The following is a 112,297-nucleotide window of genomic DNA, read 5'->3' as shown; positions in this document are numbered from 1 at the left end:
GCACCCAGCGCGCGCGGGGCCCGTGCAGGCGCTGCAGCCGCGCGAAGCGCGCCGGATCGACCGCGAACGCGTCGCGCGCCGCACGCACGCCTGCGACCGTCCGCGCCTCGACGAAGGCCTGCGCCGAGACCGCGACCGCCGCTTCGCATTCCGCCGGACGGTGCGCCGCCGCCAGCAGCGCCATCGACCCGCCGGTGCTGTGCCCGAACACGACGACGCGACCGAGGCCGAGCGCCGGCACGACCGTCCCGATCGCGAACGCCGCCTCGTCCTCGACGAAACCGGGTCCGGGCAACGCCTGGCGCGGGGTCGAGCGCCCGTAGCCGATGCGGTCCCAGGCCACGACGCCGCGACCGGTCGCCAGCGCCAGCCGCGCCGGGAACGACCCCCACGCGGCCACGCAGCCCAACGACTCGTGGAACAGCAGGATCGGGGCTCCGGCCGCACCACCGCCGGTGTGCGTCCAGGCCGTGGCGTGGACCGTGCCGCGCGGGGTGTCGAGCGCGTGCTCGGCGACGCGCAGCCGCTCGTCGGCCGGTCCGCTCATCGCAGCGTCCGCTCGGTCCGGGCCGGCCGCGTTGCCGCCGCCCGCGACGCCTGCGGCGGCCACAAACGAAGACCCCCGATCGCTCGGGGGTCCATAAGCCGCATCGCGAGCGGATGCGTCGTCATCGCCGGGCCTTGCAGGCCTCAGAACGGGATGTCGTCGTCAGAGAAGTCGTCCATCGGCGCCGGACGCTGCTGCTGGGGCGCCTGGCGCTGCGCCGGGGCGCTGCGCTGCGGCGGGCCGTCGTTGCCCGGCCCGCGCTGCGGACGGTTGCCGCGCTCGTAGCCGCCACCGCCACCGCCACCACCGCCCTCGCCGCGACCGCCAAGCATCTGCATCTCGTTGGCGACGATGTCGGTCGAGTACTTCTCCACGCCGTCCTGGCCGGTGTACTTGTCGTAGCGGATCTCGCCTTCGACGTAGACCTGGCTGCCCTTGCGCAGGTACTCGCCGGCGATCTCGCCGAGCTTGCCGAAGAACACCACGCGGTGCCATTCGGTGCGCTCCTGCTTGTTGCCGTCGCGGTCGTTGCGCACGCTGGTCGTGGCCAGGCTGATGCGGGTCACGGCCATGCCGCCCTGGGTGTACTTGGTGTCGGGATCGTTGCCGAGGTTGCCGACCAGGATCACTTTGTTGATGCCACGGGCCATGAGGATTCCTTGGAATTGCGCCGGCGCGGGTGTCCGGAAAGAAGAAGGGGCGCGGACAGTGAATTATACCGGTCGCCGGGGCGCGATCCGCGAACGCCCCGCCCCGGGCCGGGAAAGCCCACCCGTCGCCGTCGGGGCTCTCCTATAATCCCGGGCCTGCCCGTCCCGGATCCCGCATGAACAACGCCGCCGCCCCGGCCGCCAGGCTCGACCTGCCGGCGATCCAGACGCTCGCCGCCGCGGACATGGCCCAGGTCGACGCGCTGATCCGGCGCCGGCTGGCCTCGGACGTGCTGCTGATCAACCAGGTGGCCGAGCACATCGTCTCGGCCGGCGGCAAGCGGCTGCGGCCGATGCTGGTGATGCTGGCCGGCCGGGCCACCGGGCCGGTCGGCGCCGACCACCACCAGCTCGCGGCGATCGTCGAGTTCATCCACACCTCGACCCTGCTGCACGACGACGTCGTCGACGAATCCGACCTGCGCCGCGGCCGCAGCACCGCCAATGCGATCTGGGGCAACGCGGCCAGCGTGCTGGTCGGTGACTTCCTGTACTCGCGCAGCTTCCAGCTGATGGTCGAGCTCGACAGCATGGCGGTCATGCGCCTGCTCGCCGACACCACCAACCGCATCGCCGAAGGCGAAGTGCTGCAACTGCTGCACGTGCGCAACCCCGACACCGACGAGGCCGCGTACCTGCGCGTGATCGAGCGCAAGACCGCGGTGCTGTTCGCCGCCGGCACCCGCCTGGGCGCGATGGCGTCGAACGCCGACGAGACCACGCAGCAGGCGCTCTACGACTACGGCATGCAGCTGGGCTACGCGTTCCAGATCGCCGACGACGTGCTCGACTACTCGGGCGACGCCGCGGCGCTGGGCAAGAACCTCGGCGACGACCTCGCCGAGGGCAAGGCCACGCTGCCGCTGATCCACGCGATGGCGCAGGCCGCGCCCGAGCGCCGCGCGCGGTTGCGCGCGATCGTCGAGCAGGGCGACACCGCCGCGCTGCCCGAGGTGCTGGCCGCGATCGCCGACGCCGGCAGCCTCGACTACAGCCGCGCCCGCGCCGTCGAGTACGCCGACGCTGCCGACCGCGCGCTCGACGGTCTGCCCGACAACGACGCCGTCGCCGCGCTGCGCGGCCTGGCCCGCTACGCGGTCGAACGCGGGCACTGAGGCCGCGGCCGGGCGCGTGCCCGGCGCCGCAGCGCGACGCGTCAGCGCCTCGGCGACGCCAGCGCTTCCTCGAAGAAGTCCCCCATCTGCCGCCACGCGCGCGTCGCTGCGCGTGCGTCGTAGACGCAGCCGGGCGGGCTGGCGGCGTCGGCTTCGGCGAAGCAGTGCACCGCGCGGCTGTAGTTGACGAACTGCCAGTCGGCGCCGGCGGCGTCCATCTCGCGTTCGAAGCCCGCGATGTCGGCCGCGCTGACGCTCTGGTCTGCAGCACCGTTGAGCACCAGCACCGGCGCCTTGACCACGCCGGCCGCGGCCGGCAGCGGCGTCGACAGGCCGCCGTGCAGGCTGACGACGCCGGCGAGATCGACGCCGTCGCGCGCGAGCTCGAGCACCGTCGTGCCGCCGAAGCAGAAACCGAACGCGGCGATCCGCGTGCCGTCGACCTGCGGCTGCGCCTTCAGCACCTCCACCGCCTTGCGCGCGCGGGCGCGCAGCGTCGGCCGGTCGTCGCGCAGCGCCTTGGCGACCGGACCGGCCTCGGCATCGGTCGTGGGCCGCACGTCCTTGCCGTAGACGTCGGCGACCAGCACGACGTAGCGGTCGCCGGCCGCCTGCCGGGCCTTCTCGACCGCCGAGTCGTTGACGCCCTTCCAGTTGGGCACCATCACCAGGCCGGGCCTCGGCACGGCGACGGCATCGTCGTAGACCAGCACGCCGGCGAAGGTCTCGCCGTCGAGCATCCACTCGACCGGATCGGCCTTCGGGGCGGCGAACGCGGGAACCGCGCAGGCCAGCGACAGCACGAACAGGGACAGGCGTTTCATTGGGAAGCTCCGGTCGACGGGGACCGCGCCAGCCTACTCCGCGCGACGCCCGCCCGGGCGCGCGGATTCAGGCGAGGCCCAGGCCGGGCCGCGGTGATGGCGTCGGCGTCGAAGGCCCGAGCGCTACGGCGTCGCGGCCGCGCGCGATGCAGCGACGCCGCTTGCATGGGTCACCCCTCGTAGGAGCGCGCTCGCGCGCGATGGGGCCTTACCGGGAAATCCCGATCGCGCGCAAGCGCGCTCCTACAGGATTCAGACGATGCCCAGGCCGGGAGCCGCGGTGATGGTATCGGGGTGGAAGGCCCCGAGCGCGGCGAAGGTGGCCGCGCGCCCTGCAACCAAAACGCGCGTCCCCCATTCGCCCGCTGTAGGAGCGCTCGCGCGCGATGGGGCCTTGCCGGGAAATCCCGAGCGCGCGCCTACGGGTCTCAGGCGATGCCCAGGCCCGGGATCGCGGTGATGGCATCGGGGTCGAAGCCCCCGAGTTCGGCGAAATGGCGGCCGCGTGCGGTGTAGTCGCGGTAGGCGCCGAAGCTCGGCGCGCCGGGCGACAGCAGCACCACGCCATCGCCGTCGAGCGCAGCGCGCGCCTGCCGCACGGCCGAGGCGAGGTCGTCGGCCTGGGCCAGCGCGAAGCCGTGCGCGCGCGCGACCGGCGCGAGCAGCGCGTGGATGCGCGGGCCATTGGCGCCCATCGTCACGATGGTGTGCGGCGCGTGCGTGCGCATCGCGTCGGCGAACGCCTGCCAGTCGAGCCCGCGGTCGTGGCCGCCGACCAGCAGCGCGACGCGCCGGCCGGCGAACACGTCGAGCGCGGCCAGCGTGGCGTGCGGCGTGGTGCTGATCGAATCGTTGACCCAGGTCACGCCGTCGCGGGTGCCCAGCGACTGTAGCCGATGCGGCAGCGGCACGAACCCGGCGGCCGCGGCGGCCAGTGGCGCGGCGTCGATGCCGAGCGCCTCGATCGCGGTCAGCACCGCGCACAGGTTGCCGCGGTTGTGGCGGCCGGGCAGCGGCAGGCCGGCGGTGTCGAGCACGACCGCATCGCCGCGATGGAGCACGTCGCCGCGCAGGTGCCAACCATCGGCGCGGCCGAACCAGCGCACCTCACTGTCTGGCAGGGTCAACGCGGCCAGACGCGGATCGGCGGCGTTGAGCACCGCGACCCGTGGCCGGGCCCGGGTCACCAGCGCGAGCTTGTCCTCGACGTAGCGCTGCTCGCTGCCGTGCCAGTCCAGATGCTCGGGAAAGACGTTGGTGACCACCGCCACATCCGGGCGCACGCCGCTCGCGGCGACGTCGCCGGTCTGGTAGCTCGACAGCTCGATCGCCCAGGCGTCGGCCTGCGCAGCCTGCAGTTCCAGCAGCGGCAGGCCGATGTTGCCGGCGAGCGCGGTGCGCCGGCCGGCGCTGCGCAGCAGGTGGGCGAGCAGCGCGGTCGTGGTGCTCTTGCCCTTGGTCCCGGTGACGCAGACCGTGCCGGCGGCGACCTCGCCGGGCGCCGCGCGCTGCGCGAACCACAGCGCGGTGCCGCCGATGAAGCGCGTGCCCTGCGCCGCCGCGGCCAGCGCTTCGGGCCGGTACGGGCTGATGCCGGGCGACTTGATCACCACCGCGAAGCGTGACAGCCACTCGGCGCTCGCATCGGTCTCGACCGCCAGCGCCGGATCCCCGAGACCCCGCACGTCGGCGACCTCGGCCTCGGTGCAGAACACTGTCAGCGGCAGGGCTGGCGCCGGATCCCGGCGCTCGACGGGCGCCCCGCCGCTCGTCCCGGCGCCCGGATCCCGCGTGCCCCGCAGCGCCGCGTACGCCGCCCGCCCCTCGCGTCCCCAGCCCCACAGCGCGATGCGGCCGCCGCCGGCGGCGATCGCGTCAAGCTGCGAGATGCGCACGCAGGCGGTCCCACAGCGCGGGGGGGACGCGATGCTCGTCGTCGACCACCAGCAGCGGCGCGATGTCGAGCTCGCCGGCGTCGAGCCGCGGCGCGATCTCGCGCGCGAAACGGGCGACCACCGCGTCCTCGCGCCACTCCGGGCGCTGGGCTAGCAGCGCCATCGCCGCGCGCGATTCGCGGCCTTCGCCGACGCATTCGAACGGCTTGTGGTCGCGATACTCGAGCAGCGCGTCGAAGCCGGGCACCTGCGCCGGGTCGTCGAGCAGGTTGCGGCCGAAGATCGCCACCAGCCGCGGCTTGGGCATGAACGGCGCGAGCGCGAGGAACACGAAATGGCACTTGGGGCAGATGCCGCACCAGCGGTTGACCGGCCGCTCGCCGAGCAGGTGGAAGTTGCGGTTGCAGCTGGAGAAATGCGCGTCGTAGCGGTCGGTCCTGGCGAACTGGCGCGCAACCGCCAGCTCCGACAGCGGCCGCAGCAGCGAGTAGTAGTGCAGGTCGGCGGCAACGTGGCGCTGCACGTGCTCGCCGAACGCGCGCTCGAATGCCCAGCCCTTCGACCACTGGTGGTTGACCTCGTTCGTCGTGCTGCCGTCGGCGGCCTGGATCAGGCTGCCGTAGCTGGCAGAGCGCTCGTTGGAGAACACCACCTGGTCGACGCCGTGCAGCACCGCGGCCAGCACCAGGATCGCCGAGTTGATCGCGGTGACCGGGATATGGCCGTTGAGCGCGCCCTGGCGGTTGTACTCGAACAACTGCGGCGCCAGCTGGCGGCCGATGTTGAGCGTCGGCAGGCCGGTGCGCTCGGCGCAGACGCGGATCAACTGCGAGCCGCCGATCCACGCCACGGTCTGCGCGACATCGAGCGCGCGCAGCGCCTCGATCGAGACCAGCGAATCCTTGCCGCCGCCGATCGCGACCAGCGCGTGGTGGCGCAGATCCAGCGCGGGCGCGGCGGCGTCCGGCGCCACGTCGTCGGCCGGGAACCGGATCCTGCCGTGCAGGTCGAGGCCGTTGCGGTAGGCGAACTCGCCGAGCCCGTGCACGTAGGCGTCCTCGAGCAGCGCCGCGGTGCCGGCGTCGATCGCGTAACCGTCGATGCGGATCTTCGGCGGTACGGCGGCCTTGTAGTAGCTCACGCCGGCGAGCAGGTGCAGCAGGCGCAGCGCGCGGGTCGCGGCCTGCGCGCGGGCACCGTCGAGCGCGAAGGGCGCGCCGGGCACGGTCACCGTCTCGACCAGCTCCGGGCCGTCGTCGAACGCGTAGCGCAGCCGCGCCACGCCGGTCGCGGCGTCGAGGTCGCAGTCGACGAAGCGGAAGCAGCGGATCGCGCTGCGGTCGAATCCGGAAGTCATTCGATCACGTCCTGCTGCGGCAGCGGCCGCAGGTTGTAGGTGTTGGCCATCGCGAAGCCGTAGGCGCCGGCGTCGGCGACCAGCACGGTGTCGCCCTCGGCGGTCGCGGCCGGCAGCGGGCGCCGGGTGCCGAAGACGTCGCTCGATTCGCAGATCGGGCCGACGACGTCGCAGGCGCGCTGCGCGTCGTCGTCGATTCGCGAGAGGTTGTGGATGCCGTGCCAGGCGTCGTACATCGCCGGCCGCATCAGGCTGTGCATGCCGGCGTCGAGGCCGACGCGACGCGTGCCGAGCTTGTCGACGACCTGGGTCACCGTCGCCAGCAGCACGCCGGCCTCGGCAACGAGGAAGCGGCCGGGCTCGATCGCCAGGCGGTAGCGCGGGTACTCGGCCTTGATGCTGGCCAGGCCCGCGCCCCAGGCCTCGAGGTCGAACGGCGCGTCGTCGGGCCGGTAGGGGATCGGCAACCCCCCGCCGATGTCGATCGTGTCGACCGTGCCCACCGCGTCGGCGAACGCGGCCAGTTCGGCGTAGACCTCGCGCCAGTGCGCGACGGTCTCGATGCCGCTGCCCAGGTGGGCGTGGATGCCGGTGATGCGCACGTCCAGGTCGGTTGCGGCCTGCACGAAGGCGTCGAACGCCGGCAGCGCCAGCCCGAACTTCGACGCCGCGCCGCCGGTGACGACCTTGGCGTGGTGGCCGTCGCCCCGCCCCAGGTCGAGCCGCAGCCAGAGGTCGCGGCCGCGGAACACCTCCGGCCAGCGGTGCAGCGCCTCCACGTTGTCGAGCGTGACCGTCGCGCCGTACGCGAACGCGGCCGCGTACTCGGCGCGCGGCGCGAAGCTCGGCGTGAACAGCACGCGCGCCGGATCGAGGTCGGGCAGCGTCGCGAACACGTGCTCGAGTTCGCCCTGCGACACGCATTCCAGGCCGAAGCCGGCCTCGACCAGCGTGCGCAGCACCGCCGGGTGCGCGTTGGCCTTGATCGCGTAGAAGCGGCGGTCGACCGCGGCGACCTGGCCCAGCGCCTGCGCGCGGGCGCGCACCGTCGGCAGGTGGTAGACGTAGCGCGGCGCGCCGGGCGCGGCCAGCGCGAGCAGGCGCTCGCGGGCGTGCCGCCACCACGGCGCGGGGCGCTCGCGGCGGCCGTGCGCGATCTCGCGCCAGCTCGGGCCGAACACCGCGTCGTCGTGGACCGGCATCGCGCCGCTGTCGATCAGTTCGGCGTGCAGCACCGGCAGCAGACCATCGGCGTCGGCCTCGTCGATGACGAAGGTCAGGTTGAGATCGTTGGACGACTGCGAGATCAGGTGCACGCGCTCGCGGCCCATCGTCGCCCAGACGTCGGAGAGCTTGTGCAGCAGCGAGCGCATGCCGCGGCCCACGAGTGTGATCGCGGCGCACGGCGCGATGACCTTGACCCGGCACACCTCGGCCAGGTCGTCGCTCAGGCGCGCCAGCACGTCGGTGCTGACCAGGTTCTCGCTCGGATCGAGCGACACGGTGACGTTGGTCTCCGACGAGCCGATCAGGTCGACCGACAGGCCGTGGCGCTTGAAGCGCTCGAACACGTCGGCCAGGAAGCCCACCTGCTGCCACATGCCGATGCCTTCCATCGACACCAGCACGATGCCGTTGCGCCGGCTGATCGCCTTGACGCCCGGCACCGGCTCGGCGCTGCCGTCGATCGCGGTGCCCGGCAGATCCGGACGCTCGGTGTCGAGGATCGCCATCGGCACGCCGCCGTCGCGGCAGGGCTTGATCGAGCGCGGGTGCAGCACCTTGGCCCCGGTGGTCGCGATCTCCTGCGCCTCGGCGTAGTCGAGCCGCGCGAGCAGGCGTGCGTCGGGCACGTCGCGCGGGTTGGCGCTGAACATGCCCGGCACGTCGGTCCAGATCTCCACGCGCCGCGCGCCCAGCAGCGCGCCGAAGTACGCCGCCGAGGTGTCCGAGCCGCCGCGCCCGAGGATCGCGGTGCCGCCGTCGCCGTGGCGGGCGATGAAGCCCTGGGTCAGCAGCATCCGCGCCGGCTGCGCGGCGAAGCGCCCGCGCCAGTCGCCATCGGGCTCGCGCCGGCAGTTCACCGACAGCCGCGACGCCCAGTCGCTCTGGTTCGGCAGCGCGACCGCGTCGAGCCACTCGCGCGCATCGCACCAGCCGAAATCCAGGCCCTGCGCGGCCAGATACGCCGCGCCGATCGTCGACGACAGCAGTTCGCCCTGCCCCAGCACCTCCGCCTGCCAGTCGAGCGTGCGGGTGGCCGCCCGCGCATCGGCGGTCAGCGCCTGCAACGCGGCGAGCCGTGCGCCGAGCACCGCGTCGGCATCGAGTCCGAGCTCGGCGACGAACGCGCGGTGGCGCTCGACGAGCGCGGCGACGCGCGCGGCCGGATCCGCCGCACCGTCCGCTGCACTTCCATCGGCAATCGCGGTCAGTTCGTTGGTCACGCCCGACAGCGCCGACACCACCACCAGCACGCGTGCGTCGTGCTCCTGCGCCCGGCGTTTCGCCAGCCGGCCGATGGTGTCCCAGCGGTGGCGGCGCGACACCGAAGTGCCGCCGAACTTGAGCACGATCCAGCGATCGTCGGAAGGTGAGGACATCGGAGGTGGGGTCTCTGACGGAAGGAGAAGGACGGCAGCGCGCGCAGGCGCGCCCGGAACGGGCCGGTCGCTGGCGGAGGGCGCGGCAGAACGGCGATTCTAGGCGCCGGCGGGGTCGGAGGGAATCGAGCCGCCCGATTCCGGCAGCCGTTTGGGTAAGCTGTCGCGCCGCGCGACGCCCGCCCATGACTTCCCGACGCTTCGTCCAGGTGGACGTGTTCGCCGACCGGCCCGGTGCCGGCAATCCGCTGGCCGTGGTGCTCGACGCCGCGGGGCTGAGCGACGAGGCGATGCAGGCGATCGCCCGCTGGACCCGGCTGCCCGAGACCACGTTCGTGTTCCCGCCTTCGAACAACGCGGCCAGCTACCGCATCCGCATGTTCTCCCCGCGCCGCGAGGTGCCGTTCGCCGGGCATCCGAGCGTCGGCACCGCGCACGTCGTGCTCGACGCGGGGCTGGCGCGCCCGCGCGACGGCGTGCTGGTGCAGGACGGCATCGCCGGCTGCCTGCCGCTGGCGGTCGACGGCGATGGTGCGACGCGGACGATCGCCGTGCGCACGCCGCGTGCGCGGATCGTCGAGGTCGCGCGCGGCGACGACTCGCGGCTGCGCGATGCGCTGGCGTCGCTGCCGCCCGGCGCCTTGCCGCCGGTGCTGATGGACGGCGGGCGTCGCTGGTGGCTGGCCGAGGTCGCCGACGAGGCGACATTGCGCACTGCCGCGCCGCACTGGGATGCGATCGCCGCGCTGGCCGAGGCCACCGGCAGCATGGGCGTGTGCGCCTTCGCGCGCAGTGCGGGCGGCAGCGACCACGACCTGGCGGTGCGCGCGTTCGTCGGCGCCACCACATGTTTCGAGGATGCCGCCTCGGGCGCGGCCAATGCGACGCTGGCCGCCTGGCTTGCGGCTCGCGACGCGCTGCCCGGGCACGACGGCCGTTACCGCGTCAGCCAGGGGCGCGAGGTCGGACACGATGCGATCCTGGATCTGCGCGTCGATGCCGACGGCGAGGTGTGGTCGGGCGGTCGGGTCCAGAGCGTGGTGCGGGGCACGATCGACTGGCGGTGAGCCGGGCGCCTGGCGCATCGACATCCAGGGCCGCCAGGGCCGGCCTCTCCACTGCCGAACCGCGGGTGCGGCACGGCAGGGAGGCGGCGATGCGTCAGCGCTCGAGCTCGGCCTCGAGCGACAGCGGCACCGCCGACAGCGCCTTGGAGACCGGACAGTTCTGCTTGGCGTCGTCGGCGATCTCGCGGAAGCGCGCCGCGTCGATGCCCGGCACCTTGGCGCGCGTCTTCAGCCGGATCGCGCTCAACTGCGGGCCGCCATCCATCGACAGGTCGACGTCGGCGCGCGTGTCGATCGACTCGGGCGCGAAACCGGCCTCGGTGAGCTTGGCCGACAGCGCCATCGTGAAGCAGCCGGCATGCGCGGCGGCGATGAGTTCTTCGGGGTTGGTGCCCTTCTCCTCGCCGAAGCGGCTGTTGAAGCCGTAGCGCACGGCGTCCAGCAGGCCGCTCTGCGGCGTCGACAAGGCGCCCTTGCCGGATTTCAGGTCGCCGCTCCAGCGGGCGGTGGCGTGGCGGGAAATGCCCATGCGCATTCTCCATCGGGACAGGAGCCGGCGAGCCTATCGAGGCGGGCGTGACGCGGGCGTTTCGGGCGGCGGCGCCGCGGGCGCGGGTGCGCCAACGGGTCGCGCCCTGTCGCGCCGACAACCGCCGGACGGGCGCAATGGCGATCGGCGGCATCGACGGCGCCTGAAAACCGCTGTTTTTTTGCGTTTTCCTATTGGCGGGTGCGCAGGGATGCCCTACATTTCGCTTGCCGGCTCGCTCGGCCAGGAATCATCCAATCCATATTTGACGAGGGAACCACACACCCATGGCAACGAAGAAGGCCACCACCAAGAAAGTGCCGGCCAAGAAGGCTGCTGCGCCGAAGAAGGCCGCCACCAAGTCCGCAGCGCCCAAGCCGATCAAGGAAGCGCTGAGCAAGTCGGGCCTGGTCGCGCACATCGCCGAGTCCACCGGCCTGGCCGCCAAGGACGTGCGCGCGGTGTTCTCCGCGCTCGAAGGTGCCGTGCACGGTTCGATCAACAAGAAGGGCGCCGGTTCGTTCACGCTGCCGGGCCTGCTGAAGATCACCTCGGTCAGCGTGCCGGCCAAGCCGAAGCGCAAGGGCATCAACCCCTTCACCAAGGAAGAGCAGTGGTTCGCCGCCAAGCCCGCCTCGGTCAAGGTCAAGGTGCGCCCGCTCAAGAAGCTCAAGGACGCCGCCGCCTGATTCCTGGCGACCGCAGCCTCCTCGATCGGGACGGTCCTTGACCGTCCCGATCGCGTTTTCGGGCCCCGCGCGTCGGACCGGGCGCCGCCTTCGGCGGCTGTCGCGGGACGTGCACACGATGCGAACATCCGGCATCGCAAGCTCGCCCACCGCAATGCGTCCCCTCCCCCTCTGCGGATCGATGTCATGAGCTTCCAGGGTTTCCTCAATCACCTGCTCACCTCCCAGGCCGGCGGCAAGCCCGGCAGCAGCCTGCTCAACGCCGACTTCGGCAAGGGCGCGGCCGCCGGCGGCGCGCTCGGCCTGCTGCTGGGCAAGAACCGCAAGACCCGCAAGCTCGCCAGCTACGGCGGCCTGGCCGCGATCGGCATGATGGCCTACCGCGCCTACGGCGATTACCAGAAGCAGCAGGCGGGCGCGACCGCACCGGCGCCGCAGACCGTCGACCGGCTGCCGCCGCCGCAGGCCGACCTGCACAGCCAGGCGATCCTCAAGGCGCTGGTCGCCGCGGCCAAGGCCGACGGCCATCTCGACGCGCGCGAGCGCGAGGTCATCGAGGCCGAGTTCCGCCGCATCGACGCCGGCGCCGACATCCAGCCGTGGCTGCACGCCGAACTGGAGAAGCCCCTCGACCCGGCCGAGATCGCGCGCGCCGCGACCTCGCCGGAGGTCGCCTCGGAGATGTACCTGGCCAGCGTGCTGGTGGCCGACGAGACCAGCTTCATGGAGCGCAGCTATCTCGACGAACTCGCGCGCCAGCTGCAGCTCGCGCCCGAGCTCAAGGACCGCCTCGAGCAGGAAGTGCGCACCGCCGCGCGCTGACCGCCGCCGCACGGACCGCGCCGACCCGGTCTTCGCGTCGGCGCCGCTACCGTGGGCACGATGCCATCCTCCCCCGCGCTCCACCGACGCGACTACACGCCCGAACTGCGCCGCACGCTGCGCGCCGTCCTGGTGCTGGCGCTGCTCGCCGCGGCCGGCCACTGGGCCTGGCATCAGCCGTTCATGGCCCAGCCCCGGGTGGTCGCCCGGATCGCCGCCGCGCCCGCGCCGCAGGCATTGCCGATGCCGGTCGACGGCGTCGCCGCCCGCCGCGTCGCCGACACCTTCGGCGCACCGCGCGGTCGCGACCGCCGGCACGAAGGCGTCGACATCTTCGCCCCGCGCGGCACCCCGGTGCGCAGCACCACCGAGGGCCTGGTCGTGGGCATCCGCGAGGCCGGCCTCGGCGGCCGTCAGGTCTGGGTGGTCGGCCCGGGGCGCCAGCGCCACTACTACGCACACCTCGACGCGTTCGCCGAACTGCTCGCGACCGGGGATGTGGTGCGACCGGGCGACATGCTGGGCACGGTCGGCGATACCGGCAACGCGCGCGGCACGCCGCCGCACCTGCACTACGGCGTCTACGCCGCCGACGGTGCGATCGACCCGTTGCCGCTGCTGCGCGCCGGCGCCCGGGTCGACGCCTCGCCCGCCTCGCGCTGACGCGCCCCCGGCCGGGCGCCCCACGGCGCTTCCGGGTTACCCTGCGCCGGGCGCCTCGCACGCATCGTCGGAGTTGGAGATGGACAAGCGTTTCTGGATGTGCGGGCTGACGCTGTCGGCCACCGCGCTGTTCCTGGGCTTCCTCGTCCATGGCGTGCTGCTGCGCGCCGACTACCTGGCCCTGGCCCACCTGTTCCGCCCGCGCGAGGACGCCGACGCCAACGTCGGCTGGATCCTGCTGGCGTATCTCGCGCTGGGCCTGGGGATGACCTGGCTCTACCGCTGGCTGCCGCCCCCGGTGCGCAGCAAGCGCTGGCACGGCGCGCGCTTCGGCCTGGCGATGGCGCTGGTGTCGTTCGTGCCCTGGCATCTGCTCGCGCACGCCGGCCAGCCGTTCCCCCTCGGCCTGATGCTGCGCCAGATCGTGTTCGACATCGTCGCGATGCAGTTGCTCGGACTGCTGCTGGCGTGGCTGCAACCGCATCGCGTGGTGCTGGCGGCCGCGCCCGATTAAGTGTGCGGCCGCGCCGCTAACCCGGCATTCACCGCCGATACGTAGGGTGCGGGCATCGCACCAGGAAGCTCTTCGCATGCGCGCACCCGCCCGCTCCCTTCCGCTGTTGCTGTTGCTCGCGTTGACCGCCTGCACCTCGCTGGGCGTGGTGCAGGCCTGGCTCGGCGACCAGGTCGCGTTCACTGCGCCCCAGCTGCAGCGCCAGCTCGACACGCGCTTCCCGCGCTCCTTCGATCGCGTCGGCGGCCTGGTCTCGGTGACGCTGGACAATCCCCGGCTCACGATCCCGCAGGGCGAGGGCCGGCTGCGGCTGGACTTCGACCTGGGCGTGGACGGCGCGGTCGCCGACGACCGCCCGGGCCACCTCGCGCTGGTCAGCGGCCTGCGCTACGACTCGTCGACGCGCGGCCTGCACCTCGAGGATCCCGAACTGCTGCAGTTCGACCTGCCGGGCACGAACGCGCTGCTCAAGGGCGGCGCGCGCGGGATCGTCAACGGCCTGCTCGCCGAGTACGCGCGCAGCGAACCGGTCTACCGGCTCGACGACGATCTGCTGTCGAAGCTGCCGGCCGGCAAGCGGATCGGCGAGGTCGCCGTCGGCGATGGCCGCGTGGTGGTGCACCTTGCGCGCTGAGCGTGCGGTGCTGGGCCTGTGCGCGGGCCTGGCGGCGATCGCGCTGGCCGCGTGCGGCGATCGCGACGCCGGGCGCGACAGCGCGCACGAGCGCGGCACCGATGCCGCCGGCCTGCCCCAGCCGGTCGCGACCGGCGGCCCGGTCACCCGCATGCCCGGCGCACCCGGCCCCGGCGACGTCCCGCTGGGCGGCGAAGCCCCGGCGCCGGAAGTCCCCGATGTGCCCGCCGTCCCGCTCGAGGACAATCCCGAGACGGGATTGCTGCCGGTCCTGGTCCCGGACGAGGCGACCGTCGATGCCGTGCCGCCGCCGTCTCCGGAAGCCGCCGTCGCGGTCGTGCGCAGTTACTACACGGCCATCAACGCGCTCGACCACGCCCGGGCCTATGCGCTGTGGTCGGATGGCGGTCGCGCCAGCGGACAGACGCCCGAGCAGTTCGAGGCGGGCTTCGCGCAGACGTCCACGGTCATGGTCGACATCGGCACGCCGCAGACCGCCGATTCGGCAGCCGGCTCGCGCTACGTCGAGGTGCCGGTCTCGCTGCGCGCGCAGCAGACCGACGGTTCGATCCGGCGCTACGAGGGCCGCTACGTGCTGCGCGCCGCGGTGGCCGACGGCGCGAACGAGGCGCAACGCGCGTGGCGCATCGCCTCGGCCGACCTGCACGAGGTCGCCACGCCGCCGTGACCGTGCGCGGCGTGGCGCGTGGGGTCAGCGCTTGGGCTGGAGCATCGTCCCGGTGCAGTTCTTCGCGCCACAGCGGCAGCCCCACAGCTTCTTGAGCGCGGGCGTGTGCCGCTCGGCCAGCGTGATGCCGTAGTTGTAGGTCAGCTCCTCGCCCTGGGCGATGTCGCGCAGCGCCTCGATGAACACCTTGTCCTTGTGGCGCCGGTCCTTGGCGTCCTCCTCGACGACCGCCTCGCAGTTGGGATCGCAGCTGTGGTTGATCCAGCGTGCGACGTTGCCCTCGATGTTGGCGTCGATGACATACTCGTCGTTGAGCGTGAACAGGAAGGTGTGGCCGTCCTCCTCCTGGTCGCCGTACTCGTTGTCGACGTCGGCATGGCTGCGCAGGAAGCCCTTGTAGCGGATGATGCGCTCGCCCTTGGCGATCGCCTCGGTGGCGAACACGCCGTTGCCGTGGATCGCCGAGCGGCGGGCCTCGATCTTCCTGGTCTTCTTCTTGGGCATCGTGCGCTCTGGTGGCGGAAGGACAAGCGCCGCATTGTCGCGGACCTGCACCGCCACCGCCACTGGCGTCGCGCTGAACGCCGGTCCCGCCGGGCGTTGTGGTCGGCCGGCCAAAAAAGTACAATTTTGGTCCGCTTTACGCAGTCAGCCTTCTTCCGCGATGCTCCGGGTCACCAAGCTCACCGATTACGCCACCGTCGTCCTGACCGTGCTCGCCGCACGGCCGGACGCGGTGATGAGCGCGACCGAGCTGGCCGAACGCGCGGGCCTGGAGACGCCGACGGTCAGCAAGCTGCTCAAACCGCTGGCCCAGGCCGGCCTGGTCGAGGGCTTCCGCGGCGCCAACGGCGGCTATCGCCTGGCGCGCGCGCCGGTGGCGATCAACCTGGTGCAGATCGTCGAGGCGATGGAAGGCCCGCTGGCGATGACCGAGTGCAGCCTGCACGACAGCCAGTGCGGGATCTCCGACCAGTGCGGCGTGCAGGGCAACTGGCGCCGCATCAACGAGGTCGTCGCCGACGCCCTGCGTGGCGTGACGCTGGCGCAGATGCTCGACGACGCGCCGCGCGTCCACTCCCTTTCCACCCCCGCCGGGGCGAAGCGCATCGACGCCCGCCTCGCGCATCCATAGACAGTAGGCAGCCGCCCCCATGGCCACCGACATCATCGAAGCGCCCGAGACCAATCGGGAGATCCACGCGCAGCTCGGCCGTCGCTACGACGCCGGCTTCGTCACCGACATCGAGTCCGACAGCTTCCCGCCGGGCCTGGACGAGGACGTCGTGCGCGCCCTGTCGCTGAAGAAGGGCGAGCCGGCATGGATGACCGACTGGCGCGTCGCCGCATACCGCCACTGGCTGACGATGCCGGTGCCGCACTGGGCCAAGTTGCAGATCGCCCCGATCGACCTGCAGGCGGTCAGCTACTACTCCGCGCCCAAGGGGCCGAAGTACAAGTCGCTCGACGAGGTGCCCAAGGAGCTGATCGACACCTACGACAAGCTCGGCGTGCCGCTGCACGAGCGCGCCAAGCTCGCCGGCGTCGCGGTCGATGCGGTGTTCGATTCGGTGTCGGTCGGCACCACGTTCCGCAAGGAACTGGCCGAGAAGGGCGTGATCTTCTGCTCGATGTCCGAGGCGATCAAGGAACACCCCGAGCTGGTGCGCCAGTACCTGGGTACCGTGGTGCCGGTGGGCGACAACTACTTCGCCGCGCTCAATTCGGCGGTGTTCTCCGACGGCAGCTTCGTGTTCATCCCCAAGGGCGTGCGCTGCCCGATGGAACTGAGCACCTATTTCCGCATCAATGCCGGGCACACCGGCCAGTTCGAGCGCACGCTGATCGTCTGCGAGGACAAGGCCTACGTCTCGTACCTGGAGGGCTGCACCGCGCCGATGCGCGACGAGAACCAGCTGCATGCCGCGGTGGTCGAGCTGGTCGCGCTCGAGGACGCGGAGATCAAGTACTCGACGGTGCAGAACTGGTACCCCGGCGACGAGGAAGGCCGCGGTGGCATCTACAACTTCGTGACCAAGCGCGCCGAGTGCCGCGGCGCACGCAGCAAGGTGACCTGGACCCAGGTCGAGACCGGCTCGGCGATCACCTGGAAGTACCCCTCGTGCGTGCTGCTCGGCGACGACTCGTCGGGCGAGTTCCATTCGGTCGCGCTGACCCACCATCGCCAGCAGGCCGACACCGGCACCAAGATGATCCACGTCGGCAAGCGCACCAAGAGCAAGATCGTCAGCAAGGGCATCAGCGCCGGCCGCGGCCAGAACACCTACCGCGGCCTGGTCAAGGTCGGCAGCGGCGCCGAGGGCGCGCGCAACTACACCCAGTGCGACTCGCTGCTGATCGGCAAAGACTGCGGTGCGCACACGTTCCCCTACATCGAGGTCCGCCACCCCGGCGCGACCGTCGAGCACGAGGCGACGACGTCCAAGATCAGCGACGACCAGCTGTTCTACTGCCGCGCGCGCGGCATCTCCGAAGAGGACGCGGTCAGCCTGATCGTCGACGGCTTCTGCAAGCAGGTCTTCCGCGAACTGCCGATGGAGTTCGCGGTCGAGGCCAAGAAGCTGCTGGAAGTGTCGCTGGAAGGCTCGGTCGGCTGAGCCTTCCCGGGATTGGGGATCGGAGATTCGGGATTCGCGCAAGCGCCCGGGTCCCGGCCCGGATCCCGCTCTATCGAATCCCCAATCCCAATCCCGAATCCCATGCTCAACATCGACAACCTCCACGCCCGCATCGGCGAACGCGACATCCTCAAGGGCCTCTCGCTCGACGTGAAGCCGGGCGAGGTGCACGCGATCATGGGCCCCAACGGCGCCGGCAAGTCCACGCTGGGCAACATCCTCTCGGGCCGCGAGGGCTACGAGGTCACCGCGGGCACGGTCGCGTTCCAGGGCCAGGACCTGCTGGCACTCGAACCCGAGGAGCGCGCCGCGGCCGGCGTGTTCCTGGCGTTCCAGTACCCGGTCGAGATCCCGGGCGTGAACAACACCTACTTCCTGCGCAGCGCGCTGAACGCGCAGCGCAAGGCGCGCGGGCAGGACGAGCTCGACTCGATGCAGTTCCTGCGCCTGGTGCGCGAGAAGCTCGCGGTGCTGCATCTCGACGACCGCCTGCTGCACCGCGGCGTCAACGAAGGTTTCTCCGGCGGCGAGAAGAAGCGCAACGAGATCTTCCAGCTCGCGGTGCTCGAGCCGAAGCTGGCGATCCTCGACGAGACCGACTCGGGCCTGGACATCGACGCGCTCAAGAACGTCGCCGACGGCGTCAACGCGCTGCGCTCGCCCGACCGCGCGTTCGTCGTGATCACCCACTACCAGCGTTTGCTCGACTACATCCGGCCCGACGTGGTGCACGTGCTGGCCGACGGCCGCATCGTGCAGAGCGGCGGCCCGGAACTGGCGTTGCAGCTCGAGGAAAAGGGCTACGCCTGGGTCAAGGACCGCGTCGCACCGGAGGCGGCCGCGTGATGAGCGCCCTGCTCGACTCCCTCGCCGCGGGCTTCGACGGCGACGCCGCGCGCCGCCCTGCGCTCGACGCCGCGCTGGCGGGCGGCCTGCCCGGCCCGCGCAGCGAATCGTGGAAGTACACCTCGCTGCGCGCGCTTGAGCGCCGCAGCTTCGCCACGCCCGGCGACGTCGCGATCGACCCGGCGCTGGTCGCCGGCATTCCGGCGCCGCGGTTGGTGTTCGTCAACGGCCGTGCCGCGCCGGCGCTGTCCGACCCCGGCCCCGGCGTCGCCGGGCTGTCGATCGGCGCCGTCCCCGCGGTCGATGCGCTGCCGGCGATCGAGGACCGGGCCGACGCGGTGTTCGTGCGGCTCAACGCCGCGCTCGCCACCGACGGCGTGGCGATCAAGGTCGACGCCGGCGTCCACGTCGCGGCGCCGCTGCACCTGGTGTTCGTCGGCGCGCCGGCCGACGCCGACCAGGCCTGGCACCTGCGCCACCACGTCGCGCTCAGCGCGGGTGCGCAGCTGACCGTCGTCGAACACCATCTCGATGCCGGCGCCCACCGCCATCTCGACAATGGCGTGTGCTCGCTGCGTCTGGCCGACGGCGCGCACCTGCGCCACCTGCGGCTGCAGCGCCGCGAGGCCGGCGCGACCGCGTTCCTGCGCACCGACGCCGAGTTGCAGGCCGGTGCCGTCTACGACCGCGTCGACGTCGAGGCCGGCGCGGCGCTGTCGCGCCACGAGCTCGACGTGCGCCTGGTCGGCCCGGGCGCCCGCCTGACCGCCAACGGCGTGCTGCTGGCCGGCGGCCGCGGCCACCTGGACACGCGCCTGGGCATCCGCCACGTCGCCCGCGACACCGCCTGCCAACTGCTGTGGCGCGGGATCGGCGACGGCCGCGGCCGGGTGGTCTTCCACGGCGGCATCACCATCGACGCGGGCGCCGACGGCACCGACGCACGGCTGTCGAACAAGAACCTGCTGCTGTCGGCGACCGCCGAGATCGACACCCAGCCGGTGCTGGTCATCCACGCCGACGAGGTCCAGGCCGCGCACGGCGCGACGGTCGGCCAGCTCGATCCCGGCGCGCTGTTCTACCTGCGCTCGCGCGGCCTGCCCGCAGCCGATGCGCAGCGCCTGCTGACCGCCGCCTTCGTGCGCGAACCGCTGTCGGCGATCGCCGACGACACGCTGCGTGCGCTGGCGGAGACCGAACTCGACCGCGCGCTCGCCGCGCTCGTGCGCGCATGAGCGCGCTGCCGCCTCTCGAGCCGCCGTTCGACGGCCCCAGCGCGCCCGCCGGGCACAACGGCGACGTCGACTGGGCGGCCGTGCGCGCCGACTTCCCGCTGCTGCTGCGCGAGGTCCACGGCAAACCGCTGATCTACTTCGACAACGCCAACACCGGCCAGAAGCCGGCCTGCGTGATCGAGGCGGTCGACGGCCACTTCCGCCGCCACAACGCCAACGTCAGCCGGGCCGTGCACCAGCTCGGCACCGAGGCCACCGAGGCCTACGAGGGCGCGCGACGCAAGCTGGCACGGTTCCTCAACGTGCGTGCCGACGAGCTGGTGCTGTGCAGCGGCACGACGTTCGCGATCAATCTGGTGGCGTACTCCTGGGCGCTGCCGCGGCTGAAGGCCGGCGACACGATCCTGGTCTCGCGCATGGAGCACCACGCCAACATCGTGCCGTGGCAGATCGTCGCCGAGCGCACCGGCGCGACGGTCCGCGTCGCGGAGATCCGCGAGGACGGCACGCTCGACCTCGACGCGCTGCGCCGCGCGATGACCCCGGAGGTGAAGCTGCTCGCGCTCACCCACGTCTCCAACGTGCTCGGCACGGTCAACCCGGTGCGCGAGATCTGCCGCGAGGCGCGCCGGCACGGCATCGCGACCGTCGTCGACGGCTCGCAGGCGGTACCGCACCGCCGGGTCGACGTCGCGGCGATCGGCTGCGACTTCTACGCGTTCACCGGCCACAAGATGTGCGGCCCCACCGGCACCGGTGCGCTGTGGGCGCGCCGCGAGCACCTCGAGGCGATGCCGCCGTTCCTGGGCGGCGGCGAGATGATCAAGGAGGTCGCCTTCGGCGGCACGGTCTACAACGACCCGCCGCACCGCTTCGAGGCCGGCACGCCCAACATCGCCGGTTTCGCAGGCCTGGGCGCGGCGGTCGACTACCTCGAGCGTCTGGGCATGGATCACGTCGAACGGCGCGAGGCCACGCTGCTCGCGCACCTGACCCAGGCGCTCGACGAGGTCGAGGGCGTGCGCATCCTCGGTGCGGCGCCGGACAAGGCGGCAGTGGTGTCGTTCCTGGTCGAGGGCGCCCACGCCCACGACCTGGCGACGCTGCTCGACCTGGAGGGCGTGGCCGTGCGTTCCGGCCAGCACTGCGCGCACCCGCTGCTGCAGTTCTACGGCGTCGCCGCGACCTGCCGCGCCTCGCCCGCGTTCTACAACACCCACGCCGAGATCGACGCGTTCGTCGCCGCGCTGCGCAAGGTCCGCCGGCTGCTGGGCTGACGCGCCACCACGCGCTGCCCCGACCGGCGCCCCGCGCGCCGCCGGCCATAATGCCCGCCTCTTCCCGCCAGCCTCGTCACGATGCCCGCCTCCCCCGCCTTCCGCCCCGCCACCGCCGACGACGTGCCCGCGCTCGTGGCGCTGGTGACCTCCGCCTACCGCGGCGACGCCAGCCGCGCCGGCTGGACCACCGAGGCCGACCTGCTCGACGGGGCCAGGATCGACCCCGAGGTGCTGCACGCCGACATCGCACGGCCCGGCAGCCGCGTGGTCGTCGTCGACGGGGCGGACGGCGCGCCGCTGGCCTGCGCGCACGTCGCGATCGAGGACGGCCACGGCTATTTCGGCATGTTCGCCGTCGATCCGCGCCTGCAGGGCCGCGGCACCGGCGATGCGCTCCTCGCCGAGTGCGAGCGCATCGCGCGCGAAGAATGGCGCCTGCCCGGCATGCGCATGACCGTCATCGACCTGCGCGAGGCGCTGATCGCATGGTACGAGCGCCGCGGCTACCGCCGGACCGGCCGGCACAAGCCGTTCCCCTACGGCGACCTGCGCTTCGGCATTCCGCTGCGCGACGACCTGCGTTTCGAGGTGCTGGAGAAGACCTTCGGAGGCCGGCGGTGAGCGCGACCTGGACCTTCGTCTGCGCGACCGCCGAACTGCTGCCCGGCGAGATGCGCACGACGTTCGACGAGGTCACCGGCGTGCCGATCGTGGTGTTCAACCTCGACGGCGACCTGTACGCGCTCGAGGACCAGTGCACGCACGAGGACTTCGCGCTGTCGGGCGGCGGCGACTTCGACCCGGGCGAGGCGACGATCGAGTGCGTGCTGCACGGCGCGAAGTTCGACGTCCGCGACGGCCGCGCACTGTGCGCGCCGGCCTACGAGCCGGTCGCGAAGTTCCCGACGAAGATCGAGCACGGCGGGGTCTGGACCCGCGACGACCGGGACTGACACCTTCGCTCACAGGACGCGATCCGCCGTCGCCACGGTCGCGTGCATGGCACGCATGCGAATGACTTGCGTTCAGTCTTGTTTATGAAAATCATTCTCATATAATTCCGGGTCAGCTTTCCTCGGCGCACCCGGATCGTGCAGACGCGGCGCACATCGCAATGGACGGTATCGGGCGGCATCGAGCTCGCACTCGTCGCGCTGCTGTCGTTGGCGCTCGTGCTAGGCGTCGCGCCCCGCGCTGACGGCCCCGCGACCGACGACACGATCGCGGCCGGCCTCGCCGCGCCGCATGACGCGCCGTACGACCACCTGCAGCCGGTGGAGGCGAAATTCCGCCGCCCGCTCCCGCTGCACGCCTATGCCCCGCCCCGCCTGCCCGCGCCCGATCCCGACCGGCCGCAGGCATGGGCCGTCGCGTCGGTGCGACTGGCGCCACGTGCCGATGCGGCGCCGGCGCCCGGCCATCGCCCGCCCCTCGACGCAGCGGCCACGCCGCACGCGCTCCGGCCGGACCTGACGCTGCCGCCGGGCCAGGCGCCTCCGCTCGCCTGAAGCCCCGACGTTCCGCGCCGCGCGCCCGCGGCGCGACAGCGACAACGCGCGCACCGCCCGCGTCGCCCCCGCTCCCATTTCCGAGTTTCGACGCCGCCGCCCGCGGCGCGTCATGCCGCGTGCGCGGCGCTCTTCGTTTCCACCGACAAGGACATGCCATGACCCGTTCGACCGCCCCGCGCCGCCGTGCGCTGGCCGCGAGCCTGCTCGCCCTGCTCTCCGCACCCGCGCTCGCCGACACCGCCCTGCCCCAGGACGAGGCACGCAATTTCGACACCATCGTCGTCACCGCCGCCGGCTTCGAGCAGAAGATCACCGACGCGCCGGCCAGCATCAGCGTGATCACGCAGGAAGACCTCACCCATCGTCCCTACATGACGCTGCTCGATGCGGTCCGCGACATCGAGGGCATCGACATCGGCGAGACCCGCGACAAGACCGGCCAGGGCACGATCTCGATGCGCGGCATGGGCTCGGACTACACGCTGATCCTGATCAACGGCAGGCGCCAGAACAACCACGGCGACATCTACCCGAACAACTTCGTCGGCAACCAGTTCAACCACATCCCGCCGCTGGACGCGATCGAACGCATCGAGGTCATCCGCGGTCCGATGTCCACGCTCTACGGCGCCGATGCGATGGGCGGCGTCATCAACATCATCACCAAGCGCGAACTCGACAGCTGGGCCGGCTCGCTCACGCTCGGCCGCACCTTCGAGACCGACGACCAGTTCGGCGACGACACCACCGCCGACCTCTTCATCACCGGACCGCTGGTGCCCGGCAAGCTCAACCTGAGCGCGCGCGCGAGCTGGTACGAGCGCGACGCGTCCAACCCGGTGTACGCGCCGGTCACCGATCCGGCGGGCGAGGTCCACACCCGCGCGCTGGGCTTCGGCGGCGGCGGCAAGACCGTGGACAACACCAACAAGGCGGCCGGCATCACGCTGAGCTGGACGCCGACCGAGGCGCAGACCGTCACCCTCGACATCGACGCCTCGCGCCAGGCGTACGACAACAGCACCCGGATCAACGACGATGGGGTCGAGGAGTACCCGGTCGGCACCGTCGACGACTACGGCGCGATGCTGCGTATCGGCAACAGCGGCCGCATCGAGCCGCGCGCCGGCTATCGCCCCAGCCAGGAGTTCACCCGCGACAACTGGTCGATCTCGCACGAGGGCCGCTGGTCGTTCGGCAACAGCTTCGTGTCGCTGGGCTATGTCGAGACCCGCAACGAGGGCCGCACGCTGCCCTACACCGTGGCCGAGCGCCAGAACCTGCAATCGCTATGGAACGCGGCCTGCGGCAGCCTGGGCGGCACGGTCAACGCCGCCGGCTACTGCCCGAACTCGGCGGGCGGCACCGGCTACAGCGGCACCGGCTGGAACAACCTCTCCGAGGCGCAGAAGCTCGCGGTCATGGAGGCCAACCTCGCACCGGCCGAGTACGCGCAGTTGCTGGCCTACCTGCCCCGCCCCGACCGCACGCTCGAGAGCAACCAGTACACGCTCGACGCCAAGCTCGACCTGCCGTTCCAGTGGCACGGCGAGCACGTGGCGGTCGTCGGCGCGCAGGTCATCCAGGGCGAACTGGTCGACGGCGTGTTCGGCATGGAACGCGGCACCCCGGGCGCCAAGCAGGAACACGACATGTATTCGCTGTTCGCCGAGGACACCTGGACCGTCGCCGAGCCGGTATCGGTGACCGCCGGCCTGCGCTACGACGACCACAAGGTCTTCGGCAGCCACGTCAGCCCACGCCTGTACGGCGTGTGGACCCTGAGCGAGCAGTGGACGGTCAAGGGCGGCGTGAGCACCGGCTTCAAGACCCCCAAGACCACCCAGCTCTACGACGGCATCACCGGCTTCGGCGGCCAGGGCGTGTCGCCGATGTTCGGCAATCCCGACCTGCAGCCCGAGACCAGCACCAGCACCGAGCTGGCGGCCTACTGGCAGCACCCCGACGGCCACGGCTTCAACGCCACGATCTTCCACAACAAGTTCGACGACAAGATCGGCTCGGAGGCCTGCGGCCCCACGCTGACGATCGCCTGCTCGAGCACCGGCGACTACGCGGACCTGGGCTACTCGAACTCGAACCGGACGGTCAACATCGACGAAGTCGTCGTGCAGGGCGCGGAGGTCGCGGGCCGCTGGCGGATCAGCGACGCCATCGGCTTCCGCGCCAACTACACCTACACCGACAGCGAGCAGAAGAGCGGCAGCAACGCCGGCCGGCCGCTGGGCAACAGCGCCCGGCACATGGCCAACGCCACGCTGGACTGGCGCGCGACCGAGGCGTTCACGCTGTTCCTGACTGCCGAGGCGCGCTCCAAGCGCTATCGCGGCTTCGACACGGTGTTCGAGCAGGAGCTGTACTGGAAGGACTACGAGGTGCTCCACCTCGGCGCGTCCTACCGCTTCAACGAGACGTTCACCGTCAACGCCCGCATCAACAACCTGCTCGATCGCGACTTCACGTCCTACCAGTACAGCTTCATCGAGGACAACGGCAGCTACACGCTGTCGGCGCAGGACGACTACAACAACAAGGACAAGGCGCGGAGCGTCTGGTTGAGCGTCAACGTCAACTTCTGACGGGTGGGCCGTGTCCGGCACGGGGCGACGCGTCCGCGCGTCGTCCCGTGCGGTCCGGCGCCGCCGGGGCCCGGGTCCGCAGGCGGATCGCGATCAGCCCGCCGTCGCCTTCGATCGTGTAGCGGCGAACACCGCGTGTCCCGGCCAGCACCGCGGTGTCGCCCGGGGCGAGCGGCGGGAGCCCGGTATCGGCGCGGAACCGCGCCTGCCCCGACAGCAGGTGCAGGACCCACGTCGTCGCCGGATCGGCACACGCGTCCAGGGAGCCGGCCAGTGCCCGGTGCCCGAGCTGCGCGTCGAACACGTCACGCCGCCACATCAGGTTGAACACCTCGACACCGCCGGCCGGCACGCGCGCGGCCACGTCGCACTCGCCGGCGAAGCGATGCCGCCCGTCAGGCGGCGACAGCGCGACGCGGCGGCCGTCGAGCTGCAGGTCCAGCCCGTCGCCACGCAGCAGCACGAGTTCGCGGTCGATGCCGGGGAACGTCGAGAACGGGGCATCGCGGTCGATCTGCGCGATCGAGATCCGCCAGGCCCAGGACGCTGTGGGATCGTCGGCGGCAGAAGGCGCGACCGTCGATGCGGGCCCGGGCGAACACACCAGTTCGCGCGTCCAGCCGTGGCCGTTGCGCCAGCGCACGCGATGCGCGGCAGCGGCGGGCACGACCCGGGCTTCGTGACGTTCGGACATCGCCCCGAATCTAGAGCGTCCGGTCCACGTCCGTTAGCCGGCGCGGCCACGCTCCCCCGCGCGCCCAAAGGGGCCGCGATTCCCCGCGCAGTGCGACGCCCCCCAAAGGAGGTCGCCCGCCGCGCATCCAATGCGTGGCGGGCGACGGTTACGTCCGTGTATCGGCATCCTGCCGGATCCTGTGGAGCCTCCCTGCTCCTCGACCCGCGCCGTCGCTCCTTGCGTCGGCGCTGGCGATGCGGTGGCTCAGCGCTGCTGGACCGCGCCCTTGGCCGGCGTCGCCGACGCGCGCTGGGCGGTCGGCTGCTGGCGGGCCGTGGCCGACCCCAGCTCGATCCGGTCGCGGTTGTTCTCGACCGTGCGCAGGCCGATCCCCTTGACCATGGCCAGCTGCTCGGCACTGCGGAACGGGCCGTTCTCGTCCCGGTAGGCGACGATCGCCTCGGCCTTCGACGGCCCGACGTTGTGCAGCACCCGGGCGAGGGTCGTGGCATCGGCGGTATTGACGTTGACCTTCTCGCCCCCGTCGGCCGCGAATGCCGAACCGGCCATCAGCAGCGAGAGGACGAGGGAGGCGATGACGGCTTTGAACGGCTTCATGGCGAACTCCTTGGCGATTGGGTGGATTCCTTTCCCGACTGGCGATCGTTCATCCCTGCCGGTGTTGCCAGTCTCCCCAACGCCACGGAGACAGCCTATCCGGCCGTGCGCCGTCGCGAAGCAGGCCGACTCCCCGATTCCGTGTAGGAAAAGTCCTACAACGGCGGCGCGGTAGAATGGCCGTCTACGCCGCCGTGGAGTTTCCGCAATGGACACCAGCCGCACCGACCGTTTCGTCGGCGCCAAATGGGACGACGAGATCGTCCCGCAGCTCGTCGAGTACATCCGCATCCCGAACAAGTCGCCGATGTTCGACGCCGACTGGGTGGCCAACGGCCACATGGAGCGGGCCGTCGAGCTGATGTCCGGCTGGGCCGCCGCTCAGGCGATTCCGGGACTGCAGCTCGAGGTGGTGCGCCTGGCCGGCCGCACGCCGCTGATCTTCATCGAGATCCCGGCCGCCAACGGCGGCAGCGACGACGACTGCGTGCTGCTGTACGGCCACCTCGACAAGCAGCCGGAGATGACCGGCTGGGACGACGACCTCGGGCCGTGGCAGCCGGTGCTGCGCGACGGCAAGCTCTACGGCCGCGGCGGCGCCGACGACGGCTACGCGATCTACGGCTCGCTGACCGCGATCCTGGCGCTGCACGAGCAGGGCCTGCCCCATGCGCGCTGCGTGGTGCTGATCGAGGCCTGCGAGGAGTCGGGCAGCTACGACCTGCCGGCCTACGTGGACCACCTCGCCGACCGCATCGGCAAGCCGTCGCTGGTCGTCTGCCTGGACTCGGGCTGCGGCAACTACGACCAGCTGTGGTGCACCACGTCGCTGCGCGGCCTGGCCGGCGGCAACCTGACGGTCAAGGTGCTCGACGAGGGCGTGCATTCGGGCGACGCCTCGGGCGTGGTGCCGTCGAGCTTCCGGCTGCTGCGCCAGTTGCTGTCGCGCATCGAGGACGAGCGCACCGGCCGGATCCTGCCCGAAGGCCTGCATGCCGACATCCCGGCCGAGCGGCTCGAGCAGGCGCGCCGCGCCGCCGAGGTGCTCGACACGGCGATCTACGACAAGTTCCCGCTGACCGGCGCGCTGCGCCCGATGTTCCCGGTCGACGCCGATGGCGAGGCGTCCGCGGACCTGGCCGAACTCGTGCTCAACCGCACCTGGCGCCCGGCGCTGTCGGTGACCGGCGTCGACGGCCTGCCGGCGCTGCAGTCGGCCGGCAACGTGCTGCGCCCGCACACCGCGGTCAAGCTGTCGCTGCGGCTGCCGCCCACGGTCGACGGCAAGCAGGCCGGCGAGCTGCTGCAGCAGGCGCTGACGCAGGACCCGCCCAATGGCGCCACGGTCACGCTGTCGCTCGAGAAGGCCGCGACCGGCTGGAACGCGCCGGCGATGTCGCCGTGGCTGTCGGACGCGATCGAGGCGGCCAGCCAGGCGTTCTTCGGCAAGCCGGCGATGTACATGGGCGAAGGCGGCTCGATCCCGTTCATGGGCATGCTGGGCGAGAAGTTCCCCGGCGCCCAGTTCATGATCACCGGCGTGCTCGGCCCGCATTCCAACGCCCACGGGCCGAACGAGTTCCTGCACATCGAGATGGGCAAGCGGGTCACCGCCTGCGTGGCCCGGGTGATCGCCGAGCATCACCACGCCAGCCAGCGCGGCGAGACCTCGGGATCGGCGGTCGCCGCCGACAGCGGCCAGCGCCACGGCGACCACGGCTGCTGCTGACCCGGACCGGGACGATGCCCCGGCATCGTCCCGGCCGCGCACTGTCCCGGCGCGCGAGGGCGCGCTAAGGTCGGGCGACCGGCCCCCTCGTCCCCGCGCGTCATGAGCCTCCGTCCGCCGTCGATCGCCCTGCTCGTCCTCGCCCTGGCCTCGGCCGTGGCCTGCGGCGGTGCGGCCGCGCAGGAGACGACGCTGCACAACGCGTCGTTCGATCCGAGCCGCGAGTTCTACGTCGACTACAACCGCGCGTTCGCCTCGTACTGGCGCCAGCGCACCGGCGGGACCGTCGACGTGCGCATGCACCATGGCGGCTCGGGCGAGCAGGTGCGGGCGATCGCCGGCGGCCTGGAGGCGGACGTCGCGACGCTGGCGCTGGCCGCGGACATCGACGCGCTGGCGCAGTCCGGCCTGCTGGCCGCGGACTGGCGCACGCGCCTGCCGCATGCCGGCGTGCCCTACACCTCGACGGTCGTGCTGCTCGTGCGCAAGGGCAACCCGCAACGGATCCACGACTGGGGCGACCTCGTGCGGCCCGGCGTGGGCGTGGTCACGCCCGATCCGCGTACCTCCGGCGGCGGGCGCTGGAACTACCTCGCCGCCTGGGCCTGGGCGTCGCGCGAGCTTCGCGACGGCGCGCAGGTGCTCGACTGGATGCGGCGGCTGTACCGCAACGTCGTCGTCGCCGATGCCGGCGCGCGCGCGGCGACGACGTCGTTCGTCGAGGCCGGCCGCGGCGACGTGCTGCTGGCCTGGGAGAGCGAGGCGCTGCGCCTGCTTGCCGATCCGCGCACCAGCCAGGCGTTCGAGATCGTCTACCCGAGCCTGAGCATCCGCGCCGAGCCCCAGGTCGCGGTGATCGACCGCCATGTCGACGCCCACGGCACGCGCGTGGCCGCGGAAGCCTATCTGTGCCACCTGTATTCGCCGACCGGACAGCGGCTGGCCGCGCAGCACCACTACCGGCCGTCCGACCCGCGCCACGTGCCCGCCTCGCAGCGCGCGCGCTTCCGCGCGGTGCCGATGGTGACCGTCAAAGCCGCCTTCGGCGGCTGGCCGGATGCGCAGCGGGTCCACTTCGCCGCCGGCGGACTGCTCGATCGCGTGGCCGGCACCGCGCCCTGATCGCACGTCGGCCGCTGCGCCGCAGGCCGGCCCGCAGCCGCTAAGCTGGTGGCCCGTTCCGCAGTCAGGTCGCCGAATTGCCACGCTCCTCCGACACCGCCGCCACGCCGACGCCTGCATGCCGCCGGCGCGCCGCACGATGAAGGCGCTGATCTTCGCCGCCGGACTGGGCGAGCGCATGCGGCCGTTGACCGACCGCACGCCCAAGCCGCTGCTCGTCGCCGGCGGCAAGCCGCTGATCGTCTGGCACCTGGAACGCCTCGCCTCGGCCGGCATCCGCGAGGTCGTGGTCAACGTGTCGTGGCTGGCCGACCGCTTCGCGCCGGCGCTGGGCGACGGCGGGCGGTGGGGCCTGCGCCTGCACTACTCGCACGAAGGCGCTACGCCGCTGGAGACCGGCGGCGGCATGCTGCACGCGCTGCCGCTGCTGGGGGACGCGCCGTTCCTCGCCATCAATGGCGACATCTGGAGCGACCACGATCTCGCATCGCTGCCGCGCGTGCCGGCCGGCGACGCGCACCTGGTGCTGGTCGACAATCCCGCACACCACCCCGACGGCGACTTCGCGCTGGACCGGCACCAGGTGCGCGCCTCGGGTGCGGATCGACTGACGTTCGCCGGCATCGGCGTGTACCGCCCGGCGTTGCTGGCCGATTGGCGCGACGTCGTTGGCGGCGCACCCGGGGCCGACGCGTCGCCGCCACGCTTCCGGCTGGCGCCGTTGCTGCGCGCGGCGATGGACCGGGGCGCGGTCTCGGGCGAGTATCACCGGGGGGCCTGGACCGACGTCGGCACGCCCGAACGGCTCGCCGCGCTCGACGCCGCGCTCGCCGGAGGCCGCTGAGCCCGCCAAAAAAAACTCCTCCTCCGCCTGGGCATGCGGAGGAAGAGTTTTCCGGAGACGGCCGGAAGGCCGTCGGTCAGATCAGCGGCGTCGGCGTCGTCGGAATGACGACCGGCGCGCTCTTCTTGGCGCGCTTGGCGGGGGCACGCTTGGCCGGCGCCTTCTTGGCCGCCGTCTTCGTGGTCTTGCGGGCAGCTGCCTTCTTCGCGGTCTTCTTGGTCGCCTTCTTCGCCGCGGTCTTCCTGGTCGCGGCCTTCTTCGTCGCGGCCTTGCGGGTGGCGGTCTTCTTGGTGGCGCTCTTGCGGGTGGCCGACTTCTTGGCGGTCTTCTTGGTGGCCTTCTTCGCAGCCTTCTTGGTCGCGGACTTCTTGGTCGCCTTCTTGGTGGCCGACTTCTTGGTCGCAGCCTTCTTGGCAGTCTTCTTGGTGGCCTTCTTCGCGACCTTCTTCGTCGCCTTCTTGGCCGTCTTGGCGACCTTCTTCGTCGCCTTGCTGGCCTTGCTCTCGGCCTTCTTGGCAGCGGACTTGCGCACGGTCTTCTTGGCCGCCTTCTTGGCGGTGGTTTTCTTTGCAGCTTTCTTCGTGGCCATGGGATGGCTCTCCTCGTCAGTGGACTTGCATGTACAGCTGCCCAGTACTCAAAACGGCGCGCGGGAGTCGGACCCGCGTGCACCCGTCGACGCGCCCAGCGCATCGGGACGGATTCGATCGGAAGGTCGTCGCGCGTGCGACAGCATCCCGGTGATGCGAAGGCATCCGCGTCGCGCGCGACGGGATGCCGGATTCGATGTCGGGGTTTGCGGCGGAGATGCTGCCCGCATCCACCTTGTGATGTTCCTGGCGGAGTTCCGAGTTGTGCTGCGCGTTGTGGTCGGGGCTCGGCTCACTCGTTCGATGGCGGGCGTCTGTTGCCGCGAAACCTAATCACGGTTTTTTCCACTGTCAACAGGCGGACATGGTTTTGCCGTGCGTCGTTTCGGGCCGCCATCGCACGCGACGCGCGCCGGGATCGCCGCGGCCCTCGACGCCATCGACGACGCGCATCGCGTGCGCACTCATGCGATGCGACGAAAGTGCTTGAAACAAGCACTCCCGACGCGACGCGGCACGTGCATCGATGCCCGCGCGGCGGTCGAAAACCGCGCACGCGGGCATGGTGAAAAAACCATCACCGCGCCGACCGGCCGGTGAACGCGCCGAGCACGCGGATGCGCGGATGCGACATCGCAACATGGGTTTGCGCGAAAAGTGCGCGGCGTATCCGGCACGCCAACGCGTCGATGCGATGCCTTTGACGACATCGTCGTCGAACGCCCGCAGTCGGACAGGAGCACCTCGACGGGCGACGAGCGGGATGCGCTGCCGGAAGACGCGTCGTCGTTCCGATGCCCGCCGGCGGATCGGCGACACGCATCGTGCGGGACGCGTTCCTGTATCGGTCACGTGCGCTGCGTCGCCGATGTCGGCAGTCGCGCGATCCCGTCGTCAGAAACGAGCGTCCTGCGCGACGCGTCCCGTCCCCGCACTTCGGCGCAGCTGAAAGACGTGCCTATGCCGATTACGGGAACGGGAGGTTCCATCGCGGAGGGCGGCAGTCTGACGCACGGAGGCCTTTCTTTCCCGACATCGAAGACGGCGACAGCGCGCGCGACGTCCGGAAAGAGGCTGTGGGCGAATGCGTGCACGAGCGGTCGGTCGTGGGCGCCCGCCGGGGACCGCGCCCAGTCGCGGCCCGATATCCGCTTGGTGGTCACGGTCCCCGGCAGGCGCTGGACACGGGTGCGAGGACGGGTCGAAAAGCGGGCGACGCTGTACAAGTGCGGCACGCGCTCCGGAGACGAGCGCCGGATCGAGCGAGCAGAAGCAGGTTTCCCCTGACTTCGGCGAAGAACAAAAAAAAGCGCGCCCTCTCGGGCGCGCTTCGGGAACCTCGGATCGGAGGCGGGTCAGTCGCCTTCCTCCTCCAGCAGTTCGGCGTAGTCGTCGGGCGACAGCAGCTCGGCGAGCTGGTCGGGATCGTCGAGCTCGATGACGAACAGCCAGCCCTCGCCGAACGCGTCCTCGTTGATGGTCTCGGGCTTGTCGGCGAGCGAGGCGTTGACCGCCGCGATCGTGCCCGACACCGGGGCGTAGACGTCGGAGGCGGCCTTGACCGACTCGACGACCGCGACGCCGTTGCCGGCCTCGACGGTGTCGCCCACGGTCGGCAGTTCGACGTAGACCAGGTCGCCGAGCAGGCCCTGGGCGTGGTCGGAGATGCCGACGGTGACCTTGCCGTCGCCTTCGACACGGACCCATTCGTGGGACTTCAGGAACTTCAGGTCGCCAGGGATTTCGCTCATTGTCGGCTCCGGTAGGACGTGAGGGCGGGAAAGTGGGCGCTAGTGTAAGCCAACGCCCGAGGGTCGCATCAGATGCCGTCGGCGACCCGGCCGTTGCGCACGAACGGGAACGCGACGACGCGCACCGGCACCTGTCGGCCGCGGATGTCGACGGTCACCTCGCCCGGCTCGCCGGCCGGCACGCGCGCGAACGCGATCGCCTTGCCGATCGTCGGCGAGAACGTACCCGACAGGATCTCGCCCTGGCCGTTGGCGGTGGTCACCGTCTGGCCGTGACGCAGCACGCCCTTGTCGTCCATGACTAGGCCGATCATCTGCCGCGGCGCGCCGGCGCTGTGGCGCTCGAGCAGCGCCCGGCCGTTGAACGCCCGGCCCTCGTCGAGGGCGACCGTCCAGCCGAGCGCGGCCTCGTACGGCGACACCGTCTCGTCCATGTCCTGGCCGTACAGCGCCAGGCCCGCCTCCAGCCGCAGCGTGTCGCGCGCGCCCAGGCCGGCCGGCGCGACGCCCGCGGCGTGCAGCGCGTCCCACAGCGCGACCGCATGGCGCTCGTGCACGACGATCTCGAAGCCGTCCTCGCCGGTGTAGCCGGTGCGTGCGACGAACAGGTCGCCGAACGGCGTGGCCTCGAGCTCGGCGGCGGCGAAGCGGCCGAGCTTGCCGAGCACCAGCGCATCGACCTCGCCGACGACCTCGGCGACCTTGGCGCGCGCCTGGGGGCCCTGCACCGCGATCATCGCCAGCTCCGGGCGCTCGGTCACCTCGACCTCGAACCCGGCGGCCTGCGCCTGGATCCACGCCAGGTCCTTGTCGCGGGTCGCGGCATTGACGACCAGGCGGAACCAGTCGTCGGCCATGAAGTAGACGATCAGGTCGTCGATGATCCCGCCCTCGGGCGTGAGCATGCAGGTGTAGAGCGCCTTGCCCGGCACCTTGAGCTTGTCGACCGAGTTGGCGACGAGCTGGCGCAGGAACGTGCGGGTCTGCGCGCCGCGCAGATCGACGACGGTCATGTGGCTGACGTCGAACATGCCGGCGTCGCGGCGCACGTGATGGTGCTCCTCGATCTGCGAGCCGTAGTTGAGCGGCATGTCCCAGCCGCCGAAGTCGACCATGCGCGCCCCCAGCGCGCGGTGCGATGCGTTGAGGATGGTCTTCTGGGTCATGGCGGCCGGCTCTCCTGCGGAAAGCCGGCATTATCGCAGGTCGGCGGTACCGACCGGGCCCTGGCGGCCGCTGCGCGCGCGCTGGCAGGCAGGGTCAGGCGGGCTCGACGTGCAGGTTCACGCCGTCGGTGCCGACGATGCGCACCGGCGCGCCGGCCGGCAGGTCCACGCCCTCGACGACCCAGAACGCGTCGCCGATCTTCACCCGGCCGCGGCCGGCGACGATCGCCTGGTCGAGCGGCACGACACGGCCCATGTGCTGGGACGCGCGCCGGTTGAGCGTGGGATGGTCGCTCTGGCGCTCGCGCTGGCGGAACCACTTGCGGTACACCAGCACCGACACGAAGCTGAGCACGACGAACAGCGCGACCTGCGCCAGCAGCGCCAGGCCGGGCACCAGCAGCGCGACGACGAACACCGCCGCGGCCGCGAACCCCATCCACAGCAGGAACGCGCCGGGCGCCAGCGTCTCGGCCGCCATCAGCAGCAGCGCGACCGCGGCCCAGCCGACGACGTCCGCGCGCAGCCAGTCCATGTCAGAGCCCGCCGCGCGGCGGCGCCTGCACCGGCGGGCGCGACGGCGACTTCTGGCCCAGCGCCTCCTTCGCCAGTTCGCCGATGCCGGCGATCGAGCCGATGATGCCGCTGGTCTCCATCGGCATCAGCACGAACTTCTGGTTCGGCGCGGTGGCGAGCTTCTCGAACGCCTCGACGTACTTCTGCGCGACGAAGTAGTTGATCGCCTGCACGTCGCCGTTGGCGATCGCGTTGGACACCATCTCCGTCGCCTTGGCCTCGGCCTCGGCCAGGCGCTCGCGCGCCTCGGCCTCACGGAACGCGGCCTCCTTCTGGCCTTCGGCCTGCAGGATCGCGGCCTGCTTGTCGCCCTCGGCGCGCAGGATCTCCGACTGCCGGTGGCCCTCGGCCTCGAGGATCACCGCGCGGCGTTCGCGCTCGGCCTTCATCTGGCGCGCCATCGAGTCGACCAGATCGCGCGGCGGCTGGATGTCGCGGATCTCGATGCGCGTGACCTTGATGCCCCAGGGATTGGTCGCGTGGTCGACGACGTTGAGCAGCTGCGCGTTGATCGTCTCGCGGTTGCTCAGCGACTCGTCGAGGTCCATCGAGCCGATGACCGTACGGATGTTGGTCTGCACCAGCGCGATCGTCGCGATCTCCAGGTTCGAGACCTCGTAGGCCGCCTTGGCCGCGTCGAGCACCTGGAAGAACACCACACCGTCCACGCGCACGACGGCATTGTCCTTGGTGATGACGTCCTGGCTGGGCACGTCGAGCACCTGCTCCATCATGTTGATCTTGCGCCCGACGCCGTAGACGATCGGGATCAGGAAGTGCAGGCCCGGCGCCATCGAATGGGTGTACTTGCCGAAGCGCTCGACGGTCCACTCGTAGCCCTGCGGCACCATCCGCACCGTCTTGAACAGCACGATCACGCCGGCGACTGCGAGCACCACCGCCAGAAACAGTCCCGTTCCCATGCGTCTTCCCCTTTTCGATCCGCGGACACCCGCGATGGCCGGAGTATAGGACGGCCCACCGCGACGCACGGTCGCGCGCCGGCCCGACCTCCGGAGGGCGGCCGGCGCCGTGCCCCCGGGCCGGAAGGCCGGGGACGCTGCGACCGGGGCCGGCCGGGCTACGGCGCGGCGGTCGTCACCCAGGCATCGAAGGCCGCGTCGATCTGCGCGTCGGTCACGGTGCCGCCGTCCTGCACCGTCTGGGCCTGCTCGAACAGCGGCACGATCAGGGCCATGCCGTCGATCTTCGTCTTCAGACGCACGCCGTCGGGGGCGGCCAGGCGCGCCTCCCAGCGCGCACGCACGCGCGCCCAGTAGGCCTGCGTCGCCGTCCAGTAGGCGTAGGCGGGCGAGAAATCGATCGCCGTGGTCTTCACGTAGTCGTTGAAGCCGAACTCGCGCACCAGCCGGGCGGTCGTCCGGCCCTGCGCGTCGCGCACGGCCTTGGTGTTGTCCTGCTCGTGGGTCCAGCCGCCGGGCACGATCGTGTGCCGGTTGATCGCGCCCAGTGCGTTGTAGTCGCTGCGCGTGGTGTGCTCGCGGCGCGGCAGCGGGCGCCAGCCGGCGTCGGACGTCCAGGTCGAGATGCCGTCGGCATGCACCCAGCGCCCGGTGCCGCAGTAGCGCGGGGCGTCGCTGACCTCGTAGACGCACTGCGTCCAGCCGCCGCGGACGAGTTCGGCGGGTACCTCGCGGCGCTGCCAGGTCTGGTCGGCCGTGAATTCCCAGCGCGTCGGCGCTTCGTAGTGCCAGTCCTGGCGCCAGTGCTTGACCACGTGCCCGCTCTTGACGTCCAGCAGCAGGTGCTGGAGCACGATCCTGCCGGGCGCATCCTCGACGACGATCACGACCTCGTCGCCGCCGCTGTCCTTGGAGGCGACGCGTTCGTAGCCCGGCGCCAGCGCGACGGTTTCCTCGAACGAGAAGCGCACCGTGTACTCGCCCTGCATGGCGAGGATCGCGGTACGGTCGGCGGACGGATCGTGCGCTGGCGTTGCGGTGGCGGCCAGTGCGGCGGCCGGGGCCAGCAGCAGGACGAGCGCCACGGCGGCGGCTTGCGGATTCATGCGAGTTCTCCGGAACGGGTTGGAAACGGAATCGGACCGCCCGGTGCGGACCGGGAGGCCGCGGCGGCATCGATCGCGCGGACGCCGACCGGGCCGACCGCGGCGCGACGGCCGCCGCGGTCCTCGATCGCCGTGGCCGGCACGATGCCGTGCGCGCGGACGATACGGCGCGCGCAGTCGCCGCCGAGCGGCGAGATCGCGGCCAGGCTGGCGACGAGCATCGGCGCGCCGTCGATCGTCGTGCAGGCGTGCGCGAGCGCATGGAAGCGCAGGACGCTCGCCTGCCAGCCGCCCGCGCGCAGGCGCTGCGCGAGCCCCTGCCACAGGCGCTCGGCCAGGCCGCCCTGCACGGCCTCTGCGCGCACCGGGAACCGGGAGGCGAGCGCCTCCCAGCCCAGGAAATCGCTGTCGGGAAGCAGGTGCAGCTGCCAGCAGCAGACGTCGTCGGCATCGAAGAACCACAGGCTCTCGCGCATGCCGTCGCCGTCGAGCGCGCGGTGCGCCTCGACCCGGCGTGCGCGCGACCAGCCGCCCAGCTCGCTCGCCGTCCCGGGACGGTGCAGGCACAGCACCGTCCCCAGCGTGGCCAGCTGCGCGGCCGTCGGCGGCCGCGCCGGGGCGACGGCCCCGGACATCGGTTCCAGTACGGCAGCCGCGCGCGCCATGGTCAGAAGTCGACCGAGACGCTGACCGCGAGGCTGCGGCCCGGCGCGGTGTAGCGGTCGAAGGTCGTCGAGGTCGCGGCGACCAGCGGGACGTTGCCTGCCGGCCAGTACGTGCGATCGGCGAGGTTGAGCACGCCGAGGTTCACCGTCGTGCCCGGTGCGAACGTCCAGTGGGCGTAGAGGTCGAGCACCGCGTGCCCCGGCGTCTCCCGGTAGCCGACGGCCGTGCTGGTCGGCGGCAGACGGTCGCGACGCCCGGCGAAGCGGCCCGCCAGTTCCGCACCCCAGGTATCGCCGTCGAACGCCACGCCCAGCGCACCGGTCAGCGGGTCGACGCTGGCCAGCGGATCGCCGGTGGTGCGGTCCTCGCCGCGCGACCAGGCCGCGGCGCCGCGCAGCGACCAGCCCTCGAGCGCCGGCGCCAGCGCGTCGAGCGCCAGTCCGCCCTTGAACTCGACGCCCCAGATGCGCGCGTCGTCGACATTCTGCGACTGGTAGACCATCAACCCGCTGTCGGGATCGATCCCCACGAAGCGCGTGGACTCGATGAAGTCGTCGTACTCGTTGTAGTAGCCGGTCAGACTGGCGTAGGCGGACCGGCCGGCGAAGCGCAGGCCCAGTTCCAGGCCGTCGCTGGTCTCGGGGCGCAGGTCGGGGTTGGGGATGGCGGTGTAGCCGAACGCGAAGTTGGTGAAGCCGATGTTGACGTCGTTGTACGGCGGCGCGCGAAAACCCGCGGCATAGCCGCCGAACAGCGACCAGGCGTCGGCGAAATGCCAGACGGCGCCGAGCTTGGGCGAGACCCGGGTCTCGCGGATGTCGGCGACCTGCGTGGTCGGGTTGTCCTCGCGGAAGATCGTGTCGACCTCGGGCTCGAGCCGGTAGTGGTCGACCCGGACCGCCGGCACCAGGCGGAAGGCGCCGCCTGCGAACGCGATCTCGTCCTGCACGTAGAGCGCGGCCTTGGTGGTGTCGCTGATCGGGAAGTCGCGCACCGGGAAGACGTCGGGGCTGATGACGTTGGTCACCGCGCCGGTGGCGAGATTGGTCGCCCGGCCGTCACGCTTCTGCCGGGTCTCGGACTGCGACAGGTCGAGCCCCCAGCTCAGGTCGTGGACGACGCGCTGTCCCAGCGACTTGCGGAAGTTCGCCTGCAGGCCGTACTCGCGCTGATCGAAGTCGAAGGCGCGCTCCCGCAATGTCGGATTGACCGGGGTCCCACCGACCAGCGACGCGCGACGCTCCTCGGTGCGCTGGAGCGTCTCGCTGTCCTGCCGATAGACCTGCCAGTCGATCGCGTCGGCGAACCCGCTCTCCAGCCCGACGATCTCGTGCCCGAACGACACCCGCGCGCGGCTCTGGTGATCCTTGCCGACCTGCGACTGCACGCGCGCGGACGCCGGCAGGCCGGGCATCATCACGACGTCGCCATGCGCACTGAGCACGTCGGTCTCGACGTCGTCCTCGTTGCCCTCGACGGTCAGCCGGAAGCGCTGGCGCGCATCGGGCGCGAATACCGCCTTGGCCAGCACGCTGCGGCCGTTGGCCGATTGCGGGTTGGCCTGCGTGCGGTCGCTGCCCTCGCCACCGACTTCGCCCATGGTCTCGGTCTCCTTGCCCTGGCGGTGGCCGACCGCCACCAGGCCGGACCAGCGCTCGCCGCCGAACGCGGCGGTGGCGTTGGCGAACAGGCCTTCGTCGGCGGTGGTCGCGCCGAGCTTGAAGCCGAAGTACGCGTCGCGCCCGTCGTCCAGGTAGTCGGACGGATCCTTGGTGACGAACGAGACCACGCCGCCGAGTGCGTCCGAGCCGTACAGCGAGCTGGTCGGCCCGCGCACGACCTCGACCCGCTTGAGCGTGTCGGGATCGACGAAGTTGCGGTTGGCGTTGGAGAAGCTGCCGATGGAGAACGCATCGGAGACGGCGATGCCGTCGGTCTGTATGCGCACGCGGTTGCCGCCCAGGCCGCGGATGCGGATGTCCGACAGGCCGAAGCGGCCGACGTTGCGGCCGACGGTCACGCCGGGTTCGTAGCGGAACAGGTCGGCGATGTCGCGGACCAGCAGGGTGTCCATGCGCGCGCGATCGATCACGTCGACGGTGTTGGGCACGTCGGCGATCGCACGCCCGGTGCGCGTGGCGGTCACGACGACGCGATCGAATTCGGCCGCGGCCGGCGCGGCGGCGCCGTCGACGGCGGCGTCGGGGGCGGCCAGGGCGGCGAGCGGGGACAAGGACAGGCACAGGGCCAGGGAGACGGAAAGCGGGCTGGGTCGCATGCGCAGAGCTCGTGCGTGGAAGACGACGGCTGGCTGGCAGGCGCGGGGAGAGGAACGCGCGGGCGGGCGACCGGAGAGATCGATGGACGCGGCGGGCGCCGCCGCCGGGGGACGGCGGCGCCGGGCGGCGTCAGGCTTACTTGGTCAGGATCAGCTTGTCGTTGCGGGTGTGGCGCAGGCGATACACCTCGTTGCCGTGGCGGATCTGCAGCTCGCGCTGACCGCGCAGCAGTTGGGCGCTGTCGAGCTCGATCGGCTCGGGCGCGCGGGCATCGTGCGCGCGGGCCAGGCGGTGGACGTTGTGGCCGTCGGTGGCGTCGCGGGCAGGCACGGAATCGCGGAACTGGGGCGCAAGCATGGTCGGTTCCTCGGAAGCGGGCCTCCAATGCTAGTGATTCTCATTTCCGAGTCAAGCCCGCGCCGGGGCCCGCCGACGGACGGTCATCCCACCGGTCAATCGACCAGCGCGTCCACGCGCGCCCAGAACCCGGCGTCGGGCCGGGCCACCAGGTCGAGCGCCTGCAGGTTCTCGACCAGCTGTTCGACCCGGCTGGCGCCCAGCAGCACCGTCGAGACGTGGGGATTGCGCAGGCACCAGGCGATCGCGAGCGGTGCCGGCGCAACGCCCAGTTCGGCCGCGAGCGCGACGAACCGGCCCGCGCGCGCCATCCGCGCCGCGTCGCCCAGGACCTCGCGCTGCAGCCAGGCCAGCTCCGGCTGCGCCAGCCGGCTGTCGGCGGGCACGCCGCCGGCGTACTTGCCGGTCAGCAGGCCCGAGGCCAGCGGCGACCACGTGGTCGTGCCCAGGCCCAGCTCGGCGTACAGCGGGGCGTACTCCAGCTCGACCCGCTCGCGCCGCAGCAGGTTGTACTCCGGCTGCTCCATCGTCGGGCCGTGCAGGTGGTGCGTCCGGGCGACCTGCGCCGCCTCGCGGATCGCGGCCGCCGGCCACTCGGACGTCCCCCAGTACAGCACCTTGCCCTGGCGGATCAGCGCATCCATCGCCCAGACGGTCTCGGCCACCGGGGTGTCGGGATCGGGCCGGTGGCAGAAGTAGAGGTCCAGGTGCTCGACGCGCAGTCGCTGCAGCGCGGCGTCGCAGGCGTCGCGGACGTGCTTGCGCGACAGTCCCTTCTGCGTGGGCCGCGGATCGGCGGCCGCGCCGAAGAACACCTTGCTCGAGACGCAGTAGCCGTCGCGCGGCAGCCGCAGGTCGGCGATCACGTCGCCCATGACCCGCTCGGCCTCGCCGTTGGCATACCCTTCCGCGTTGTCGAAGAAGTTGATGCCGTGGTCCCAGGCGGCCGCCACGAGCTCGCGTGCCTGGCCGCGGCCGACCTGCCGGCCGAACGTGGCCCAGGCGCCGAACGAGAGCGCCGACAGCTGCAGGCCGGAGGTGCCGAGACGACGGTAGTGCATGGACGGGATTCCTCGCGGTCGGGCGCTCCAGTGTATGCAAGCGCGGGCCCGGCGCCCCGTCGGCCGCCGCTGCGGTCGGGGCGCGCGCCTGAACGACGCGGCCTTCACGGCCCGCGTGGTTGCCCGTGCCGGCCCGCTGCACTAGGCTGCGCGACTTGTCGACGGGCCCGGGGGCCACGATGGAAGACCTGACGCGGATCGGCTTCGGCCTGTTCGGACTCGCCGTGCTGCTCGCGATCACGTGGCTGTTCTCCAACAACAAGCGCGCCGTCGACTGGAAGCTGGTCGCCACCGGCGTCACCCTGCAGATCGCGTTCGCCGCCGTCGTACTGCGCGTGCCCGGCGGCCGCGAGGTGTTCGACGCGCTGGGCCACGGCTTCGTCAAGGTGCTCTCGTTCGTCAACGCCGGCTCGGAGTTCATCTTCGGCAGCCTGATGAACGTCGAGACCTACGGCTTCATCTTCGCGTTCCAGGTGCTGCCGACGATCATCTTCTTCGCGGCGCTGATGGGCGTGCTCTACCACCTGGGCGTGATGCAGGCGATCGTGCGGGTCATGGCGCTGGCGATCACCAAGGTGATGCGGGTGTCGGGCGCCGAGACCACCAGCGTGTGCGCCAGCGTGTTCATCGGCCAGACCGAGGCGCCGCTGACGGTGCGGCCCTATATCTCGCGGATGACCGAGTCGGAGCTGATCACGATGATGATCGGCGGCATGGCGCACATCGCCGGCGGCGTGCTCGCCGCGTACGTGGGCATGCTCGGCGGCGGCGACCCCGAGGAACAGGCGTTCTACGCCAAGCACCTGCTGGCCGCGTCGATCATGGCCGCGCCGGCGACGCTGGTCATCGCCAAGATCCTGATTCCCGAGACGCGCGAGCCGCTGACCCGCGGCACGGTCAAGATGGAGGTCGAGAAGACCACCGGCAACATCATCGACGCCGCGGCCGCAGGCGCGGGCGACGGACTGCGCCTGGCGCTGAACATCGGCGCGATGCTGCTGGCCTTCATCGCGCTGATCGCGATGCTCAACTGGCCGCTGGAATGGATCGGCGAGGTCACCGGCCTGGCCGGCGCGATCGGCCGCCCGACCAACCTGGCGACGATCTTCGGCTTCGTGCTCGCCCCGATCGCCTGGCTGATCGGCGTGCCGTGGCAGGACGCGTCGGTCGTCGGCTCGCTGATCGGCCAGAAGATCGTCATCAACGAGTTCGTCGCGTACCTGCAGCTGGCCGACATCGTCAACGGCCGCGTCGAAGGCATGGCGCTGACCGAGCAGGGCCGCCTGATCGCGACCTACGCGCTGTGCGGCTTCGCGAATTTCAGCTCGATCGCGATCCAGATCGGCGGCATCGGCGGCCTGGCCCCCGACCGTCGCCAGGACCTGGCGCGCTTCGGCCTGCGCGCGGTGCTCGGCGGCACCATCGCCACGCTGATGACCGCCACGATCGCCGGCGTGCTGACCTACATCGGCGCCTGACGCCGGACAACTGCGAGAGCGGGACAGAGAGGATGTGCGCGTGAGCCGTGTCGTCGTCGTCGGGTCGTTCAATGTCGACCATGTCTGGAACTGCAGCACCCTGCCGCGCCGCGGCGAGACGCTCAGCGGTCGCTACCACACCGGGCCGGGCGGCAAGGGCTTCAACCAGGCCGTTGCCTCGACCCGCGCGGGCGCGCAGACCACGTTCCTGTGCGCGCTGGGCGACGACGACGGTGGCCGCCAGGCACGCACGCTCGCCCAGGCCGACGGCATCGCGCTGCGCGTGCGCGAGAGCAATCACCCGACCGGGACGGCCGGCATCTATGTCGACGAGGCCGGCCACAACACCATCGTCATCGGCGCCGGCGCCAATGGCGACCTGTGCGCCTCCTGGGTCGGACGGCAGGCCGAGGCCCTGGCCGGCGCCCGTGTGCTGCTGACCCAGCTCGAATCGCCGCTCGACAGCGTGCTCGAGGCGATGCGCCTGGCGCGTGCGGCCGGCACCTCGACCATGCTCAACCCGGCGCCGGCCAACGCGCAGTGCCTGCGCGAGCTGCTCGCCGCGGCCGACATCCTCACCCCGAACGAGACCGAGTTCGCCGGCCTGCTCGAGCGCCACACCAGCCACCGCATCGACAGCGACGCGATCGCCGGGAGCGCCGACGCGCAGCTGCACCGCTGGTGCCGCACGCTGCTGCCGCGCGGCACGGTGGTGGTCACGCTCGGCGCGGCCGGCGCGTTCGTGTCCCACCGCGAGGACCTGACCCGCGGCGACGCGCGGCCGTTCTACCGCGTGCCGGCGGACAAGGTCGAGCCGATCGACACCACCGGCGCGGGCGACGCGTTCAACGGCGCGCTGGCGGCTTCGCTCGCCGGTGTTCCGTCGGCCCCGTTCGACGCGCACGTCCGCTTCGCCGCCCGCTACGCCGGACTGTCCACCGAACGGGTCGGGGCCGCGTCCGCGATGCCGCACCTGCGCCCCACGACGGACTGACAACGCCGCGCGCGCTACGGTCGCCCCGGCCGCGGCGCCAAGGATCGCGGCGGAGCCCTGCCGATGCCGAGCCGTCCCCTTCCCGCGCCCCTGCGCGCCTGCGCCGGCCTGGCCGTCGCGATCGCCCTGACCGCCTGCGTTCCGGACGCGCCCGGCCCGGTGCCGACGCCACCGGCCACTGCGCCGGCCCCACCGTCCGACATCGCGCGCCCGACCGTCGCGCCCGGGACCGACACTGCCCCGCCGGACGATGCAGGCGACCCCGCCAACGCATCGGGCGGCGCGGACGACTGGCGCACCCAGGCCTGGCCGGCCGATCGCGACGCCATCCTCGCCGAGCCCGTGTTCGACCCGGCGCTCGACGCGCACGACCCGGTGCTGGCCGATGCGCGCCGCGCGCTCGCGCTCGCCGGCAGCGGACGCCCGCTCGGCACGATCACCGGCGCCTGGAAGGTCCGCTCGCTGCAGTTCGACGGACGCGGCGGCGCCTACGGCTACCCCTGGTTCGACGCGAGAATCGAGCGCCGCGACGGCGCGCTGACCTTCGCCAAGACCAACGGGTCGCAGCGCCGGCAGGGCCGGCTGCTGCCGATCGACCGCAACACCCTCGCGTTCCTGGGGTCCCAGTCGGTCAACGACGACTCCTCCCCCGGCTACAGCCGCGGCTGGCCGTCCCCGCCCGATGGGCGCATCGAGAGCGACAGCGCCGGCCGCCTGGTGCGCACCGGCGACGACGAACTGCTGATGGTGCTCGACGTCGACGGCACGCGCTTCGAGCTCTACCAACTGCGCCGCTGACCCGGCCCCGGGACCGGGGCGCGCCGATCGGCGACAATGGCGCATGCAGATCGGTCCCTACCGCATCGAACCGAACGTGGTGCTGGCCCCGATGGCCGGCGTCACCGACAAGCCGTTCCGGCAGCTGTGCAAGCGCCTGGGCGCCGGGCTGGCGATGTCGGAGATGACGATCAGCGATCCGCGCTTCTGGCGCACCGAGAAGTCGCTGCGCCGGATGGACCACGACGGCGAGCCGGCACCGGTCGGCGTCCAGATCGCCGGCACCGAACCGGACATGCTCGCCGACGCGGCGCGCCACAACGTCGCGCACGGCGCGCAGATCGTCGACATCAACATGGGCTGTCCGGCCAAGAAGGTCTGCAACGCCTGGGCCGGATCGGCGCTGATGCAGGACGAGGCGCTGGTCGCGCGCATCCTGCAGGCGGTGGTCGCCGCGGTCGACGTGCCGGTGACGCTGAAGATCCGCACCGGCTGGTGCGCGGCGCACCGCAACGCGCCGACGATCGCGCGCATCGCCGAGGACGCGGGCATCGCCGCGCTCGCCGTCCACGGCCGCACCCGGGACCAGCACTACACCGGCAGCGCCGAGTACGACACGATCGCGGCGATCAAGGCCGCGCTGTCGATCCCGGTGATCGCCAACGGCGACATCGACACGCCGGAGAAAGCGCTGGCGGTGCTGCGCCACACCGGATGCGACGCGGTGATGGTCGGGCGCGCCGCGCAGGGCCGGCCATGGATCTTCCGCGAGATCGCGCATTTCCTCGCCACCGGCCGGCACCTGCCGCCGCCGTCGCTGCCGGAGATCCGCGACATCCTGCTCGGGCATCTCCGGGCGCTGCACATGTTCTACGGCGAAACCGCCGGCGTGCGCATCGCGCGCAAGCACCTGGGCTGGTACGCGAAGGACCGGCCGGAGAACCACGCCTTCCGCGCGGTGGTCAACCGCGCCGAGACCGCCGAGGCCCAGCTCGCGCTGACGCGTAACTACTTCGACGCGCTGATCACCGGCGACGCGCAGCCGACGCTGGCCGCCTGACGCCGATCGGCTGCGACAGACCGACGATCGCCCCCCGGGATCCGTAGGAGCGCGCTCGCGCGCGATGCCGCTGTCCCGAGCGCGCTCCTATGGTGCTGACGCCGCCATCGTGCGTGCCCGACAGGAGCCGGGGACGATCGCCTGCCCGACGTCAGGGGCCGCCGACGGCCTGGCTGCCCACCGGGCCCGGCGCCGCGGGCTCGTGCCACATCCGCGCCCAGGTCGCGTTCCATGTCGCGCTCAGGTCACGCGCCATCGGCGCCTGTACCGGCGGCAGCGCGGACCAGCCCTCGCCCGCGCGCTCGGCGACGGTGAAGCGGAAGAAGTAATCGGGCTCGTTGCCCATGCGCAAGTCGCTGAGCACGAGCCGGCCGTCGACCACCGACGCCCCCATGAAACCACTATTGAACCAAGCCAGTCGCTGCACCGCGGGCAGCCCGGCATTGGCCTGCAGGGCCGCCACGTCCGACGGGTAGGCGGCGAAGCGCATCGGGCCGCGGTCGGCGACGAGCGACCGGAAGCCCTCGACATAGCCCTCCGGCGTCAGCGCGACCACCCGCCACAGCACCGTGTTGCCCGGCATCGGCACCGAGAAGCGCGGCGCGTCCGCTAGCCCCATCGCCGCCAGGCTGCGCTCGGCGTCGCGGTCGACGAGCGTCTTGGCGACCAGCGACCAGCCCAGGTACGCCGTGCTCAATGCCAGCCCGGCCGCGAGTGCGCGCCCGCCGATCCTGCGCGCGCCGGCGAACGCCGCGACCAGCGCGCCCACCAGCAGCCAGATCGTGTACAGCGGATCGATGATGAAGACGCTCGACCACATCGCCGGCGACGGCCGGAATGGCCACAGCAGTTGGGTGCCGTAGGCCGTGAACGCGTCGAGCAGCGGATGGGTCACCAGCGCGAGCTGGATCGCCCAGAACCACCGCGCCGGCGACGCCGCGACACGGCCGTTGCCGTAGCGACGGAACGCCCACCAGAGCGCGGCCGCGACCAGCGGCAGCACCAGCAGCGAATGGGTGATCCCGCGATGCAGCGTCATCCGCAGCACCGGGTCGTCGGTCATCAGCGCGATCGGGATGCCGTCGAGGTCCGGCAGGGTGCCCAGTGCGGCACCGGCCAGCAACGCGGCCCGGCGATGCGCCGCGGGTACCACGGCAGCGGCGACCGAGGCGCCGAGCACGATCTGGGTCAGGGAGTCCATCGGGCGCAGTGTTCCTCGGGGGACTTGTTGCGGTCAGCGGTGCGACGGCATGCACCGGATCGCGCGCGGCGGACGCCGAAAGGGGGCCGGCATCCAGCGCCGGGTCGCATCCGAACCGCCAAGCGCACACCGACCGATTGTCGCGAGGCGCGGCCCGGGCCGCAACGCGTCGCACGTGCCGGTCGCACTCGCACGCCGGCCTTAACCCGACGGCAACACGATCCCGGCCAAGATGCGCAGGCTCCGCCGCGGGTGTATCATCCGCGCCCATCTTTTCATCCGAATATAGGGATATAGCCCTGATGTCCAGCTATCTCTTCACGTCCGAGTCCGTCTCCGAAGGCCATCCGGATAAGATTGCCGACCAGATCTCCGATGCCGTGCTCGACGCGATCCTGGCGCAGGACAAGCGCGCGCGCGTGGCGTGCGAGACGCTGGTCAAGACCGGCGTGGCGATCGTCGCCGGCGAGGTGACCACCAGCGCGTGGATCGACCTGGAGGCGCTGACCCGCAAGGTGATCCTGGACATCGGCTACGACAGCTCCGACGTCGGCTTCGACGGCGAGACCTGCGGCGTGCTGAACCTGATCGGCAAGCAGTCGCCCGACATCAACCAGGGCGTGGACCGCAAGAACCCCGAGCAGCAGGGCGCCGGCGACCAGGGCCTGATGTTCGGCTACGCGACCAACGAGACCGACAGCCACATGCCGGCCGCGATCCACCTCTCGCACCGCCTGGTCGAGCGGCAGGCGCTGGTGCGCAAGAAGAAGAACTCGCCGCTGCCGTGGCTCCGCCCGGACGCCAAGAGCCAGGTCACGCTGCGCTACGAGAACGGCCAGGCGCCGGCGATCGACGCGGTCGTGCTGTCGACCCAGCACGATCCGGGCGTCAAACAGAAGGACCTGGTCGAGGCGGTGCGCGAGGAGATCATCAAGCCGGTGCTGCCTGCCAAGTGGCTGCACAAGGGCACCAAGTTCCACATCAACCCGACCGGCAAGTTCATCATCGGCGGGCCGGTGGGCGACTGTGGCCTGACCGGTCGCAAGATCATCGTCGACACCTACGGCGGCTGGGCCCGCCACGGCGGCGGCGCGTTCTCGGGCAAGGATCCGTCGAAGGTCGACCGTTCGGCCGCCTACGCCGCGCGCTACGTGGCCAAGAACGTGGTCGCCGCCGGCTTGGCCGACCGCTGCGAAGTGCAGGTCTCGTACGCGATCGGCGTCGCCGAACCGACCTCGATCTCGGTCACCACCTTCGGTACCGGCAAGATCCCCGACGAGCAGATCGAGAAGCTGATCCGCCGCCACTTCGACCTGCGCCCCTACGGCATCATCCAGATGCTCGACCTGATCCACCCGGTCTACCAGCGCACTGCGAGCTACGGCCATTTCGGCCGCAAGCCGCAGCAGGTCGCCTACACCGACGGCGCGGGCGAGCAGCACACCGCGACGGCGTTCTCGTGGGAGAAGACCGACCGCGCCGAGGCCCTGCGCGCCGACGCCAAGCTCAAGTAGGACCGGCGTCTCCACCGCTTCGCCACGACGGGCCGCGCAAGCGGCCCGTCGTCGTTTCGTCGCGCGGAAAGACACCGCGCACCGCGCCGCGTCGGGCCGCGCCGCGATGTCCCGGCCTGGCCGCGGGAGCCTACGGCCGCATCCCGACGCTCGTCTCACTCGTTGTGCACCGGGTGGGCGACATGCTATGTCTGGCCGCATGGTGCGGCGCAGGGACAGCCAGGGGAACCTTCTTCGATGCCAGCCAGCTACGACGAGATGCGCGATGCCGACGGCGCGGTCCGCCCGCACTACCGCGCGTTCGACGACTGGTTGCGCGACACGCCGCCCGAGCAGATCGCGCACAAGCGGCGCGAGGCGGAGATCTCGTTCCATCGCGTCGGCATCACGTTCTCGGTCTACGGCGAGGAATCGGGCACCGAGCGGCTGATCCCGTTCGACATCGTGCCCAGGATCGTGCCGGCCGCCGAGTGGAAGATGCTCGAGGCCGGCCTGCGCCAGCGGGTGCACGCGCTGAACCTGTTCCTGGGCGACGTCTACGGCCCGCAGCGCATCCTGCGCGACGGTCGCATCCCGGCCGCGCTGGTGCAGGGCAACAGCGAGTACCGCAAGGAGATGCAGGGCCTGCAGGTCGCGTGCAACACCTATTCGCACGTCTCCGGCATCGACCTGGTACGCGCCGGCGACGGCGAGTACTACGTGCTCGAGGACAACCTGCGGGTCGCCTCGGGCGTGTCGTACATGCTCGAGAACCGGCGGATGATGGCGCGCCTGACGCCCGAGCTGTTCTCCAGCCAGCAGATCGCGCCGGTCGAGCGCTATCCCGACGCCCTGCTCGACGTACTGCGCCAGTGCGCCCCGGCCAACATCGACAACCCGGTGGTCGCGGTGCTGACGCCGGGCGCGGCGAACTCGGCCTATTTCGAGCACGCGTTCCTAGCCCAGCAGATGGGCGTGGAACTGGTCGAGGGCGCGGACCTGTTCGTGCAGAACGACATGGTCTACGCGCAGACCACGCGCGGCGCGCAGCGCGTGCACGTGATCTACCGCCGCATCAACGACGACTTCCTCGACCCGACGGTGTTCCGTCCCGACTCGCTGCTTGGCGTGCCCGGGTTGTTCGGCGCCTACCGCGCCGGCAACGTGACCCTGGCCAACGCGCCGGGTACCGGGGTGGGCGACGACAAGTCGGTCTACCCGTTCGTGCCGGAGATGATCCGCTACTACCTCAGCGAGGAGCCGATCCTGCACAACGTGCCGACCTGGCAGCTGCGCAACCCCAACGATCTCAAGTACGCACTGGCGCATCTGCCCGAGCTCGTCGTCAAGGAGGTGCACGGCGCCGGCGGCTACGGCATGCTCGTCGGTCCGGCCTCGACGAAGGCCGAGATCGAGGCGTTCCGCGCCCGCATCCTCGCCGACCCGGGCAACTACATCGCCCAGCCGACGCTGTCGCTGTCGACCTGCCCGACGTTCGTCGAGAGCGGCCTGGCGCCGCGCCACATCGACCTGCGTCCCTACATCCTCAGCGGCCGCCGCATCCATGTCGTGCCGGGCGGCCTGACGCGGGTGGCGCTGCGCGAGGGCTCGCTGGTGGTCAATTCGTCCCAGGGCGGCGGGACGAAGGACACCTGGATCATGGAAAACTGAAGGCCGCACGCATGCTCTGTCGCACCGCGAACGATCTGTACTGGGTGGCGCGCAGCATGGAGCGCGCCGAGAACACCGCGCGCCTACTCGACGTCGCGCAGCGCATCGCGCTGCTGCCCGAGCGCCTGGACCGCGGCAAGGCGCAGGCCGCCGCGTGGCGGCGTTCGCTCGATTCGCTGGGGCTGGTGCAACCGTTCCTCGAGCGCCACGGGCGCATCGACGCCGAGGGCGTGGTCGGGCACCTGCTGCTGGCACCCGACAATCCCAACTCGATCCACAGTTGCTTTCGCAGCGCGCGCGAGAACGCCCGGGCGCAGCGCGTGGCGATCACTTCGGAGATGTACGAGGACCTCAACAGTTCGTGGTTGGAGATCCGCCGGCTCGATGCCGCGCAACTGCGCCGCAACGGCCTGAGCCACACCCTCGAATGGGTCAAGACCCGTTCGGCCTCGTTCCGCGGCATCACGATCGGCACGCTCGGCCGCGGTGAGGGCTACCAGTTCCTGCAGTTGGGGGCGTTCATCGAGCGCGCCGAATGGTCGATCCGCCTGCTCGACATGATCGCCAGCGACGACGATCTGCCCGAGACCGGCGAGGCGCGCGACGCGGTGCAGTACTTCCAGTGGAGCGCGCTGCTGCAGGCGCTGTCGGCATTCGAGACCTACCGCCGGCTGTACCGCGATTCGGTCAGCCCGGCCGGCGTGGCGGCGCTGATGCTGCTCAACGGCGACAACCCGCGCTCGCTGCAGACCTGCGTCGACGCGATCTACTCGATCCTGCAGTCGCTGGCCGGCGGCGCATCGCTGGAGGTCGCGCGCCAGGCGGGCGCGCTGGCCGCGCAGTCGCGCTACGCGCGCATGGACGAGATCATCGCAGGCGGGCTGGAGCCTTGGCTGCAGGACACCATGGCGCGGCTGTCGCGACTGGGCGCAGAGATCCACCATCAGTTCATGACAACCCGCGCGGTGCCGGCCCCGGCGCAGGCCGAGGTCCAGGCGCAGTGGCAGAACACGGCCTGACGGCTGTCGCGGCGTCTGCGCAGCGGGCACAATGGCCGCCCGCTCCGCCGTCCCCCTGCCCCGCCCCATGACCTACTGCATCGGCCTCAACCTCGACGAGGGGCTCGTGCTGGCCTCCGATTCGCGCACCAACGCCGGCGTCGACCACATCCGGCGCGCGGGCAAGATGCGGGTCTTCGCCGAGCCTGGCGAGCATGTGGTGGTGACGCTGTCGGCCGGCAACCTGTCGCTGACCCAGAACGTGCTCAACCTGATCGAGCACCGCGACCGGCACGAGCCGGCGCGTCCGGGCATCCGCAACGCGCAGTCGATGTTCCAGGTCGCGCAGGCGGTCGGCGACGCGATGCGCGAGATCCGGGCGCGCGACGAGGCTTACCTGCGCGACAGCGGCATCGATCCCAGCGGGACGTTCATCGTCGGCGGCCAGATCCGCGGCGAGCCGCCGCGGCTGTTTCTGGTGTACTCGGAAGGCAACTTCATCGAGAGCACGCCCGAGACCCCGTTCTTCCAGACCGGCGAGATCAAGTTCGGCAAGCCGATCCTCGACCGCGTCGTGACCCGGCAGACCGACCTCGCCACCGCGACCAAGTGCACGCTGGTCTCGTTCGACTCGACGATCCGCTCCAACCTGTCGGTCGGCACGCCGATCGATCTGGTGGTGTATCGCCGCGACAGCCTGCAGTTGGAGATCCAGCAGCGCTTCGAGGACGAGGACCCGTACCTGCGGTCGATCCGCGACAGCTGGAACGACAGCCTGCGCGAGGCCGTCGGGGCGCTGCCGGCACCGCCCTGGGTCTGAAATCCCGGTACGGACGGACGCGCGACACGCCATCCATATCCGCCGTGGGCGCGCGCGCGATGACGCGTTTTCGGCAAGCCCATCGCGCGCGAGCGCGCTCCTACAGGGCACAAGCGCGCGTACGGGCGCCAGTGCGCGATGCCAAGTGCCTCAGCGCGCGGCGTCCTCCGCGGGCCGGTGCTTGACGTAGCGGTCGAGCCAGGCGTTGGTCTCGTAGAGCATGTGCAGGATCGACTCGCGCGCGCGGTAGCCGTGCGATTCGTTGGGCAGCATCACCAGCCGGGCATTGCCGCCCAGGCCCTTGATCGCGGCGAACATGCGTTCGCTCTGCATCGGGAAGGTGCCCGAATTGTTGTCCTCCTCGCCGTGGATCAGCAGGATCGGATCCTTGATCTGTCCGGCGTAGTTGAACGGCGACATCCGCAGGTAGGTCTCCTGCGCCTGCCAGTAGTTGCGCTCCTCGGCCTGGAAGCCGAACGGGGTGAGCGTGCGGTTGTAGGCGCCGCTGCGCGCGATGCCGGCGGCGAACAGCCGCGAGTGCGCGAGCAGGTTGCCGGTCATGAACGCCCCGTAGGAATGGCCGCCGATCGCGATGCGGCGGCGGTCCGCGACGCCCCGGCGCACGACCTCGTCGACGGCCGCCTCGGCGCTGGCGACCAGTTGCTCGATGTAGGTGTCGTTGGGCTCGGCGTCGCCCTCGCCGATGATCGGCATCGACACGTCGGCGAAGACCGCGTAGCCCATCGCCAGGAACGCCTGCGGCCCCCAGTAGCCGACGGCGTTGAAGCGGTACGGCGAATCGGTCACCTGGCTGGCCGCGTCGGCCGACTTGAACTCGCCCGGATAGGCCCACATCAGCAGCGGCAGCGGGCCGTCGCGGCGCGCGTCGTAGCCCGGCGGCAGGTACAGCGTGCCGCTCAGGTCCACGCCGTCCTTGCGCTTGAAGCGCACCAGTTCCTTGTGCACGTCGCGCAGCTGCGGCGTGGGATGCGCGAACGCGGTCAGCGCGACCGGTGCGGCATCGGCCGCGTCGAGCCGCCGAAGCAGGGTATTGGCCGGCTCGGTCGGCGATTCGCGCGTGGTCAGCACGCGCGTGGCCTGGGCGTCGAGCACCGCGACCGGCGCCTCGTAGACCGGCGCCTGCGAATGGAACAGCCGCTCGGTGCTGCCATCGGCGAGATTCTGGCGGTCGAGGAACGGGCGATCGCCTTCCTCCGAGGCGCCGTCGCCGATGCGGTAGATGCTCTGGCCGTCGGCAGCGATCAGCAGCCGGCTGTTGCCGTTGTCGTCGGGTGCCGTGACCGCCATGCCGGGGTCGGCGTAGCGGTCCTCGTACGAGCCCTCGCGCACCAGTGCGGGCGCGGCGGCGCCGTCGGGATGGAGGCGCCATTCGCGGATCCGGCGCGTCTTCCACCAGTATTCGGTCAGCAGCGCGAGTTCGCCGTTGCCCCATTGCGTGCCGGCATAGCGCATCGACAGCTGCGCCAGCGCGGTCGGTGGCGTCCGGAACGGCGCGGCCTGCGCATAGACGACGTCGCGCACCTCCGCCTCGCGCGCCGGGTCGCCGCCGTCCTGGGCCTCGGCCCAGACCAGCGTCGCCGGGGCGTCGCTACGCCAGGCGACCGAGCGCACGCCGGTGGGCACCGCGTCATTGCCAACCGGCAGGCCCTCGACCAGCGGCAGCCGCGCGACGGTGTGCTGGACCGCGCCGTCGAGGCCGACCACCTCGATCCGGCGCGGGAAGCGGGAGTACGGCACCTGGTAGGAGAACGGCCGGTCGATCTGCTGGCGCAGGACGTGGCGGCCGTCGGGCGATGCGGTGGCGCTGGTGGTCAGGCCCGGCGCACCGATCGGCGACACCGTGCCGTCGAGCGCCACGCGTGCGAGCTGGCTGGTCATGTAGTGCGCGAACACGCGCGCGTCCTGCTCGCTGCGCAGCAGATCCTGGTAGGTCCGCAGCTGCTGGACCGTGCCGCCTGCGCCGGTTTCCTGCACGTTGGGGCCGGCCGGGATGCCGTCGTCCTGCGGCGCGGCGCCCTGGCCCTGCGGGCGCAGGCGCACCAGCAGCGCCTGCCCGTCGGGCATCCATTCGAAGCCGTTGCCGACCACCGCGTTGAGCGGCTGCGCGAGCAGGCGGCGTGCCTGCCGCGTCGCGACGTCGACCACCCACAGCTGCACTTCGCCCGCGCGCACGTCGACCTGGCTGAAGGCGATGTGGCGCTGGTCGGGCGACCACGACAGCGAGGCCAGAGAGAGCGGTTCGGGCAGGCCCGCGATGCGCTGCTCGGCGCCGCCCTCGACCGGCTTGAGCCAGATGTCGGTGACGTACGACGCGCGGCTGGCCGAGTACGTCTTGGGGTTGATGCGGATGCCGCCGAGCTTGAGTTCAGGCTGCGCGACCTCGTCGATGCCCGGCAGCGCGGGCGTCTGCAGGAACGCGACCAGGTCGCGCTTCGGGCTCAACAGCAGCCGCGGCGGGCGTGGTGCGTCGACGATCGCCTGCAGCGCCTCGGGCGGCAGCTGGTAGCCACTCGCAGTGGATGCGACCTCGGTCGCGGGCTGTGCGAGCGCCGTCGCGCCCCAAGAGGCGGCCGCGACGAGCAGCGTGGCGGAGACGGCGAGAGACAGTCGGCGGGGGGCGATCAGTCGGGACATCGGCAGGCGATCCGGAAGCGCAACGACCGTCGAGCATAACCGCCGCATCCCGCCCCGAGGCGGCGTGCGGCCCAGGACCGACGGGACTTGCGCCGCGACGCCGCCTGGACAAGCCAGGCATGCGCGTCGCGCCGTGGACTGCAAAACCCGTAGGCGCGCGCTCGCGCGCGATGAGGCTATACCGGCGGAGCGCGTCGCGCGCCCCCAGGAGGCCGATCCGTCCGGAAAAAAAGGGGCGCAAGGTGCGCCCCTTCGAACACGACGGCAACCGCCGCCGCAGAACCTTGCCCACCGGGGGCGTCACATGCCTCAGCCGCCCTGCACCGTCACGTCGATGCCGTCGTAGCGCTTGTTGGCGTTGTCGCCGTCCGCGCCGGAGGAGATCCGGAACAGCTTGTCGATGAAGCCGCCCGGTTCGCTGCCGAGATTGCGGGCCAAGGCCACGGCGAATTCCATAGAATTGGGCGCATCGGCGCCCTCGCGGCTGTTCAACAGCAGCGCCAGGTCGTTGTTCGCGCCCGCGATGTTGTTGCCGTCGACGGTCGACTGGATCTGGCCGATCAGCGTCTCGATCTGGGATTCGGTGAACGAGAGCGTCACGGTCTCGCCCGGAGAGACGCGGCCGCTGGACGGGTCGCCATCGATTGCCCAGTTCAGCTGTTCGGCGAGCGCGCGTTCCTCGCTCGCCTCGTTCTGTCCGAGGATGTTGCGCTCGAGCCAGTTGTACTCAGGCCGATCGGTGCTGACCTCGAACTCGAAGCGGCGCTCGCCCGGCAGCTCGTTGCCCTGCGCGTCGAAGCGCTGCTCAACCGTGAGCGGCACGTTGGCGCCGTAGCTGAGGTCGGTGGTCAGCGAGTAGGAACCATCAGGATAGGTCACCTTGACCGAGCTGCCGAGATTGGCCTGGCCGCCCAGCACCAGGCTCAGGTCGCCCGCTTCTGCGCGCAGCTGGGTCTGCGAGGAATAGTCCAGCCGCTGGATGGTGGCGACGTTGTCAACGCCCGGCGTGGTGTGCGCGATCTGGCCGGTCGTATTGAAGTGCTGCAGCGCGGTCTGGCCTTCCTGCGTGGAGATGTCGAACTCGGCCGTCTGCAGCGTTGCACCGTGGAGTTGATCCTCGCGGCCGACGAGCGCGGACACGTCGCCGACCTTGACCCCGACGCCGTTGAAGGCGTTGATCGTCTCGGTCGGCCCGGTGGTGACGCGGACGGTGTTCTCGTCGACGCGCTCGAGGGTGTAGCTGACACCCTCGTTGTACTGGATCTCCGACTTGGCGGCGATGTGGCGGAACGAGCCTTCGAGCGAGGTGCCGGCGAACGTCTGGCTGTCGAGCGTCACGCTGCCGCCGACCGGGACGGTGGTCGGATCGAACGGATTGACGGCCGCGGCCCGCTCCACCGTGGCCTCGCCCGGCAGGGTGACCTTGTAGGTGCTCTCGAATCCGGTGGAGGCACTGCCTGCGACATCGGCGCCGCCCGCGCGGCCGCCGGCGGTGGCTTCGCCGGACAGCGTGACCTGCGTCTGCGTGGTGACCAAGAAGCTGGTGCTGTCGTCGCCACGGCTCTCGGTCAGCGTCACCGAGCTCTCGTTGGCCAGCGAGATCGATGCGCCCTTGGTCTCCTTGCCCGCGCCTTCCGGCCGGTTGGAGCCCAGTTCGGCCTTCTGCTCGTCGGTCAGCTTCAACGAGGCGCTGTCGGGCTGCCAGGTGATGCTGCCGTTGTCGTCCTTCAGCGTGACCTTGGCGTCGGTGGTCGAATGGTTCGGATCCCCGGTCTCGACCTCACCGGTCACGCTCTGCGGCGATGCGGGAATCTGCAGTTCGTCGCCGGCCTGGATGGGATTGCCCCCGTTGGCGGGCGCGTTCGCGAGCTGCGGATTGGCCGAGACGATCGCCTCGGGGCTGACGGCATAGCGCTCGGCCAGCGACTCGACGGTCTCGCTGCCGTCGGCGCGGTGGATCCGCGCATCGGTGGACGGTTGCGGGACCGGCGGCGCGAGGGGCGCGACGCCACCGCCATCGTGGACCATGTGGACCATCGGCTGTTCCTCGAAAACAGGGGTGGTGCATGCTCGCCCGCCGGGAAACGGACAGGCACTAGGGTCAACCCCAGGACCGCGCCGCGGGCTGAAGTCGCGTTCAGGCTGAGACAGCCCGCGCGTCGCGCTGCGATAGAATGGCCGTCTGCCTCGCCGAGGGGCGCTGCGACCGTGTACGGCCCGCCACGGGTCACGGCCAGGCTCGGCGCGGTGCCCCGAGAACGGCGCCCGTAATCGCGAATGCGCACGCCGCATTCCACTACGGAGCATGCATGAACGCACAGCTGAAGACCGAGCGCGTCTTTTCCCAGGATGGCGACTACAAGGTCGCCGACATCTCGCTGGCCGACTGGGGCCGCAAGGAACTCGACATCGCCGAGCACGAGATGCCCGGCCTGATGTCGATCCGCCGCAAGCACGCCGCCACGCTGCCGCTCCAGGGCGTGCGCGTCACCGGCTCGCTGCACATGACGATCCAGACCGCGGTGCTGATCGAGACGCTCAAGGACATCGGCGCCGACGTGCGCTGGGCCTCGTGCAACATCTTCTCGACCCAAGACCATGCCGCCGCCGCGATCGCCGCCGGCGGCACGCCGGTGTTCGCCTGGAAGGGCGAGACGCTCGAGGAGTACTGGGACTGCACGCTCGACGCGCTGACCTTCACCCTGCCCGACGGCACGCTGACCGGGCCGGAGCTGGTGGTCGACGACGGCGGCGACGTCACGCTGCTGATCCACAAGGGCTACGAGCTCGAGAACGGCAGCACCTGGGTCGACGAGCCGGCGAGCTCGCACGAGGAACAGGTCATCAAGGCGCTGCTCAAGCGTGTCGCCAGCGAGCGCCCGGGCTACTGGACGCGCGTGGTCGCCGACTGGAAGGGCGTGTCCGAGGAGACCACCACCGGCGTGCACCGCCTCTACCAGCTGGCCCAGGCCGGCACGCTGCTGGTACCGGCGATCAACGTCAACGACTCGGTCACCAAGTCGAAGTTCGACAACCTCTACGGCTGCCGCGAGTCGCTGGCCGACGGCCTCAAGCGCGCGATGGACGTGATGCTGGCCGGCAAGGTCGCCGTGGTCTGCGGCTACGGCGACGTCGGCAAGGGCTGCGCCGCCTCGCTGCGCGCCTACGGCGCCCGCGTCGTGGTGACCGAGATCGACCCGATCTGCGCGCTGCAGGCGGCGATGGAAGGCTTCGAAGTCAACACGATCGAGAGCACGCTCGGCCGCGGCGACGTCTACGTCACCACCACCGGCAACAAGGACATCATCACCGCCGAGCACCTGCAGGGGATGAAGGACCAGGCCATCGTCTGCAACATCGGCCACTTCGACAACGAGATCCAGGTCGACGCGCTCAAGGCGCTGCCCGGCGTGGCGCAGATCAACATCAAGCCGCAGGTCGACAAGTACGTCTTCCCCGACGGCCGCGCGATCTTCCTGCTCGCCGATGGCCGCCTGGTGAACCTGGGCTGCGCGACCGGGCACCCGAGCTTCGTGATGTCGAACTCGTTCGCCAACCAGACGCTCGCCCAGATCGACCTGTGGGCCAACAAGGACCGCTACGAGAAGAAGGTCTACCTGCTGCCCAAGCACCTCGACGAGGAAGTGGCGCGGCTGCACCTGGAGAAGATCGGCGTGAAGCTGACCCGGCTCACGCAGGCGCAGGCCGACTACATCGGCGTGCCCGTCGAGGGGCCGTTCAAGCCGGACCACTACCGCTACTGATCGGGCCGCGCCGTCGGTACGACACGCAACGGGCGCCGCAAGGCGCCCGTTCTCGTTGCGGCATGCGGTCAGCGGAACACGCCTGTCCGCAGCTTCTGCCACAACCGCTGCCGGGCTTCGAATATCCGCAGGCCCAGCAGCGCGGCACTGAGCCAGACCAGCCCTTCGGTGGCGACGGCCGCGACGGTCGCCAGGACGAGCCGCATCGTCCGGTCCACGCCGGCCGCCAGTCCGATGCCGAGTGCGATCCATGCCAACAGGCAGACGACGCCGCCCAACGCGATCCAGCGCCACGGACGCCGGACGCGGCGTTCACCGCGTGCCGCAGCGCGATCGTCGCGCGTGCTCATCGCTCACCCCGCAGCGTCGCCAGCGTGTCGCGATCCAGATAGCGGCCGTCGAGCACCACCGCATGTGCATCGCGTGCATGCGCGAGGTCCTCCTGAGGATCGCCGTCGAGCACCAGCAGGTCGGCCTCGTAGCCGGGCGCGATTCGCCCCAACCGGTCTCCCGCGCCCAGGGCATCGGCTGCCTGCACCGTCGCCGCGGCGAGGATGCGCGCATTCGGCACGCCGGCGTCGGCCAGCAAGGCCATCTCACGATGCAGGCTGATGCCGGGTGCGATCCAGGGATTGCTCATGTCGGTGCCGACCGTCATGCGTGCACAGCCGGCATGCAGGCGCGCAGCCATGCGCTGGACCTTCGGCCACACGGCGCGCGCGCGTGCGAAATCGCCGGGCTCCCAGCCGAGGGCGAAGGTGAAGACCGTCTTCCAGTTCTCGAGCAGTCGCGGATGCGCGTAACGCTCGGCATCGGCCAGGTGCGGGCTGTCGTCCTGGTCCTGCACGAATGCCGCGTGGAAGGCGACGAGCGTGGCGTCGAACACGGGACGGTATCGATCGAACGCCGCGACCAGCCGGTCGGCTTCCGGGCCGTCGGGATCGAAGCGCTCCCACCACTCGAAGAAGGCGAACGTGGCCGGGCGACGGGACGCGGTGTAGACCTCGGCTTCGGCGGGCGCGAGCAGGTCAGGGCTGATCGGCATCAGGTGCACGAGGCCGTCCAGCCCCATCGGCAGCGCGTCGGTCCACGCGATGCCCTCCAGATGCGCCACCGCCGGGCGGCCGTGCGCATGCGCCGCCGCGATGCCCGCCTGCAGCAGCTCGGGCGACAGGCCGGTGTAGAGCTTGATCCAGTCGGCACCGGCGTCGACCTGCGCGGCGACGACGCGACGCACGTCATCGGCGGTCGCCACGCCGGTTGCGAGCCCGGGCACGTCGGTGTCGTTGAGCACCGGACCGGCATCGAAACTCTCCGGGCCGGTCAGCGCGCCGTCGGCCCGCCGCGTCCTGTAGCGCGCAGCAGCGGCCAGATCCCCGGCAGGATTGCGGATCGTGGTCACGCCGAAGCCGACCAGGCGCGCGGCATTGTGCTCGGCGATGGCGTCGTCGGGCAGCGCCTCCATGATGATCTCGTCCCCTTCGCGCCGCACCTCCACCGGGCCCAGCGACAGATGGGCGTGCATGTCGATCAGGCCGGGCATCAGATACCGGCCTTCGAGCTCGACGACGCTGGCATCGCGTCGGCAGGCGCGGGTGCCGGCATGCGTGATGCGGACGATGCGTCCCTGCGCGATGCGGACACAGCGTGGATCGCCGCTTCGGCCTTGCCCGGCCCCGACGATGTGGACGCGATCCAGTGCAAGAGGCTGCGGCGCGGCCTGCAGCAGCGCGGGAACGCAGGTCAGCAGACCGGCGAAGGCCCATGGGATGAGACGATGCATGCGGAACTCCGGGGTGGGTGTACCCGATTCAGTCGCCGGGTCCGCCTCGTTTCTTACGTCCTGCGCCCATGATTGCGATGCTGTAAGAAATCCGCTCCCGCCAACGACTGACCTCTACACGCCTCCCGCTTACCGCCACCGATGTCGCCTTTCTGGCCCCAGGTCGAAGCCTTCCATCCGCAACTGTGGCGTGCGGTGTGCGGTTACGAGCTCAATCCCGCATTGCGCGAGGAGTTGATGCAGGACGTGCTGCTGGCGGTGTGGGAGGCCTTGCCGGCGTTGCGCGACCGCGACCGGCTGCTGCCCTTCGTCCTCCGCATCGCGCACAACCTCGGCGCCAGCCATGTCCGCGCGGCAACACGTGCGCCCGTACCGCTGCCGCTGGATGTCGAAGGACACGACGTGCCGGACCCGACGACGGTCGCCGACGCCGGACGCGCGCGCCGCCAGTGGCTGTTCGAGGCCCTGGCCACCCTGCCGTTGCCGTTGCGCCAGCCACTGATGCTGCAGCTCGAAGGATTCGACTACGGCGAGATCGGCGACCTGCTCGGCATCTCGCAGGAGAACGTCGGCGTCCGTCTGCACCGCGCCCGGGCGCGTCTCAAGACCCTGCTGTCCCGTGAGGAAACCTCCGCATGAACGATTTCGACGACCTGATGCAGGCGGCCTGGCAGGAGGAGCGACCCGACGGCGACGGTGCGATGCTGGCTGCCCGTGTGCGACGCCACCGCTGGCGCCATCGGCTGCGGCGCGGCGTGGAGATCGCGCTGACGCTCATCGCCGTCGTATTGCTGGGTCGGCTCCTGACCGGCGATGACGCCACGCCGGCACACTGGCTGGTCCTGCCGTTCTTCGCGGTCTATCTGCCGGCGGTCTGGTGCCTGCTGCTGCGTGCACCGCGCCCGCAATCCATCGATGCGACGCAGGACGTGCGCACCTACGCGCATGTGCGCCTCTCGCAACTGCGCACCGCGCTGCGCGATCTGTGGCTGGCGCGCATCGCGGCACTGGGCCTGTCGGTCTACGCGGCCGTCGCCGCGACCGCCGCACTCGCATCGGGCGACGCGGCCTGGCAAATCCCCGCCGGGCAACTGCTGGCCTGGGCCGGCGTCTGGACGCTGGCGACGTTCTGGCTGTCGCACCGGCAACGTGGCCGCCGGCTGCAGGAATACCGCGCGATGCGGCGCCTGACGGGCGGTCACGACTGAATCGACGTGACGCCGCTCCTGCCGCCTCCCCAGGCATCGCCTGCCCTGCCAGGATGCGCGTGACGCCGTCGCACCGGCACCTTACAGGCCGATGCCCCCTGAAGACGACGTCATGCCGACGCGGAATCTGCTGCAGCGCCGGACGACAAGGATCGCGCCCGGCCCCTGTCCGGGGAGCCCGGCGCTCGCCCCCGCCGCCGTCGATCCCGCCGCGCGGATGCTTGCCGTTCCCCTTCCGCGACAGCGGATGGGAAACGGCACCGATCCCTGACGCGGCTGCGCTATGGCAGTGAAGCGTTGAACTGGATGAACTGCCCCGGCACCAGGCGATCGCTTTCGATGGTCACCGACAGCGAACCCCGCGCATGCGCGCCGATGCATCCGCTGGCGGCCTGCTCCGCGCCCGGCAGCAGGCCCTTGAGCGAAGCGCCCAGGCGATGGCCGTCCGCCGCCGGCCAGGCATCGTAGTAGATCGGCGCCACGCCTTCGTTGCGCACCGTCAGGCGCACGCATTCGCCGTCGCTGGACAGCGCCGTGATGCGGAACCGGTAGCCGGTCGCCATCGCGGCCTGCCGGATCCGGGCCCGCGTCTGATAGCCCGGCTGGTCGTTGCCGATCATGTAGCTGATCCGGTACTGCGCCGCGAACGATTCGAAGCTGCGCCCCCACGGCCCGTCGGCGTTCAGCACGTTCTCCTGGTCGTAGTCGCTGTAGTAGTTGAACTCGCCGCCTGCCGGGCTGTGCTGGTAGCGGGTGTCGCCGAAGAACAACCAGGACGCGCGGTTGTACTCGCTGTTGCTGCTCGAATGCGTCTCGTGCATGAAGGAGTCGTCGAACAGCCCGAAGTGCAGCTGTCGCAACGACGGCACGGCGGAGAACGGCGAGTACGTCGTGCTCGCCGAGTCGATCGACAGCGACCACGAGGTTTGCGTGAATGTAGTGCCCAGGTGCTCGAGGAACTGCTGCTGGAAGGCCTTCGACGGGAACGTGCGACCCAAGGTCAGCGGCCCGTCCCATAGGTGGTACTCGGCGTAGGACCCGAAGCCGACCTGCAGGAAAGCGAGCCGCGGATCGAGATCGTAGCGCTGCGCGAACTTGCTGTAGAAGTCGAGGATGAAGGCGCGCAACGTGGCCGAGCGCCAGTCGGGCACGAAGGTCTGCTCGCCTTCGACGCTCTGGTAGCCGATCGCATGATCGGCGGCGTTGGCGACGTGGCTCGGAATCGAGATCGTGGTGTGGCCGGGATAGGTGTCGTGGAAGCGCACGATCATCTGATGGCCGCGCGCCGCCGCCGATGCCAGCCGAGCGTCGACCTGCGACCAGTCGTACGTGCCCGACCCGGTGACGACGTCGCTGTACTTGAAGTAGGCGAACTCCAGTTGCACGTCGTCGCCGAGCGCCGCCAGACCGGAAGCGTTGTCGTTCCACAACACGATGCCGGTCATCGGCTGCACCCGATCGATCGTGGCCTGCAGCGGGACCGGCGCGTAGGCCGCCGCGCGTCGCCCTGGCGTCACTCCCTCGCTGCCGCCCGCGCGTCGCTTGGTGGCGTGTGCAGGCGACCGATCCGGCCGGGACCGGTCCGCGGCGACCGCGCGTGCGATCGTCTGCGCCTGGGCCGCCGGTTCGCCGGCAGGCCGGGGCACGTCGGCGTGCGCGACGCCGGCTATCGCGAACAGCGCCGCGACCGGGATGCAGCGCAGCAGGCATCGTGCCGTATCCATCCAGCTTCTCCTGTCTTCCGAGGGAATCGTGGCCGCCCGGGCAAGCGCCCGGCACAGCGGAGGCGGGGACGTCGTGCGTCCGGCCCGATCGCCGGCCGGCTGCGATCGCGGCAGACGTCATGGGCGTGACACCGATGCCCGGCTGCAGCGGCGGGCACAAGTCGCGTCCGCTGGCCTGGACGGCAGCGCCTACCGGGACGGTCGAGCAGCAGTCCGGACGCATGGGCGGCAGTGTTCACGGTCGTCCTTGTGCAATGGCGGTGCGCCACCTGAGCCACGACCGAGCCTATCTTACGTTTCGTTTCGCATCAACTCGAAATTTAACGAAACCCCTGGCGATGCGGCCTTTGCGCCGCGATCGCGGCGGCGAGCCAGTGATGGACGGCTTCAACCGACCGGCCGCCAATTGGCGTTTGCGTCCCAGAACGCGACGCTGCGTCGGTACGCGTCGCGGTCCAGCGGCACGCCAGATCCCCCTTCCTCGACCCCCAGCGCGTTGCGCAGCATCGTGATCGGCGCCATCGGGATCTCCTCGGGCGTCATCGTGTACAGGCAGCCGACCACGCCCCAGTCGGCGTCGATCGCGGTGCCCTCCTTCGCCATCTGGTCGCGGCTGTAGAGGATCGGGATCAGATAGGCGGCGACCGGCGCCTCGACGCCCTCGAACCAGCGCACCAGCACCGGCAGTTCCGCCGACGATCGCGCCTCGTAGCCCGAGCGCAGCAGGTGGCGATTGGCATCGGTGACCGGCACCGTCAGGCAGCGCGTCGACGTCCAGTTGCGGTGCACGTGCAGCTTGCAGAACGGCGCGTAGCCATCGAGCACCGCGACCGGCGCCTCGTCGTTGAGCCGGCGCTCGAACGCCTCGGGCGTGCAATCCTGGATGGTATTGGCGCGCGGCGTGCGCGGGAACAGGCGCGGACGAGCGAAGGGGGTCAGGACGATCGACATCTTGGACGCGGGCAGCGGACGGCCCGCAAGTCTAGGTGCGCACGCGGGCGCCGGTCACTCGACCACCTGGAAGTCGGTGAGCAGCGCGACCGGCCGGCCCGCCGCGTCGACGCCCCAGTACGAGGCATAGCCGCCGTCCCCGTAACCGGACGAGAACAGCGCGATGCTCCCGCGCGTGTCGGTACGCAACCGCCAGCTGCGGGTCGGCGCATGGGTCGCGTCCATGTCCGCGATGATGCGGTCGAATACCGCGCCCGCATCGACCTGCACCTGGGCGTCGTAGTCGGCCCGGGCGTCGGCATCCATGAAACCGCCGATGCCCGAGTCGACCGCGTAGCCCAGGACTTCGCCGTCGCCCGACACGCGCGCCGGCCGCCACGCCACCACCGGCGCCTGCGAGAACGCGAGCCGGGCGAAGGCCACGCGCTCGTCGCCGTTGGCCGCATCCCGCGCCACCGCCAGCACCAGCGGGAACTCGCCGTTGGGCGCTGCGACGTCGAACGGCGCGACGTGCTCGCAGAAGAACGGATCGCAGGCGACGATGCGGCCGGACACGATCCGGAACGTGCCCACGGGCCGCGGCGCGAACACCAGCCGGCGCCCGTCCGCGTCATGGACATGGCCCGGCACGAAGGCGGCCTCGAACAGCGCGGTGTTCGCGCCCGGGTCGGTCGACGCGGCCGGCGCGGGCTGCGGCCCTGCCCCGCAGCCGGCGGCGAGCGCGACGGCGAGCAGGCAGACGGGACGGCGGACTCTCCATGCGGACATGCGCGACGCCTCGCGGTCGGGTGGGCAATGGTAGCGATGCGGATGCGCGCAACCCAGCGGGACGCATCGCCCCACACCGCCATCTACACGCATCCATCGCGATAAAGAGATATTATCCCGCGACAGCCGAGCGCCGCCGCCATGATCCCGATCAGCTTCGAGTTCTACCCGCCCAAGACCGACGAGCAGCGCGCGCAGCTCGACCGCACCGCGCGGAAGCTGGCGACGCACGCGCCCGAGTACGCCTCGTGCACGTTCGGGGCCGGTGGCTCGACGCTCAGCCACACCCCCGAGACGGTGCGCCGGCTGCGCCAGCACCACGGCATGGAGGCCGCGCCGCACCTGTCGTGCGTGGGTGGCAGCCGCGAGGAGATCCGCGAGCTGCTCAAGCTCTATCGCGCGATCGGCTGCACGCGCATCGTCGCGCTGCGCGGCGACCTGCCCTCGGGCATGGGCCAGCCCGGCGACCTGCGCCACGCTTCGGACCTGGTCGCGTTCATCCGCAGCGAGTTCGGCGACCGCTTCCGCATCGAGGTCGGCTGCTACCCGGAGATCCACCCCCAGGCCGAAGACGCGCGCAAGGACCTGCAGCATTTCAAGGCCAAGGTCGACGCCGGCGCGGATGCGGCGATCACGCAGTACTTCTACAACGCCGACGCGTACTTCCATTTCGTCGACAGCGCGCGGCGCGCGGGCGTCGAGGTGCCGATCGTGCCCGGCATCATGCCGATCTCCAACTTCACCCAGCTGCGCCGCTTCTCCGAGGCCTGCGGCGCGGAGATCCCGCGCTGGATGCAACGCAGCATGGCCGCGCACGGCGACGACGCCGCGGCGATCCGCGCGCTCGGCGCCGACATCGTCACCCGGCTGTGCGAGCGGCTGATCGCCGGCGGCGCGCCGGGGCTGCATTTCTACACCCTCAACCTGGCCAAACCGACCCAGACGATCCTCGCCCGCCTGGGCTGAGCCCTTCACTGTCGCCGGCCCAGGCCAGGCGCTAGGCTGCGTCGATGTCCCGGCGCGCGCTCATGATGCTGCTCCCGCTGCTGGCCGCCGCAGGCACGGCGACGGCACCCGCGGCGCAGGCACAGATCCGGCGCTGCGTCGCCCCCGACGGCGGCACCGTCTACACCGACCGGGCCTGCAGCGCCGTCGGCGCGACCGCCGGTCCGCAGCGCGGCGCCCGGCCGACGGCGGCCAACGCCTACCGCGGCGGCTGCCAGCGCCACCTGCGCGGCCTGATCCAGGAGATGAGCCACGCGATCGACAGCCGCGACACCAATCGCCTGGCCTCGCTGTACCACTGGCGCGGGCTCGACAACGCCGGCGGCTACCGCGCGCTCGACCGGCTCGACGCGATTGCGCAGCGGCCGCTGGTCGACATCGTCGCGCAGCGCCCGGCCGCGTCCGTCGCGACCGAGGGGCCCGGCGGCTTCGCCGGCTGGAGCAGTGCGCGCGAACTGCCCGCCGCCGCGCGCGTGCAGCCGCCCTCGTCGCTGCGCGTGATCCAGACCGGTCCCGGCGGCACCGGCGCATCGCAGACGGTGTTCTCGCTGCACCGGCACTTCGACTGCTGGTGGGTCCGCCTCTAGCGGCCGCATGCCGCGGCGGCATCGGCGCCCCGCCCCCATGCCGCACGCGGCCGCCGATCCGGCAGAATGGCAGCCCATCCCAGCCAAGAGCGCGCCATGCACTACCCCGAATGGATCTGGCAGAACGGCACGATCAAGCCCTGGGCCGAGGCCACGACCCACGTGATGTCGCATGCGCTGCACTACGGCTCCTCGGTGTTCGAGGGCATCCGCTGCTACGACACGCCCAACGGCCCGGCGATCTTCCGGCTGACCGAGCACAATCAGCGGCTGTACGCCTCGGCGCGGATCCACGAGATCGAGATCCCCTACGACCTGGACACGCTCAACGCCGCGTGCCGCGAAGTCGTGCGCCGCAACGGCTTCCGCTCCGCGTACCTGCGCCCGGTGGCCTACCGCGGCCTGGGCGGCTTCGGGCTGTCGGCCGACACGCCGGTCGACGTCGCGGTCGCGACCTGGCAGATGGGCGCCTACCTCGGCGACGACGTGCTCGAGGCCGGCATCGATGCCTGCGTGTCGAGCTGGCAGCGCTTCGCGCCCAACACGATTCCGGCCGGTGCCAAGGCCGGCGGCAACTACCTGTCCGGGCAACTGGTCGCGCGCGAGGCGCGCCGGCTGGGCTTCGGCGAGGGCATCGCGCTGGCCTCGACCGGTCTGTTGAGCGAGGGCGCGGGCGAGAACCTGTTCCTGGTGTTCGACGGCGCGCTGCACACCACGCCGGTCAGCGCCGCGCTGCTCAATGGCATCACCCGCCACACCATCATCACCCTGGCCCGCGCCAACGGCATCGAGGTGATCGAGCGCGACCTGCCGCGCGAGTACCTCTACCTGTGCGACGAGCTGTTCATGTGCGGCACCGCCGCCGAGATCACGCCGATCCGCTCGGTCGACGGCCGCCAGGTCGGCAGCGGCCGCGCCGGCGACGTGACCCGCCGCATCCAGGACCTGTTCTTCGGGCTGTTCGACGGCCGCACCGCCGACCCGCACGGCTGGCTCGAACCGCTCGACGCCGACGCTCGCTGAGCCCCGTAGGAGCGCGCTTGCGCGCGAAGAGGCTTTCCCGGGAACACCTTCGCGCGCGAGCGCGCTCCTACACGAGCGGGCCCGCGCTACGTGCGCCCGAACGACAGGGTCGCGACCACGCCGCGCGTCGCGCCGGGGACCACGCGCACCTGCCAACCGTAGAGGTCGCACAGGCGGCGCACGATCGACAGGCCGATGCCGCCGCCCTGCGAATGCTCGGCGTGGGTGCCGCGATAGCCGCGCTCGAACAGCCGGGCCGCGTCCTCGGCGCTCAGGCCGGGGCCGCTGTCGGCGACCTCGACCGAATGCGCGCGCACGCGCACGACCACTTCGCCTTCCAGCGTGTACTTGATCGCGTTGCCGACGAGGTTGCCCAGCGCCACGGTGACCGCGGCCTCGGGCGCATCGACGACCAGCCGCTGCTCGGCCTCCAGCCGCAGCACCAGCGGCTTGCCGACCAGCTGCGGGCGATGGGCGTCGAACAGCTGTTCGACCACGCGGCCGATGTCGGTTGCGCCATGCCCGCGCTCCTCGCGCGAAAGCAGCAGCAGCGCGCTGATCAGGTCGGTGCACTGCTGCTCGGCGCGCTGGATGCGCAGCAGCCGGGTGCGGGTCTTGTCGTCGAGGTCGGGACGCGAGAGCAGCAGTTCCACCGCCCCCTTGATCACCGCCAGCGGCGTGCGCAGCTCGTGGCTGACGTCGGCGTTGAACTCGCGGTCGCGCTGCACCACCTCGGTCAACCGGAACGCGTAGTCGTCCAGCGCGCTCGCCAGCTGGCCGACCTCGTCGTCGGGGAAGTGCGGCGCCAGCGCCTGCGGCCGGGAACTGTCGCCCGAACGGCTGAGCCGGTTGGCCAGTTCCGACACCGGGCTCATCACCCGCGCCGCCGACCACCAGCCGATCAGCGCCGAGAGCAGCGAGACCATCACCACCGAGCCGAAGATCGCGCGCTGGAACTGGGTCGCGCCGCGCACGGTCTCGGTCATGTCGTAGGCGAGGAAGAACCACTCGTCGGGCGTCTTGCGCACCGCGAGCTTGTACATGAAGGGCGTGCCGTCCTCGTCGACGCCACTGAGGTTGTGGATGCCGTCGCCCAGTTCGTACCAGTCCGGCTGCTCGTGCCGCAGTTCCTCGAACCGGTCCCGGCGCACGACGCGCGCGCGGATCTGTTCCAGCGGCACCGCGGGGTTGCGCATCGGGTCGACGTAGTAGCGCCGCGCGTACTCGTCGATGTTGCGGTTCATCAGGTCTTCGACCAGCGTGTTCTCGACGCGGTCGCGCGCTTCCTGGGTCAGGAACGCGAACAGCGTCGTGAGCCCGAGGCCGAGCAGCACGAACGACAGGATGATGCGACTGCGCAGGCGCCGCCGGTAGCGGCGCTCGCGGACCCTGGCCGAGCGGCCGGAAGCGGCGTCAGTTGCCGGCATCGGGCACGGCGATCCGGTAGCCGATGCCGTGGCGGGTCTGGATGTAGGGCGGGTCGAACGGCTTGTCGACGACCGCACGCAGGCCGTGGATGTGCACGCGCAGCGAGTCCGAGTCGGGCAGTTCCTCGCCCCAGACGCGGGTCTCGAGCTCCTGGCGCGTGACCACCGCAGGCGAGGCCTCCATCAGTGACTGCAGGATCTTGAGCGCGGTCGGATTGAGTTGCAGCAGCTTGCCCTGCCGGCGCACCTCGAGCGTATCGAGGTTGTACTCGAGCTCGCCGACCTCGAGCACGCGGGTGTGCGTGCCCTTGCCGCGACGCGAGAGCGCGTTGAGGCGGACCTCGACCTCCTGCAGCGCGAACGGCTTGACCAGGTAGTCGTCGGCGCCCGAGTCGAAGCCGGCCAGCTTGTTGTCGAGGCTGTCGCGCGCGGTCAGCATCAGCACCGGCGTCTGCTTGCGCGCGTCGTTGCGCAGCTTGCGGCAGACCTCCAGGCCGTCCATGCCCGGCAGGTTGAGATCGAGCACGATGGCATCGAAGTCGTGGACCACCGCCAGGTGCAGGCCGGTGACGCCGTCGGCGGCGAAGTCGACGGTGTGGCCGCGATCCTCGAGATAGTCCCCGAGATTGGCGGCGATGTCCTGGTTGTCTTCGATGACGAGGATGTGCATGGATGAGCCTTCTTTTTACCTTGGTTCCGTCGGTTTCATTACACCACGGGCGCGGAGTCGTTCCTGTGATGTCTCGGTCGCACGACGGCGCTCGGCGACCGTCATGCAGCTTGTCTGCGGCCGCCGTGATCCGATCGGCGTCTCGCGGCGGCAGATCAGGCGGCTGTCGGCCTTCGCACGCGTCAGGATCGTGTTCACCTGCTCCTGGTCGTTGAACAGCCGCACGCGCTCCGTCTCGTGCAACGCCTCCACGCTCGACGCATCGCCGATCACGCCCTGCATCCGGTCCAGCAGCGATACCACCGTCTGCCGGTCCCGGGGCGAGATCTCCGCATACGCCTCGCCTCCCGCCATGTCGGCCAGTACCGCGGCCCGCTGTCGTTCGAAGGCACCGCTTTCGATGTCGACCACACCGTCGCCGGCCCAGGCCGCCTGCGAGACGAGACACAGCACTGCAAGACCGACGCCTATCGACCGCTTCATACGCCACTCCTTGGTGATCCGGATTACGAGGCGACCTCCCGGTCGCCCGCGGATCATGCCATCGAACCGGGCCGCCGCCCATGCCGGGACGCGACACACAAAAAGACCCGGACGTTGGCCGCCCGGGTCAAAGGAGTGTTGCCCCGATTGCCGTTATCCGCTGCGCCCCGGCCGAAGCCGGGGGAGAGAGAGCGCGAGCGCATTCCGGATGTACAGGCTAGACGGCACGGCCGTCGAAATCCGGAAAAAAAACGTTCAGGTTCCGTTGGACGCCGTGCGCCGCGTGCGCCTCGGGCGCCCGGCCCCGACGCGGGCGGCCAGATGCTCGACGATCCCGCCGGCGATGTCCTGCCCGGTGACCGCCTCGATGCCCTCCAGGCCGGGCGACGCGTTGACCTCCAGCACCAGCGGGCCGCGGCTCGACCGGATCAGGTCGACCCCGGCGATGCCCAGCCCGATCACCTGCGCCGCGCGCACCGCGACCGCCTGTTCCTCGTCGGTCGCGACGACCGCGCTTGCGCTGCCGCCGCGATGGAGGTTGGAACGGAAATCGCCCGCCGGCGCCTGGCGCTGCATCGCGCCGATCACCCGCTCGCCGACGACGAAGCAGCGCAGGTCCGCGCCCTGCGCCTCGGCGATGTATTCCTGCACCAGGAAGTTGGCGTAGAGCCCGCGCAGCGCCTCGACCGCCCCGCGCGAGGCGGACGGCTTCTCGGTCAGCATCACCCCGGCCCCCTGCATGCCCTCGTTGAGCTTGATCACGTGCGGCGGCGGGCCGAGCATCGCCAGCAGGTCGTCGGTGTCGTCGGGGTTGTCGCCGAACACCGTGACCGGCAAGCCGATGCCCTCGGCGGCGAGCAGTTGCTGGCAGCGCAGCTTGTCGCGGGCGCGCGCGAACGCCGCCGACGGATTGGGCGCGAAGCTGCCCATCAGCTCGAGCTGGTGCAGCACCGCGTTGCCGTAGCGCGCCACCGACGTGCCGAAGCGCGGGATCACCGCGTCGAAGGCCTCGATCGAGCGGCCCTTGTAGCGCAGCGAGAAGCCCTCGCTGCTGATGCGCATGTAGCAGCGCAGCGGATCGAGCACGCGCACGGTGTGCCCGCGCGCGCGCGGCCTCGACCAGCCGGCGCGTGGAATAGAGCTTGGTGTTGCGGGACAGGATCGCGAGCTTCATCGCATGACCGGGCAAGCACGCGGCGCCGACGGGCCGCATCGAGGATCGACGGGAACAGCTGCAACGAAAACGGCGGCGCCATCCCCGAGGATGGCGCCGCCGCTGGAACTGGAGCGGGTGATGGGAATCGAACCCACGCTAGCAGCTTGGGAAGCTGCAGTTCTACCATTGAACTACACCCGCGCAGGGGCTCAGTCTATGCCGCCGCGGCGCGCCTTGGCAACGCCGCCGCGCGGGCGGCGGCGCGCCGGGTGCGCGGCGGTCAGAAGCCCGCGCCGAGGGTCGCGAACACCGTGGCGTGGCTGCCGGCCTTCTGGCCGACGGTCAGGCTTGCGCCGACGTTGGCGTCCAGGCCGAACAGCCGCGCCTGGGTGCCCAGCGTCGCGGTGCCGTAGCTGCGGTCGTAGCCGCGCGCCGGGACCGCGTAGTCCAGCGTCGCGGGCAGCGACTGGGCGCGCGCCCAGGCCTGGGTCGGCGCGTCCTCGAACTCGCGGTCGACGGTCAGCCGGGCGTAGGGACGCACGCCGCCGTCCGCGGCGTAGGCGAACTGCCAGCCGGCGCTGCCGATCAGCGAGTCGATGTCCTGCGAGGGATAGGCCAGCGACGTCGACACGCCCGGATCGCTCTCGGCGAAACCGTCGACCTCGATGCGCTGGCCCACGAGTGCGACGACCGGACCATGCTCGAACGGGCCGTCGCCGAAGTTCCAGCCCGCGTACAGCGCGGCGGTCGTGTTGCTGCCGTCGGCCTGGCCGCTGTGCACGCGCGTGGCCGGGCCGATCTGCACGGCGCGGTCGGTATCGAAGTCCAGCCAGCTGTAGCTCAGCTGCAGGTTGACCCAGCCGCCGGCCTCGGCGCGCCAGTGTGCGAAGCCGCCGACGGTCGCCTCGCCCTGGTCCCAGCTGCCGCGGCGCAGGCCCCAGTCGTTGCCCTGCCGGCCGTAGCCGACGAAGCCGCCGAAGGTGGTCGCGCCCGAGGTCCAGTCCAGGCCCGCGGTCAGCGCCGGGCCGACGCCGTCGTAGGCGTCCCCGTGGTCGTAGCGCTGCGTGTCGGCGCGCACGTCGGCCCACCAGCGGCGTCCCTCGACCGGCGCCGCGGCCAGGCTCATCCGGTTCGCGACGCGATCCGCGCGCGCGCGGCCGGTGGTCGCCGCCGATTGCGGCAGCACCGCGATCTGCTGCGGACCGTCGATCATCGAGACCGCGAGGTCGGCGATCAGCGCCTGCGCGCGGCTGGCCGGGTGCACGCCGTCGGCGAACAGGTAGGTGTCGGCCGCATCGGGGACGACCAGCGAGTTCGGGTTGCAGAACAGCGACGAGTCGCCGGCCGGTGCCGGCTGGGTGCGGCAGGCGACCGAGGTGACGTTGGCGAAGCCGTAGCGCGACGGATCGGCGACGACCTCCTGCAGGAAGTGAAAGGTGTCGACCGGGATCACCCGCAGGCCCTGCGAGGCCAGCCCGCCGTACAGCGCGTCGTTGTAGGCGGCCGACAGCGCGGTGCCCTGGGCCATCGCCGCCGCGCCGCCGGCGCGCGACTGCGGCGTCAGGCCGATGTCCGGGATCGCCGGGACCAGCACGTAGCGCGCGCCCGCGCCCTGCAGCGCGCCGACCAGCCCCACCTGCGCGGTCACCGCCGCGCCGACGATCTGCTGCGCCTGTCCCGGGTTGGCGGCCACCGCGAACAGGTCGTTGGCACCGCCCCAGACCGAGTACAGCGCGTCGGCGTCGGCGCGGCCGCCGTTGGCCGCCAGGTACGTGCGCACCTGGGTCGCCAGCGACGGCGTCGCGCCGAGCGCGCCGACGCTGTCGATCGCGACACGGGCGCCGCCGACCGCGTAGTTGTCGCCGGTCTGGCCGTTGCCGTTGGCGCTGGCGTCGGTGCCGTAGCGGTCGGCGACGTGCTCGGCCCAGGTCAGGCCGGGATTGGTCGTGAAGCGGCCGAGGATCGCGCCCTGCGGGCCGATCGCGCCCACGACGACCGGCTGGAAGTAACCCGCATCGCTCAGGCTGTCGCCGAAGAACACGGTGCGGGAAAACGTGTCGGCGGCGAGCACGGGGACGGCCGCGGCGGCGAGCGCAACGGCGAGGGCGGCACGGATCGGCCTGGACGACATACGGGGTCTCTCCTCGAAAAGGGCGGCGATTATCCGCGGGTTGGCGACCGGGCCCCGTACGGGACCGCATTGCCGCGATGATCCCGCCGCGCGTCCGCCACGGCACGCCGCACTGCGGCATGCCGGCGCCGCCAAGTGACGTGCGCCGCGGCGCGCGAACGGGGACAATCGCGGCATGAACATCCGACTCAACGGCGAAGACGCCGACATCGATCCGGGCAGCACGATCGCCGCGCTGCTGCAGGCCCAGGGGCTGGGCGGGCGCCGCGTGGCGGTGGAGATCAACGGCGAGATCGTCCCGCGCGGCCGGCACGACACCCACGCGCTGGCCGACGGCGACCGCGTCGAGATCGTCCACGCACTGGGCGGGGGGTGAGCGAATGCGCTTGTCCGAGCCATCCGGCTCGGACGCATTCGCGAACGCCCGCACACGGATGTGCGGGCCGGACGACCCGGCGCCAGCACCGCCCCGCCAGGGACGGCCACCAACACCCATTTCGTGTCGGTGCGCTGATCCGATGCCATCCGGCATCGGATGCGGGGGCGAACGCCGCCTCCCACGAACCGCACGCGAATGCGCCGCCGACGCGCCCGGCACACCCGCGCCGCTTGGGCGATAATCCAGGGATGAGCATCCCATCCCCCTCGCGCGACGCCGGCCTCGTCGTCGCCGGCAAGACCTACCGTTCCCGCCTGCTGACCGGCACCGGCAAGTTCCAGGATCTCGAGCAGACGCGCCTCGCGACCGAGGCGGCCGGCGCCCAGATCGTCACCGTCGCGATCCGCCGCACCAACATCGGCCAGAACCCCGGCGAGCCCAACCTGCTCGACGTACTGCCGCCCGACCGCTACACGATCCTGCCCAACACCGCTGGCTGCTACACCGCCGAAGAAGCCGTGCGCACCTGCCGCCTGGCACGCGAACTGCTCGACGGCCACAACCTGACCAAGCCCGAGGTGCTCGGCGACCAGCGCACGCTGTTCCCCGACGTGGTGCAGACGCTCAAGGCCGCCGAGCAACTGGTCGCCGATGGCTTCGAGGTCATGGTCTACACCTCCGACGACCCGATCCTGGCCAAGCGCCTGGAGGAGATCGGCTGCGTGGCGGTGATGCCGCTGGCCGCGCCGATCGGCTCGGGTCTGGGCATCCAGAATCGCTACAACCTGCTGGAGATCGTCGAGAACGCGAAGGTGCCGATCATCGTCGACGCCGGCGTGGGCACCGCATCGGACGCGGCGATCGCGATGGAACTGGGCTGCGACGGCGTGCTGATGAACACCGCGATCGCCGGTGCGCGCGACCCGGTGCTGATGGCCTCGGCAATGCGCAAGGCCGTCGAGGCCGGTCGCGAGGCGTTCCTGGCCGGGCGCATTCCGCGCAAGCGCTACGCCAGCGCGTCGTCGCCGGTCGACGGCCTGGTCGCCTGACCCGCGCGCGATGACCGACCCGTTCTCCAGCGAAGGCGCCAAGGCGCCGCCCAAGCCGTTCACGGTGACCGAGGGCCGGCGCGAGGTGCGCAGTTTCGTGCTGCGTCAGGGCCGTTTCACGCCGGCGCAGCAGCGCGCGTTCGACGACGCCTGGCCGCGCTTCGGCCTCGACTACGCCGGCACGCCGCGCGACCTCGACGCCACGTTCGGGCGGCAGGCGCCGCGGATCCTGGAGATCGGCTTCGGCAACGGCGAGGCGCTGCGCCATTCGGCGCGCATGGACCCCGCGCGCGACCACATCGGCATCGAAGTGCATGCGCCGGGCGTGGGCCGCGTGCTCAACGGCCTGGCCGAGGACGGCAGCGACCACGTGCGCGTGTACCACCACGACGCGGTCGAGGTGCTGGGCAACGAGATCGCCGACGGCGCGCTCGACGAGATCCGGATCTACTTCCCCGACCCATGGCACAAGAAGCGCCACAACAAGCGCCGGCTGGTGCAGCCGGCATTCGCCGCGCTGCTGGTGCGCAAGCTCCACGCGGGCGGCCGCCTGCACCTGGCGACCGACTGGCAGGACTATGCCGAGCAGATGTGGGACGTGCTCGACGCCACGCCCGGCCTGCGCAACCGCGCCGGCCCGCGCGGTTACCAGCCCCGCCCTCCGTGGCGGCCGCAGACGCACTTCGAGAGCCGCGGCCTGAAGCTGGGCCACGGCGTCTGGGATCTGGTGTACGACCGGGATTAGGGATTGGGGATTCGGGATTGGAACAGGCACTCGATCGCTCGTTTCCACCACCACATGCAGTCGGCATGAGGACGCTGCACGTGCCGCGGCGATCGGCCGCTGAGCCCCAATCCCGAATCCCCAATCCCCGGGCCCGACCGTGATGGACACCGGGCTCGCGCTCACCACCGACATGAAGATCGTCCTGGCCCTGGTGGGCCTGACGATGGTGCTGTTCCTGTTCCAGCGCGTGCGCGCGGACCTCGTCGCGCTGGTAGTGCTGGTGATGCTGGGCCTGACCGGGCTGGTCGCGCCCGAGGACGTCTTCAACGGTTTCTCGTCGAACGCGGTGATCAGCGTCATCGCGACGATGATCCTGGGCATGGGCCTGGACCGCACCGGCGCGCTCAACCGCCTCGCCGGCTGGCTGCTGCGACGCGCCAAGGGCATGGAGGACCGGCTGCTGCTGCTGACCGCCGCCACCGCCGGGCTGAACTCGTCGGTGATGCAGAACCCGTCGGTGATGGCGCTGTACATGCCGGTCGCCGCGCGGCTGGCCTCGCGCTCGGGCCTGCGGCTGGCGCAGATCCTGCTGCCGGTGTGCGTGGCGATCGTCATGGGCGGCGCGCTGACGATGGTCGGCAACTCGCCGCTGATCCTGCTCAACGACCTGCTGACCGCGGCCAATGCCAACCTGCCCTCGGGCGCGGCGACGCTCGAATCGCTGAACATGTTCGCGCCGCTGCCGATCGGCCTGGCGCTGCTGGCGGCGGGGCTCGCCTACTTCCACTTCTTCGGCAACCGCCAGCTGCGCGAACTCGGCGACGGCGGCGACGGCCCGGTCACGCCGGCGCGTACGCAGAGCTACTTCGCCAGCGCCTACGGCATCGAGGGCGACGTCTTCGAACTCGTGGTCACCGCCGAGAGCCCACTGGTGGGCATGACGTTCGCCGAGGCCGAGGCGATCCACCACGCGCCGCTGCTGCTGGCGCTCAAGTCCGAGAACGAGTCGCGCCTGGCGCCGCCGGCCGACTCGCGCATCTGGGTGGGCAGCGTGCTCGGCGCGATGGGCCCACGGCAGCAGGTCGCCGACTTCGCGCAGAACCAGTTCCTGCGCATGAGCACGCGGCTGCGGCACTTCGGCGACCTGTTCAATCCCAGCCGCGCCGGCATCGCCGAGGCGGTGATCCCGCCGACGTCGAAGTTCATCGGCAAATCGGCCGCCGAACTGAGCCTGGGCAAGAAGTACGGCGTGCGCCTGCTGGCGATCAACCGCGACAAGACCGTGCTGCGCGAGAACGTGCGCAGGATGACGCTGCGCGCCGGCGACATGCTGGTGCTGCACAGCATCTGGCAGGATCTCGCCAAGACCGCCAAGTCGCTCGACTTCCTGATCGTCACCGACTACCCCAAGGGCGAGCAGCGGCCGCACAAGTTCAAGATCGCGATGGCGATCTTCGCGGTGACGATGCTGATCGCGCTGTCCTCGCGCATCCCGACCTCGGTGGCGCTGATGACCGGGGTCGCCGGCATGCTGGTGTTCGGCGTGCTGAAGATGGACGAGGCCTACGGCGCGATCAACTGGAAGACGGTGTTCCTGATGGCCTGCCTGATCCCGCTGGGCTGGGCGATGGACTCCAGCGGCGCGGCCGCCTGGGTCGCCGGGCACACGATCGAACAGCTGCCGACCGGGCTGCCGGTGTGGTTGCTGGAGATCGCGGTCGCGTTGCTGACCACCGCGTTCTCGCTGGTCATCAGCCACGTCGGCGCGACGATCGTCGTCGTGCCGCTGGCGATCAACCTCGCGCTCGCCGCCGGCGGCAACCCGACCGCGTTCGCGCTGATCGTCGCGCTGTCGGCCTCCAACAACTTCGTCACCCAGTCCAACCCGGTGATGTCGATGATCATCGGCCCGGCCGGCTACAAGGCCCGCCAGCTGTGGCGGATCGGCCTGCCGATCTCGCTGATGTACACCGCGATCGTCGTGCTGATGGTCAACCTGCTGTTCCGCTAGGCGCGCGGCGCCAGCCGCACGCGCCCATCCACGAGGCGCACCGCGACCGCGCGCAGCGTCTCGCCCTTGCAGGGCCCGGCGACGCACATGCCGTCGGCGGTGCGGAAGCTCGCGCCGTGCGCGGCGCAGACCAGGTGGCCATCCTTCGAGAGCAGGAACCGGCCCGGCGCCCAGTCGAGCCGGCGGCCGGCATGCGGACAGACGTTGAGCCACGCGCGCACCTGGGCGCCGTCGCGATGCAGCACCAGCGATTCGGCCTCGCCGTCGACGACCGCCTCGGCTTCGGCGAAGCCGCCGTCGTCGATCGCGTCGAGCGCGACCAGCGTATCGTCGTCACATGGATTTAACGAAGGCATTACAACTCCCGGAAGCCGTCGACCGATACTGGCGATCTCGGCCGTCCGGCCATTGTGTCACGAGTGCTGCAACCGCCATGTCCAACGCCTTCTTCCGCGACCTCCATGCCCGTTTCGACGCCTCCGGCGTCCGCGCGGTGTTCGCGCCGCGCAAGCCGCGGCACCCGCTGTTGCGGGTGGCGCTGGGTCTAGTGGGCGTCGCACTGCTCGCGGTGCTGCTGGTCGCCGGGCTGTTCGTCGGCGCGGCGATGCTGCTGTTCGGTCTCGCGCGCCGGCTGCTGGTGCGCGGCGCCGCCGCGCCGGCCCGCGACGGGCGCGTCGTCGAGGCCGAGTACCGGGTCGTGCGCAACCGCGACCAGCCCCTGCTGCGCTGAGCCGCGACAGTCCCCTGCCAGACCTGAGCCGATGACCGATCCGTCGTACGACGTGGTGCCCGCTGCGGCGCCGACCCGCCTGCCGGTCCGCGGCGGCGGCCGCTTCCCGGTGCGCCGCGTGTACTGCGTCGGCCGCAACTTCGCCGACCATGCCCGCGAGATGGGCGCCGAGGCGCCGGACTCCAAGGCCACGCGCGGCACGCCCGTGTTCTTCGCCAAGCCCGCCGACGCGGTGGTCACTTCCGGCGAGGTGCCCTATCCCAGCGCCACGCGCGACCTGCACCACGAGGTGGAGCTGGTCGTCGCGATCGGCCGCGACGCGCCGCCCGGCGAACTGCCGGTCGACACCGCGGCCGACCTCGTCTACGGCTACGCCGTGGGACTGGACCTCACCCGCCGCGACCTGCAGGCCGCCGCCAAGGCCAGGGGCCTGCCCTGGGACGTGGCCAAGGGCTTCGACGCCTCGGCGCCGGTCGGCGAACTGGTGCCGGCGGCGGAAATCGGCGTGCTCGCGCCACGGACGCTGTCGCTCGAGGTCAACGGCGAGGTGCGCCAGTCGTCGACGCTCGCGCAGCTGATCTGGGACGTGCCCGAGATCCTGCACGAATTGTCGAAGCTGTTCGCGCTGCGCGCCGGCGATCTGGTGTTCATGGGCACGCCGGCCGGCGTCGCCGCGCTGCAGCCCGGCGACGACTGCGTCGCACGTCTCGACGACGTGCTCGCACTGCACTGCAGGGTCACTCCGGCGTCGCTATAGTCGTCCGCGCATTTCCCCACCAGCGCAGGAGACACCATGGGCATACTCGCCGAGTTCAAGGAATTCGCCGTCCGCGGCAACGTCATCGACCTGGCGGTCGGCGTCGTCATCGGCGCGGCATTCGGCAAGATCGTCACCGCACTCGTCGAGAACCTCATCATGCCGTTCATCGGTCTGCTGACCGGCGGCATCGATTTCTCCAGATGGGCGATCACGCTGCGCGAGGCGCAGGTGAACGCGGCCGGCGAGGAAGTGCCGGCGCTGGTGCTGGGCATCGGCAACTTCGTCAACACGATCGTGCAGTTCGTCATCGTGGCGTTCGCGATCTTCATCGCGGTGAAGTTCATCAACAGCCTCAAGCGCAAGCACGCTGAGCAGCCCGCGGAGAACAAGCCGGTCGAGCCCAGCGAGGAAGTGAAGCTGCTGCGCGAGATCCGCGACGCGCTGCGCAGCCCCGACACGCCGGTCACCTGACGGCCGCGCCGCCGGGACGTCCGGCACATCGCATCTGGGCGGGCCGCGGGCGACAATGCCGCGGCCCGTTCCTTTTTCACGCCGGAGACCGCGCATGCGCCCTGCCCCGCTTCTGAACGTCCTCGCCGTCGCCCTGCTGTCGGGCGCGCTGCTGGTCCCCGGCGCGGCCCGCGCGCGCGATGCCGCGGCCGCGCCGGTCGCGCAGGCCTCGCTCGATGCCGCCGCGCAGTTGCGCGAGCGCGCGCTGCAGGACGCCACCGCGTACCGGCTGATCGAATCGCTGACGACCGAGATCGGCCCGCGCCTGCCCGGCAGCGAAGCCGACGCGCGCGCGGTCGAATGGGCCAAGGCGCGCTTCGCTGCGCTTGGCTACGACCGCGTCTGGACCGAGCCGGTGACGTTCCCGAAATGGGAGCGCCGCAGCGAGCGCGCCGCGGTGCTCGGCGCGCATGCCCAGCCGCTGGTGCTCACCGCGCTGGGCGGCAGTCCGGGCGGCGAGGTCTCGGCGCAGATCGTGCGCTTCGACAGCCTGGCCGCGCTCGAGGCCGCCGACCCGGCGACGCTGCGCGGCCGCATCGCGTTCGTCGATGTGCCGATGGCGCGCTCGCGCGACGGCAGCGGCTACGGCGCCGCAGGTCCGGTGCGCAGCCGCGGGCCGTCGATCGCCGCGCGCAAGGGCGCGGCCGCCTATCTGATGCGCTCGATCGGCACCAGCCCGCATCGCGTGGCCAACACCGGCATCACCCGCTTCGACGCCGACGTGTCGCCGATCCCCTCGGCCGCCCTGTCGCTGCCCGACGCCGACCAGCTCGCGCGGCTGCTGCGGCTGGGGCCGGTCGAGGTCGCGCTCGCACTCGACTGCGGCTGGAACGGCGAGTACACCTCGCAGAACGTCATCGCCGAGCTCACCGGCCGCGAGCGTCCGGAGGAGATCGTGCTGATCGCCGGCCACCTCGATTCCTGGGACCTGGGCACCGGCGCGGTCGACGACGCCTCGGGCGTCGGCATCACGATGGCGGCCGGTCACCTGATCGCGCAGCAGCCGCAGCGCCCGCGCCGCAGCGTGCGCGTGGTCGCGTTCGCGAACGAGGAACAGGGACTGCTCGGCGCGCGCGCCTATGCGCAGGCGCACGGCGGCGCAGACGCGATCGCCCGGCACGTGATCGGCGCGGAGAGCGACTTCGGCGCCGGCCGCATCTACGCCTTCAACACCAGCGCGCCGACCGGCCAGCGCGCGACCAGCGACGCGATCGCCGAGGTGCTGCGCCCGCTGGGCATCGACTACCTGCAGGACAAGGGCGGCCCCGGCCCGGACATCTCGCCGCTGGCGGCCAAGGGCGCCGCCTGGGGCTGGCTGGGCCAGGACGGCACCGACTACTTCGACCTGCACCACAACGCCGACGACACCTTCGACAAGGTCGATCCCGACGCGGTCGCGCAGAACACCGCCGCCTACGCGGTGTTCGCGTGGCTGGCCGCGGAGTCGGCCGAGAGCTTCGGCAGCGCACCGAAGGCCGACACCACACCCTGAGCGCCTTGCGCCTGTCGGCGCGCGATCATGCGTTCCCGGCAAAGCCTCTCGCGCGCAAGCGCGCGCCTACGACGGGGATCGAGTGTCCCGGCAGCGCCGTTCCTGTAGGAGCGCGCTCGCGCGCGATCGGGCGTTCCCGGCAAAGCCTCTCGCGCGCAAGCGCGCGCCTACGGCGGGATCGCGTGTCCCGGCAGCGCCTTCTCGCGCGCCTACGGGGCCGCCGGTACCTGCTGGCGCCACTGCGCCAGCAGCACCGCGGTCGCCGCGGCGACGTTGAGGCTCTCGACCGCGCCGGTGCCGGGGATCCCCAGGCGCAGGTCGCAGGCCGCCGCGAGGTCGGCATCCATGCCCTCGCCTTCGGCGCCGAGCACGTAGACCAGCCGGTCGGGCAGTCGCGCGGCGAACAGATCGTCGCCGCCGCGCACCACGGTCGCGGCCAACTGGAAACCGGCGCTGCGCAGCTGCGCCAGCGCGTTGTCCTGGCGTCCCAGGCGCACGAACGGCAGCGCCTCGGCACCGCCCTCGGCGACGCGCGCCGCAGCGCCCGACAGTGCCAATGGCGAGGTCGCCGGCAGCAGGATCGCCGAGACGCCGAAGTGCGCGGCCGAGCGCAGGATCGCGCCAAGGTTGTGCGGATTGCCGACGCCGTCGAGCCACAGCGCGCATCGTGGCCCGTCGGCCACCGTGCGCAGCCAGTCGCCCAGGCCCAGCGGCGGATCGCGCAGCACGTCGGCGACGATCCCCTCGTGGTGGGCGCTGGCGGCGAGCTTGCGCAGGTCGTCCTCGGCGACGACGCGGTAGCCCACCCGATTGGCGGCGCACCATTTGAGCAGCGGCTGCAGCTGCGGAATGCGCGCCTCCAGCAGGTAGACCTTGCGGATCGCCTCCGGCCGCCTGGCGAACACCGCCTCGACCGCGTTCCGCCCATAGAGCCGCAGTTCCCGGTTCGCGCCTTCGCCCTCCGGTGCGGCGGCCGGCACCCGCGGCGCGGCCGGCGGCGCCGTGCGTGCGCGGCCCGCCCACGGGCCGTCCCGGCCCGGCGCGACCGGAGGCCGCCCACCGGCCGGTCCCCGCGGCGGACGGCGTTCGCCGCCGGTCACGGCGCGCGCCGCCAGAAGCCGGCGTTGCGGATGCCGAGCTTGTCGGGATCGAACACCGGGTCGAGCCCCTGCTTCTTCTGGACCTCGTAGTCGCGCAGCGCCTGCAGCGCGGGCTTCTGCAGGATCAGGATCGCGACGATGTTGAGCCACGCCATCAGGCCGACGCCGATGTCGCCGAGCATCCACGCCATCTCGGCGCTGCGCACCGCACCGAAGATCACCATGCCCAGCAGGGCCAGGCGCAGCAGCAGCGTGCGGCCGGGACGCGGCAGGTGGTTGTTGAGGTAGGTCAGGTTGGTCTCGGCCATGTAGTAATAGGCCATGATCGTGGTGAACGCGAAGAAGAACAGCGCGATCGCGACGAAGATCGCGCCCCAGCCGGGAATGATCGACTCGATGCCCGCCTGCGCGAAGCCGGACCCCGGCTCCACGCCCGGGAGTGCCTGGTGCAGCATCGCGCCCTCCGGGCCGATCACGTTGTACATGCCGGTCGCCAGGATCAGGAACGCGGTCGAGGTGCAGACCAGCATCGTGTCGAAGTAGATCGCCCAGGCCTGCACGTAGCCCTGCTTGGCCGGGTGCGAGACCTCGGCGGCCGCGGCGGCGTGCGGACCCGTGCCCTGGCCGGCCTCGTTGGCGTAGATGCCGCGCTTGACGCCCCACTCCACGGCCAGGCCCAGCATCGCGCCGAAACCGGCGTGCACGCCGAACGCGCTTTCGAAGATGATGCGGAACATCGTCGGCACGAAGTCGTAGTTGATGACCATCACCGTGACCGCAGTGAGGATGTAGGCCATCGCCATGAACGGCACGACGAGTTCGGCGAACGCGGCGATGCGCTTGACGCCGCCGAAGATGATCACCGCCAGCATCAGCGCCACGACGACGCCGATCCCCGCCTTGAGCGCGATGCGTGCGTCCATGCCCATCCACTGCCCCGACAGGTCGCCGCAGATCGCGCCCCCGGCGCAGGCGTTGGCGATGCTGTCGGCGATCGCGTTGGCCTGCACGCCCGGCATCAGCAGGCCCGCCGCCACCAGCGTCGCGAACGCGAACGCCAGCGCGTACCACTTCAGCCCCATCGCCTTCTCGATGTAGTAGGCCGGACCGCCGCGGTAGCGGCCTTCCGCGTCCTTCTCCTTGTAGATCTGCGCCAGGGTGCTTTCGACGTACGAGGTCGAGGCGCCGAGAAAACCCATCACCCACATCCAGAACACCGCACCCGGGCCACCGAACGCGATCGCGGTGGCGACGCCGGCGATGTTGCCGATGCCGATGCGTCCGGCCATCGACATCGCCAGCGCCTGGAACGAGGACACGCCGGCGTCGGACTTCTGGCCGGTGAACGTGAGCCGCGTCATCTCGACGAAGCCGCGCACCTGCATGAAACGGGTGCGGATCGTGAACCACAGGCCGGCGCCCAGGCACAGCGCGATCAGCGCCTTGCTCCAGATCAGACCATTGAGGGCGGTGAGTAGCTGATCCATCGGTCTGGCTCCGGGCTGGCGACGGGGGACGATGCCGCGAACGACACACGAAAGTCCGATTTTCCATGATCGAGGGCCCGAATGCGACGCACTGTCGCACCTGCCGCCGCCCACGCGCGCGGGCGGGGCCATGCTCGGGCTCGGGCGGAGTCCGCGCTCAGGCGCCGGCCCGCTCGCGCAGCAGGCCGAACACGCGCAGGTCGTGCAGGCCTTCGGGCTTGCGCACCGCGCCGCGCAGGCGGCCTTCCTCGACGAAGCCGTTGCACACGAGCACCCGCGCCGAGGCCGGGTTGAGGTCGAGCACGTTGGCCTGCAGCCGCGTCAGCGCCAGCGCCTCCATGACCCAGGGCACGTAGGCCGCGACCACGCGGCGCATGATCCCGCGGTTCCAGTGCACGCGCGCCAACCAGTAGCCGAGCTCGGCCGAATGCGCACGGTCGCCCGTTCCCTGCCGGGCATCGATGCTGCCGCAGGCCTGCCCGTCGATCTCGATCGCGAGCACCGGGCCCGACAGGTCGACGACGCGGCCGGCGAGGAAGGCCTCGCCGTCGGCGCGGGTGTAGGGATGCGGGAAGCGGTCACTGAGCCCGCGCACGACCAGCGGGTCGTCGGCGTGGAGCAGCAACGCCTCGAGATCGGCGTCGCACCAGCGCCGCAGCACGAAGCCGTCCCCCTCGATCCGCACGTCGTCCCAACGCATCCCCATGCTCCATCCCCTAACCCGAGGTCAGAGTGCAGCGTCGCGCACGCAATTGCACCCCACCCCGGGCGTTGTTTCCCGGGGCGGATCAGGCGTGACCGCCGACTGCCGGGGTCTCGGCCTCCAGACGCTCGAGCTCCTGCGCCAGCGCCTCGGGCGAGCGCGTGAACGGCGCGAGCAGCGCGTAGAAGGCGGGGACCACGAACAGCGACAGCAACGTCGAGAACGCGACGCCGAAGATGATCACGATGCCGATCGTCGCCCGGCTCGCCGAGCCCGGGCCGCCGGCCACGACCAGCGGGATGGCGCCGACGATCGTCGCGGTCGACGTCATCAGGATCGGGCGCAGGCGCACCGCCGAAGCCTCGGAGATCGCCTCGCGCACGCTGCGGCCCTCGTCGCGCAGCTGGTTGGCGAACTCGACGATCAGAATGCCGTTCTTGGCCGCCAGGCCGATCAGCATGACGATGCCGATCTGGCTGAACAGGTTCAGCGTCCCGCCGGTCGCCCACAGGCCCAGCAGCGCGCCGAGCACCGCCAGCGGCACGGTCAGCATGATCACCAGCGGGTGGATGAAGCTCTCGAACTGCGCGGCCAGCACCAGGTAGACGATCATCAGCGCCATCGCGAAGGTCAGCAGCACCGCGCCGCCGGCCTCCTGGAACTCGCGGCTCTCGCCCTTCCAGTCGATCTGCGCGTAGTCGGGCAGTTCCTCGGCGGCGGTCTGGCGCGTCCACTCCAGCGCCTCGCCCATCGAGTAGCCGGGTGCGAGACCGGCGCTGATCGTGATCGCGCGCAGCCGGTTGAAGCGGTTGAAGCTGCCGGGCTCGGCGATCTCGCTGAGGGTGACCAGGTTGGCCAGCGGCACCAGCGCCTCGTCGCGCCCACGCACGTAGGTGTCGGCGAGGTCGGCCGGGTTCATGCGCCGCTCGCGCCCGGCCTGCAGCAGCACGTCGTACTCCTCGCCGTTGTCGACGAACGTGGTCACCTGGCGCGAGCCCATCATCGTCTCGAGCGTGCGCCCGATCTCCTGCACCGACACGCCCAGGTCGGCCGCGCGCTGGCGGTCGATCTCCACGCGCATCTGCGGGCGCGTCTCCTTGTAGTCCGAGTCCGGATCCTGGATGCCGGGGTTGTCGCGCATGCGCGCGAGCATGCGGTCGCGCCACTGCGCGATCTCGGCGTAGTCCGGGCCACCGAGCACCAGCTGGTAGCGCTGGCCGCGGCTGCCGACCAGGCCGCCGGGCACGTTGGCGCGCACCTGCACGCCGGGCAGCTTGGCGAACTCGGCGCGCAGCGTCTCGACGACGTCGACGGTGCTCTCCTTGCGATCCTTCCAGTCCTGCAGGAACACGATCACCTGGCCGGTGTGCATGTCCTCGCTGCCGCCCCACCCGCGCGGCACGCGCGAGTTGGCGCGCGCGATCGGCTGGTCGTCGCCGACCAGCGGCGCGAAGATCGCCTCGACGTGCTGCATCTGGCCGACGGTGTAGTCGAAGCCTGCGCCCTCGGGGCCGTCGACGCCGACGAAGAACCGCCCGCGGTCCTCGGCCGGCGACAGCTCGCTGGGCACGCGCGCGAACAGCAGCATCGCGGCGGCCACGCACACCGCGATCGCCGCGGCGAGCAGCAGCAGCAGGCGGCCGGCCGGCAACGCCACCAGGCCGTCCACGCGCCGGCCGTACCCGGTGCCCAGGCGCGCCAGCTGCCGGTTCATCCACGCGTTGAAGCCGCGCTGCTTGGTATGCGGCCGCACGAGCTTGGAGCACATCATCGGCGTAAGCGTCAGCGCGACGAACGCCGACAGCGCGACCGCGCCGGCCAGCGCCACCGACAGCTCGCGGAACAGCCGTCCCGAGTTGCCCTCCATGAAGCCGACCGGCAGGAACACCGCGACCAGCACCGCGGTCGTGGAGATCACCGCGAACGCGACCTGCGCGGTGCCGCGGCGCGCGGCCACCAGCGGCGGCTCGCCGAGGTCGGCGCGGCGCTGCACGTTCTCCAGCACGATGATCGCGTCGTCGACGACCAGGCCGATGCACAACACCAGCGCCAGCAGGGTCAGCAGGTTGATCGAGAAGCCGAACACGTACAGCGCGATGAACGCGGCGATCAGGCACACCGGTACCGTCAGCGCCGGGATCAGCGCCGCGCGCAGGCTGCCCAGGAACAGCCAGATCACCAGGAACACCAGCGCCATCGCCTCGCCCAGCGTCCAGTAGACGCGGGTGATCGCCGCGTCGATGAACACGGTGTTGTCGGAGGCGACGAAGATTTCCGTGCCTTCCGGCAACGTCTGCTGGATGCGCTCGGCTTCGGCGCGCGCGGCGTGCGCGACGTCGAGCGCGTTGGCGGTCGAGGTGCGCACGATCCCCAGGCCGACGTTGGGCACCGAATTGCTGCGCATGTACGAGCGCCGTTCGGCCGAGCCCAGCTCGATCTGTGCCACGTCGCCCAGGCGCACGACGTAGCCGTCGCTGCCGCGGCGCACCGGGATCTGCGCGAACTGCGAGGGCTCGCGGAAGCCGCGCTCCACGCGCAGCGTGAAGTCGCGGGTCTGCGACTCGATCCGGCCGGCAGGCAGCTCGACGTTCTCGGTGCGCAGCGCGTTCTCGATGTCGGAGGCGGTGATGCTGCGCGCGGCCATCTCGTCGCGGTCGAGCCAGATGCGCATCGCGTAGCGGTGGCCGCCGCTGAGCTGCACGCGCGCCACGCCGTCGAGCGACGACAGCCGGTCGAGGATGTAGCGGTCGGTGTAGTCGGTCAGCTCGAGCGTGTTCATCGTGCTCGAACGCAGGTTCAGCCAGACGATCGCGTCGGCGTCGGCCTCGACCTTGGAGATCTCCGGCGGGTCGGCCTCGATCGGCATGCGGTCCATGACCCGGCTGATTGCGTCGCGCACGTCGTTGGCGGCGGCCTCGATGTCGCGGGTCAGGTTGAACTCGATCGTGACGTCGGAGCGGCCGTTGCGGCTGCGCGATTCGATCGTGCGGATGCCCTCGATGCCCGACAGCGCGTCCTCCAGGATCTGCGTGATGCGGGTCTCGACCACGGCCGCCGAGGCGCCCGGATAGCTGACGTCGACCGAGACGATCGGCGGGTCGATGTTGGGCAGCTCGCGCAGCGTCAGCCGGGTGAACGCCATGATGCCCAGCGCCACCAGCAGCAGGCTGATCACGGCCGCGAACACCGGCCGCTGGATCGAGACGTCCGACAGCTTCATTGCACGTCGTCCCGGGGCACGTCGGCGTCTTCGGCCGGTTGCGCCTTGGCCTCCTGCACCGTGCCTTCGACGATCTTCATGCCCGGGCGCAGCTTGCCGGTGCCGTCGAGCACGATGCGATCGCCCGGCGTCAGGCCCTCGACCAGCTCGGCCAGACCGTCCTGGCGGACCCCGACCTCGACCGGCGCCTGTTCGACCGTCTCGTCGTCGCGCACGCGATAGACGAACGTGTCGCGGCCGACCTGGATCACCGCGATCTCCGGCACCATCAGCGCCTGGCGGGTGCGCTGCTGCAGCCGGACCTGGATCAGCATGCCCGGGCGCAGCCGGCGGTCGGGATTGCCGAACGCCCCGCGCACCGTCACCGCGCGGGTGTTGGGATCGACGCGTGCGTCGATGGTCTGCACGACGCCCTCGAAGTCGTCGGCCGGGTACGCGGCGCTGCGGCCGAACACGCGCTGGCCCGGGGCGATCGCGGCCAGTCGGGTCTCGGGCACCGGGAAGTCGATGTAGACCGTCGAGATGTCGTCGAGCGTGGCGATCGGGGTGCCGGGCGTGACCAGCGCGCCCGGGCTGACCTGGCGGATGCCCAGCACGCCGGCGAACGGCGCACGGATCGTGCGGTCGCCGACGTTGGCGCGGTTCTCGGCGACGTTCGCGCGGGCGGCGTCGCGGGTCGCGCGCAGCGTGTCGAGCGAGGCGCGGGCGATGAGCTGCTGCTCGACCAGCCCCGCGCCGCGGCGGTACTGCTGCTCGGCCTCGATCGCCGCGGCCTCGGCGGCCTCCAGCGCGGCCTGCTGCTGGCTGCCGGTCAACGTGACCAGCACCATGCCCGCGTCGACGTCGTCGCCGCTGTCGAAGTGCACCCGCTGCACCGTCTCGCTGACCTTGGCGGTGAGCATGATCGACTCGCGCGCCTGGACCGTGCCCAGCGCGGCGACGGTGTCGTTCCAGTCGCGCAGTGCGGCGACCGTCGTGGTCACCGGCACCGCCCCGCCGCTCTCGGCCAGTGCGGCGTCCTCCGGACCGCCGCACGCGGCGAGCGCCGTGACGAGGAGGGCGACGAGCGCGCACAGCGCGGTGCCGCGGCGGCCTGGGGCATGCTCGGACAAGGGGAAGACCCTGAAGCGGTGAAAGCGCCGGAGTGTACCCGCTGGATCGTGACGCCGACCGTGCCATCGGATGGTGGCGAAAAAACAGCGTTCCATGTCAACGCATGGCCCGCCGGCGCGTTTTGCCGCAGTCTGGACGCACCGCGCTCCGCGCCTCCACCGGGACCCGCCTCCATGGCCCTGTACGACAGCATCCTCGACACCGTCGGCAACACCCCGATCGTCCGGCTGAACAGGCTGGCGCCCGCCAACGTCGCACTCTACGCCAAGATCGAGTCGTTCAACCCGGGCGGCTCGGTCAAGGACCGCCTGGCGCTGGCGATCGTCCTCGACGCCGAGCGCCGCGGGCTGCTCAAGCCGGGCGACACGATCGTCGAGGCGACCTCCGGCAACACCGGCGTCGCGCTGGCGATGGTCGCGGCCGCGCGCGGCTACAAGTTCGTCGCCACGATGGTCGAGACCTTCTCGATCGAGCGCCGCAAGCTGATGCGCGCCTACGGCGCGAAGGTGATCCTGACCCCAGCGGCCGAGCGCGGCACCGGCATGGTGCGCAAGGCCCGGGAACTGGCCGAGCAGCACGGCTGGTTCCTCGCCAGCCAGTTCGCCAACCCCGCCAACCCGGCCTACCACCGCAACACCACCGCGGCCGAGATCCTGCGCGACTTCGCCGGCCGCCGGCTCGACCACTTCGTCACCGGCTGGGGCACCGGCGGCACGCTGACCGGCGTGGGCGAGGTGCTCAAGGTCGCCCGTCCCGAGGTCAAGGTCACCGCGGCCGAGCCGGCGGGCGCGGCGCTGCTGCAGGGCAAGGACTGGGCGCCGCACAAGATCCAGGGCTGGACGCCGGACTTCGTGCCCGAGGTCCTCAACCGCGACATCGCCGCCCAGGTGCTGTCGATCGACGACGGCGTGGCGGTCGAGACCGCGCGCCGGCTGGCCGCCGAGGAAGGCATCTTCGTGGGCATCTCGGCCGGCGCGACCGCCGCCGCCGCGCTCGAGGTCGCCAGGACGGCGAACGACGGCGACGTGATCCTGACGATGCTGCCCGACACCGGCGAGCGCTACTTCTCCACGCCGCTGTTCGCCGACGTCAACGAGGGCTCGGACGACGACTGGCTGGCCGGGCTGCCCTGACCCCTGCCGCAGGCGCGCTCAGCCGAGCCAGATCGCCAGGCCCACGGCGAGCGCCACCAGCAGCACCACCCAGACCAGCCAGCCGTAGCGGCCGCTGTCGCCGGGCGCGACCGTCTCCTGGCGCGCCTCGCGCAGCAACGGCGAGGCGTGCCGGGACACGGTCCGCCGGGCGGCGTCCTCGTCGAGTGCCGGGTCCAGCTCGCGCAGGCGCCGCGCCGCGTCCTCGGTGTTGCCCGTCGCGATACGCGCTGCAACCTCGCTGGGCAGGGTCGCCTCGCCGACCGGCCGTGCGCCGGTCGACGGCCGGTCGGAGGAGATCTCGCCGCCGCCTGCCGAGGCCAGCGCCTCCACGGCCGTCTTCGCCTGCCGCAAGCCGACCCCTGGATTGGCGTCGACGAGCGTCTTGATCGCCTCCACCTTGCGCCCGCGACGCAACTGGTCGTGGACGCCGGGCGGGACATGCAGCGGTGGACGGTCGCGCATCGGAAGTCTCGATCCGTGAAAAGGCCGGCGGCCAGCATGGACCAGGCGATGTGATGCCGCGATCCAGCCGCCGGGCGGCCGATGCCCAGACGACGCGGCTAGCGGCCCCCGCCTGCGGGCCGATCCGTCCCCAAACCCATAACGCGAAACGCCGGCACGAGGCCGGCGTTCCGTGGAATCGAGCGGCGGAAGGACTCAGCCCTTCTTCCACTTGCCCTGCGCGGCCAGGCCGTTGTCACGGGCGCGCGCGAACACCGTCTCCTGCGCCTTGACGACGTTGTTGGCCAGGTCCTGCGACCACAGCTTGAGCGCGGCCTGCTGCATCGCGCGGCCGTAGGAGAACGACAGCGGCCACGGATTCGGCCCGAGACGGTTCATCGCGTCCAGGTGCGCGGTCGACTGCTCGTCGCTCTGCCCGCCCGACAGGAACACGATGCCCGGCAGGATCGCCGGCACCGCCGACTTCAGGCACATCAGCGTGGCCTCGGCGACCTCGTCGACCTCGGCGGTCTCGCCGCTGTCCTTGCCCGGCAGCACCATCGACGCCTTGAGGATCGTGCCCTCGAGCATGACGTTCTGGTTGTAGAGCGCGTCGAACAGCGCGCGCAGCGTGACCTCGGTGACCTCGTAGCAGGTCTCGATGTCGTGGCTGCCGTCCATCAGCACCTCCGGCTCCACCATCGGCACCAGGCCCTGCTCCTGGCACAGCGCGGCGTAGCGCGCGAGCGCATGGGCGTTGGCCTCGATGCAGGTGCCCGACGGGATGTCTTCGCCGATGTTGATCACCGCGCGCCACTTGGCGAACCGCGCGCCGAGCTTGTAGTACTCCTCCAGGCGCGCGCGCAGGCCGTCCAGGCCCTCGGTGACGACCTCGCCCGGGAACCCGGCGAGCGCGTGCGTGCCCTTGTCGACCTTGATGCCCGGGATCATGCCGTGCTCGCTCATGTACCTGGCGAACGGCACGCCGTCCTTGGTCGACTGGCGGATGGTCTCGTCGAACAGGATCGCGCCGCTGATGTGGTCCGACAGCTTGGGCGTGGTCAGCAGCAGCTCGCGGTAGGCGCGACGGTTCTCCTCGTTGTTCGGGATGCCCACGCCCTCGAACCGCTTGGCGATGGTGGAGGTGGACTCGTCGATCGCGATGATGCCCTTGCCCGGGGCGACCATGGCCTGGGCGATGTCTGCAAGCTGTTCGATGCTCATGTGGCGGTGACGTCCATCGGCGGGGAAAGGAGCGCGATTATAGCCCGCGGGGTCCGGGCGGGCGCCCTCGCCGCTGCGACACCGCGCGCGGAAACCGCGCGCAACGTCGGGGAAAACGTTTACAGCGCGCCGCGATCGATGCGGCTCGCATGATGCAGGGCCGGCCGGCACCGGCCCGGCCCCGCGATGCCGGCGCTACAGCTCGCCCAGTCCTTCGGCGCGGCCGTCGGCACCGACCTGCAGCAGGCGCAGCGTGTTGGTCGCGCCGTGCGTTTCCATGTGCTCGCCGCTGGTGAACACCACGCGCTCGCCCGGCCCGAGCAGGCCGGCATCGACCAGCAGGCGGATGCTGCCGCGCGCGGCCTCGCGCGGCGTCTGCCCGCGGCTGTCGTAGTTGAACGGGAACACGTCGCGCATCAGCGACATGCGCCGGCGCGCACCGTCGTGCCGGGAAAACGCATAGATCGACGCGCCGCCGCGGAAGCGCGACAGGTAGCGCGCGGTGCCGCCGGACTCGGTCATCGCGACGATCGCGCCGACGCCGACGTGCTCGGACAGGAACATCGCCGCCATCGCGATCGCATGGTCGGCGCGTTCCAGGTTGCGCTGCGCCTTCTCGAAGTCGGTGTCTTGCGCGAACTGGCGCTCGGCGCCGACGCAGACCCGCGCCATCGCCTCGACCGCGCGCACCGGATACGCGCCGGCGGCGGTCTCGGCCGAGAGCATCACTGCGTCGGTGCCGTCGATGACCGAGTTGGCGACGTCGAGCACCTCGGCGCGCGTCGGCATCGGGCTCTCGACCATCGACTGCAGCATCTGCGTCGCGGTGATCACCACCTTGTTGCGCGCCAGCGACTCGCGGATGATCTTCTTCTGCAGGCCCGGCAGCTCGGCATCGCCGATCTCGACCCCCAGGTCGCCGCGCGCGACCATCACCACGTCGCTGGCGTCGATGATCTCGGCGAGATTGTCGATCGCCTCGGTGCGTTCGATCTTCGACACCAGCGCGGCGTCGCAGCCATGCGCGCGCGCGATCGCGCGGGCCTCTTCCATGTCGGCGGCGTTGCGGCAGAACGAGACCGCGATGAAGTCGACCCCGATCTCGGCGGCCACCTTGATCAGCGCACGGTCGTGGTCGGTCAGCGCGCCCAGCGACAGGCCGCCGCCCTGCTTGTTGAGTCCCTTGCGGTTCGACAGCACGCCGTCGTTGAGCACGGTGGTGACGATGCGCACGCCCTCGACCGCGGTCACCTGCAGCTGCATCAGGCCGTCGTCGAGCAGCAGCACGTCGCCCGCCGCTACGTCGCCCGGCAGGCCCAGATAGCTGACCCCGACTTCGTCGACGGTGCCCGCAGGCGCCTCGGGATCGGCGACCAGGTCGAAGCGCGCGCCGGCGCGCAGCGTCACCTTGCCCTCGGCGAACTTCTCGATACGGATCTTCGGACCCGGCAGGTCGGCGAGGATGCCGATCTCGACGCCGGCGCGGTCGGCCGCGGCGCGCACGGCCTCGGCCCGCGCCTTCTGCGACGCGGGGTCGCCATGGGAGAAATTGAGGCGGACGGCATTGACGCCGGCGGCGATCAGCGCGTCGAGCACGCCCGGAGCGTCGGTCGCAGGACCGAGCGTGGCGAGAATGCGGGTGCGGCGTCGGTGCGCCGGGACGGGAGGCAATTCGTTGGCAGTCATTCCGCGATCTTAGTGTCCACCGGTGGTCAGGCGCATGTTGCGGGGCAACATGACCGAGGCATCCCAAGGGCGGCATGCCGCGTGCGAGCTTACTTGGAAACGCTTGCAGCGGCACGGCGGCCGCCGCCCGGATCAGCCGACCGCGGCCACCAGCGCGGCCGGCGAGTCGACGACGCGATCGGCGCCGGCCTCGCGCAGTTCGTCGGCCGAGCCGAAGCCCCACAGCACGCCGATCGCGCGCATCGCGTGCTGGCGCGCGCCCTCCATGTCCATGCGCCGGTCGCCGATCATCGTGCAGCGCGCGGCAGGCAGCGCCAGCCGCGACAGCGCCTCGGCGATCAGTTCGCGCTTGTAGCGCCGCGCGCCGTCGTCGCTGGCGCCCACGACGGTCGCGAACGCATCGCCGAACGGCAACGCCTCGACGATGCGCCGCGCGAACCGCTCGTTCTTCGAGGTGACGACCGCCAGCGTGCGGCCGTCCGCGTGCAGCGTCGCGATCGCCGCGGCCACGCCGGCATAGACGGTGTGCTCGCGCCAGCCGATCGCGTCGTAGCGATCGCGATAGACCGCGATCGCGCGCTCGATGCGGTCCGCGTCCCCGGCGAACAGCGTGTCGAAGCTGTCGCGCAGCGGCGGGCCGATCCACGGCAGCAGTTTCTCGCGCGGCAGCGGCGCGTGCCCCAGCACCTCGAGCGCATGCGCGATGCCGCCCAGGATGCCGGGCTCCGAATCGATCAGCGTGCCGTCGAGATCGAAGAACAGCGCATCCTTGTTCATGCCCCGCGCGCGTCCAGCGCGGCGACTGCCGGCAGCGTCTTGCCTTCGAGGAACTCCAGGAACGCGCCGCCGCCGGTGGAGATGTAGGACACGTCGTCGGCGATGCCGTACTTGTCGACCGCCGCCAGCGTGTCGCCGCCGCCGGCGATCGAGAACGCCTTCGACGCCGCGATCGCGCGCGCCAGTGCCTCGGTGCCGTGCCCGAAGGCGTCGAACTCGAACACGCCGACCGGGCCGTTCCAGACCACGGTGCCGGCATCGGCGATCATCGCCGCGTAGCGCTTCGCGGTGTCCGGACCGATGTCGAGGATCATGTCGTCGGCCTCGACCGCATCCACCGCCTTGACGGTCGCCGGCGCATCGGCCGCGAACGCGGGCGCCACCACGACATCAGTCGGCACCGGAATCTCGGCGCCGCGCGCCCTGGCGTCGGCCATGATCCGCTTCGCGGTGTCGATCAGGTCGGTCTCGACCAGCGACTTGCCCACGCCGTGTCCGAGCGCAGCGATGAAGGTGTTGGCGATGCCGCCGCCGACGATCAGCTGGTCGACCTTGCCGACCAGCGACGACAGCAGTTCGAGCTTGGTCGAGACCTTGCTGCCGGCGACGATCGCCAGCAGCGGGCGCGCCGGGGCGTCGAGCGCCTTGGCCAGCGCGTCGAGCTCGGCCATCAGCAGCGGGCCGCCGGCAGCCGTCTTGGCGAACCGGATCACGCCGTGCGTCGACGCCTGCGCGCGGTGCGCGGTGCCGAAGGCGTCCATGACGAACACGTCGGCGAGCGCGGCGTACTTGCGCGACAGGGCCTCGTCGTCGGCCTTCTCGCCGACGTTCATGCGGCAGTTCTCCAGCAGCACCAGCTGGCCCGGCGCGACATCGACGCCGTCGACCCAGTCGCGCACCAGCGGCACCTCGATGCCCAGCAGTTCCGACAGGCGCGCGGCGACCGGCGCCAGCGAGTCGACCTCGCTCCAGCTGCCTTCCTTCGGACGCCCCAGGTGCGAGGTCACCATGACCGCCGCGTTCTGCGCCAGGGCCTGCTGCAACGTCGGCAGCGACGCGAGGATGCGCTGGTCGGACGTGACCTTGCCGCCGTCGACGGGCACGTTGAGGTCCTGCCGGATCAGCACGCGCTTGCCGGAGAGATCGAGGTCGGTCATGCGGACGATGGTCATGGGGGACTGCACTCGCTTGGGAAGAGAGGAAAAAAGGGACGCGCCATGTCGTCCATGGCGCCGCATTGCGGCTTCGGTGCTGCTGGCCCGGCCATCCCTGGTCGGCCGGCGCGCATGAGACGGCCATTGTCCGCGCAGCCGCCTCGCGCAGGCAAACCGCATGCGCGACTGCCGCGTGTAGGAGCGCGCTTGCGCGCGAGGGCCTCCCCGGGAACGCCTTTCGCTCGCAAGCGCGCTCCTACGCTCCTTTCTCTTCGCACGAGCGCGCCGACGCCGACCGCCGCTCGCACAGCGGCCCCAAGGCTCGGCGCTACGCGGCGGTGCGCCCGCGCAGCAGGCTCAATGCGAAGCCACCGACCACGAGCACGCCGAGCAGCAGCACGCCCCACAGCGTCCAGGTCTTCCAGTCGCGCGGTTGGGGTGCGGGCTGCAGCGCGGCCTCGCCCGCCAGCGGCGTCATCGCGCCGGGCACGGCCGCAGCCGGGCGCCAGGCGGGGCCGTGCTGCGCGCGCAGCGCATCGAGCAGCGGCGCGACCGGCGCATCAGTGCGGGCGGCCCGCGCGCTGCCGGCCTGCAGCGCGTAGGGCGGCCGCCCTTCGGCGACGAACACCAGCGTCTCGGGGCGATATCCCAGGCGCAGCGTCGGCGGCGCACCATGCGACGGCGTGGCGGGCGTCAGTCGCCACTGGCGGTCGCGGACCGGCGCCGACAGCGCCAGCGGCGGCGCGCGCCGGACATCGGCGCCGGCGCCCGCCTGGAACACCACGTGATCGCTCGCGACGATGCGCCAGGGGCCGTCGTCGGCATCGCGTCGCTCGAGGGTCCAGCGCCCCGTGCCGTTGCCGGCCAGCGCGATGTCGATCCGCTCCACCGGGAACCGGCCATCGGTGCGATAGACGAGGGCGCCGCGGGCGTCGGCCGGCTGCGGCGCCGGTACCTGCCAATGCCAGGCCACCGGCTCTTGCGCCGGCGCGAGCTCGGCCTCGACCGCCTGCAGGCGCAGCGGCACGGTCGCCGCGCGCAAGGGCGTCAGGCGCAGGTAGCGTGCGTCGACCGGTCCGGGCAGCGCGATGCGCCGCTCGACCAGCCGCTGCGCGTCGCGGCGCAGGTCGAGCACGCGCACCTCGTCGTTCACGCCGCGCCACTGCCGCAGGTCGTCGGACGCCTCGACCCGGTAGGCCTGCTCGAACGGCGGCTGCGTCTCGTCCCAGCGCAGCGCGAGCGCGGTCACCGGGGCATCCAGCGCGCTGGCGTCGACGAGCACCGCGCCGGCGGCCTCGCCGCCGGGCGCGCGGAACTGCACGCGCCGCAGGCTGCCGTCGGCGTCGATCTCGCTGATCGCGGCGATGTCACCGTCGCGGTTCCCGACATCGCCGGGCAACGGGAACCAAGGCAGCTCGCGGCGCGTCGCGGCCGCCCGGGCCGCCGGCTCGGCAACGAACGCCGCCGGCACCGGCCGGCCGTCGCCATCGACGACGACCACGTCGCGCAGCGCCGGCGACCACACCCGCGCGTAGATCTCCGGCGTGAGCTCGACGCGGTAGGCGCTCGCCGACGGATCGTCGGGCGCCAGCGGCCATTGCGCCGCGAACTCGGCCTGCGCGGCTGCGACGGCGGACGCGCCCAGCAGGCAGGCGACGACGACGTGTCGGGACCGGATCATGCGGACGCTTCCTCGTTGACGGCGACGGCGCGCGGCGGCGCCGGCGCGAAGAAGCCCACGACCGTGCACAGCAGGCCGTAGGCGATGAACGAGCCGATCCCCCACAGGTTGCCCAGGTGGCCGCGATCGACGAAGACCAGCTTCGCCAGCACGACCGCCATCAGCACCGCGCCGGCCAGCCACAGCGCCCGCTGGCCGCGGCGCGAGCCGACGATCCAGCCCAGCATGCCGAGGATGCTCCAGACCACGGTGAGGCTGGTCTGGGCCAGGCTGCTGCCCGCCAGGCGCCCGTCCCACGGCGCGCCGCCCCACTGATGGGCGGCGCGCAGCGTGATCGCGGTGACGAGTGCGAACGCCAGCATCGACAGCAGGGGCACGCGCGGCGCCCGAGGCAGCGCGGGACCATCGGGCGACCACAGCCAACGGGCGAGCAGCAGCACGACCGCCGCCTGGGCCAGGTCGAGCGGGTTGAGCACCGCGATCCATGGCAGCGGCGCGCTGTCGCCGGGGTTGCCCAGTGCGGCCAGCCACCACAGCGCGAGCACGCCCAACAGCGCGCCGCGCAACGTGGTGCGCACCGGATCGAAGCGCTCCCCCAGCGGCCGCGCCAGCCAGGGCCAGCGCCACAGCGACAGCGCCGAGACGACCAGCCACGGCAGCGCCACCGCCACCGCGAACCAGCCGCCGGCCAGCCCGGCCATGCGGGCGACGTGCGCCATCAGCAGCGATACCACCAGCGGCCACAGCAACCACCACAGCAACTGGGCCGCGCGCGCGATCCGGTCCTCCCCCGCGCGCAGGCACACCAGCCCGCGGAACCCGAGCACCGCGAACGCCGCCCACGCCGGCGCGCCGTAGCCGGCGAAAGGCTGCACGTGCGCCTGCATCTGCCAGAACGCGAGCGGCGCAGCGACGAGCAGCGCGGCGAACAGCGTCGCGCCGAGGACCGCGTCGGGCCGGCGGCGATGGACCTCGGCCGCGAGCCAGCCGGTGACCGCGGCCAGCGCGAGCAGCGCGTCGGGCAGCGAGGCCGACGGCACCGCGCGCGCGAGCTCCTGGATCCACGCGCCCAGCCACCAGGCCAGCGCCCAGGCGTAGGCGATGCGCGCGACCGGCAGGCGCCCGGCCTGCCGGTAGCCGGCTGCGGTCGCCAGGCCCGACAGCGCAATCAGCAGCGCGCCGGCGAAGCCGCCGTTCACGAACGCCGGATCGGCCGGCCGCGACCACACGGTCGCCGCGAGCGCGTAGGCCACCGCAGCGGCGAGCTGCAGGCCCACACCCGAGAGCTGCGGCAGCCAGCGGCGCTGACGCAGGCCCAGCCAGACCAGCCCGGCGCCTTCGAGCGCGAACACGCAGGCGGTCGCGTGCGCCGACAGCGCCAGCGGCACGGCCAGCGTCGCGAAGCCGACCGCGAGCAGCGCATACGCCTGGCCCAGCACTGCCTCGCGCCGGCGTCGCAGCAGCGCCCAGGCCAGCGCCGCGTAGACCGCGGCCCCGCCGAGCGCACACAGCGCGAGCGCGAACCTATGTCCCTGCAGCAGGCCGGCCTGCAGCGAGAACGCCACCAGCGGGGTGCCGAAGACGAGGCAGCCGTCGACGAGGTCGCGCCTCGACGGCGGGCGGCGCCGCGCGTAGAGCAGCGGGATCGCGAGGTAGAACGCGAAGAACAACGCCAGGAACGGCTGGGTCGTGGCGAAGTCGTCCGGCGCGTAGCGCAGCACGCCCCAGAGCGTGCCGATGCCGAACGTGAAGGCGAAGCCCAGCAGGTTGAGCACGCGCCAGGCGCGGAACCACGCGATGCCCAGGATCGCGCCGTTGAGCACCGCGTAGTAGGCGAACAGCGCGACATGGCTGCCGCCGCCGGTCGACAGCCAGATCGGCGCGAGGAAGCCGGCCAGCACCGCGAACACCGCCAGCGCGCGCGCGTCCTGCAGCACCGCCAGCACGCCGGCGCCGGCGACCAGCGCCACGCTCGCGGCGAATGCGATGCCGCCCGGCAGCAGGCCGAACTGCTTGTAGGCCGCGAACACGACCAGCAACAGGATGCCGATCATTCCGCCCTGCAGGCTCAGCGCGAACGTGCGGTGGCTGTCGCGGCGCCGCCAGCCGAACGCCAGCCCGCCGATCGCCGCGGCCGCCACCGCCGCCAGCCGCAGTTCCACCGGCACCGACAGCCAGCCCTGGTCGCTGGCGTACTTGAGCAGCGCGGCGACACCGGCGAACAGCACCAGCATGCCGATCTTGACCGGCACGTTGCCGGTGGTGAACCAGCTGCGCACCCAGCGCGCGGCGCGCGCGAACGGGTCGGGGCCGGGCGGGCGCGACGGCGCCGCGGGCGCCGCTCCGGTCGGGGCAGGATCGGCGTCGCGCCAGGCCGCCCGCGGCGGCGCCGGCGGCAGCGGCGGCGGCGGCGGCGTGGACACGGGCGGGCCCGGCCACGGATCGGCCACCGGCGGCGCCCGATCGTGCCCGACGCTCGCGCCGTCGTCCGCCCACGGCGTCGCCTCGTCCCCGAGCGCCGTGTCCTCCCTGGCCTCGTCCGGCGCGTCCACCTCGGCCGTCCGCTGCGCGGCCGCGGGTGTCGGGCTCCGCAATGCATCGACCTGCGTCTCGAGCTCGGTCACGCGCCGGCGCAGGTCGAACAACGACACCAGCGCGACGATCAGCATGACCGGCACCGCGACCAGCAACGCGATGCCCAGGAGGAGCAGTGCTTCCATGGCTCGGATCCGTCCGCGCCGGCGGCGCGCATCGGCGCACCTTACCTGTACCGCCCGGAAACGGACACTCCGCGGTCGCGTCGCGATGCCGACCGGCGACGCAGGCGATGCGCAGACGAGAAGCCCCGCACGCGGCGGGGCTTCGGATCGCGCACGGGAGCGGCGGCGTTACTTGCCGGCGACCACCCGGGCCAGCTCCAGGCACTTGTTGGAGTAGCCCCACTCGTTGTCGTACCAGGCCACGAGCTTGACGAACGTCGCATCGAGCGCGATGCCGGCCTCGGCGTCGAAGATCGACGTGCGCGCGTCGCCGCGGAAGTCGGTCGCCACGACCTTGTCCTCGGTGTAGCCCAGCACGCCCTTGAGCGCGCCCTCGCTCTGGGCCTTGATCTCGGCCTTGATCTCGTCGTAGCTGGCGGGCTTCTCAAGCTCGGCGGTCAGGTCGACCACCGACACGTCCGACGTCGGCACGCGGAAGCTCATGCCGGTGAGCTTCTTGTTGAGTGAGGGGATCACCACGCCGACCGCCTTGGCCGCGCCGGTCGACGACGGGATGATGTTCTCCAGGATGCCGCGGCCGCCGCGCCAGTCCTTGTTGGACGGGCCGTCGACGGTCTTCTGGGTCGCGGTCGCCGCGTGCACGGTCGTCATCAGGCCGCGCTTGATGCCCCACTTGTCGTGGATCACCTTGGCCAGCGGCGCCAGGCAGTTGGTCGTGCACGAGGCGTTGGAGACGATCGCCTCGCCCGCGTAACTCTCGTGGTTGACGCCGAAGACGAACATCGGCGTGTCGTCCTTCGACGGCGCCGACAGGATGACCTTCTTCGCGCCGGCGTCGATATGCTTCTGCGCGGTCTCCTTGGTCAGGAACAGGCCGGTCGACTCGATGACGACCTCCGCCCCGACCGCGTCCCACTTCAGGTTGGCCGGGTCGCGTTCCTGGGTCAGGCGGATCTTCCGGCCGTTGACGACCAGCGTGTCGCCCTCGACCGAGACCTCGCCCTGGAAGCGGCCGTGCACCGAGTCGTACTGCAGCATGTAGGCCAGGTAGTCGGGCTCGAGCAGATCGTTGATCGCGACGATCTCGATCTCGCCGTCGAAGTTCTGCACCGCAGAGCGCAGCACGTTGCGGCCGATGCGGCCGAAACCGTTGATGCCAACCTTGATCGCCATGAATCCGGACTCCTGCAGCCGCGCGGGCGCGGCACGTGAAATGGGAAGGGACGCCATGCCGGCACGCGACCGGCATCGGAAACAGCCGCCCGATTCTACCGCGAGCCCCGATCGCGCGTCGTCGCGCGCTGCAAGCGCAGAACGATCGCGCCGGCGTTGATCGGGATCAAGGCGCGCCCGGCGCGACGCGCGGACACTGTCGACAGTTCCCACGAAGAGACCGCCACGATGCGTCCGCTGTCCATTGCCCTGCTCGCCCTCGCCTGCGCCGTTCCCGCCCTCCCCGCCGCCGCCCAGTCGGCCGGCGAGTGGACCGTCGCCATCGGCGCCCACAACGTCAATCCCAAGTCCGACAACGGCACGCTCGCCGACGGCACCCTGCCGCTGTCGATCGGCAGCAGCACGCGCCCGACGATCGCCGTCGAGTACTTCGTGCGCGACAACCTCGGCATCGAGGTGCTGGCCGCCACGCCGTTCCGCCACGACATCGACATCGATGGCCTGGGCCAGGTCGGCAGCACCAAGCACCTGCCGCCGACGCTGAGCCTGCAGTACCACTTCAACGGGACCGGCACCGTCTCGCCGCTGGTCGGCGTGGGCGTCAACTACACCACGTTCTTCGACGAGGAGACCCGCGGTGCGCTGGCCGGTTCGCGCCTGGCGCTGAGCAACTCCTGGGGCCTGGCCGCGCACGTCGGCGTCGACTTCAAGGTCGGCAACGGTGCGATCCGCGTCGACGCCCGCTGGATGGACATCGACAGCGACGTCCGCGTCGACGGCGCCAAGCTCGGCACCGCGAACATCGACCCGATCGCCTACGGCGCGGCGTACGTCCTGAAGTTCTGATCCACCGATCGCGGAAACGGCGCATCCGATAGAATTGCCGGATGCGCCGTCCCGTCCTGTTGTTCTGCCTGCTCGCCCTCGCGGCGGCGTCTCCGTCCGCGTTCGCCTGGGGCAAGCTGGGCCACCGCCTGGTCGCCCAGCTCGCCGAGCGCGATCTCACCCCGCAGGCCCGCGCGCAGGTCGACGCGCTGCTCGCCGGCGAGCCCGAGCCCACGCTCGGCGGCATCGCCTCCTGGGCCGACGAACTGCGCGAGCGCGATCCCGACCTCGGCCGCCGCTCGGCGAAATGGCACTACGTCAACATCGGCGAGTCGGGCTGCCGCTACGATCCCGCACGCGACTGCCCGGGCGGCGATTGCGTGGTCGAGGCGATCAAGACGCAGACCGCGATCCTGGCCGACCGCGCGCGCCCGCGCGCCGAACGCGCCGCCGCGCTGAAGTTCGTGGTGCATTTCGTCGGCGACGTGCACCAGCCGATGCACGCCGGCTACGCCCACGACAAGGGCGGCAACACCCACCAGATCAACCACCGCGGACGCGGCACCAACCTGCACGCGTTCTGGGACAGCGGCATGCTCAACGCCGCCGGCCGCAGCGACGACGCGTGGCTGGCCGACCTGCAGGCGCTGCCACCGCCCGCGCCCGACGCCCGCCTCCTGCCGCCCGCGGCGCAGGACTGGGCCCAGGCCGCTTGCCGCATCGCGGTCGCGCCCGGCGTGTACCCCGTGCGCGGCCGGCTCGGCGAAGACTACGTGGCGGCCCAGCTGCCGACCGTCGAGCGGCAGCTGCGCGACGCCGGCACCCGGCTCGGCGCGCTGCTCAACGCCGCGCTGGCGACGCCGGCCCCCTGAAGCGAAACACCGGACGCGAACCTTCGCGTCACGGCGCGGTCCTACAGTGGTCCGGCCCCGTCCGCAGGAACCGCCGATGCCGCCCGAGGTCACCCCGTTCTTCCACGTCGGCAGCAACACGTGGAGCTACGTCGTCCGCGATCCGCGATCGCACGCGGCCGCCATCGTCGATCCGGTCCTCGACTTCGATCCCGCCTCGGCGAGGACGGCCACCGTGTCGGCGGGGCATCTGCTCGCCCACGTGCGCGGCCACGACCTCGACGTGCAGTGGATCCTCGAAACGCACGCCCATGCCGACCACCTGTCGGCCGGCGACTGGCTGCGCCGGCAGCTGCCCGGCGCGCGCCTGGCGATCGGCGAGGGCATCCGCGCCGTGCAGAAGACCTTCCGCCCGATCTTCAACCTGGGCGAGCACTTCCCGGTGGACGGCTCGCAGTTCGACCACCTGTTCGCGCCCGAGGCCGAGTTTGGCGTCGGCGGCTTGGCGGCCCGCGCGATCCCGGTACCGGGCCACACCAGCGACAGCAACGCCTACCTGATCGGCGATGCGCTGTTCACCGGCGACTCGCTGTTCATGCCCGACGGCGGCACCGCGCGCTGCGACTTCCCCGGCGGCGACGCGGCGACGCTGTACCGGTCGATCCTGCGGCTGTTCGCCCTGCCGGACGCGACCCGCGTGTTCGTCTGCCACGACTACGGCCCGGGCGGCCGGCCGGTGGCCTGCGAGACGACGATCGGCGCCCAGCGGCGCGAGAACATCCACGTGCGCGACGGGATCGACGAGGCGACGTTCGTCGCGATGCGCACCGCCCGCGACGCGACGCTCGCGATGCCGGCGCTGCTGCTGCCGTCGGTGCAGACCAACCTGCGCGCCGGCGCGCTGCCCGAGCCGGAGGCCAACGGCGTGCGCTACCTCAAGCTGCCGATCGACGCGCTGTAGCGGTGCGCCCCCGACCCGCACGGCGCGATGCGGTTTACCGTTCACCGCGCCACCGTTATTCTCCTGTGTACATAACGAGCGGACCTGCCGCGATGATCCTGCCCCGCCGCCTGCTGCCGGCCCTGCTGTTGCCGCTGTGCACGGCCGCCGCCGCGCAGGGCCCGGACGCGCATGCCCACGCATCGCCGCCGCCCGCCGCCTCGCCGCAGGTCGTGCCGCTCGACGCGGCCGCGCGGGCGACGCTGCAGCGCCGCGAATTGGCCGTCGACGACCACGGACGCCCGCGCCGCTGCGAGGGCGTGTCGCTGGCCGGGCTTCTGCGGGCCAGCGGTGCGATGCCCGATGCGCCGCAGCACGGCGGCCCGCCCGACCGCTACGTGCTGGTGACCGCGCGCGACGGCTATCGCGCGCTGTTCTCGCTGGCCGAGCTCGACCCCACGCTCGGCGACCGGATCGTCCTGCTGGCCGACCGCTGCAACGGCCGGCCGCTCGACGCGGCCGACGGCCCGCTGCGGCTGCTGGTCGCCGACGACGCACGTGCGGCCCGCAGCGTGCGCCAGGTCGAGCGCATCGTCGTCGTCACCGCCCCCTGACCCCCTCCCGGACCCCGCCATGATCAATCCACTCCCCCGCCGTCTCCGCGCCTGGCTGCTGACGGCCGCGCTCGTGGTCGCGACGCTGCCCGCATTCGCGCAGTCGCCGCTGACGGTGTTCGCGGCCGCCAGCCTCAAGGAATCGCTCGATGCCGCCGCCGCGCAGTACGAGCGCGAGACCGGCCAGCCGGTGCGCGTGTCGTACGCGGCCAGCTCGGCGCTGGCCCGCCAGATCGAGCAGCGCGCGCCGGCCGACGTGTTCGTGTCCGCCGACCTCGAATGGATGGACTGGCTGGCGCAGCGCAAGCTGATCGATCCCGGATCGCGCCGCAACCTGCTGGGCAACAGCCTGGTGCTGGTCGCGCCGGCCGGCAGCCGTGCGCAGCCGTTCGCGCTGGACGCGCGCAGCGACCTGCTGCCGCTGCTGGGCGAGCGCGGTCGCCTGTCGCTGGCGCTGGTCGCCAGCGTGCCCGCCGGCAAGTACGCCAAGGCCGCGTTCGAGTCCTTCGGCACCTGGGACGCGCTGCGGCCGCGCGTCGCCGAGTCCGACAGCGTGCGCGCGGCGCTGGCGCTGGTCGCCCGCGGCGAGGCGCCGCTGGGGGTCGTCTACGGCAGCGACGCGCGCGCCGAGCCGCGGGTCAAGGTGCTGGCCACGTTCCCGGCCGACAGCCACCCCGAGATCGTCTACCCGGTCGCACGCGTGGCGGCGAGCGGCCAGCCGCACCAGGCCGATGCGTTCGTGCGCTGGCTCGACGGCGACGCGGCGTCGGAGATCTTCCGCCGCCACGGCTTCACGATCCGCTGAGACGCGCGGTGTCGCCGAGCCCCTGGTTCGCCTTCGGACCCGACGAACTCGTCGCGATCCGGCTGAGCCTCAAGGTCGCGACCGCGGCCGCGCTGGGCAGCCTGCCGTTCGGCATCGCGGTGGCGTGGCTGCTCGCGCGCCGGCGCTTCTTCGGCAAGTCGCTGCTCGACGCGCTGGTGCACCTGCCGCTGGTGCTGCCGCCGGTCGTGGTGGGCTACGCGCTGCTGGTGGTGCTCGGCGGCAACGGCCCGGTCGGCCTGTGGCTCGACGACACGTTCGGCATCAGCGTCGCGTTCCGCTGGACCGGGGCCGCGCTGGCCAGCGCGCTGATGGGCTTTCCGCTGATGGTGCGCACGATCCGGCTGTCGATCGAGAACGTCGACCGCCGGCTCGAGCAGGCGGCCGCGACACTGGGCGCCGGCCCCTGGCGCGTGTTCCTGACGATCACGCTGCCGCTGGCCTGGCCCGGTCTCGTCGCCGGCGCGGTCCTCGCGTTCGCCAAGGCGCTGGGCGAGTTCGGCGCGACGATCACCTTCGTCTCCAACATCCCCGGCGAGACGCAGACGATGTCCTCGGCGATCTACGGCCTGATGCAGGTGCCCGGCGGCGAGGCCGGCATCTGGCGACTGGCGCTGGTCGCGGTCGCGATCTCGCTGGCGGCCCTGCTGGCGTCCGAATGGCTGGTCCGTCGCCAGCGCGGGGGCCGCGAGGCATGAGCCTGGCGATCGACATCCGGCTGCGCCTGGGCGGCTTCGCGCGCGACGTGCGCATCGATGCCGACCAGCGCGTGGTCGCGCTGACCGGCCCGTCCGGTTCGGGCAAGACCAGCGTGCTCAACGCGATCGCCGGCCTGGTGCGTCCGCAGGCCGGGCGCATCGAGATCGACGGCCGCGTGCTGTTCGACAGCGCGCGTCGGATCGACCTGCCCGCGCACCGGCGGCGCGTGGGCTACGTGTTCCAGGACGCCCGGCTGTTCCCGCACCTGGACGTCCAGCGCAACCTGGGCTACGGCCGCCATGCCGGTCCGCAGGCGTTCGCGCTGGACCAGGTGGTCGAGCTGCTCGGCATCGGCCACCTGCTCGCACGGCGCCCGGCGCACCTGTCGGGCGGCGAGGCGCAGCGCGTCGCGATCGGCCGCGCGCTGCTCTCGCAGCCGGCGGTGCTGCTGTTCGACGAGCCGCTGTCGGCGCTCGACCAGGCGCGCCGCGAGGAACTGATTCCCTGGCTGCAGCGCGTGCGCGACGAGGTCCGCCTACCGATGCTCTACGTCAGCCACACCACCGACGACGTGCGTCGGCTCGCCGAGGCGGTGCACATCTTCGACTGAGGCGCCGGACGCGGCTTCGCGTGCGATCGACGCGGATTGCGCTAGACATCGCGTCGTCCCATGCAGACGAGACGCCGATGCCGACCCGCCGCAAGCAGGCCCTGCCCGTCGACCGCGCCCGGACGTTGCTCGAGCCCGGACCGGTCGTGCTGCTGTCCACCGCCCATCGCGGCGAGCGCGGCATCATGACGCTGGGCTGGCACATGATGCTCGGCTACGACCTCATCGGCACCTACCTCTGGCAGGCCAACCGCAGCCACGCGCTGGCGAAACGCAGCCGCGAATGCGTGATCAACCTGCCGACCGACGACCTGCTCGACACCGTCGTGGGCATCGGCAACTGCAGCGGCCGCGACGGCGACAAGTTCGAACGCTTCGGACTGACCGCGCTCGACGCCGACGAGGTCGACGCGCCGCTGATCGGCGAATGCCACGCGAACTTCGAATGCCGGTTGCACGAGACGCGGATCACCGCCGACTACCCGCTGTTCGTCTGGCGCATCGTCCGCGCCCACGTCGCCCCACGGCCCAGATGGCCGCGCACGGTGCACTACCGCGGCGACGGCCGCTTCATGATCGCCGGCCCGACGCGCTCGCGCCGCGCGCTGTTCCGGCCGGACATGCTCGACCAGTGAAGCGCCGCACGGGCGTCGCGGTTGTCGCGACGCCCCGTGCGAAGCGCCGGCAACGTGCCGGCGCGTGGGCTCAGAAGTTGTAGGTGAACGTCAGCTGCCCGTTGCGCTTTTCGCCGTAGGCGCCGTAGCCGTTGACCTGCGCGTAGTACATCTTGTTCAGCAGGTTGTTGGCGTTGAGCTGCACGCTGAACTGCGGCGCCAGGCGATAGCGCACGAAGGCGTTGACCAGCGCGTAGCTCGACTGCTCGAACCGGCCGTAGGCGGGCACCGGGTAATGGATGCCGTTCTGCCAGTTCACGCCGCCGCCGAGCGTGAGCTCCGACGCGCTGCGCGGCGTGTAGCTGGTGAACGCCTTGATCGTGGACTGCGGCAGGCGTGGATTGATGTCTGCGCCGTCGGCATCCTTGGCCACGTAGCGCGAGGCGCCGAAGGTCGCGTTCCAGCCCGGCGCCAGCTCGCCGTTGAGCTCGAACTCGAAGCCGCGGCTGACCGTGCCGCGCGCGGCGACGGAAGCGAACTCGCCCGGACGCGAAGGGATCGGCTGGCTGGTCGTCTGCGCCACGTTGTCCTGCTCGATGCGGAACACCGCAAGCGAGGCGTTGAGCCGGTTGTCGAACCACGCGCCCTTGACGCCCACCTCGTAGCTCTTGCCGTCGACCGGATCGAGATAGCGATCGTTGATGTCGCGCGCGACCTGCGGCTGGAAGATCTCGGTGTAGCTGGCGTAGGTCGACCAGGTGTCGTCGATGTCGAACACCAGGCCGGCGTACGGGGTCACGGCATCGTGCTTGCGGTCGGCGCCTTCGCCCTCGCTTTCCCACTCGCTGTAGCGCGCACCGACGATGAGCTTGAGCGGATCGGCCAGCGACAGGCGCGTGGCGGCGTAGCCGGCCTTCTGGGTGATCGTGCCCGCGCTCTGCAGCGGCAGCGGGTTCCAGTCGGGCTGTGCGATGTCGCCGGTCCAGCCGAGGTAGCTGTCGAACGGGTCCCAGGGCAGGCTGTTGCCGGCTGCGTCCTTGCCGCCGACCTGGTAGTCGCCGTAGTTGGCGTACTCGCGTTGGTTGTAGCTCAGCCCGGCCATGAACTGGTGTTCGCGGCCGAAGGCCTGAAACGGCCCGTCCACGTAGCCGTCCAGGCCGTCGACCTTGCGGTGCGTGTTGTAGAAGCCCGCCGACGGCGAGACGCCCGCGCCGGTGACGGGGTCGAAGTTCGACGCACCGGTCGCCCAGTCGTTGTAGGCCGGGTAGAAGAGCTTGTCGTCGGCGTCGGTCTTGTCGTGGGTCGCGCCGACCTTGAGCTTCCAGCCGTTGGCGAAGGCGTGCTGCAGCGTCGCGAACGCGCGCTTGCTGGTCGTGTCCCAGTAGGTCCAGTCGGGCGAGGGATTGAACGAGACCGGGTAGTCGGTCGAGCTGCCGTCGGAGAACACCATCGGGAACCCGCCCCAGGTCGCCCCGTTCGCGCGCTTGTGCTGGTAGTCGTAGCCCACGCTGAGCTGCGTGTCGGGCGTGAGATCGGCATCGATCACGACGTAGCCCAGCTGCTTGCGCTGGCTGTAGCGCTCCATCTGCGCGTCGGTCTCCAGATAGCTGCCGATCGCGCGGGCGCGCACCGTGCCGCTGGCATTGAGCGGCGTGGTCACGTCGACGGTGGTGCGGTTGCGGCCCCACTCGCCGACGTTGAGCGACACGCTGCCGGTGAGCTCCGCGCTGTCGGCATGCTTGCGGATCAGGTTGACCGAGGCCGACGGATTGCCCGCCCCGCTCAGCAGGCCGGTCGCGCCGCGCACGATCTCCACGCGGTCATACAGCGCCAGGTCCAGCCCCGAATCGCCGTAGCTCCAGTTCTGCACCATCTGCGTCGGCAGCCCGTCGAACTGGTAGCTGTCGATGTAGAAGCCGCGCGCGTAGAACTCGGTGCGCTCGCTGTCGGACTGCGTGCTGCTCACGCCGGTGGTGTTCTGCAGCACGTCGATGACGTCGTCGAGGTTCTGGTCGGCGATGCGCTCGTGGCTGATGATGCTGACCGACTGCGGGATCTCGCGCGCGGTCAGGTCGAAGCGCGTGCCGGCCGACGTCCGGCGCACCGAATAGCCCTCCGCGCGTTCGCCCTTGACCTGCAGGCCGTCGAGCGTGGTGACCCGGTCCGCGGCATCGTCCGCGATCGCGCCGGAGGCGAAGGTCAGGGAGGACAACGCGACGAGCGTCGCGCAGGCGAGCGGCGCCCGCCGGACGGGGGCGGAATGCGGGGAACGGGACATGGCGGTTCTTCGGTTCGTGGTGGGGATTGCGCCGGGGCCGGCTCGCTGCCGCGGCCGGCCGGCGTCGCGCAAGGACAACCGCCCTGCAGCCCGCCAATGTTAACGATTCTCAATCAATATGACCATCGAAGACTGATGCCGGCGCCAGAATCGATGGCGCGCCCCACCCGGCGCCGGTGGCGCCGACCTCCCCCGCACGCGGGGGAGATGGCCGGAGCTCCGACCCAGCTCTCCGCTCCGCCGCGGAATAGCGTCCAGTGCCCGCCGGGTGCCGCGCCGACCAAGCGGATCGGGCCGCGACTCGGCGCGGTACCCGGCGGGCACACGCGAGCACATCGTCCCGACCCCGAGCACGACGCAGCCGAAAAAAGCATCGGGCCGATGTACAGCGCGTCCACCCAGCGGTCGCGACCCAGCTCTTCGCCCCGCCGCGGAACAGCGTCCAGTGCCCGCCGGGTGCGGGCCGACCAAGCGGATATCGGGCCGCGACTCGGCGCGGTACCCGGCGGGCACACGCGCACATCGCCCGCTTCCCGTTGCCCGTGAGCAACGCATCTCGAATCTCCCCATCCACGTCGCGTGCACACCCATTGGCCGATAACGCCGCCCATGTTCATCCGCACCTGGCTCGCCCTGCTCCTGTTGTCTCTGGCTGCCTGCAACGGCTACCCGCGCGACACCGAGGGCAGCAGCGAACGCGCGCGCGAGACGATGCGCGTCGGCGTCAGTCACGATCCGCCGTTCGTCGAGCTGCGCGCCGGCCACGACCCCACCGGCAGCGAGATCGAACTCGTCCAGGCCTTCGCCCGCGACCGCGGCTACACCGTCGAATGGATCGCCGACGGCCACGACGAGCTCATGACCGCGCTGCTCGACTACCGCCTGCACATGGTCGTCGGCGGACACACCGACGACTCCCCGTGGAAGGACGTCGGCTGGTCGCGCGACTTCGTGCTGCGCGACCCCGACGGCACCCTCGCCCGGCGCAGGTTCGCATTGCCGCCCGGCGAGAATGCCTGGCAGCTCACGCTCGATCGCTACCTCCATACCCGCGAGCGCATGCTGCGATGAGCACCGCCCACGACCGCCCGCAGCCCCCACCCGCCCAGCGCGCGCCCGATCCGCTCGGACCCGCGCAGCAGCGCGACCTCCAGCGCGCCGCCCGCCTGTGCTGGTGGTCGCTCGGGCTGCTGGGCGCGGTGTCGGTGATGATGTATTTCGCGATGGGCGGCTCCCAGGCGATGCAGACCGCCCTGGTCGAGGACCTGCTCAGCCTGCTGCCCCCGGCCGCGTTCCTCATCGCGCTGCGCTTCCGCGCCCGCGGCATCGACCGCACCTACATCAACGGCCGCGAGCGCGCGTTCGACATCACCTTCCTCGCCTCCTCGGTCGCCCTGACCGGCATGGGCGCGCTGCTGGTGCTCGACGGCCTGCACGTACTGGTCACGCAGACGCGCCCCGTCGTCGGCACCGTCGTCATCGGCGACCACGTCCTGTGGCAGGGCTGGCTGATGATCGCGGCCCTCGCGGTCTCGGCCCTACCGCCGGTGATCCTCGGCCGCATGAAGCTCAAGGTGGCCCTGGCGCTGTCGTCCAAGCCGCTCTACACCGACGCCGACATGAACAAGGCCGACTGGATGACCGCGCTGGCCGGCATCGCCGGCGTGGTCGGCATCGGCTTCGGGCTGTGGTGGGCCGACGCCGCCGCTGCGATCTTCATCGCCATCGAGGTGCTGCGCGACGGCGTGCGCAACCTGCGCAACGCCGTGCGCGACATGCACGACGCCCGCCCGCAGCATGCCGACCGCAGCGACCACGACCCGCTGCCGGCCCAGGTCTGCGAGGCGGTGTCCGCGCTCGACGGCGTGCGGTCGTGCCGCGTGCGCTTCCACGAGGAGGGCCTGCGGCTGTCGGGTGTGGTGTACCTCGACACCGCCGACGGCACGGTCGGCGCGGCCATGGCGCAGGCGGTGCGCGAGACGGCGCAGGCCGTGCACTGGCGGATCGACGAGGTCACCGCGACCGCCGCGCCGCCGCCGCGCCAGGGCCCGCCTGCCTGAGACCGCCGACGCGCCCGCCGCCGGTCGCGCGTCCGGTAGGCTTGCCGCATGACGCTCCATCTCCACGACCTCGACGCGGCCGTCGCCCACATCCGTGCCCACGTCGACGGCCCGCTGCACGTCGGCGCGCCGCTGGGCATCGGCAAGCCGCACCGCCTGCTCAACGCGCTCTATCACGCCGCGCTCGCCGATCCCACGCGCCCGCTCGCGCTCTATACCGCGCTGTCGCTCGATCCGCCGTCGGGCGGTGCCGATCTGGAAGGCCGCTTCATCGGTCCGTTCGCACGGCGGCATTTCGGCGAGGACTTCGTGCGGCTCGCGTACGTCGAGGCGCTGCGCCGCGACGCGCTGCCGCCGCACGTCAGCGTCGAGGAGTTCTACATGCAGTCCGGCGCGATGCTGGGCTCGACCCAGGCCCAACGCCGCTACGCCAGCCTGAACTACACGCACGTCGCCCGCGCCCTCGTCGACCGCGGCGTCAACGTGCTGGTGCAGAAGGTCGCCGCCAGCGAGGACGGCGCCCACCTGTCGCTGTCGTCGAACACCGACCTGACGTTCGACACGATCGACGCGCTCGTGGCCGCCGGTCACCCGCGCCCTCTGGTCGTGGCCGAAATCGATCCGGAACTGCCGTGGCTGGGCGGAACCGCCGTGGTCGACGCCGCGTTCTTCGACATCGTCGTGACCCCGCCACCGCCGTACCCGCGACTGTTCGGCCTGCCCCGGCAACCGGTGTCGGACGCCGACTATGCGATCGGCTTCCATGCCAGCGCGCTGGTCCGCGACGGCGGCACGCTGCAGATCGGCATCGGCGCGCTGGCCGACGCGCTGTGCCACGCGCTGGCGCTGCGCCACACCGACAACGCCGCCTACCGACGTGTGCTGCACGCGCTCGACCCGGGCCTGGCCACGCATCCGGCGGTCGTCGCCTGCGGCGGCCTCGACCCGTTCGAGACCGGCCTGTACGGCTGCAGCGAGATGATCAACGAGGGCTTCAAGCGGCTCGTCGAGGTCGGCGTGATCCGCCGCAAGGTCGTCGACAAGGCCGCGCTGATGCGCCGGGCCAACGATGGCAGCGCCAGTGCGCTGGACCGGGAACTGATCGAACGCGACGGCGAGTTCCTGCACGGCGCGTTCTACCTCGGCTCGCCGGACTTCTACGCCTGGCTTCGCGGCCTCGACGACGACACGCGCCGTGGCATCGGCATGAAGCGCGTGGGCGAGGTCAACGAGCTCTACGGGCTCGACGAAGGCCTGGAACGGTTGCAGCGCCGCGAAGCGCGCTTCTTCAACAGCTGCATGATGGCGACCGCGCTCGGCGCCGCGGTCTCCGACGCGCTCGACGACGGCCGCGTGGTCTCGGGCGTGGGCGGGCAGTACAACTTCGTCGCGATGGCGCACGCGCTGCCCGACGCGCGCTCGGCGCTGCTGCTGCGCGCCACGCGCGAGACCCGCGGCCGCCGCGAACCGAACATCCGCTGGAACTACGGCCACACGACGATCCCGCGGCACCTGCGCGACCTCTACATCACCGAGTACGGGATCGCCGACGTGCGCGGCGCGACCGACGAGGACTGCGTGCTGGCGATGGCGCGCGTGGCCGACGCCGAGCACCAGCCGGCGCTGCTCGACCGCGCCCGCGCCGCGGGCAAGCTCGATCCGCGCTTCGTCCGGCCGCCGGCCTGGGAACGCAACACCGCCGCGCGCCTGCGCGACGCGCTGGCCCCGCTGCGCCGCGACGGCACGCTGCCGGCCTATCCGCTGGGCAGCGATTTCGACGCGGTCGAGCAGCGCCTGCTGGCGGCGCTGGGCTGGCTCAAGTCGGCCACGGCCACCCGCGGCGGCAAGCTGCGCACCGTGTTCATGGCGCTGCGCGCGGGCCGCACCGGCGACACCGCCGCGCTGCAACGCATGGCGCTCGACGCGCCGCGGGGGCTGCAGGAACGCTTGCTGGCGCGCCTGCTCGCGCTGGCGCTGCGCAGGACCGCGGCCGATGCCGCGCCCCCCGTGCCCGGCGGCTGACCGACCCGGCGACCATTCACGAAGTCGCCGGCCGTGCGTCGCCTGACGATCGATGCGCCCAGGGATTGCAATGCCCCGCATCGCCGCCATCATGACGGAAGCCCCCGCTTCCCTGCCGATGCCATGACCACGCGAGCCGACCACCTGCGCGACGCCCTCGCCGCCCTGCAGCCCAGCCACCTGGAGGTGCACGACGAGAGCCACATGCACAGCCGCGGGCTCGAGACGCACTACAAGGCGGTGATCGTCAGCGAGGCGTTCGCGGGCAAGCGCGCGATCCAGCGCCACCAGCTGGTCTACCGCACGCTGGGCGAGCAGATGCAGCGCATCCACGCGCTGGCGCTGCACACCTTCACCCCGGACGAATGGGCCGCCGAGGCACAGGTGCCCGATTCGCCGACCTGCCGCGGCGGCAGCAAGCACGACCTGAACAAAGCGGCCACGCCCGAGGCATCCTGACGTCCACCGCCCCTGCGCAGAAAAAGTCGTTCTCCCGAGCTTCGGCGAAGAACCAGAAAAAAGGCCCGCTTGCGCGGGCCTTCGTGTATCGGGACAACTGCGGCGCTCAGAGCGCCCGGGCCGCCTCGACGATCTTCTCGACGGTGATGCCG

Annotated in this window: 103 protein-coding genes, 1 tRNA gene, 1 pseudogene and 1 riboswitch (1 of these 106 cut by a window edge); of the genes and pseudogenes, 55 read left to right on the top strand and 50 right to left on the bottom strand. The window is 71.5% G+C overall.

The features are described 5' to 3' along the window. Together WQ56_RS07390 and ssb are read right to left on the bottom strand one after the other, a co-directional pair. Positions 1–547 carry the 5' portion of an alpha/beta hydrolase gene (locus tag WQ56_RS07390; RefSeq protein ID WP_047136543.1) on the bottom strand. The gene continues 272 nt to the left of window position 1, outside the view, so only the first 547 of its 819 coding nucleotides appear in the window; its start codon is at positions 545–547; its stop codon lies off the left edge, out of view. A 143-nt stretch (positions 548–690) separates the two neighbouring features. After that, the gene (gene ssb / locus WQ56_RS07385; protein WP_047136446.1) at positions 691–1,197 is read right to left on the bottom strand and encodes a single-stranded DNA-binding protein; all 507 of its coding nucleotides are present in this window, start codon (positions 1,195–1,197) and stop codon (positions 691–693) included. Positions 1,198–1,373: 176 nt separating this feature from the next. Here ssb and WQ56_RS07380 point away from each other — a divergent pair, with 176 nt between their 5' ends. Continuing rightward, entirely contained in the window at positions 1,374–2,372 is a 999-nt protein-coding gene (locus WQ56_RS07380) for a polyprenyl synthetase family protein (protein WP_047136445.1), read from the top strand. 41 nt (positions 2,373–2,413) lie between these two features. Here WQ56_RS07380 and WQ56_RS07375 read toward each other — a convergent pair whose 3' ends face one another. From WQ56_RS07375 to WQ56_RS07360, 4 genes are all read right to left on the bottom strand, one after another. Beyond that, complete coding sequence (locus tag WQ56_RS07375) at positions 2,414–3,196, bottom strand: dienelactone hydrolase family protein (RefSeq protein ID WP_047136444.1); 783 nt, start codon at positions 3,194–3,196, stop codon at positions 2,414–2,416. 428 nt (positions 3,197–3,624) lie between these two features. Beyond that, positions 3,625–5,091 (bottom strand): UDP-N-acetylmuramoyl-L-alanine--D-glutamate ligase, encoded by a 1,467-nt coding sequence (murD, locus tag WQ56_RS07370; protein ID WP_047136443.1) that lies wholly within the window; start codon positions 5,089–5,091, stop codon positions 3,625–3,627. Beyond that, positions 5,072–6,448 (bottom strand): UDP-N-acetyl-alpha-D-muramoyl-L-alanyl-L-glutamate epimerase, encoded by a 1,377-nt coding sequence (gene murL / locus WQ56_RS07365; RefSeq protein WP_047136442.1) that lies wholly within the window; start codon positions 6,446–6,448, stop codon positions 5,072–5,074. The genes murD and murL overlap by 20 nt, the downstream gene beginning before the upstream one ends. Next, positions 6,445–9,051 carry a bifunctional aspartate kinase/diaminopimelate decarboxylase gene (locus WQ56_RS07360; RefSeq protein ID WP_047136441.1) on the bottom strand — a complete coding sequence of 869 codons (2,607 nt, stop codon included), beginning with the start codon at positions 9,049–9,051 and terminating at the stop codon, positions 6,445–6,447. Before WQ56_RS07360 ends, murL begins: the two co-directional genes overlap by 4 nt. A 185-nt stretch (positions 9,052–9,236) precedes the next feature. Between WQ56_RS07360 and WQ56_RS07355 the strand changes: the two genes are divergently transcribed. Next, complete coding sequence (locus WQ56_RS07355; protein ID WP_047136440.1) at positions 9,237–10,118, top strand: PhzF family phenazine biosynthesis protein; 882 nt, start codon at positions 9,237–9,239, stop codon at positions 10,116–10,118. Between the two features lie 94 nt (positions 10,119–10,212). Here WQ56_RS07355 and WQ56_RS07350 read toward each other — a convergent pair whose 3' ends face one another. Then, positions 10,213–10,647 (bottom strand): OsmC family protein, encoded by a 435-nt coding sequence (locus tag WQ56_RS07350; RefSeq protein ID WP_047136439.1) that lies wholly within the window; start codon positions 10,645–10,647, stop codon positions 10,213–10,215. Between the two features lie 287 nt (positions 10,648–10,934). Here WQ56_RS07350 and WQ56_RS07345 point away from each other — a divergent pair, with 287 nt between their 5' ends. The 6 genes from WQ56_RS07345 to WQ56_RS17695 all read left to right on the top strand — a co-directional run bounded on the left by WQ56_RS07345 (position 10,935) and on the right by WQ56_RS17695 (position 14,657). Further along, a complete protein-coding gene (locus tag WQ56_RS07345) occupies positions 10,935–11,336 on the top strand; it encodes an HU family DNA-binding protein (RefSeq protein ID WP_047136438.1) in 402 nt (133 codons plus the stop codon). Positions 11,337–11,522: 186 nt separating this feature from the next. Beyond that, positions 11,523–12,158, top strand: a complete 636-nt coding sequence (locus WQ56_RS07340) for a tellurite resistance TerB family protein (RefSeq protein WP_047136437.1) — start codon at positions 11,523–11,525, stop codon at positions 12,156–12,158. A gap of 60 nt (positions 12,159–12,218) precedes the next feature. Then, the gene (locus tag WQ56_RS07335) at positions 12,219–12,821 is read left to right on the top strand and encodes a M23 family metallopeptidase (RefSeq protein WP_047136436.1); all 603 of its coding nucleotides are present in this window, start codon (positions 12,219–12,221) and stop codon (positions 12,819–12,821) included. A gap of 79 nt (positions 12,822–12,900) precedes the next feature. Continuing rightward, positions 12,901–13,335 carry a hypothetical protein gene (locus WQ56_RS07330; RefSeq protein WP_047136435.1) on the top strand — a complete coding sequence of 145 codons (435 nt, stop codon included), beginning with the start codon at positions 12,901–12,903 and terminating at the stop codon, positions 13,333–13,335. Positions 13,336–13,411: 76 nt separating this feature from the next. Beyond that, entirely contained in the window at positions 13,412–13,969 is a 558-nt protein-coding gene (locus WQ56_RS07325) for a DUF1439 domain-containing protein (protein WP_047136434.1), read from the top strand. Then, positions 13,959–14,657: a hypothetical protein gene (locus WQ56_RS17695; protein ID WP_156170415.1), complete on the top strand. Its 699-nt coding sequence runs from the start codon at positions 13,959–13,961 to the stop codon at positions 14,655–14,657. Before WQ56_RS07325 ends, WQ56_RS17695 begins: the two co-directional genes overlap by 11 nt. A gap of 24 nt (positions 14,658–14,681) precedes the next feature. On the opposite strand, the gene WQ56_RS07315 is transcribed toward WQ56_RS17695, so the two are convergent. After that, positions 14,682–15,161 carry an SET domain-containing protein-lysine N-methyltransferase gene (locus WQ56_RS07315; RefSeq protein ID WP_047136433.1) on the bottom strand — a complete coding sequence of 160 codons (480 nt, stop codon included), beginning with the start codon at positions 15,159–15,161 and terminating at the stop codon, positions 14,682–14,684. Between the two features lie 160 nt (positions 15,162–15,321). Between WQ56_RS07315 and WQ56_RS07310 the strand changes: the two genes are divergently transcribed. The 9 genes from WQ56_RS07310 (at position 15,322) to WQ56_RS07270 (ending at position 24,768) form a co-directional block, all read left to right on the top strand. Beyond that, a complete protein-coding gene (locus WQ56_RS07310; protein WP_047136432.1) occupies positions 15,322–15,792 on the top strand; it encodes an SUF system Fe-S cluster assembly regulator in 471 nt (156 codons plus the stop codon). A gap of 19 nt (positions 15,793–15,811) precedes the next feature. Further along, entirely contained in the window at positions 15,812–17,275 is a 1,464-nt protein-coding gene (sufB, locus tag WQ56_RS07305) for a Fe-S cluster assembly protein SufB (RefSeq protein ID WP_047136431.1), read from the top strand. Positions 17,276–17,377: 102 nt separating this feature from the next. Further along, positions 17,378–18,142 carry a Fe-S cluster assembly ATPase SufC gene (sufC, locus tag WQ56_RS07300; protein ID WP_047136430.1) on the top strand — a complete coding sequence of 255 codons (765 nt, stop codon included), beginning with the start codon at positions 17,378–17,380 and terminating at the stop codon, positions 18,140–18,142. Next, positions 18,142–19,377, top strand: a complete 1,236-nt coding sequence (gene sufD, locus WQ56_RS07295) for a Fe-S cluster assembly protein SufD (RefSeq protein WP_047136429.1) — start codon at positions 18,142–18,144, stop codon at positions 19,375–19,377. Before sufC ends, sufD begins: the two co-directional genes overlap by 1 nt. Beyond that, positions 19,374–20,654, top strand: a complete 1,281-nt coding sequence (locus tag WQ56_RS07290) for a cysteine desulfurase (RefSeq protein ID WP_082132253.1) — start codon at positions 19,374–19,376, stop codon at positions 20,652–20,654. The genes sufD and WQ56_RS07290 overlap by 4 nt, the downstream gene beginning before the upstream one ends. 81 nt (positions 20,655–20,735) lie before the next feature. After that, entirely contained in the window at positions 20,736–21,278 is a 543-nt protein-coding gene (locus WQ56_RS07285) for an N-acetyltransferase (RefSeq protein ID WP_047136428.1), read from the top strand. Continuing rightward, positions 21,275–21,610, top strand: a complete 336-nt coding sequence (locus WQ56_RS07280; protein WP_047136427.1) for a non-heme iron oxygenase ferredoxin subunit — start codon at positions 21,275–21,277, stop codon at positions 21,608–21,610. Before WQ56_RS07285 ends, WQ56_RS07280 begins: the two co-directional genes overlap by 4 nt. Positions 21,611–21,748: 138 nt before the next feature. After that, the gene (locus WQ56_RS07275) at positions 21,749–22,165 is read left to right on the top strand and encodes a hypothetical protein (protein ID WP_047136426.1); all 417 of its coding nucleotides are present in this window, start codon (positions 21,749–21,751) and stop codon (positions 22,163–22,165) included. Positions 22,166–22,323: 158 nt separating this feature from the next. Further along, positions 22,324–24,768 (top strand): TonB-dependent receptor, encoded by a 2,445-nt coding sequence (locus WQ56_RS07270; protein WP_047136425.1) that lies wholly within the window; start codon positions 22,324–22,326, stop codon positions 24,766–24,768. Here WQ56_RS07270 and WQ56_RS07265 read toward each other — a convergent pair. Beyond that, a complete protein-coding gene (locus WQ56_RS07265; RefSeq protein WP_082132252.1) occupies positions 24,758–25,462 on the bottom strand; it encodes a HutD family protein in 705 nt (234 codons plus the stop codon). The two genes, WQ56_RS07270 and WQ56_RS07265, sit on opposite strands and share 11 nt — an antisense overlap. 246 nt (positions 25,463–25,708) lie before the next feature. Then, positions 25,709–26,062, bottom strand: coding sequence for a ComEA family DNA-binding protein (locus tag WQ56_RS07260; protein ID WP_047136424.1), 354 nt, complete (start codon positions 26,060–26,062; stop codon positions 25,709–25,711). Positions 26,063–26,270: 208 nt separating this feature from the next. On the opposite strand from WQ56_RS07260, the gene WQ56_RS07255 reads away from it, so the two are divergent. The 3 genes from WQ56_RS07255 (at position 26,271) to murU (ending at position 29,757) form a co-directional block, all read left to right on the top strand. After that, entirely contained in the window at positions 26,271–27,791 is a 1,521-nt protein-coding gene (locus tag WQ56_RS07255) for a M20 family metallopeptidase (protein ID WP_047136423.1), read from the top strand. A 102-nt stretch (positions 27,792–27,893) separates the two neighbouring features. Further along, entirely contained in the window at positions 27,894–28,913 is a 1,020-nt protein-coding gene (locus WQ56_RS07250) for a sulfate ABC transporter substrate-binding protein (protein ID WP_047136422.1), read from the top strand. A gap of 139 nt (positions 28,914–29,052) precedes the next feature. Next, entirely contained in the window at positions 29,053–29,757 is a 705-nt protein-coding gene (gene murU, locus WQ56_RS07245) for an N-acetylmuramate alpha-1-phosphate uridylyltransferase MurU (RefSeq protein WP_047136421.1), read from the top strand. 76 nt (positions 29,758–29,833) lie between these two features. On the opposite strand, the gene WQ56_RS18030 is transcribed toward murU, so the two are convergent. The 11 genes from WQ56_RS18030 to WQ56_RS07195 all read right to left on the bottom strand — a co-directional run bounded on the left by WQ56_RS18030 (position 29,834) and on the right by WQ56_RS07195 (position 40,232). Then, a complete protein-coding gene (locus WQ56_RS18030) occupies positions 29,834–30,346 on the bottom strand; it encodes a hypothetical protein (protein WP_082132251.1) in 513 nt (170 codons plus the stop codon). Between the two features lie 352 nt (positions 30,347–30,698). After that, positions 30,699–31,166 carry a hypothetical protein gene (locus tag WQ56_RS18585; RefSeq protein ID WP_156170413.1) on the bottom strand — a complete coding sequence of 156 codons (468 nt, stop codon included), beginning with the start codon at positions 31,164–31,166 and terminating at the stop codon, positions 30,699–30,701. Between the two features lie 536 nt (positions 31,167–31,702). After that, positions 31,703–32,098, bottom strand: coding sequence for a glycine cleavage system protein GcvH (gene gcvH / locus WQ56_RS07235; RefSeq protein ID WP_047136420.1), 396 nt, complete (start codon positions 32,096–32,098; stop codon positions 31,703–31,705). Between the two features lie 68 nt (positions 32,099–32,166). Further along, positions 32,167–33,264, bottom strand: a complete 1,098-nt coding sequence (gene gcvT, locus WQ56_RS07230; RefSeq protein WP_047136419.1) for a glycine cleavage system aminomethyltransferase GcvT — start codon at positions 33,262–33,264, stop codon at positions 32,167–32,169. 94 nt (positions 33,265–33,358) lie between these two features. After that, positions 33,359–33,790 carry an NfeD family protein gene (locus WQ56_RS07225; RefSeq protein WP_047136538.1) on the bottom strand — a complete coding sequence of 144 codons (432 nt, stop codon included), beginning with the start codon at positions 33,788–33,790 and terminating at the stop codon, positions 33,359–33,361. Between the two features lie 10 nt (positions 33,791–33,800). After that, positions 33,801–34,763 carry an SPFH domain-containing protein gene (locus WQ56_RS07220; RefSeq protein ID WP_047136418.1) on the bottom strand — a complete coding sequence of 321 codons (963 nt, stop codon included), beginning with the start codon at positions 34,761–34,763 and terminating at the stop codon, positions 33,801–33,803. A gap of 158 nt (positions 34,764–34,921) precedes the next feature. Further along, positions 34,922–35,869: a DUF6607 family protein gene (locus WQ56_RS07215; RefSeq protein ID WP_047136417.1), complete on the bottom strand. Its 948-nt coding sequence runs from the start codon at positions 35,867–35,869 to the stop codon at positions 34,922–34,924. Beyond that, positions 35,866–36,504, bottom strand: coding sequence for a hypothetical protein (locus tag WQ56_RS07210; RefSeq protein ID WP_047136537.1), 639 nt, complete (start codon positions 36,502–36,504; stop codon positions 35,866–35,868). Before WQ56_RS07210 ends, WQ56_RS07215 begins: the two co-directional genes overlap by 4 nt. Before the next feature lie 32 nt (positions 36,505–36,536). Then, a complete protein-coding gene (locus WQ56_RS07205) occupies positions 36,537–38,813 on the bottom strand; it encodes a TonB-dependent hemoglobin/transferrin/lactoferrin family receptor (RefSeq protein ID WP_082132250.1) in 2,277 nt (758 codons plus the stop codon). A gap of 136 nt (positions 38,814–38,949) precedes the next feature. Next, positions 38,950–39,171 carry a hemin uptake protein HemP gene (locus WQ56_RS07200; protein WP_047136416.1) on the bottom strand — a complete coding sequence of 74 codons (222 nt, stop codon included), beginning with the start codon at positions 39,169–39,171 and terminating at the stop codon, positions 38,950–38,952. Positions 39,172–39,266: 95 nt separating this feature from the next. Further along, the gene (locus WQ56_RS07195) at positions 39,267–40,232 is read right to left on the bottom strand and encodes an aldo/keto reductase (RefSeq protein WP_047136415.1); all 966 of its coding nucleotides are present in this window, start codon (positions 40,230–40,232) and stop codon (positions 39,267–39,269) included. 179 nt (positions 40,233–40,411) lie between these two features. Between WQ56_RS07195 and WQ56_RS07190 the strand changes: the two genes are divergently transcribed. The 4 genes from WQ56_RS07190 to dusB all read left to right on the top strand — a co-directional run bounded on the left by WQ56_RS07190 (position 40,412) and on the right by dusB (position 44,541). Then, a complete protein-coding gene (locus tag WQ56_RS07190; RefSeq protein ID WP_047136414.1) occupies positions 40,412–41,710 on the top strand; it encodes a nucleoside transporter C-terminal domain-containing protein in 1,299 nt (432 codons plus the stop codon). Positions 41,711–41,750: 40 nt separating this feature from the next. Further along, the gene (locus WQ56_RS07185) at positions 41,751–42,704 is read left to right on the top strand and encodes a ribokinase (protein WP_047136413.1); all 954 of its coding nucleotides are present in this window, start codon (positions 41,751–41,753) and stop codon (positions 42,702–42,704) included. Positions 42,705–42,767: 63 nt separating this feature from the next. Next, positions 42,768–43,502, top strand: a complete 735-nt coding sequence (locus WQ56_RS17690) for a DUF4893 domain-containing protein (protein WP_052772895.1) — start codon at positions 42,768–42,770, stop codon at positions 43,500–43,502. A gap of 43 nt (positions 43,503–43,545) precedes the next feature. Then, the gene (dusB, locus tag WQ56_RS07175) at positions 43,546–44,541 is read left to right on the top strand and encodes a tRNA dihydrouridine synthase DusB (protein ID WP_047136412.1); all 996 of its coding nucleotides are present in this window, start codon (positions 43,546–43,548) and stop codon (positions 44,539–44,541) included. Positions 44,542–44,692: 151 nt separating this feature from the next. Here dusB and WQ56_RS07170 read toward each other — a convergent pair whose 3' ends face one another. After that, positions 44,693–45,742 carry a metal-dependent hydrolase gene (locus WQ56_RS07170; RefSeq protein ID WP_047136411.1) on the bottom strand — a complete coding sequence of 350 codons (1,050 nt, stop codon included), beginning with the start codon at positions 45,740–45,742 and terminating at the stop codon, positions 44,693–44,695. Positions 45,743–46,044: 302 nt separating this feature from the next. On the opposite strand from WQ56_RS07170, the gene metK reads away from it, so the two are divergent. The 4 genes from metK to WQ56_RS07150 all read left to right on the top strand — a co-directional run bounded on the left by metK (position 46,045) and on the right by WQ56_RS07150 (position 50,724). After that, complete coding sequence (gene metK, locus WQ56_RS07165; RefSeq protein WP_047136410.1) at positions 46,045–47,256, top strand: methionine adenosyltransferase; 1,212 nt, start codon at positions 46,045–46,047, stop codon at positions 47,254–47,256. A gap of 237 nt (positions 47,257–47,493) precedes the next feature. Further along, complete coding sequence (locus tag WQ56_RS07160; RefSeq protein WP_047136409.1) at positions 47,494–48,906, top strand: circularly permuted type 2 ATP-grasp protein; 1,413 nt, start codon at positions 47,494–47,496, stop codon at positions 48,904–48,906. Between the two features lie 11 nt (positions 48,907–48,917). Further along, on the top strand, positions 48,918–49,925 hold the full coding sequence (locus tag WQ56_RS07155) for an alpha-E domain-containing protein (RefSeq protein WP_047136408.1): 1,008 nt from the start codon (positions 48,918–48,920) through the stop codon (positions 49,923–49,925). 67 nt (positions 49,926–49,992) lie between these two features. After that, a complete protein-coding gene (locus tag WQ56_RS07150) occupies positions 49,993–50,724 on the top strand; it encodes a peptidase (RefSeq protein WP_047136407.1) in 732 nt (243 codons plus the stop codon). A gap of 150 nt (positions 50,725–50,874) precedes the next feature. Here the strand turns inward: WQ56_RS07150 and WQ56_RS07145 are convergent, their stop codons facing one another. Both WQ56_RS07145 and WQ56_RS17685 read right to left on the bottom strand, forming a co-directional pair. Further along, positions 50,875–53,379, bottom strand: a complete 2,505-nt coding sequence (locus tag WQ56_RS07145; RefSeq protein WP_047136406.1) for a prolyl oligopeptidase family serine peptidase — start codon at positions 53,377–53,379, stop codon at positions 50,875–50,877. A gap of 309 nt (positions 53,380–53,688) precedes the next feature. Then, the gene (locus WQ56_RS17685) at positions 53,689–55,416 is read right to left on the bottom strand and encodes a LysM peptidoglycan-binding domain-containing protein (RefSeq protein WP_052772894.1); all 1,728 of its coding nucleotides are present in this window, start codon (positions 55,414–55,416) and stop codon (positions 53,689–53,691) included. A gap of 149 nt (positions 55,417–55,565) precedes the next feature. Then, positions 55,566–55,653: riboswitch (S-adenosyl-L-homocysteine riboswitch) on the top strand. 35 nt (positions 55,654–55,688) lie between these two features. Here WQ56_RS17685 and ahcY point away from each other — a divergent pair. Further along, entirely contained in the window at positions 55,689–57,143 is a 1,455-nt protein-coding gene (ahcY, locus tag WQ56_RS07135) for an adenosylhomocysteinase (protein WP_047136405.1), read from the top strand. Between the two features lie 68 nt (positions 57,144–57,211). Here the strand turns inward: ahcY and WQ56_RS07130 are convergent, their stop codons facing one another. Next, positions 57,212–57,493, bottom strand: a complete 282-nt coding sequence (locus WQ56_RS07130; RefSeq protein WP_047136404.1) for a hypothetical protein — start codon at positions 57,491–57,493, stop codon at positions 57,212–57,214. After that, positions 57,490–58,926 carry an amidohydrolase family protein gene (locus WQ56_RS07125; RefSeq protein ID WP_047136403.1) on the bottom strand — a complete coding sequence of 479 codons (1,437 nt, stop codon included), beginning with the start codon at positions 58,924–58,926 and terminating at the stop codon, positions 57,490–57,492. Before WQ56_RS07125 ends, WQ56_RS07130 begins: the two co-directional genes overlap by 4 nt. A gap of 141 nt (positions 58,927–59,067) precedes the next feature. Here WQ56_RS07125 and WQ56_RS07120 point away from each other — a divergent pair, with 141 nt between their 5' ends. Continuing rightward, positions 59,068–59,565 carry a sigma-70 family RNA polymerase sigma factor gene (locus WQ56_RS07120; protein ID WP_052772893.1) on the top strand — a complete coding sequence of 166 codons (498 nt, stop codon included), beginning with the start codon at positions 59,068–59,070 and terminating at the stop codon, positions 59,563–59,565. After that, the gene (locus WQ56_RS07115; RefSeq protein ID WP_047136402.1) at positions 59,562–60,134 is read left to right on the top strand and encodes a hypothetical protein; all 573 of its coding nucleotides are present in this window, start codon (positions 59,562–59,564) and stop codon (positions 60,132–60,134) included. Before WQ56_RS07120 ends, WQ56_RS07115 begins: the two co-directional genes overlap by 4 nt. Before the next feature lie 281 nt (positions 60,135–60,415). On the opposite strand, the gene WQ56_RS07110 is transcribed toward WQ56_RS07115, so the two are convergent. From WQ56_RS07110 to WQ56_RS07100, 3 genes are all read right to left on the bottom strand, one after another. After that, complete coding sequence (locus WQ56_RS07110) at positions 60,416–61,858, bottom strand: hypothetical protein (protein ID WP_052772892.1); 1,443 nt, start codon at positions 61,856–61,858, stop codon at positions 60,416–60,418. A 387-nt stretch (positions 61,859–62,245) separates the two neighbouring features. Beyond that, complete coding sequence (locus tag WQ56_RS07105) at positions 62,246–62,809, bottom strand: DUF3228 family protein (RefSeq protein WP_047136401.1); 564 nt, start codon at positions 62,807–62,809, stop codon at positions 62,246–62,248. A gap of 54 nt (positions 62,810–62,863) precedes the next feature. After that, on the bottom strand, positions 62,864–63,577 hold the full coding sequence (locus WQ56_RS07100) for a DUF4241 domain-containing protein (protein WP_052772891.1): 714 nt from the start codon (positions 63,575–63,577) through the stop codon (positions 62,864–62,866). A gap of 141 nt (positions 63,578–63,718) precedes the next feature. Between WQ56_RS07100 and metF the strand changes: the two genes are divergently transcribed. From metF to WQ56_RS07085, 3 genes are all read left to right on the top strand, one after another. After that, entirely contained in the window at positions 63,719–64,543 is an 825-nt protein-coding gene (gene metF / locus WQ56_RS07095; RefSeq protein ID WP_047136400.1) for a methylenetetrahydrofolate reductase [NAD(P)H], read from the top strand. 62 nt (positions 64,544–64,605) lie between these two features. Continuing rightward, positions 64,606–65,169 carry a DUF4124 domain-containing protein gene (locus WQ56_RS07090; RefSeq protein ID WP_047136399.1) on the top strand — a complete coding sequence of 188 codons (564 nt, stop codon included), beginning with the start codon at positions 64,606–64,608 and terminating at the stop codon, positions 65,167–65,169. A gap of 96 nt (positions 65,170–65,265) precedes the next feature. Beyond that, on the top strand, positions 65,266–66,192 hold the full coding sequence (locus WQ56_RS07085; RefSeq protein WP_082132248.1) for a branched-chain amino acid transaminase: 927 nt from the start codon (positions 65,266–65,268) through the stop codon (positions 66,190–66,192). Positions 66,193–66,278: 86 nt separating this feature from the next. On the opposite strand, the gene WQ56_RS07080 is transcribed toward WQ56_RS07085, so the two are convergent. From WQ56_RS07080 to WQ56_RS07055, 6 genes and pseudogenes are all read right to left on the bottom strand, one after another. Further along, positions 66,279–67,619 carry a HAMP domain-containing sensor histidine kinase gene (locus tag WQ56_RS07080; RefSeq protein WP_047136397.1) on the bottom strand — a complete coding sequence of 447 codons (1,341 nt, stop codon included), beginning with the start codon at positions 67,617–67,619 and terminating at the stop codon, positions 66,279–66,281. Then, positions 67,606–68,289, bottom strand: a complete 684-nt coding sequence (locus WQ56_RS07075; RefSeq protein ID WP_047136396.1) for a response regulator transcription factor — start codon at positions 68,287–68,289, stop codon at positions 67,606–67,608. Before WQ56_RS07075 ends, WQ56_RS07080 begins: the two co-directional genes overlap by 14 nt. Before the next feature lie 15 nt (positions 68,290–68,304). Continuing rightward, on the bottom strand, positions 68,305–68,772 hold the full coding sequence (locus WQ56_RS07070) for a hypothetical protein (protein ID WP_047136395.1): 468 nt from the start codon (positions 68,770–68,772) through the stop codon (positions 68,305–68,307). Positions 68,773–69,027: 255 nt separating this feature from the next. Beyond that, positions 69,028–69,946: pseudogene (rimK, locus tag WQ56_RS07065) on the bottom strand (30S ribosomal protein S6--L-glutamate ligase). Between the two features lie 109 nt (positions 69,947–70,055). Continuing rightward, positions 70,056–70,129: transfer RNA gene (locus tag WQ56_RS07060), tRNA-Gly, on the bottom strand. Positions 70,130–70,208: 79 nt separating this feature from the next. Further along, a complete protein-coding gene (locus WQ56_RS07055; protein WP_047136394.1) occupies positions 70,209–72,059 on the bottom strand; it encodes an autotransporter domain-containing esterase in 1,851 nt (616 codons plus the stop codon). Between the two features lie 175 nt (positions 72,060–72,234). On the opposite strand from WQ56_RS07055, the gene thiS reads away from it, so the two are divergent. The 4 genes from thiS (at position 72,235) to WQ56_RS07035 (ending at position 76,225) form a co-directional block, all read left to right on the top strand. Beyond that, on the top strand, positions 72,235–72,435 hold the full coding sequence (gene thiS, locus WQ56_RS07050) for a sulfur carrier protein ThiS (protein WP_047136393.1): 201 nt from the start codon (positions 72,235–72,237) through the stop codon (positions 72,433–72,435). Positions 72,436–72,686: 251 nt separating this feature from the next. Beyond that, a complete protein-coding gene (locus WQ56_RS07045) occupies positions 72,687–73,487 on the top strand; it encodes a thiazole synthase (protein ID WP_047136392.1) in 801 nt (266 codons plus the stop codon). 10 nt (positions 73,488–73,497) lie between these two features. Continuing rightward, positions 73,498–74,232 (top strand): tRNA (guanosine(46)-N7)-methyltransferase TrmB, encoded by a 735-nt coding sequence (gene trmB / locus WQ56_RS07040; RefSeq protein ID WP_047136391.1) that lies wholly within the window; start codon positions 73,498–73,500, stop codon positions 74,230–74,232. Between the two features lie 142 nt (positions 74,233–74,374). Beyond that, positions 74,375–76,225: an SLC13 family permease gene (locus WQ56_RS07035; protein ID WP_047136390.1), complete on the top strand. Its 1,851-nt coding sequence runs from the start codon at positions 74,375–74,377 to the stop codon at positions 76,223–76,225. Here the strand turns inward: WQ56_RS07035 and WQ56_RS07030 are convergent. Next, on the bottom strand, positions 76,222–76,581 hold the full coding sequence (locus WQ56_RS07030; RefSeq protein ID WP_047136389.1) for a Rieske (2Fe-2S) protein: 360 nt from the start codon (positions 76,579–76,581) through the stop codon (positions 76,222–76,224). The two genes, WQ56_RS07035 and WQ56_RS07030, sit on opposite strands and share 4 nt — an antisense overlap. A gap of 77 nt (positions 76,582–76,658) precedes the next feature. Here WQ56_RS07030 and WQ56_RS07025 point away from each other — a divergent pair, with 77 nt between their 5' ends. The 4 genes from WQ56_RS07025 to WQ56_RS07010 all read left to right on the top strand — a co-directional run bounded on the left by WQ56_RS07025 (position 76,659) and on the right by WQ56_RS07010 (position 79,717). Beyond that, positions 76,659–76,955: a hypothetical protein gene (locus WQ56_RS07025; RefSeq protein ID WP_047136388.1), complete on the top strand. Its 297-nt coding sequence runs from the start codon at positions 76,659–76,661 to the stop codon at positions 76,953–76,955. A gap of 31 nt (positions 76,956–76,986) precedes the next feature. Next, entirely contained in the window at positions 76,987–77,712 is a 726-nt protein-coding gene (locus tag WQ56_RS07020; RefSeq protein ID WP_047136387.1) for a fumarylacetoacetate hydrolase family protein, read from the top strand. Between the two features lie 36 nt (positions 77,713–77,748). Next, a complete protein-coding gene (mscL, locus tag WQ56_RS07015; protein ID WP_047136386.1) occupies positions 77,749–78,186 on the top strand; it encodes a large-conductance mechanosensitive channel protein MscL in 438 nt (145 codons plus the stop codon). 94 nt (positions 78,187–78,280) lie between these two features. Beyond that, a complete protein-coding gene (locus tag WQ56_RS07010; protein ID WP_047136385.1) occupies positions 78,281–79,717 on the top strand; it encodes a M20/M25/M40 family metallo-hydrolase in 1,437 nt (478 codons plus the stop codon). Positions 79,718–79,926: 209 nt separating this feature from the next. Here WQ56_RS07010 and WQ56_RS07005 read toward each other — a convergent pair whose 3' ends face one another. The 5 genes from WQ56_RS07005 to WQ56_RS06985 form a co-directional block, all read right to left on the bottom strand. Next, the gene (locus tag WQ56_RS07005) at positions 79,927–80,697 is read right to left on the bottom strand and encodes a TrmH family RNA methyltransferase (protein ID WP_231583370.1); all 771 of its coding nucleotides are present in this window, start codon (positions 80,695–80,697) and stop codon (positions 79,927–79,929) included. 116 nt (positions 80,698–80,813) lie between these two features. Continuing rightward, on the bottom strand, positions 80,814–82,304 hold the full coding sequence (locus WQ56_RS07000) for an alanine/glycine:cation symporter family protein (protein WP_047136383.1): 1,491 nt from the start codon (positions 82,302–82,304) through the stop codon (positions 80,814–80,816). Positions 82,305–82,461: 157 nt separating this feature from the next. Further along, entirely contained in the window at positions 82,462–83,004 is a 543-nt protein-coding gene (locus WQ56_RS06995; RefSeq protein ID WP_197076449.1) for a GNAT family protein, read from the bottom strand. 88 nt (positions 83,005–83,092) lie between these two features. Continuing rightward, a complete protein-coding gene (locus WQ56_RS06990; RefSeq protein ID WP_047136381.1) occupies positions 83,093–86,227 on the bottom strand; it encodes an efflux RND transporter permease subunit in 3,135 nt (1,044 codons plus the stop codon). Further along, positions 86,224–87,339, bottom strand: a complete 1,116-nt coding sequence (locus WQ56_RS06985) for an efflux RND transporter periplasmic adaptor subunit (RefSeq protein WP_231583369.1) — start codon at positions 87,337–87,339, stop codon at positions 86,224–86,226. Before WQ56_RS06985 ends, WQ56_RS06990 begins: the two co-directional genes overlap by 4 nt. 174 nt (positions 87,340–87,513) lie before the next feature. Here WQ56_RS06985 and cysK point away from each other — a divergent pair, with 174 nt between their 5' ends. After that, positions 87,514–88,473 (top strand): cysteine synthase A, encoded by a 960-nt coding sequence (cysK, locus tag WQ56_RS06980; protein ID WP_047136380.1) that lies wholly within the window; start codon positions 87,514–87,516, stop codon positions 88,471–88,473. An 18-nt stretch (positions 88,474–88,491) separates the two neighbouring features. Here the strand turns inward: cysK and WQ56_RS06975 are convergent, their stop codons facing one another. From WQ56_RS06975 to gap, 8 genes are all read right to left on the bottom strand, one after another. Further along, positions 88,492–88,956, bottom strand: a complete 465-nt coding sequence (locus WQ56_RS06975) for a hypothetical protein (protein ID WP_047136379.1) — start codon at positions 88,954–88,956, stop codon at positions 88,492–88,494. A 195-nt stretch (positions 88,957–89,151) separates the two neighbouring features. Then, positions 89,152–90,159, bottom strand: a complete 1,008-nt coding sequence (locus WQ56_RS06970; RefSeq protein ID WP_047136378.1) for a class I fructose-bisphosphate aldolase — start codon at positions 90,157–90,159, stop codon at positions 89,152–89,154. A 195-nt stretch (positions 90,160–90,354) separates the two neighbouring features. Next, the gene (pyk, locus tag WQ56_RS06965; protein ID WP_047136377.1) at positions 90,355–91,845 is read right to left on the bottom strand and encodes a pyruvate kinase; all 1,491 of its coding nucleotides are present in this window, start codon (positions 91,843–91,845) and stop codon (positions 90,355–90,357) included. A gap of 132 nt (positions 91,846–91,977) precedes the next feature. Next, a complete protein-coding gene (locus WQ56_RS06960) occupies positions 91,978–92,622 on the bottom strand; it encodes an HAD hydrolase-like protein (RefSeq protein WP_047136376.1) in 645 nt (214 codons plus the stop codon). Then, positions 92,619–93,794 (bottom strand): phosphoglycerate kinase, encoded by a 1,176-nt coding sequence (locus tag WQ56_RS06955; protein WP_047136375.1) that lies wholly within the window; start codon positions 93,792–93,794, stop codon positions 92,619–92,621. The genes WQ56_RS06960 and WQ56_RS06955 overlap by 4 nt, the downstream gene beginning before the upstream one ends. Before the next feature lie 310 nt (positions 93,795–94,104). Further along, positions 94,105–95,457, bottom strand: coding sequence for a DUF3999 domain-containing protein (locus tag WQ56_RS06950; protein WP_047136374.1), 1,353 nt, complete (start codon positions 95,455–95,457; stop codon positions 94,105–94,107). After that, on the bottom strand, positions 95,454–98,177 hold the full coding sequence (locus WQ56_RS06945; protein WP_047136373.1) for a DUF2339 domain-containing protein: 2,724 nt from the start codon (positions 98,175–98,177) through the stop codon (positions 95,454–95,456). The genes WQ56_RS06950 and WQ56_RS06945 overlap by 4 nt, the downstream gene beginning before the upstream one ends. 168 nt (positions 98,178–98,345) lie before the next feature. Continuing rightward, positions 98,346–99,350, bottom strand: coding sequence for a type I glyceraldehyde-3-phosphate dehydrogenase (gene gap / locus WQ56_RS06940; protein ID WP_047136372.1), 1,005 nt, complete (start codon positions 99,348–99,350; stop codon positions 98,346–98,348). A 228-nt stretch (positions 99,351–99,578) separates the two neighbouring features. Here gap and WQ56_RS06935 point away from each other — a divergent pair, with 228 nt between their 5' ends. The 8 genes from WQ56_RS06935 to WQ56_RS06900 all read left to right on the top strand — a co-directional run bounded on the left by WQ56_RS06935 (position 99,579) and on the right by WQ56_RS06900 (position 105,347). Further along, positions 99,579–100,196, top strand: coding sequence for an OmpW family outer membrane protein (locus WQ56_RS06935; protein ID WP_047136529.1), 618 nt, complete (start codon positions 99,579–99,581; stop codon positions 100,194–100,196). 41 nt (positions 100,197–100,237) lie between these two features. Continuing rightward, positions 100,238–101,047, top strand: a complete 810-nt coding sequence (locus WQ56_RS06930; RefSeq protein ID WP_047136371.1) for a S1/P1 nuclease — start codon at positions 100,238–100,240, stop codon at positions 101,045–101,047. A 76-nt stretch (positions 101,048–101,123) separates the two neighbouring features. After that, positions 101,124–101,987 carry an MBL fold metallo-hydrolase gene (locus WQ56_RS06925; RefSeq protein WP_047136370.1) on the top strand — a complete coding sequence of 288 codons (864 nt, stop codon included), beginning with the start codon at positions 101,124–101,126 and terminating at the stop codon, positions 101,985–101,987. 92 nt (positions 101,988–102,079) lie between these two features. After that, entirely contained in the window at positions 102,080–102,580 is a 501-nt protein-coding gene (locus tag WQ56_RS17680) for a molybdopterin-dependent oxidoreductase (RefSeq protein WP_052772890.1), read from the top strand. Positions 102,581–102,599: 19 nt separating this feature from the next. Then, a complete protein-coding gene (gene modA, locus WQ56_RS06915) occupies positions 102,600–103,385 on the top strand; it encodes a molybdate ABC transporter substrate-binding protein (RefSeq protein ID WP_047136369.1) in 786 nt (261 codons plus the stop codon). Between the two features lie 8 nt (positions 103,386–103,393). After that, a complete protein-coding gene (gene modB, locus WQ56_RS06910) occupies positions 103,394–104,101 on the top strand; it encodes a molybdate ABC transporter permease subunit (protein WP_047136368.1) in 708 nt (235 codons plus the stop codon). Continuing rightward, the gene (modC, locus tag WQ56_RS06905; protein WP_047136367.1) at positions 104,098–104,712 is read left to right on the top strand and encodes a molybdenum ABC transporter ATP-binding protein; all 615 of its coding nucleotides are present in this window, start codon (positions 104,098–104,100) and stop codon (positions 104,710–104,712) included. The genes modB and modC overlap by 4 nt, the downstream gene beginning before the upstream one ends. A gap of 77 nt (positions 104,713–104,789) precedes the next feature. After that, a complete protein-coding gene (locus WQ56_RS06900) occupies positions 104,790–105,347 on the top strand; it encodes a flavin reductase family protein (RefSeq protein ID WP_047136366.1) in 558 nt (185 codons plus the stop codon). Positions 105,348–105,417: 70 nt separating this feature from the next. Here the strand turns inward: WQ56_RS06900 and fhuE are convergent, their stop codons facing one another. Beyond that, on the bottom strand, positions 105,418–107,604 hold the full coding sequence (gene fhuE / locus WQ56_RS06895; RefSeq protein WP_047136365.1) for a ferric-rhodotorulic acid/ferric-coprogen receptor FhuE: 2,187 nt from the start codon (positions 107,602–107,604) through the stop codon (positions 105,418–105,420). A 609-nt stretch (positions 107,605–108,213) separates the two neighbouring features. On the opposite strand from fhuE, the gene WQ56_RS06890 reads away from it, so the two are divergent. From WQ56_RS06890 to WQ56_RS06875, 4 genes are all read left to right on the top strand, one after another. Beyond that, entirely contained in the window at positions 108,214–108,675 is a 462-nt protein-coding gene (locus WQ56_RS06890; RefSeq protein ID WP_047136364.1) for a transporter substrate-binding domain-containing protein, read from the top strand. Then, positions 108,672–109,664, top strand: coding sequence for a cation transporter (locus tag WQ56_RS06885; protein WP_047136363.1), 993 nt, complete (start codon positions 108,672–108,674; stop codon positions 109,662–109,664). Before WQ56_RS06890 ends, WQ56_RS06885 begins: the two co-directional genes overlap by 4 nt. A 48-nt stretch (positions 109,665–109,712) precedes the next feature. Further along, complete coding sequence (locus tag WQ56_RS06880; protein WP_047136362.1) at positions 109,713–111,686, top strand: acetyl-CoA hydrolase/transferase C-terminal domain-containing protein; 1,974 nt, start codon at positions 109,713–109,715, stop codon at positions 111,684–111,686. Positions 111,687–111,809: 123 nt separating this feature from the next. Further along, positions 111,810–112,145: a BolA family protein gene (locus tag WQ56_RS06875; RefSeq protein WP_047136361.1), complete on the top strand. Its 336-nt coding sequence runs from the start codon at positions 111,810–111,812 to the stop codon at positions 112,143–112,145. Positions 112,146–112,297: the final 152 nt, after the last annotated feature.

The organism is Luteimonas sp. FCS-9 (assembly GCF_001014645.1).
Classification (GTDB): domain Bacteria; phylum Pseudomonadota; class Gammaproteobacteria; order Xanthomonadales; family Xanthomonadaceae; genus Luteimonas.
Note: the sequence above shows the minus strand (reverse complement) of the source record. Positions and strands in the feature narration are given on the sequence as shown.

Coding starts and splice junctions, on each gene's coding strand:
- WQ56_RS07045 (WP_047136392.1), top strand. CDS start 72,687: ATGAGCATCCCATCCCCCTCGCGCGACGCCGGCCTCGTCGTCGCCGGC.
- WQ56_RS06885 (WP_047136363.1), top strand. CDS start 108,672: ATGAGCACCGCCCACGACCGCCCGCAGCCCCCACCCGCCCAGCGCGCG.
- WQ56_RS06890 (WP_047136364.1), top strand. CDS start 108,214: ATGTTCATCCGCACCTGGCTCGCCCTGCTCCTGTTGTCTCTGGCTGCC.
- WQ56_RS07215 (WP_047136417.1), bottom strand. CDS start 35,869: ATGAATCCGCAAGCCGCCGCCGTGGCGCTCGTCCTGCTGCTGGCCCCG.
- WQ56_RS06945 (WP_047136373.1), bottom strand. CDS start 98,177: ATGGAAGCACTGCTCCTCCTGGGCATCGCGTTGCTGGTCGCGGTGCCG.
- WQ56_RS06960 (WP_047136376.1), bottom strand. CDS start 92,622: ATGAACAAGGATGCGCTGTTCTTCGATCTCGACGGCACGCTGATCGAT.
- WQ56_RS06970 (WP_047136378.1), bottom strand. CDS start 90,159: ATGAGCATCGAACAGCTTGCAGACATCGCCCAGGCCATGGTCGCCCCG.
- WQ56_RS06900 (WP_047136366.1), top strand. CDS start 104,790: ATGCCGACCCGCCGCAAGCAGGCCCTGCCCGTCGACCGCGCCCGGACG.
- WQ56_RS07115 (WP_047136402.1), top strand. CDS start 59,562: ATGAACGATTTCGACGACCTGATGCAGGCGGCCTGGCAGGAGGAGCGA.
- WQ56_RS07340 (WP_047136437.1), top strand. CDS start 11,523: ATGAGCTTCCAGGGTTTCCTCAATCACCTGCTCACCTCCCAGGCCGGC.
- WQ56_RS07145 (WP_047136406.1), bottom strand. CDS start 53,379: ATGTCCCGACTGATCGCCCCCCGCCGACTGTCTCTCGCCGTCTCCGCC.
- WQ56_RS07170 (WP_047136411.1), bottom strand. CDS start 45,742: ATGGACTCCCTGACCCAGATCGTGCTCGGCGCCTCGGTCGCCGCTGCC.
- WQ56_RS07315 (WP_047136433.1), bottom strand. CDS start 15,161: ATGCCCAAGAAGAAGACCAGGAAGATCGAGGCCCGCCGCTCGGCGATC.
- WQ56_RS07105 (WP_047136401.1), bottom strand. CDS start 62,809: ATGTCGATCGTCCTGACCCCCTTCGCTCGTCCGCGCCTGTTCCCGCGC.
- gcvT (WP_047136419.1), bottom strand. CDS start 33,264: ATGACCCAGAAGACCATCCTCAACGCATCGCACCGCGCGCTGGGGGCG.
- mscL (WP_047136386.1), top strand. CDS start 77,749: ATGGGCATACTCGCCGAGTTCAAGGAATTCGCCGTCCGCGGCAACGTC.
- WQ56_RS07260 (WP_047136424.1), bottom strand. CDS start 26,062: ATGAAGCCGTTCAAAGCCGTCATCGCCTCCCTCGTCCTCTCGCTGCTG.
- WQ56_RS06925 (WP_047136370.1), top strand. CDS start 101,124: ATGCCGCCCGAGGTCACCCCGTTCTTCCACGTCGGCAGCAACACGTGG.
- WQ56_RS06880 (WP_047136362.1), top strand. CDS start 109,713: ATGACGCTCCATCTCCACGACCTCGACGCGGCCGTCGCCCACATCCGT.
- WQ56_RS07110 (WP_052772892.1), bottom strand. CDS start 61,858: ATGGATACGGCACGATGCCTGCTGCGCTGCATCCCGGTCGCGGCGCTG.
- WQ56_RS07010 (WP_047136385.1), top strand. CDS start 78,281: ATGCGCCCTGCCCCGCTTCTGAACGTCCTCGCCGTCGCCCTGCTGTCG.
- WQ56_RS07000 (WP_047136383.1), bottom strand. CDS start 82,304: ATGGATCAGCTACTCACCGCCCTCAATGGTCTGATCTGGAGCAAGGCG.
- sufB (WP_047136431.1), top strand. CDS start 15,812: ATGGCCACCGACATCATCGAAGCGCCCGAGACCAATCGGGAGATCCAC.
- WQ56_RS17690 (WP_052772895.1), top strand. CDS start 42,768: ATGCCGAGCCGTCCCCTTCCCGCGCCCCTGCGCGCCTGCGCCGGCCTG.
- WQ56_RS07380 (WP_047136445.1), top strand. CDS start 1,374: ATGAACAACGCCGCCGCCCCGGCCGCCAGGCTCGACCTGCCGGCGATC.
- WQ56_RS07155 (WP_047136408.1), top strand. CDS start 48,918: ATGCTCTGTCGCACCGCGAACGATCTGTACTGGGTGGCGCGCAGCATG.
- WQ56_RS07310 (WP_047136432.1), top strand. CDS start 15,322: ATGCTCCGGGTCACCAAGCTCACCGATTACGCCACCGTCGTCCTGACC.
- WQ56_RS07085 (WP_082132248.1), top strand. CDS start 65,266: ATGCACTACCCCGAATGGATCTGGCAGAACGGCACGATCAAGCCCTGG.
- WQ56_RS07080 (WP_047136397.1), bottom strand. CDS start 67,619: ATGCCGGCAACTGACGCCGCTTCCGGCCGCTCGGCCAGGGTCCGCGAG.
- murU (WP_047136421.1), top strand. CDS start 29,053: ATGAAGGCGCTGATCTTCGCCGCCGGACTGGGCGAGCGCATGCGGCCG.
- modA (WP_047136369.1), top strand. CDS start 102,600: ATGATCAATCCACTCCCCCGCCGTCTCCGCGCCTGGCTGCTGACGGCC.
- WQ56_RS07125 (WP_047136403.1), bottom strand. CDS start 58,926: ATGCATCGTCTCATCCCATGGGCCTTCGCCGGTCTGCTGACCTGCGTT.
- modC (WP_047136367.1), top strand. CDS start 104,098: ATGAGCCTGGCGATCGACATCCGGCTGCGCCTGGGCGGCTTCGCGCGC.
- WQ56_RS06950 (WP_047136374.1), bottom strand. CDS start 95,457: ATGATCCGGTCCCGACACGTCGTCGTCGCCTGCCTGCTGGGCGCGTCC.
- WQ56_RS07255 (WP_047136423.1), top strand. CDS start 26,271: ATGGACACCAGCCGCACCGACCGTTTCGTCGGCGCCAAATGGGACGAC.
- WQ56_RS07075 (WP_047136396.1), bottom strand. CDS start 68,289: ATGCACATCCTCGTCATCGAAGACAACCAGGACATCGCCGCCAATCTC.
- WQ56_RS07250 (WP_047136422.1), top strand. CDS start 27,894: ATGAGCCTCCGTCCGCCGTCGATCGCCCTGCTCGTCCTCGCCCTGGCC.
- WQ56_RS07150 (WP_047136407.1), top strand. CDS start 49,993: ATGACCTACTGCATCGGCCTCAACCTCGACGAGGGGCTCGTGCTGGCC.
- murL (WP_047136442.1), bottom strand. CDS start 6,448: ATGACTTCCGGATTCGACCGCAGCGCGATCCGCTGCTTCCGCTTCGTC.
- metF (WP_047136400.1), top strand. CDS start 63,719: ATGATCCCGATCAGCTTCGAGTTCTACCCGCCCAAGACCGACGAGCAG.
- WQ56_RS07335 (WP_047136436.1), top strand. CDS start 12,219: ATGCCATCCTCCCCCGCGCTCCACCGACGCGACTACACGCCCGAACTG.
- ssb (WP_047136446.1), bottom strand. CDS start 1,197: ATGGCCCGTGGCATCAACAAAGTGATCCTGGTCGGCAACCTCGGCAAC.
- WQ56_RS07355 (WP_047136440.1), top strand. CDS start 9,237: ATGACTTCCCGACGCTTCGTCCAGGTGGACGTGTTCGCCGACCGGCCC.
- WQ56_RS07055 (WP_047136394.1), bottom strand. CDS start 72,059: ATGTCGTCCAGGCCGATCCGTGCCGCCCTCGCCGTTGCGCTCGCCGCC.
- sufC (WP_047136430.1), top strand. CDS start 17,378: ATGCTCAACATCGACAACCTCCACGCCCGCATCGGCGAACGCGACATC.
- WQ56_RS17685 (WP_052772894.1), bottom strand. CDS start 55,416: ATGGTCCACATGGTCCACGATGGCGGTGGCGTCGCGCCCCTCGCGCCG.
- WQ56_RS07325 (WP_047136434.1), top strand. CDS start 13,412: ATGCGCGCACCCGCCCGCTCCCTTCCGCTGTTGCTGTTGCTCGCGTTG.
- sufD (WP_047136429.1), top strand. CDS start 18,142: ATGAGCGCCCTGCTCGACTCCCTCGCCGCGGGCTTCGACGGCGACGCC.
- cysK (WP_047136380.1), top strand. CDS start 87,514: ATGGCCCTGTACGACAGCATCCTCGACACCGTCGGCAACACCCCGATC.
- WQ56_RS07070 (WP_047136395.1), bottom strand. CDS start 68,772: ATGAAGCGGTCGATAGGCGTCGGTCTTGCAGTGCTGTGTCTCGTCTCG.
- WQ56_RS07160 (WP_047136409.1), top strand. CDS start 47,494: ATGCCAGCCAGCTACGACGAGATGCGCGATGCCGACGGCGCGGTCCGC.
- WQ56_RS06975 (WP_047136379.1), bottom strand. CDS start 88,956: ATGCGCGACCGTCCACCGCTGCATGTCCCGCCCGGCGTCCACGACCAG.
- WQ56_RS18030 (WP_082132251.1), bottom strand. CDS start 30,346: ATGGCCACGAAGAAAGCTGCAAAGAAAACCACCGCCAAGAAGGCGGCC.
- WQ56_RS07090 (WP_047136399.1), top strand. CDS start 64,606: ATGATGCTGCTCCCGCTGCTGGCCGCCGCAGGCACGGCGACGGCACCC.
- WQ56_RS07200 (WP_047136416.1), bottom strand. CDS start 39,171: ATGCTTGCGCCCCAGTTCCGCGATTCCGTGCCTGCCCGCGACGCCACC.
- WQ56_RS07100 (WP_052772891.1), bottom strand. CDS start 63,577: ATGTCCGCATGGAGAGTCCGCCGTCCCGTCTGCCTGCTCGCCGTCGCG.
- WQ56_RS07345 (WP_047136438.1), top strand. CDS start 10,935: ATGGCAACGAAGAAGGCCACCACCAAGAAAGTGCCGGCCAAGAAGGCT.
- WQ56_RS07030 (WP_047136389.1), bottom strand. CDS start 76,581: ATGCCTTCGTTAAATCCATGTGACGACGATACGCTGGTCGCGCTCGAC.
- WQ56_RS07265 (WP_082132252.1), bottom strand. CDS start 25,462: ATGTCCGAACGTCACGAAGCCCGGGTCGTGCCCGCCGCTGCCGCGCAT.
- WQ56_RS07285 (WP_047136428.1), top strand. CDS start 20,736: ATGCCCGCCTCCCCCGCCTTCCGCCCCGCCACCGCCGACGACGTGCCC.
- WQ56_RS07270 (WP_047136425.1), top strand. CDS start 22,324: ATGACCCGTTCGACCGCCCCGCGCCGCCGTGCGCTGGCCGCGAGCCTG.
- WQ56_RS07130 (WP_047136404.1), bottom strand. CDS start 57,493: ATGAGCACGCGCGACGATCGCGCTGCGGCACGCGGTGAACGCCGCGTC.
- WQ56_RS07035 (WP_047136390.1), top strand. CDS start 74,375: ATGGACACCGGGCTCGCGCTCACCACCGACATGAAGATCGTCCTGGCC.
- pyk (WP_047136377.1), bottom strand. CDS start 91,845: ATGACTGCCAACGAATTGCCTCCCGTCCCGGCGCACCGACGCCGCACC.
- WQ56_RS07220 (WP_047136418.1), bottom strand. CDS start 34,763: ATGGGAACGGGACTGTTTCTGGCGGTGGTGCTCGCAGTCGCCGGCGTG.
- WQ56_RS17680 (WP_052772890.1), top strand. CDS start 102,080: ATGATCCTGCCCCGCCGCCTGCTGCCGGCCCTGCTGTTGCCGCTGTGC.
- WQ56_RS06875 (WP_047136361.1), top strand. CDS start 111,810: ATGACCACGCGAGCCGACCACCTGCGCGACGCCCTCGCCGCCCTGCAG.
- trmB (WP_047136391.1), top strand. CDS start 73,498: ATGACCGACCCGTTCTCCAGCGAAGGCGCCAAGGCGCCGCCCAAGCCG.
- WQ56_RS07190 (WP_047136414.1), top strand. CDS start 40,412: ATGGAAGACCTGACGCGGATCGGCTTCGGCCTGTTCGGACTCGCCGTG.
- WQ56_RS07020 (WP_047136387.1), top strand. CDS start 76,987: ATGACCGATCCGTCGTACGACGTGGTGCCCGCTGCGGCGCCGACCCGC.
- WQ56_RS06935 (WP_047136529.1), top strand. CDS start 99,579: ATGCGTCCGCTGTCCATTGCCCTGCTCGCCCTCGCCTGCGCCGTTCCC.
- WQ56_RS07375 (WP_047136444.1), bottom strand. CDS start 3,196: ATGAAACGCCTGTCCCTGTTCGTGCTGTCGCTGGCCTGCGCGGTTCCC.
- WQ56_RS07290 (WP_082132253.1), top strand. CDS start 19,374: ATGAGCGCGCTGCCGCCTCTCGAGCCGCCGTTCGACGGCCCCAGCGCG.
- WQ56_RS06930 (WP_047136371.1), top strand. CDS start 100,238: ATGCGCCGTCCCGTCCTGTTGTTCTGCCTGCTCGCCCTCGCGGCGGCG.
- WQ56_RS07120 (WP_052772893.1), top strand. CDS start 59,068: ATGTCGCCTTTCTGGCCCCAGGTCGAAGCCTTCCATCCGCAACTGTGG.
- dusB (WP_047136412.1), top strand. CDS start 43,546: ATGCAGATCGGTCCCTACCGCATCGAACCGAACGTGGTGCTGGCCCCG.
- WQ56_RS07360 (WP_047136441.1), bottom strand. CDS start 9,051: ATGTCCTCACCTTCCGACGATCGCTGGATCGTGCTCAAGTTCGGCGGC.
- WQ56_RS07350 (WP_047136439.1), bottom strand. CDS start 10,647: ATGGGCATTTCCCGCCACGCCACCGCCCGCTGGAGCGGCGACCTGAAA.
- fhuE (WP_047136365.1), bottom strand. CDS start 107,604: ATGTCCCGTTCCCCGCATTCCGCCCCCGTCCGGCGGGCGCCGCTCGCC.
- ahcY (WP_047136405.1), top strand. CDS start 55,689: ATGAACGCACAGCTGAAGACCGAGCGCGTCTTTTCCCAGGATGGCGAC.
- WQ56_RS06995 (WP_197076449.1), bottom strand. CDS start 83,004: ATGCGTTGGGACGACGTGCGGATCGAGGGGGACGGCTTCGTGCTGCGG.
- WQ56_RS07205 (WP_082132250.1), bottom strand. CDS start 38,813: ATGCGACCCAGCCCGCTTTCCGTCTCCCTGGCCCTGTGCCTGTCCTTG.
- WQ56_RS06990 (WP_047136381.1), bottom strand. CDS start 86,227: ATGAAGCTGTCGGACGTCTCGATCCAGCGGCCGGTGTTCGCGGCCGTG.
- WQ56_RS07330 (WP_047136435.1), top strand. CDS start 12,901: ATGGACAAGCGTTTCTGGATGTGCGGGCTGACGCTGTCGGCCACCGCG.
- metK (WP_047136410.1), top strand. CDS start 46,045: ATGTCCAGCTATCTCTTCACGTCCGAGTCCGTCTCCGAAGGCCATCCG.
- WQ56_RS07025 (WP_047136388.1), top strand. CDS start 76,659: ATGTCCAACGCCTTCTTCCGCGACCTCCATGCCCGTTTCGACGCCTCC.
- WQ56_RS06955 (WP_047136375.1), bottom strand. CDS start 93,794: ATGACCATCGTCCGCATGACCGACCTCGATCTCTCCGGCAAGCGCGTG.
- thiS (WP_047136393.1), top strand. CDS start 72,235: ATGAACATCCGACTCAACGGCGAAGACGCCGACATCGATCCGGGCAGC.
- gap (WP_047136372.1), bottom strand. CDS start 99,350: ATGGCGATCAAGGTTGGCATCAACGGTTTCGGCCGCATCGGCCGCAAC.
- gcvH (WP_047136420.1), bottom strand. CDS start 32,098: ATGAGCGAAATCCCTGGCGACCTGAAGTTCCTGAAGTCCCACGAATGG.
- WQ56_RS07195 (WP_047136415.1), bottom strand. CDS start 40,232: ATGCACTACCGTCGTCTCGGCACCTCCGGCCTGCAGCTGTCGGCGCTC.
- WQ56_RS07210 (WP_047136537.1), bottom strand. CDS start 36,504: ATGTCCGGGGCCGTCGCCCCGGCGCGGCCGCCGACGGCCGCGCAGCTG.